Annotated in this window: 123 protein-coding genes; 47 read left to right on the top strand and 76 right to left on the bottom strand. The window is 41.2% G+C overall.

Going from position 1 to position 113080, the window contains the following annotated elements; all coding sequences use genetic code 11:
- Positions 1–149: 149 nt before the first annotated feature.
- Complete coding sequence (locus tag NH454_RS15185; RefSeq protein ID WP_063704624.1) at positions 150–494, bottom strand: Hpt domain-containing protein; 345 nt, start codon at positions 492–494, stop codon at positions 150–152.
- A gap of 129 nt (positions 495–623) precedes the next feature.
- On the opposite strand from NH454_RS15185, the gene NH454_RS15190 reads away from it, so the two are divergent.
- A complete protein-coding gene (locus NH454_RS15190) occupies positions 624–1223 on the top strand; it encodes a tRNA-uridine aminocarboxypropyltransferase (RefSeq protein WP_253039524.1) in 600 nt (199 codons plus the stop codon).
- Positions 1223–1999 carry a CLCA_X family protein gene (locus NH454_RS15195; RefSeq protein ID WP_253039526.1) on the top strand — a complete coding sequence of 259 codons (777 nt, stop codon included), beginning with the start codon at positions 1223–1225 and terminating at the stop codon, positions 1997–1999. The genes NH454_RS15190 and NH454_RS15195 overlap by 1 nt, the downstream gene beginning before the upstream one ends.
- On the opposite strand, the gene NH454_RS15200 is transcribed toward NH454_RS15195, so the two are convergent.
- Positions 1965–4460, bottom strand: a complete 2496-nt coding sequence (locus NH454_RS15200) for an EAL domain-containing protein (protein ID WP_253039528.1) — start codon at positions 4458–4460, stop codon at positions 1965–1967. The two genes, NH454_RS15195 and NH454_RS15200, sit on opposite strands and share 35 nt — an antisense overlap.
- Before the next feature lie 133 nt (positions 4461–4593).
- Positions 4594–5181, bottom strand: a complete 588-nt coding sequence (gene dcd / locus NH454_RS15205) for a dCTP deaminase (RefSeq protein WP_063704618.1) — start codon at positions 5179–5181, stop codon at positions 4594–4596.
- A 281-nt stretch (positions 5182–5462) separates the two neighbouring features.
- Here dcd and NH454_RS15210 point away from each other — a divergent pair, with 281 nt between their 5' ends.
- Positions 5463–5789 carry a hypothetical protein gene (locus NH454_RS15210; protein WP_063704615.1) on the top strand — a complete coding sequence of 109 codons (327 nt, stop codon included), beginning with the start codon at positions 5463–5465 and terminating at the stop codon, positions 5787–5789.
- Between the two features lie 92 nt (positions 5790–5881).
- On the opposite strand, the gene NH454_RS15215 is transcribed toward NH454_RS15210, so the two are convergent.
- The 3 genes from NH454_RS15215 to apbC all read right to left on the bottom strand — a co-directional run bounded on the left by NH454_RS15215 (position 5882) and on the right by apbC (position 12939).
- Complete coding sequence (locus NH454_RS15215) at positions 5882–8830, bottom strand: TonB-dependent receptor (RefSeq protein WP_253039530.1); 2949 nt, start codon at positions 8828–8830, stop codon at positions 5882–5884.
- Positions 8831–8906: 76 nt separating this feature from the next.
- Positions 8907–11549, bottom strand: coding sequence for a glycoside hydrolase family 16 protein (locus NH454_RS15220; RefSeq protein WP_253039532.1), 2643 nt, complete (start codon positions 11547–11549; stop codon positions 8907–8909).
- 310 nt (positions 11550–11859) lie between these two features.
- Positions 11860–12939, bottom strand: coding sequence for an iron-sulfur cluster carrier protein ApbC (gene apbC / locus NH454_RS15225; protein ID WP_253039534.1), 1080 nt, complete (start codon positions 12937–12939; stop codon positions 11860–11862).
- A 178-nt stretch (positions 12940–13117) separates the two neighbouring features.
- Here apbC and metG point away from each other — a divergent pair, with 178 nt between their 5' ends.
- A complete protein-coding gene (gene metG / locus NH454_RS15230; protein WP_253039536.1) occupies positions 13118–15142 on the top strand; it encodes a methionine--tRNA ligase in 2025 nt (674 codons plus the stop codon).
- 62 nt (positions 15143–15204) lie between these two features.
- Here the strand turns inward: metG and lepB are convergent, their stop codons facing one another.
- Positions 15205–15864: a signal peptidase I gene (lepB, locus tag NH454_RS15235; protein ID WP_138557359.1), complete on the bottom strand. Its 660-nt coding sequence runs from the start codon at positions 15862–15864 to the stop codon at positions 15205–15207.
- A 185-nt stretch (positions 15865–16049) separates the two neighbouring features.
- On the opposite strand from lepB, the gene NH454_RS15240 reads away from it, so the two are divergent.
- Together NH454_RS15240 and NH454_RS15245 are read left to right on the top strand one after the other, a co-directional pair.
- On the top strand, positions 16050–16508 hold the full coding sequence (locus NH454_RS15240) for a hypothetical protein (protein ID WP_253039538.1): 459 nt from the start codon (positions 16050–16052) through the stop codon (positions 16506–16508).
- Positions 16509–16715 carry a helix-turn-helix transcriptional regulator gene (locus NH454_RS15245; RefSeq protein ID WP_054552938.1) on the top strand — a complete coding sequence of 69 codons (207 nt, stop codon included), beginning with the start codon at positions 16509–16511 and terminating at the stop codon, positions 16713–16715.
- Between the two features lie 58 nt (positions 16716–16773).
- Here NH454_RS15245 and NH454_RS15250 read toward each other — a convergent pair whose 3' ends face one another.
- Genes NH454_RS15250 through aceK form a run of 4 tightly spaced genes read right to left on the bottom strand, consistent with a single transcriptional unit; the run spans position 16774 to position 20333 of the window.
- Entirely contained in the window at positions 16774–17034 is a 261-nt protein-coding gene (locus NH454_RS15250) for a DUF2999 family protein (protein ID WP_054561248.1), read from the bottom strand.
- A 53-nt stretch (positions 17035–17087) separates the two neighbouring features.
- The gene (locus NH454_RS15255; protein ID WP_253039540.1) at positions 17088–18050 is read right to left on the bottom strand and encodes a zinc-binding dehydrogenase; all 963 of its coding nucleotides are present in this window, start codon (positions 18048–18050) and stop codon (positions 17088–17090) included.
- An 8-nt stretch (positions 18051–18058) separates the two neighbouring features.
- Positions 18059–18451: a hypothetical protein gene (locus NH454_RS15260; protein ID WP_253039542.1), complete on the bottom strand. Its 393-nt coding sequence runs from the start codon at positions 18449–18451 to the stop codon at positions 18059–18061.
- A 52-nt stretch (positions 18452–18503) separates the two neighbouring features.
- Complete coding sequence (aceK, locus tag NH454_RS15265) at positions 18504–20333, bottom strand: bifunctional isocitrate dehydrogenase kinase/phosphatase (RefSeq protein ID WP_253039544.1); 1830 nt, start codon at positions 20331–20333, stop codon at positions 18504–18506.
- A gap of 105 nt (positions 20334–20438) precedes the next feature.
- On the opposite strand from aceK, the gene NH454_RS15270 reads away from it, so the two are divergent.
- Both NH454_RS15270 and NH454_RS15275 read left to right on the top strand, forming a co-directional pair.
- Positions 20439–21386 (top strand): LysR family transcriptional regulator, encoded by a 948-nt coding sequence (locus tag NH454_RS15270; protein WP_253039546.1) that lies wholly within the window; start codon positions 20439–20441, stop codon positions 21384–21386.
- 111 nt (positions 21387–21497) lie between these two features.
- Positions 21498–21941, top strand: coding sequence for a hypothetical protein (locus NH454_RS15275; protein WP_253039548.1), 444 nt, complete (start codon positions 21498–21500; stop codon positions 21939–21941).
- Between the two features lie 5 nt (positions 21942–21946).
- Here NH454_RS15275 and icd read toward each other — a convergent pair whose 3' ends face one another.
- The 6 genes from icd to NH454_RS15305 all read right to left on the bottom strand — a co-directional run bounded on the left by icd (position 21947) and on the right by NH454_RS15305 (position 32246).
- A complete protein-coding gene (gene icd / locus NH454_RS15280) occupies positions 21947–23212 on the bottom strand; it encodes an NADP-dependent isocitrate dehydrogenase (protein WP_253039550.1) in 1266 nt (421 codons plus the stop codon).
- Between the two features lie 107 nt (positions 23213–23319).
- A complete protein-coding gene (locus NH454_RS15285) occupies positions 23320–25998 on the bottom strand; it encodes a 7TM diverse intracellular signaling domain-containing protein (RefSeq protein WP_253039552.1) in 2679 nt (892 codons plus the stop codon).
- Between the two features lie 37 nt (positions 25999–26035).
- Complete coding sequence (locus NH454_RS15290) at positions 26036–28300, bottom strand: TonB-dependent receptor (RefSeq protein ID WP_253039553.1); 2265 nt, start codon at positions 28298–28300, stop codon at positions 26036–26038.
- A gap of 142 nt (positions 28301–28442) precedes the next feature.
- A complete protein-coding gene (locus tag NH454_RS15295) occupies positions 28443–30674 on the bottom strand; it encodes an NAD(P)-binding protein (protein ID WP_253039554.1) in 2232 nt (743 codons plus the stop codon).
- A 9-nt stretch (positions 30675–30683) separates the two neighbouring features.
- Entirely contained in the window at positions 30684–31625 is a 942-nt protein-coding gene (locus tag NH454_RS15300) for an acetoacetate decarboxylase (protein WP_253039555.1), read from the bottom strand.
- Between the two features lie 45 nt (positions 31626–31670).
- Entirely contained in the window at positions 31671–32246 is a 576-nt protein-coding gene (locus NH454_RS15305) for a dienelactone hydrolase family protein (protein WP_168246738.1), read from the bottom strand.
- A 367-nt stretch (positions 32247–32613) separates the two neighbouring features.
- Here NH454_RS15305 and NH454_RS15310 point away from each other — a divergent pair, with 367 nt between their 5' ends.
- Positions 32614–32781, top strand: a complete 168-nt coding sequence (locus NH454_RS15310; RefSeq protein WP_165381452.1) for a hypothetical protein — start codon at positions 32614–32616, stop codon at positions 32779–32781.
- 115 nt (positions 32782–32896) lie between these two features.
- Positions 32897–33760, top strand: coding sequence for a TIGR02285 family protein (locus NH454_RS15315; protein ID WP_253039556.1), 864 nt, complete (start codon positions 32897–32899; stop codon positions 33758–33760).
- A 22-nt stretch (positions 33761–33782) separates the two neighbouring features.
- On the opposite strand, the gene NH454_RS15320 is transcribed toward NH454_RS15315, so the two are convergent.
- The 33 genes from NH454_RS15320 to NH454_RS15480 form a co-directional block, all read right to left on the bottom strand.
- Entirely contained in the window at positions 33783–34337 is a 555-nt protein-coding gene (locus tag NH454_RS15320) for a YceI family protein (RefSeq protein ID WP_253039633.1), read from the bottom strand.
- Positions 34338–34433: 96 nt separating this feature from the next.
- Positions 34434–36923 (bottom strand): host specificity factor TipJ family phage tail protein, encoded by a 2490-nt coding sequence (locus tag NH454_RS15325; protein ID WP_253039557.1) that lies wholly within the window; start codon positions 36921–36923, stop codon positions 34434–34436.
- Entirely contained in the window at positions 36907–37302 is a 396-nt protein-coding gene (locus NH454_RS15330) for an NlpC/P60 family protein (RefSeq protein WP_253039558.1), read from the bottom strand. Before NH454_RS15330 ends, NH454_RS15325 begins: the two co-directional genes overlap by 17 nt.
- A gap of 7 nt (positions 37303–37309) precedes the next feature.
- A complete protein-coding gene (locus tag NH454_RS15335) occupies positions 37310–37801 on the bottom strand; it encodes a DUF1833 family protein (protein WP_253039559.1) in 492 nt (163 codons plus the stop codon).
- Positions 37802–38596 carry a hypothetical protein gene (locus NH454_RS15340; RefSeq protein ID WP_253039560.1) on the bottom strand — a complete coding sequence of 265 codons (795 nt, stop codon included), beginning with the start codon at positions 38594–38596 and terminating at the stop codon, positions 37802–37804.
- 9 nt (positions 38597–38605) lie between these two features.
- Positions 38606–40696 carry a sialate O-acetylesterase gene (locus NH454_RS22450; protein ID WP_253039561.1) on the bottom strand — a complete coding sequence of 697 codons (2091 nt, stop codon included), beginning with the start codon at positions 40694–40696 and terminating at the stop codon, positions 38606–38608.
- Between the two features lies 1 nt (position 40697).
- Positions 40698–41162, bottom strand: coding sequence for a hypothetical protein (locus NH454_RS15350; RefSeq protein WP_253039563.1), 465 nt, complete (start codon positions 41160–41162; stop codon positions 40698–40700).
- 1 nt (position 41163) lies between these two features.
- Complete coding sequence (locus tag NH454_RS15355; protein WP_253039565.1) at positions 41164–43938, bottom strand: tape measure protein; 2775 nt, start codon at positions 43936–43938, stop codon at positions 41164–41166.
- Positions 43925–44176, bottom strand: a complete 252-nt coding sequence (locus NH454_RS15360; protein ID WP_253039567.1) for a DUF1799 domain-containing protein — start codon at positions 44174–44176, stop codon at positions 43925–43927. The genes NH454_RS15355 and NH454_RS15360 overlap by 14 nt, the downstream gene beginning before the upstream one ends.
- Before the next feature lie 86 nt (positions 44177–44262).
- Positions 44263–44586: a phage tail assembly chaperone gene (locus NH454_RS15365; protein WP_253039569.1), complete on the bottom strand. Its 324-nt coding sequence runs from the start codon at positions 44584–44586 to the stop codon at positions 44263–44265.
- 35 nt (positions 44587–44621) lie between these two features.
- Complete coding sequence (locus NH454_RS15370; protein ID WP_253039571.1) at positions 44622–45533, bottom strand: phage tail tube protein; 912 nt, start codon at positions 45531–45533, stop codon at positions 44622–44624.
- A complete protein-coding gene (locus NH454_RS15375; RefSeq protein ID WP_253039573.1) occupies positions 45530–45667 on the bottom strand; it encodes a hypothetical protein in 138 nt (45 codons plus the stop codon). The genes NH454_RS15370 and NH454_RS15375 overlap by 4 nt, the downstream gene beginning before the upstream one ends.
- A gap of 9 nt (positions 45668–45676) precedes the next feature.
- Positions 45677–46123, bottom strand: a complete 447-nt coding sequence (locus tag NH454_RS15380) for a hypothetical protein (protein ID WP_253039575.1) — start codon at positions 46121–46123, stop codon at positions 45677–45679.
- Positions 46116–46622 (bottom strand): hypothetical protein, encoded by a 507-nt coding sequence (locus tag NH454_RS15385; RefSeq protein ID WP_188730624.1) that lies wholly within the window; start codon positions 46620–46622, stop codon positions 46116–46118. The genes NH454_RS15380 and NH454_RS15385 overlap by 8 nt, the downstream gene beginning before the upstream one ends.
- Entirely contained in the window at positions 46622–46999 is a 378-nt protein-coding gene (locus tag NH454_RS15390; RefSeq protein WP_253039577.1) for a hypothetical protein, read from the bottom strand. The genes NH454_RS15385 and NH454_RS15390 overlap by 1 nt, the downstream gene beginning before the upstream one ends.
- A gap of 68 nt (positions 47000–47067) precedes the next feature.
- On the bottom strand, positions 47068–49329 hold the full coding sequence (locus NH454_RS15395; protein WP_253039579.1) for a hypothetical protein: 2262 nt from the start codon (positions 49327–49329) through the stop codon (positions 47068–47070).
- Between the two features lie 11 nt (positions 49330–49340).
- Positions 49341–49850 (bottom strand): hypothetical protein, encoded by a 510-nt coding sequence (locus tag NH454_RS15400; RefSeq protein WP_253039581.1) that lies wholly within the window; start codon positions 49848–49850, stop codon positions 49341–49343.
- A gap of 90 nt (positions 49851–49940) precedes the next feature.
- Entirely contained in the window at positions 49941–50246 is a 306-nt protein-coding gene (locus NH454_RS15405) for a hypothetical protein (RefSeq protein WP_253039583.1), read from the bottom strand.
- Between the two features lie 87 nt (positions 50247–50333).
- Positions 50334–50570 (bottom strand): hypothetical protein, encoded by a 237-nt coding sequence (locus tag NH454_RS15410; RefSeq protein ID WP_253039584.1) that lies wholly within the window; start codon positions 50568–50570, stop codon positions 50334–50336.
- Positions 50571–50579: 9 nt separating this feature from the next.
- Positions 50580–51419, bottom strand: a complete 840-nt coding sequence (locus NH454_RS15415) for a hypothetical protein (RefSeq protein ID WP_128081059.1) — start codon at positions 51417–51419, stop codon at positions 50580–50582.
- Positions 51403–52926 (bottom strand): hypothetical protein, encoded by a 1524-nt coding sequence (locus tag NH454_RS15420; RefSeq protein ID WP_253039585.1) that lies wholly within the window; start codon positions 52924–52926, stop codon positions 51403–51405. The genes NH454_RS15415 and NH454_RS15420 overlap by 17 nt, the downstream gene beginning before the upstream one ends.
- A 134-nt stretch (positions 52927–53060) precedes the next feature.
- On the bottom strand, positions 53061–54752 hold the full coding sequence (locus NH454_RS15425) for a hypothetical protein (RefSeq protein WP_253039586.1): 1692 nt from the start codon (positions 54750–54752) through the stop codon (positions 53061–53063).
- The gene (locus NH454_RS15430) at positions 54752–55327 is read right to left on the bottom strand and encodes a phage protein Gp27 family protein (protein WP_253039587.1); all 576 of its coding nucleotides are present in this window, start codon (positions 55325–55327) and stop codon (positions 54752–54754) included. The genes NH454_RS15425 and NH454_RS15430 overlap by 1 nt, the downstream gene beginning before the upstream one ends.
- Position 55328: 1 nt before the next feature.
- On the bottom strand, positions 55329–55625 hold the full coding sequence (locus tag NH454_RS15435; protein WP_253039588.1) for an ArsR family transcriptional regulator: 297 nt from the start codon (positions 55623–55625) through the stop codon (positions 55329–55331).
- Entirely contained in the window at positions 55609–55779 is a 171-nt protein-coding gene (locus NH454_RS15440) for a hypothetical protein (protein ID WP_253039589.1), read from the bottom strand. The genes NH454_RS15435 and NH454_RS15440 overlap by 17 nt, the downstream gene beginning before the upstream one ends.
- The gene (locus NH454_RS15445; protein WP_253039635.1) at positions 55779–56132 is read right to left on the bottom strand and encodes a DUF2730 family protein; all 354 of its coding nucleotides are present in this window, start codon (positions 56130–56132) and stop codon (positions 55779–55781) included. The genes NH454_RS15440 and NH454_RS15445 overlap by 1 nt, the downstream gene beginning before the upstream one ends.
- A 1-nt stretch (position 56133) precedes the next feature.
- A complete protein-coding gene (locus tag NH454_RS15450) occupies positions 56134–56355 on the bottom strand; it encodes a hypothetical protein (RefSeq protein ID WP_253039590.1) in 222 nt (73 codons plus the stop codon).
- Positions 56352–56924, bottom strand: a complete 573-nt coding sequence (locus NH454_RS15455) for a glycosyl hydrolase 108 family protein (RefSeq protein WP_253039591.1) — start codon at positions 56922–56924, stop codon at positions 56352–56354. The genes NH454_RS15450 and NH454_RS15455 overlap by 4 nt, the downstream gene beginning before the upstream one ends.
- 85 nt (positions 56925–57009) lie before the next feature.
- Positions 57010–57312, bottom strand: coding sequence for a hypothetical protein (locus NH454_RS15460; protein ID WP_253039592.1), 303 nt, complete (start codon positions 57310–57312; stop codon positions 57010–57012).
- Between the two features lie 87 nt (positions 57313–57399).
- Positions 57400–57906 (bottom strand): hypothetical protein, encoded by a 507-nt coding sequence (locus tag NH454_RS15465; protein ID WP_253039593.1) that lies wholly within the window; start codon positions 57904–57906, stop codon positions 57400–57402.
- 92 nt (positions 57907–57998) lie between these two features.
- Entirely contained in the window at positions 57999–58487 is a 489-nt protein-coding gene (locus NH454_RS15470; protein WP_253039594.1) for a hypothetical protein, read from the bottom strand.
- A gap of 253 nt (positions 58488–58740) precedes the next feature.
- Positions 58741–59466 carry a hypothetical protein gene (locus NH454_RS15475; protein ID WP_253039595.1) on the bottom strand — a complete coding sequence of 242 codons (726 nt, stop codon included), beginning with the start codon at positions 59464–59466 and terminating at the stop codon, positions 58741–58743.
- A gap of 19 nt (positions 59467–59485) precedes the next feature.
- Positions 59486–59860, bottom strand: a complete 375-nt coding sequence (locus NH454_RS15480; RefSeq protein ID WP_290442627.1) for a helix-turn-helix transcriptional regulator — start codon at positions 59858–59860, stop codon at positions 59486–59488.
- A gap of 123 nt (positions 59861–59983) precedes the next feature.
- On the opposite strand from NH454_RS15480, the gene NH454_RS15485 reads away from it, so the two are divergent.
- The 20 genes from NH454_RS15485 (at position 59984) to NH454_RS15580 (ending at position 70592) form a co-directional block, all read left to right on the top strand.
- Positions 59984–60256, top strand: coding sequence for a helix-turn-helix domain-containing protein (locus NH454_RS15485; protein ID WP_253039597.1), 273 nt, complete (start codon positions 59984–59986; stop codon positions 60254–60256).
- Positions 60257–60303: 47 nt separating this feature from the next.
- Positions 60304–60675 (top strand): hypothetical protein, encoded by a 372-nt coding sequence (locus NH454_RS15490; RefSeq protein WP_253039598.1) that lies wholly within the window; start codon positions 60304–60306, stop codon positions 60673–60675.
- Entirely contained in the window at positions 60668–61168 is a 501-nt protein-coding gene (locus tag NH454_RS15495; protein WP_253039599.1) for a hypothetical protein, read from the top strand. The genes NH454_RS15490 and NH454_RS15495 overlap by 8 nt, the downstream gene beginning before the upstream one ends.
- 14 nt (positions 61169–61182) lie before the next feature.
- On the top strand, positions 61183–61515 hold the full coding sequence (locus tag NH454_RS15500; protein WP_253039600.1) for a hypothetical protein: 333 nt from the start codon (positions 61183–61185) through the stop codon (positions 61513–61515).
- Complete coding sequence (locus tag NH454_RS15505; protein ID WP_253039602.1) at positions 61512–61820, top strand: MarR family transcriptional regulator; 309 nt, start codon at positions 61512–61514, stop codon at positions 61818–61820. Before NH454_RS15500 ends, NH454_RS15505 begins: the two co-directional genes overlap by 4 nt.
- Positions 61817–62098 (top strand): hypothetical protein, encoded by a 282-nt coding sequence (locus tag NH454_RS15510; RefSeq protein ID WP_253039604.1) that lies wholly within the window; start codon positions 61817–61819, stop codon positions 62096–62098. Before NH454_RS15505 ends, NH454_RS15510 begins: the two co-directional genes overlap by 4 nt.
- Positions 62095–62541: a hypothetical protein gene (locus NH454_RS15515; RefSeq protein WP_253039606.1), complete on the top strand. Its 447-nt coding sequence runs from the start codon at positions 62095–62097 to the stop codon at positions 62539–62541. Before NH454_RS15510 ends, NH454_RS15515 begins: the two co-directional genes overlap by 4 nt.
- Positions 62531–63466, top strand: a complete 936-nt coding sequence (locus tag NH454_RS15520; RefSeq protein ID WP_253039608.1) for a hypothetical protein — start codon at positions 62531–62533, stop codon at positions 63464–63466. Before NH454_RS15515 ends, NH454_RS15520 begins: the two co-directional genes overlap by 11 nt.
- A gap of 5 nt (positions 63467–63471) precedes the next feature.
- Positions 63472–65229, top strand: coding sequence for a hypothetical protein (locus tag NH454_RS15525; protein ID WP_253039609.1), 1758 nt, complete (start codon positions 63472–63474; stop codon positions 65227–65229).
- A 10-nt stretch (positions 65230–65239) separates the two neighbouring features.
- Positions 65240–65473 carry a hypothetical protein gene (locus NH454_RS15530; protein WP_029773201.1) on the top strand — a complete coding sequence of 78 codons (234 nt, stop codon included), beginning with the start codon at positions 65240–65242 and terminating at the stop codon, positions 65471–65473.
- Complete coding sequence (locus NH454_RS15535) at positions 65473–65745, top strand: hypothetical protein (RefSeq protein ID WP_253039610.1); 273 nt, start codon at positions 65473–65475, stop codon at positions 65743–65745. The genes NH454_RS15530 and NH454_RS15535 overlap by 1 nt, the downstream gene beginning before the upstream one ends.
- Positions 65732–67015, top strand: a complete 1284-nt coding sequence (locus tag NH454_RS15540) for an AAA family ATPase (protein WP_253039611.1) — start codon at positions 65732–65734, stop codon at positions 67013–67015. Before NH454_RS15535 ends, NH454_RS15540 begins: the two co-directional genes overlap by 14 nt.
- A 2-nt stretch (positions 67016–67017) precedes the next feature.
- Positions 67018–67251: a hypothetical protein gene (locus NH454_RS15545; protein WP_253039612.1), complete on the top strand. Its 234-nt coding sequence runs from the start codon at positions 67018–67020 to the stop codon at positions 67249–67251.
- Between the two features lie 10 nt (positions 67252–67261).
- Positions 67262–67474, top strand: coding sequence for a hypothetical protein (locus tag NH454_RS15550; protein WP_253039613.1), 213 nt, complete (start codon positions 67262–67264; stop codon positions 67472–67474).
- Positions 67467–68021 (top strand): host-nuclease inhibitor Gam family protein, encoded by a 555-nt coding sequence (locus NH454_RS15555; protein ID WP_253039614.1) that lies wholly within the window; start codon positions 67467–67469, stop codon positions 68019–68021. The genes NH454_RS15550 and NH454_RS15555 overlap by 8 nt, the downstream gene beginning before the upstream one ends.
- Entirely contained in the window at positions 68018–68194 is a 177-nt protein-coding gene (locus NH454_RS15560) for a hypothetical protein (RefSeq protein WP_253039615.1), read from the top strand. Before NH454_RS15555 ends, NH454_RS15560 begins: the two co-directional genes overlap by 4 nt.
- A 34-nt stretch (positions 68195–68228) precedes the next feature.
- Entirely contained in the window at positions 68229–68912 is a 684-nt protein-coding gene (locus NH454_RS15565; protein ID WP_253039616.1) for a regulatory protein GemA, read from the top strand.
- Positions 68896–69390, top strand: a complete 495-nt coding sequence (locus NH454_RS15570) for a hypothetical protein (protein ID WP_253039618.1) — start codon at positions 68896–68898, stop codon at positions 69388–69390. Before NH454_RS15565 ends, NH454_RS15570 begins: the two co-directional genes overlap by 17 nt.
- A gap of 1 nt (position 69391) precedes the next feature.
- Complete coding sequence (locus NH454_RS15575; protein WP_029773211.1) at positions 69392–69730, top strand: Mor transcription activator family protein; 339 nt, start codon at positions 69392–69394, stop codon at positions 69728–69730.
- A 160-nt stretch (positions 69731–69890) separates the two neighbouring features.
- Positions 69891–70592 carry a hypothetical protein gene (locus NH454_RS15580; protein WP_085065475.1) on the top strand — a complete coding sequence of 234 codons (702 nt, stop codon included), beginning with the start codon at positions 69891–69893 and terminating at the stop codon, positions 70590–70592.
- Between the two features lie 219 nt (positions 70593–70811).
- Here NH454_RS15580 and NH454_RS15585 read toward each other — a convergent pair whose 3' ends face one another.
- From NH454_RS15585 to NH454_RS15620, 8 genes are all read right to left on the bottom strand, one after another.
- On the bottom strand, positions 70812–71366 hold the full coding sequence (locus NH454_RS15585) for a cytochrome b (protein ID WP_063529650.1): 555 nt from the start codon (positions 71364–71366) through the stop codon (positions 70812–70814).
- A gap of 249 nt (positions 71367–71615) precedes the next feature.
- A complete protein-coding gene (locus tag NH454_RS15590; RefSeq protein WP_253039620.1) occupies positions 71616–72077 on the bottom strand; it encodes a hypothetical protein in 462 nt (153 codons plus the stop codon).
- 140 nt (positions 72078–72217) lie between these two features.
- Positions 72218–73069: a GNAT family N-acetyltransferase gene (locus NH454_RS15595; protein WP_138557344.1), complete on the bottom strand. Its 852-nt coding sequence runs from the start codon at positions 73067–73069 to the stop codon at positions 72218–72220.
- Between the two features lie 94 nt (positions 73070–73163).
- A complete protein-coding gene (locus NH454_RS15600) occupies positions 73164–73664 on the bottom strand; it encodes a hypothetical protein (RefSeq protein WP_253039622.1) in 501 nt (166 codons plus the stop codon).
- Positions 73665–73838: 174 nt separating this feature from the next.
- Positions 73839–74201 carry a hypothetical protein gene (locus tag NH454_RS15605; protein ID WP_253039623.1) on the bottom strand — a complete coding sequence of 121 codons (363 nt, stop codon included), beginning with the start codon at positions 74199–74201 and terminating at the stop codon, positions 73839–73841.
- A gap of 232 nt (positions 74202–74433) precedes the next feature.
- Positions 74434–75270 carry a segregation/condensation protein A gene (locus NH454_RS15610; protein ID WP_253039624.1) on the bottom strand — a complete coding sequence of 279 codons (837 nt, stop codon included), beginning with the start codon at positions 75268–75270 and terminating at the stop codon, positions 74434–74436.
- Between the two features lie 8 nt (positions 75271–75278).
- The gene (locus NH454_RS15615; protein ID WP_055021149.1) at positions 75279–75899 is read right to left on the bottom strand and encodes an L-threonylcarbamoyladenylate synthase; all 621 of its coding nucleotides are present in this window, start codon (positions 75897–75899) and stop codon (positions 75279–75281) included.
- Between the two features lie 9 nt (positions 75900–75908).
- On the bottom strand, positions 75909–76748 hold the full coding sequence (locus NH454_RS15620) for a PHP domain-containing protein (protein WP_135925220.1): 840 nt from the start codon (positions 76746–76748) through the stop codon (positions 75909–75911).
- A gap of 535 nt (positions 76749–77283) precedes the next feature.
- Here NH454_RS15620 and NH454_RS15625 point away from each other — a divergent pair.
- Genes NH454_RS15625 through trpA form a run of 6 tightly spaced genes read left to right on the top strand, consistent with a single transcriptional unit; the run spans position 77284 to position 83844 of the window.
- Positions 77284–78852, top strand: a complete 1569-nt coding sequence (locus NH454_RS15625; RefSeq protein ID WP_253039625.1) for an anthranilate synthase component 1 — start codon at positions 77284–77286, stop codon at positions 78850–78852.
- Positions 78852–79457 (top strand): aminodeoxychorismate/anthranilate synthase component II, encoded by a 606-nt coding sequence (locus NH454_RS15630; RefSeq protein WP_135925225.1) that lies wholly within the window; start codon positions 78852–78854, stop codon positions 79455–79457. The genes NH454_RS15625 and NH454_RS15630 overlap by 1 nt, the downstream gene beginning before the upstream one ends.
- A gap of 9 nt (positions 79458–79466) precedes the next feature.
- On the top strand, positions 79467–80486 hold the full coding sequence (gene trpD / locus NH454_RS15635; protein WP_235383763.1) for an anthranilate phosphoribosyltransferase: 1020 nt from the start codon (positions 79467–79469) through the stop codon (positions 80484–80486).
- Positions 80479–81843 carry a bifunctional indole-3-glycerol-phosphate synthase TrpC/phosphoribosylanthranilate isomerase TrpF gene (gene trpCF, locus NH454_RS15640; RefSeq protein ID WP_235383764.1) on the top strand — a complete coding sequence of 455 codons (1365 nt, stop codon included), beginning with the start codon at positions 80479–80481 and terminating at the stop codon, positions 81841–81843. The genes trpD and trpCF overlap by 8 nt, the downstream gene beginning before the upstream one ends.
- A 7-nt stretch (positions 81844–81850) precedes the next feature.
- On the top strand, positions 81851–83035 hold the full coding sequence (trpB, locus tag NH454_RS15645) for a tryptophan synthase subunit beta (RefSeq protein WP_135925232.1): 1185 nt from the start codon (positions 81851–81853) through the stop codon (positions 83033–83035).
- Positions 83032–83844: a tryptophan synthase subunit alpha gene (gene trpA, locus NH454_RS15650; RefSeq protein ID WP_199526206.1), complete on the top strand. Its 813-nt coding sequence runs from the start codon at positions 83032–83034 to the stop codon at positions 83842–83844. The genes trpB and trpA overlap by 4 nt, the downstream gene beginning before the upstream one ends.
- A 60-nt stretch (positions 83845–83904) precedes the next feature.
- On the opposite strand, the gene NH454_RS15655 is transcribed toward trpA, so the two are convergent.
- A complete protein-coding gene (locus NH454_RS15655) occupies positions 83905–84477 on the bottom strand; it encodes a type 1 glutamine amidotransferase domain-containing protein (RefSeq protein ID WP_138557336.1) in 573 nt (190 codons plus the stop codon).
- A 136-nt stretch (positions 84478–84613) separates the two neighbouring features.
- The gene (locus NH454_RS15660) at positions 84614–84883 is read right to left on the bottom strand and encodes an HU family DNA-binding protein (RefSeq protein ID WP_138557335.1); all 270 of its coding nucleotides are present in this window, start codon (positions 84881–84883) and stop codon (positions 84614–84616) included.
- Between the two features lie 193 nt (positions 84884–85076).
- On the opposite strand from NH454_RS15660, the gene NH454_RS15665 reads away from it, so the two are divergent.
- Both NH454_RS15665 and NH454_RS15670 read left to right on the top strand, forming a co-directional pair.
- Positions 85077–85664, top strand: a complete 588-nt coding sequence (locus NH454_RS15665; RefSeq protein WP_235383765.1) for an inner membrane-spanning protein YciB — start codon at positions 85077–85079, stop codon at positions 85662–85664.
- 58 nt (positions 85665–85722) lie between these two features.
- On the top strand, positions 85723–86361 hold the full coding sequence (locus tag NH454_RS15670; RefSeq protein ID WP_188730278.1) for a CPBP family glutamic-type intramembrane protease: 639 nt from the start codon (positions 85723–85725) through the stop codon (positions 86359–86361).
- Positions 86362–86409: 48 nt separating this feature from the next.
- On the opposite strand, the gene NH454_RS15675 is transcribed toward NH454_RS15670, so the two are convergent.
- Positions 86410–87834 (bottom strand): sodium-dependent transporter, encoded by a 1425-nt coding sequence (locus NH454_RS15675; RefSeq protein ID WP_199526209.1) that lies wholly within the window; start codon positions 87832–87834, stop codon positions 86410–86412.
- Positions 87835–88032: 198 nt separating this feature from the next.
- On the opposite strand from NH454_RS15675, the gene NH454_RS15680 reads away from it, so the two are divergent.
- From NH454_RS15680 to NH454_RS15700, 5 genes are all read left to right on the top strand, one after another.
- Positions 88033–88332, top strand: a complete 300-nt coding sequence (locus NH454_RS15680; protein ID WP_135925245.1) for a YciI family protein — start codon at positions 88033–88035, stop codon at positions 88330–88332.
- Positions 88333–88483: 151 nt separating this feature from the next.
- Complete coding sequence (locus NH454_RS15685) at positions 88484–88735, top strand: PepSY domain-containing protein (protein ID WP_235383767.1); 252 nt, start codon at positions 88484–88486, stop codon at positions 88733–88735.
- 2 nt (positions 88736–88737) lie between these two features.
- The gene (locus NH454_RS15690; protein ID WP_054552907.1) at positions 88738–89412 is read left to right on the top strand and encodes a response regulator transcription factor; all 675 of its coding nucleotides are present in this window, start codon (positions 88738–88740) and stop codon (positions 89410–89412) included.
- Positions 89406–90743, top strand: coding sequence for an ATP-binding protein (locus NH454_RS15695; RefSeq protein ID WP_135925250.1), 1338 nt, complete (start codon positions 89406–89408; stop codon positions 90741–90743). Before NH454_RS15690 ends, NH454_RS15695 begins: the two co-directional genes overlap by 7 nt.
- Positions 90730–91149 carry a hypothetical protein gene (locus NH454_RS15700; protein ID WP_138557332.1) on the top strand — a complete coding sequence of 140 codons (420 nt, stop codon included), beginning with the start codon at positions 90730–90732 and terminating at the stop codon, positions 91147–91149. The genes NH454_RS15695 and NH454_RS15700 overlap by 14 nt, the downstream gene beginning before the upstream one ends.
- Positions 91150–91199: 50 nt before the next feature.
- On the opposite strand, the gene NH454_RS15705 is transcribed toward NH454_RS15700, so the two are convergent.
- Entirely contained in the window at positions 91200–92237 is a 1038-nt protein-coding gene (locus NH454_RS15705) for an AI-2E family transporter (protein ID WP_135925254.1), read from the bottom strand.
- Positions 92238–92381: 144 nt separating this feature from the next.
- Between NH454_RS15705 and NH454_RS15710 the strand changes: the two genes are divergently transcribed.
- The 3 genes from NH454_RS15710 to NH454_RS15720 all read left to right on the top strand — a co-directional run bounded on the left by NH454_RS15710 (position 92382) and on the right by NH454_RS15720 (position 94547).
- Positions 92382–92975 carry a hypothetical protein gene (locus NH454_RS15710; protein ID WP_138557331.1) on the top strand — a complete coding sequence of 198 codons (594 nt, stop codon included), beginning with the start codon at positions 92382–92384 and terminating at the stop codon, positions 92973–92975.
- Between the two features lie 64 nt (positions 92976–93039).
- Entirely contained in the window at positions 93040–93945 is a 906-nt protein-coding gene (locus NH454_RS15715) for a M14 family metallocarboxypeptidase (RefSeq protein ID WP_253039626.1), read from the top strand.
- A gap of 185 nt (positions 93946–94130) precedes the next feature.
- Complete coding sequence (locus NH454_RS15720; protein ID WP_135925261.1) at positions 94131–94547, top strand: hypothetical protein; 417 nt, start codon at positions 94131–94133, stop codon at positions 94545–94547.
- A gap of 30 nt (positions 94548–94577) precedes the next feature.
- Here the strand turns inward: NH454_RS15720 and ccoG are convergent, their stop codons facing one another.
- The 9 genes from ccoG to NH454_RS15765 form a co-directional block, all read right to left on the bottom strand.
- On the bottom strand, positions 94578–95960 hold the full coding sequence (gene ccoG / locus NH454_RS15725) for a cytochrome c oxidase accessory protein CcoG (RefSeq protein ID WP_253039627.1): 1383 nt from the start codon (positions 95958–95960) through the stop codon (positions 94578–94580).
- A 140-nt stretch (positions 95961–96100) separates the two neighbouring features.
- Complete coding sequence (locus tag NH454_RS15730; protein WP_253039628.1) at positions 96101–97519, bottom strand: sigma 54-interacting transcriptional regulator; 1419 nt, start codon at positions 97517–97519, stop codon at positions 96101–96103.
- Between the two features lie 111 nt (positions 97520–97630).
- Positions 97631–98188 carry a DUF1439 domain-containing protein gene (locus NH454_RS15735; protein ID WP_135925267.1) on the bottom strand — a complete coding sequence of 186 codons (558 nt, stop codon included), beginning with the start codon at positions 98186–98188 and terminating at the stop codon, positions 97631–97633.
- Between the two features lie 53 nt (positions 98189–98241).
- A complete protein-coding gene (locus NH454_RS15740; RefSeq protein WP_253039629.1) occupies positions 98242–100923 on the bottom strand; it encodes a DUF349 domain-containing protein in 2682 nt (893 codons plus the stop codon).
- Positions 100913–101194 (bottom strand): DUF1315 family protein, encoded by a 282-nt coding sequence (locus tag NH454_RS15745; RefSeq protein WP_135925273.1) that lies wholly within the window; start codon positions 101192–101194, stop codon positions 100913–100915. Before NH454_RS15745 ends, NH454_RS15740 begins: the two co-directional genes overlap by 11 nt.
- Before the next feature lies 1 nt (position 101195).
- Positions 101196–101522 carry a hypothetical protein gene (locus NH454_RS15750; RefSeq protein WP_135926289.1) on the bottom strand — a complete coding sequence of 109 codons (327 nt, stop codon included), beginning with the start codon at positions 101520–101522 and terminating at the stop codon, positions 101196–101198.
- 151 nt (positions 101523–101673) lie between these two features.
- Entirely contained in the window at positions 101674–103176 is a 1503-nt protein-coding gene (locus tag NH454_RS15755; RefSeq protein WP_135925277.1) for an alanine/glycine:cation symporter family protein, read from the bottom strand.
- A gap of 250 nt (positions 103177–103426) precedes the next feature.
- Complete coding sequence (locus NH454_RS15760; protein ID WP_253039630.1) at positions 103427–104554, bottom strand: M14-type cytosolic carboxypeptidase; 1128 nt, start codon at positions 104552–104554, stop codon at positions 103427–103429.
- 202 nt (positions 104555–104756) lie between these two features.
- Entirely contained in the window at positions 104757–106199 is a 1443-nt protein-coding gene (locus tag NH454_RS15765) for a glyceraldehyde-3-phosphate dehydrogenase (RefSeq protein ID WP_135925281.1), read from the bottom strand.
- 174 nt (positions 106200–106373) lie between these two features.
- Here NH454_RS15765 and NH454_RS15770 point away from each other — a divergent pair, with 174 nt between their 5' ends.
- The gene (locus NH454_RS15770) at positions 106374–107180 is read left to right on the top strand and encodes a DUF2989 domain-containing protein (protein ID WP_135925283.1); all 807 of its coding nucleotides are present in this window, start codon (positions 106374–106376) and stop codon (positions 107178–107180) included.
- A gap of 57 nt (positions 107181–107237) precedes the next feature.
- Here the strand turns inward: NH454_RS15770 and ihfA are convergent, their stop codons facing one another.
- The 5 genes from ihfA to NH454_RS15795 all read right to left on the bottom strand — a co-directional run bounded on the left by ihfA (position 107238) and on the right by NH454_RS15795 (position 112765).
- Positions 107238–107537 (bottom strand): integration host factor subunit alpha, encoded by a 300-nt coding sequence (gene ihfA / locus NH454_RS15775; protein WP_002960690.1) that lies wholly within the window; start codon positions 107535–107537, stop codon positions 107238–107240.
- Positions 107538–107539: 2 nt separating this feature from the next.
- Complete coding sequence (gene pheT / locus NH454_RS15780; RefSeq protein ID WP_235384249.1) at positions 107540–109927, bottom strand: phenylalanine--tRNA ligase subunit beta; 2388 nt, start codon at positions 109925–109927, stop codon at positions 107540–107542.
- 15 nt (positions 109928–109942) lie between these two features.
- A complete protein-coding gene (gene pheS / locus NH454_RS15785; protein WP_062568835.1) occupies positions 109943–110923 on the bottom strand; it encodes a phenylalanine--tRNA ligase subunit alpha in 981 nt (326 codons plus the stop codon).
- A 76-nt stretch (positions 110924–110999) separates the two neighbouring features.
- Entirely contained in the window at positions 111000–111692 is a 693-nt protein-coding gene (gene hda, locus NH454_RS15790; RefSeq protein WP_213018564.1) for a DnaA regulatory inactivator Hda, read from the bottom strand.
- Positions 111693–111709: 17 nt separating this feature from the next.
- Positions 111710–112765, bottom strand: coding sequence for a DUF2066 domain-containing protein (locus NH454_RS15795; protein WP_253039632.1), 1056 nt, complete (start codon positions 112763–112765; stop codon positions 111710–111712).
- Positions 112766–113080 lie beyond the last annotated feature (315 nt).

A 113080-nucleotide genomic window follows, 5' to 3' on the forward strand; every position in this document is an offset into this window, starting at 1 on the left:
CGATCAACTGCTTGTAACTCATGGTATCTACTCTTGTTTTTTGGCGATTACAGAGTACCACCAACAGGCAGTTGATCTCTTCTCACCGTTTAACCATGAGTGGTGCACTTATTATCTGAATTCGGGATAACTGAAATAAATTCAAGTTTTTAGCGGCCAGCAAGCCATACTTGTAATTTTTCGACTGAACCTGAAACTTGTTCATCAAGGGTTTGTGATTTTTCTTGTGCTGTTGCGACATCGCCTTGGTTCAAAGTCAGTTCAATTTCTTGCGCAAGTGCTGATAAACTCATGGCACCAAATTGGGCGGCATTTGATTTTAAACTGTGTGCATGCCTTGCTGCTGCTTCATTATCTGAACCAAGATTTGCAAGTACTTCAGATCCTAAACGCTGAAATTCACTGCAACAAAAGGTTAAGGTGTCGGCAAATTGGTCACCTAAAAGTGATTCCATTCCTTCAAGTGCACTCTCATCAATTGTGATTGTCGTCATCTTTATCCCTTAATTAAAAACGTAATTATATAAATCGCAACTTTAGCGGTTCATAGCCAAAAAGCAAACCTGCTTTGCGAGTTAAGCTCATGTATACTAGGCATAGTTTTGATTTACACCTGAGTTTGTATGGCTAGAGAATTGTGCTCACATTGTGGCTTTTCAGTTAAAACCTGTTTATGTGATTCAATAAGCATAATCAATAATAAACTAAAAATCATTATATTACGCCACCCTAGTGAGGAAAAAGTTACTAAGAACACCGCTAATTTGCTGAATTTAGGCTTAGAAAATTGCCAGATCTTTGCTGGTGAGTCAGAACAAGACTTTTTACAGCTTGCAACATTCCCAAAAGCAACAACCGCGGTACTTTATCCTGCTGATGATGCATTATGCTTAGATGAGCACACAGCCACTTCAAATGCTTTCAAACAGTCTTTGAGCCATTTAATCGTGATTGATGGTACGTGGAAAAAAGCTTACAAAATATTGCAATTAACTCCTAGCCTTCAAGGCTTTCAAGCTGTGAGTTTTAAACAACTACCCCAAAACAAATACGTCATTCGTAAAGCACCACGCGCAGATAGTTTATCTACTTTAGAAGCTGTTGCTCATAGCCTAAAACTGATTGAAGGCCTTGATGTAACACCGCTATACAGATTATTAGCGGCACTGGTCGATAAGCAAACCCAACATATGCCAGATGATGTTAAGGCGCGCTATTTATAATGCGTGTATCAAAACGACTTAGCGCAGGTTTTCATCGTCAAGGTCCAGATTACCGCTTTGATGATCAAGTTGATTTTGACGATATTCGCGACACCTTTGGTTTTCGTACCATGGTGGTTGGCAATTGGGTTAATAAGCAAGAGCGGCTTTTAGCAGCAAATTTAATTTACGATGCCTTAGCTGATCTTGCACAAATTCTGACTTTGCCACCAACAGCGATTGGCCTTAGGGGTAAGCTTAATTTTGCCTTTGGTCATGGTGGCCAAAAAGGTGTGCAGGCTCATTACAATGCCCACAGCCAAACTCTTGCGCTAGCTAAAAATGCTGGCGGTGGCGCTCTCGCCCACGAATGGTTTCATGCGTTTGATCACCATATTTGTCAGCATTTATTTAAGAGCAGAAAGAGCATGCAATTTTGCTCAGCGCTGTGGCTCGAACAGTCACCAAATTTAAGCCATCCACTAAATCAGCGTTTAAATGAATTTTACCATCAGGTTTTTTTAGATACCTCAGGTGCAAATCCAAATGAGTTCGTTAAGCAATCTATCGCTTTTGATAAGCAGGTAAAACAACTATATATGAGTATGCCTGAGGAGCTAGCTGCCCGCTGTTTTGAAAAGTGCATTACCATGCACCCTGATATAAAAAATAGCTTTTTAGTGAGTGGGTTATCGACAAGTGGCTTAATCTACCCAGATGACCAGCATACAATGCGCTGCTTTTCTGCACTGCTGAATTACTTTAATCAATTAGGTTTGCTGTTGCATCAAGGCTAATTTCAACTTTCTGCACATCGCTTATCCAAGCTAAGTAGTCATCTGCACAAAGCGGTTTTGAAAAATAATACCCTTGTCCAAACTGGCAGCCATAACTTTGCAGCATTGCTAAGCTTTGTTCGTCTTCAATACCCTCAGCAACCACCTGCGCGCCCAGAGTGGCAGCAATGTCGCAGGTTGCTCGACAGATACTCTGATCATTTACTGAAAACGGCAGATTTAACACAAATTGCTTATCTATTTTCACTTCGTCAAAGCCAAGTTGACTTAAATAAGCAAGTGAAGAATAGCCAGTACCAAAATCATCAATCGCGAGTTTTAAGCCAATTAAACGGTAGTCATCAAGTGTGGCTTTAATCTTTTTACTTTCTTCCAAAGTGGCTGATTCAGTCAGCTCTAACATCACGGATTCGGCACGCACTTTTTGCTCATTTAAAATGGTGATTAACAGCACAGGTAGGTCTTTATTTAATAGATCTTTTGCTGAAATATTAATAGAAATAACGTGATCGGGTATCAGTTTGCAAAACTTCGCTTGCCACTGGATACCATTTTCAACCACCCACTCTGTAAGCTGATTGATCACCCCTGCTGATTCTGCAATTGGAATAAATACATCAGGGCTCACCGCACCAAATACAGGATGATGCCATCGCAGCAATGCTTCACAGCCCACTACTTTTCCGGTTTTCAAACAAATCTGTGGCTGAAAATGTAAGCTTAACTGGTTTTCATCTATCGCCATTTTAAGCGCTGCAGCAATGGATAACCTTTGTTCAGAAAGCCGCGCACTCTCTGAGTCGAACATGCGCCAACGCTCACCTTGTAGGCGCTTTTCGGTCATTGCTTGTATTGCACATTGCAATATTTGCTTTGCGGTATTGCCATGCATCGGGTAATAAGCAACACCAATATCAACACTATCGACTAAGTTAATATCTTCATGGGTGAGCCCTTCTTCAAAGACCCCATGGATCAAACATGCAAACTGCTCTATATGACTGAGCTCTAATTCGCCAATAACTAAGCAACCAAATGTACTGTCATCAACGTGAGCAAGCCATGCGCTCCTGCTGGCTTGAATTTCAAGCTTTAATGCATTCATGGTCTGTAGCTGAGTATTTAAGATACTTAACCTTTCATTTATACAAATATTGGCTTGCTCAAAACCAAATGTAGAACGCGCGTTTGAAAGTACATGAGGTTTAAATAACAAAACTGAAAAGTGTTGTTTCTGCGATACTTTCTTCACCATTTGCGCGAGTAAAAATTGCTTATTTGGCAGTTTAGTGTCTGCATCATGCAGCATAGAATAACTAAATGCTGAAATTTGCTGACGATCTTTTAACAACAGCACAGAACATATCGCCAGTGATGTGATAAGCAAAATGGTGTTGTGAACTCCATGATAACCAATACCAAAGCCATTCCAAATAAATAGACTAAATACCTGAGTCACAATTGTCAGAAGCATAAAACAACGAAGATGAGTGCGGCTATTTTTACGCTGCATTAAACGCAAAAATACAGCAGCTGCAAAACTTAAGAACCCGATGCATGAAACTATAAATAACCATTGGCGATTAAATTGAGGCAGTAGTGATGACAACACGGCTGCACTGAGTAAACAAACCATCATAGCTTGCCACGCTTTTTTAAAGCGAGGTTTATAGGTATGGATTGCTAGAAAGTGATATAAAAAGTAGCTCGCAAAACATAATGCAAACTCATTAACGGGCCATTTTGCTTCCCAATCTAAACCATTAACGAGATAGTTTATTAACCCGTTATCAATCAAAAATCCGATACAAACCAACACGAAGTACGCATTCAGCACCAAGTATTTTGGTTGCTGCGATACAAAAAAATAAACAGCGCACACAAACATACATAAAATTAAGACGCCTAAGATTGCGCCATAGCTTAATATGATTTGATGGAGGTTTATTTCGAACGCTTTTGCAGCAACAACCCCAACTTCTAAAGTCAGTGCCCTATCGTGCTCAAAGTTAACCAATGCCCAGCGATGTCCTTGACTATGCTCTATTAACCAATGTGGTCGCACATTTGATAAGTTTTCGAGTGAGGCGAGCCGCTGATCATCAGTCGCCTGATAACTTTCATCTAACAGATAGAACTTTGCCCAGGTTAAGTTAGGCTCACCAAGATAGACAACGTAATTTTTATTGTCGGGTAGTTGGAATAAATCGATTATTAACCAGTGGGATGTTTGCGGGGCAAGACGAATGGAACTGCTTTCGAGTGCATTCAGCTGTTTAGCATTTTGTAGTGATTCTTGCAGGGTTCCACTTAATTTGGCAAGTGGCTCGGGGGAGTCAAGCAGCCAAACCGAGGCATTATCACTGGCAGCAAAAGTGCTAACGCTGTGTAAAAATACACAACACATTATTATGGGCAGCGTTCTAACAACCCGATGGATGTGCTTGCCAATAAAATGCATTTTAGCTCCGTGCTTTAAACACCAGCTAAAAGTATGGGAGGAATACGCTTAAATTGCCAATTATGCAGGATTTAATTAGGTAAAAAGTTCAGTAACAAAATGTTATGTGGCCCGAAAGCCACACAAACTCTAATTATTTATTATCATCACTGATACGACTTGCAACCGCCGTATTTTGATCTTTATATTTTGCGTCTTTACGCGTGTTATACGGATTTTCTGCAGGACTTGTCATGGTTTCAAAGCTCATGGCACCAATTTTCATCATTGGGCGAAGCGCCAATGGCAATTTACCTGAGTTATAAAACTCTAACACGATATTACCAGACCAGCCTGGATCAATACGATGTGCTGTAACATGTACCATCAAACCAAGGCGAGCTAACGATGAACGACCGTCTAACCAACCAACAATATCTGCTGGTAATGTGACTTTTTCATGGGTAATTGCCAGTGCCAGTTCACCTGGGTGCAGGAAAAATGCTTCTTCATCAGCAAGCACAATTTCGTCACTCATGATTGATTCCATCGCCTTATTTAACTGATCTTTTGGACCACTTAAGTCAACATAGGCTGCGGTATGATCTTGGAAAACTCGAAACTTGTTGCCCAAACGCAAGTCTACCGTCACACCTGAAATCATTTCTTTACTCGGTGTTGGCTCAATAACAATGCGGCCTTCGTCAATATACTGCTGAATATGGGTATCTGATAATCTCATTTATTATTCTACCTAATACAACTTAAACATATGATTTTAAGTTGAAAAAACACGCTAAGCTTTAAACTAAACACACCAAAAATCGAGTGTGGTTCAGCAAAGCCAAATGGGGTGGCTATAGTGTGCCATATATTACACAAATCATCAGCGTGTTGCGCGAATAATTCTCAACTAAATAAGATAAGCCATCTCAGGTAATAAGATCAGCTCTTTCTGATTTATCTGAAGTACTGAGTTTTGTTTTAATGCCCCGATTATAAGGAGAATGAGGATAAGTTGTTATGGATTACGTCATTTTATCCGTAATAACATTGCCAGCATGCGTTGCCGCTATTTTAATTGCCAAACATTACGCTAAAAAGCATGATTTATGGCATGGCTTTCTCGTTTTTATCGGTTCATTACTATTAACTAGCTGGTCGGTGGTTGGCTTAGTTGCAAACGAAACGTTCTTTTTCCCACTGCCTTCATTACTCACTATTGTCTTTTACTTCTATTGTTTTGGTGAAACCGATATTGTGTTTATGCCTAATTTATTAATTAATCCTGGCATTGCCTTTTTTTGCTATTTTTCGAGTTACTTCTTTTATCGCAAGAAACCTTTCTAAACCCGTGTTATTAATTGTCACTTTTTGAAAATCACGTTTTTAATAAAAAAAGCCGCTCATTGAGCGGCTTTTGTTCCTTTGGGGATCACATATTAAAAGCTATAACGGGCACCGATTGTGTAACGCGGTCCGTACTGGCGAGCAAATAAGAACTGCTCTTCGTAACGACCGTAGCCACGCTCAGTTTCGTTGTTAAGGTTTATACCTTCAAAGAAAACGGTCATGTTTTCGTTAATGTCGTAGTTAACGCTTAAGTCCCATTGACCGTAGGTATCGCCAAATTGTGGCGGCGCATCAGATGAGCCTTGCGATTGACCTACACCTATTAAGTACGAATCACGCCATGCGTAAGTTACTTTTACTGATAAGCCATCTTTATCATAGAAGGCTTGGAAGTTCGCTGAATCACTTAAGCCAGATAAAGGAGCTTGCTGAGTTAAACTTGCTACATCAAATTCAACATCACCATCAACAAACGTGGCATTAACCCCTAAGCCAAAGCCGCTTTCACCAAACAAGTGTTGTACAGCAACTTCAAAGCCATCAACTGATTTACTATCTGTATTTTGTGGCTGAGAAATATTCCAAACCATCAATGGATCAGAACTCGTTGGCTCAATGGCACCATCCGCATTACCATAACCTAATGCCAACATTTCATTGAAAACAGCGTCACTCGTAGCCTGCTCGCCACGCGCTTCAACAGATGCAACAGCTTCAAGGTAACGTGGACCATTTAAGATATCGTATAAACCATCAATGGTTGTTTCAGTGATTTGCGTTTGAATAAAGTTATCTACGTCTTTTTTGAAGTAGCCGACCGATGCATAGCTGCCTTCACCGTAGTAGTACTCAAGCGATAAATCGAGGTTTGTTGATTCAAATGGCAACAAATTAGTATTACCTTGGCTACCTGTCCGAGCACCCGGTTTAGGGCTACCCGTTAAGCTACGGCCACCAGCCAAATTACCCAGCGGCGCACGTGCCATGGTTTTACCCCACGAAACACGACCAACTAACTCGTCTGTAATTTCAACTTTTACGTCAATGTTCGGCAACCAAATATCGTAGTTACCTTCTTCTTGATAAAAGTTATCTGTGCCACCAGTTTCGTACTGCATGATCCACTCAGAGGCACTTACCCAGTTCACTTGGCTTTCAACACGTTGACGAACCGTACTGGTTACATCAGTATCTTCGTAGCGAAGACCTGCATTAATTTGGACAAAGTAATTTGCAACTTCAAATTCCCATAAACTGTTCACATAGAAGCTTTGCGTTTTTTCTTCTACGTAGCTTTCACTGTCGATACCATCATAGAAAGGGTCAATTGAATATTGGTTATCGCCCAATAAGTCTTCATTTAAATAAGCAAGTTGACGCGCTAACGCTTCTTCAAAGCTATAGGTGTAGTAATAATTAGGCTCAAGCGCACTACCACCACCAGAGAACTGATCTAACATGTCGCCAGTATCATTATAAGTGAACATGCCGTCTGGGAAGATTTCAGTGAATGATGGGTTAAAGCCCGGACCACCACGCAGACCACTCCAAGCGGTAAAACCACCCATCGTTTGCTTGGTGTGAGCCGCACCAAATTTCACTTTAACAAGCGGAATTTCAAAGCGCTCATTAAACCACGTTGTGTGAAGCTGAGCTTGCTCTACTTTAGACTCACCTGGTGAGTAGCTAAACTGGCTGAAGTTTGAATCAATTTCACTTGGATCAAGTACCGTTGTGCCATTATTCCAATTAACATATGCATGCGGGATTTCACCAGTACGATAGTCATACACCTTGCTACGGAGTTGGTCAGAACCAAGAATGATCTGGCCGTCAGAACCTAAACCGTCATCTGCACCATTGTCTGTTTCATTCTTCGAATCGTGATAATCGAACTCAACTTCCCACGCATCGTTGATTTGCCACTCTAAATTTAAACCAATTGAGCGTGCTTTTACTTCTGTAGTGCCACGGCTTGCAGTAAATGAACCATCGTTACCACTAATATCGGCATAAAGTGCAGTACCATTTTCATCTAGCTCATAGCTATTAATGTTGCTGCCAAACTCATTCCAAATACCCCAACCTGTTGTTTCAACGCCTGTAATTGCACGGCTTGCCGTGTAATCAACCGTTGCAGTGAAGTTTTCAACTGGTGCATATTGTAAAGTCACTTGGCCGTTAGTACGCTCACGTTCAACATCAGCAATGCTGTAGTTCATATCTTTTGGAAAGAAATGGTTACCAACACGGTTGCCTTCACTATCTACTGGACGTGGGTCAATGTAGTCACCTTCATCTAATGATGGTAAATCTACATTCGCTTGCCAGCCTTGAATGTTTGCGCTTTGTTGTTGGAAATCACGCTCTTGATGTGAGAATGAAACGGCAAAGCCAACTGAATTATCAACATATGTATTACTGTACATCGCTGAGAATTCAGGAGTTACATCATCCCCTTTTTCATTTGACGAGTCGTGAATAGCCTTAATAGACGAACTAAATTTTTCACCTGGGCTATTTAAAGGGCGAGTCGTTATAATGTTTACTGTTGCCCCAAGACCACCACTTGGTACATCTGCTTGACCTGATTTTGCAACTTCAAGTGCACTTACACCGTCAGCGGCGATATTTTCAAGGGCGTAAGAACGTGTATAACCAGTACCCGGCATTTGACGGCCGTTAAGCATTACCAGGTTAAACTCAGGGCCAAAACCACGCACTGTGATTTCGCTGCCTTCGCCGTTTGAACGACTAACAGATACACCGGTAATACGTTGCAGTGACTCGGCTAAGTTAGTATCTGGGAATTTACCCATTTCTTCTGCCGAAATCGCATCAACTACACCTGTAGCATCGCGTTTCATATCCATGGCGCGGATCAAACTGCCACGAATACCTTTTACTTCAATAATTTCTATTTCTTTGTCAGCTTGCTCATCTTGCGCGTAAGCCATCGGCATAGTGCCAAACCCTGCGGTTAAGATCATCGCCACTGAAGCTGCAAGAGGCGTTTTAATAAATTTTGTGCTTTTCATGATTTACCTGCTTTTGCAATTTGTTGCCATGGTATGTAGGTGCCAGTTTGGCACCCACCATTGTTGCCAGTGTTAATTAAGGATTCGCAATGACTGCATTATCGATACGGTAAACCGCACCTTCACCCATGCCCCATGAAGGGAACACCATAACAACGTCGATTGCACTAATATCAAGGCCTGCACTTAGTAAATCGGCAAGTGTATATGTGTATGTTTGCCATTCACCAACCACTGGCTCGACACCTTCTTGGCTTGCACTTAGTGGAAGCTCCACAGCTTGCCCTGCATCGTTTGATTCGATTTTAAATAACCACTGCGCATCTTGGTTACTTGCGTTTGAAACGATTTTCATTTCAAAACGAACTACACCTTGAGATAACATGTGTGATGCATCAAAACTCACGCCATCTGCTGCTAAGAAACCCATTACAGTTGGTTGAGCACCAATTTGAAACTCAGCAACTGAGCCGTGAGCTTCGTCGTCTGTTTCTACCGTTGGTGTACTACCAGCACAACAATCCCAAATGCTCCATTGGTCTGCTACGCTATCTGCAAATAAAGTGAGATCTGATTGCGGCTGCGGTGCATAAATACGTGCATTATCTATGCGGTACACAGCACCCTCACCTTGACCCCAAGCAGGGAAAATCATGATGACATCGATAGCACTCACATCTAAACCAGCTTGTAGTAGTGTGCTTACAGGGAATGTGTAGGTTTGCCACTCACCCGCAACCGGATCAACACCTTCAGTACTTGTATTAAGGTTAACTTCAACCGCTGTTGCCCCTTCATTTGACTCTACCTTTAACATCCATGGTGCATCAGGAGTTGATGGTAGCGATGTTATTTTCATCTCAAATTGCAACATACCGTCATCAACAAGCGAAGTCGCATCAAATTGAGTACCACTACCACCTGATGAGGTGCGGTTAATAAAGCCCATTACTGTTGGCGTTGCACCAATAGAAAACTCAGCAGTTACACCATGCTCTTCGTCATCAACTACTTCAATAGGTGTTGAGCCCGCACAGCAATCCCACAGAGGCCAGTCTAGGTTAGTCTCATCAGTGAACAGTGTTAGTGAAGGTAATGTTGTTGAACCACCGTTAGTGATTTCAACATTATCAACACGGTAAACAGCGCCTTCACCTTGACCCCATGCTGGGAAAATCATTACAACATCAATCAAAGATACATTTAAGCCTGCGTCAGCTAATGTTTGTAATGGGAAGGTATATGTTTGCCACTCACCAGCTACAGGACTAACACCTTCAGTGCTAGCACTTAGGTTTAGCTCAACAGCTGTCGCGCCTTCATCACTTTCAATTTTGAAAAGCCAAGGTGCATCAGGAGTAGAAGGTAATGAAGTCACTTGCATATCAAAACGCACATAACCGTCTTCTAGCATAGCGCTTGCGTCATAAGGAGTGGCTTGGCCGTTTTCATCGGTAATAAATGCATCACGGCTAATGAAACCATTTACCGTTGGTGATGCACCCACAACAAATTCAACAACATCACCGCGCTCAGCATCTTCAACAAGTGCAGGAGTTGAACCACCACAACAATCCCATGCTGGCCAGTTAGGGTTAAAGCTGCTATCAAAAATAGTAAGCGGCGTTACTGTACCATCACTAGGTGGTGTAGGTGCAGGAGCTTTACCTTGTACTAGTGCATCTTCTAAATTATCGTAACCAGGGCGAACTGTTTCACAGCCTTTGCCTGTATCTGGGTCTTGTGCACATTCGTAAACACGAACATAGTCAACTTCAAAAGTTTGACCATTTTCAAATGCACTTGCATCAATGCCCGTTGCATTAACGTTTTCTGGCCAGTCACCGCCTACAGCAAAGTTTAAGATTAAATAAAACTCTTGGTCATAAGGAGATGCATCCCAGAAAGTTGTTAACTCACCGGTTGTTTGATCAAAGTACTCTGTGTACCAACCTTTGTGTTTAAGTGCCAGAGCTTCGCCTTTAGCATTGTAAAGTAACTCTGATTTGCGCTGTGTTGCATATAGATAGTCGTCTACATACCAACGAATTTCACCTTCTTGCCATTCAATTGCATAGGTATGAAAATCATCCGCTGGGTTAGTGCCTTGATCAAATGTATAAGCCTTACCGCTTTGATCATTATTCGGCCACTCTTTACCATAGTGAAGCGTACCGTAGATATTTGACTCAACACCGTCATCTGTTGGGACTTTCAAGTTAACCGACTCAACGATATCAATTTCACCAGAGCGTGGCCAACCACCATACACTTCATCTGTTGGCATCATCCAAAATGCAGGCCATGAGCCTTGACCACTTGGAAGTTTGGCACGGACTTCGAAGCGTCCATATTTAAAATCAGCTTTGTAACGTGTGTTAATGCGCGCAGAGGTATAAGGTTTTGCAGCACCCTCTTCTGCAGGTAATGCAACGATATTTAGAATACCATCAGCTACGAATGCATTTTCTTCACTGTCGGTATAACATTGCTTTTCATTGTTACCACCGCCAGCGCAATCTATTTCAAAATTCCATTTGCCCTCATCAATGGAATCGCCATCAAAGTTGTCTTCCCATACCACAACCCAATCTGAAACGGGCTCACTTGGGTCAATGGTATCGATTTTTGTGTCTGTGGCAGAGCCACCGCAGCCTGCTAACGTCGCCACAGATAGTGCCATAGCGAGTTGCGTTAAGTGTGTTTTTATTTTGTTCATTGCATTGAACCCTAACATTCTGTGTTTGTTAGTTTACAGCTGATATTAATAGCAAATATTAGTTTCAGCCAATTTGTAAGCGCTTACAATTGAGGTCAAATAAAAAAGAACAAAAATGTAAGCGCTTACATAGAGTATGACAAGGTTACTAAAACGTCAATAAATTATTAACAAATAAACCGAGTTTATTCCTAAATTTATCAATCATGCTTCAGTAATGCGTAAATACAGGAGGATGCCAAATAAAATAAGATTATTTCATTAAAAACTAATGCAAAATACACACTAATTAATGACTAAATTTCAATAATTAGTCTTCTGTAATAACAATATCTACTTTGCTGGTCTGGGCTTGTTGATAATATAAACTACTGGCAAGGACCCGAGCTGCCGTTTTATAAGTACAGCTTATTTCAGCCGCACTATCCTGCGCTATCAGATCACCTTGCTCTGAGCTCTCACGAATTTCAATTGCCAATGGGATATTAGCCAGCACAGGCACACCATGGCGATGAGCCAATGTTACAGCGCCATCTTTGCCAAAAACATGGTTTGGTTGTCCACAATGGCCACATAAAAAGTAACTCATGTTTTCAATTAAGCCAAGCACGGGGACGTTCACTTTATTGAACATAGCAATGCCCTTTTGCGCATCGGCTAAGGCTAAATCTTGAGGAGTGGTAATGATAACCGCACCACTAGCAGGCACTTTTTGGCTCATGGTCAATTGAATGTCACCCGTGCCTGGTGGCATATCAACGATTAGATAATCAAGCTCTCCCCAAGCAGTTTCGTTCATTAATTGATTAAGTGCTCCTGATGCCATAGGACCACGCCAAACGGTTGCATCATCACTTGGTACTAAAAAGCCAATCGACTGCGCTTTGAGGTTATGTGCCTCAAAAGGAAGTAAGTTTTTATTATCCTCTGTTTTAGGCTCAGCCCCTTGTAGACCCAATAGCAGAGGAATAGACGGACCATAAATATCGGCATCTAAAATACCAACCTGTGCCCCCTCTTGCTGTAAAGCCGAAGCAAGATTCACTGCCGTCGTTGATTTTCCTACTCCACCTTTGCCTGACGCAACGAGTACAATATGTTTTATTTGCTTAAAACTGTGTACGTTCGGTAACTTGACCTGAGCTGTAATTGACACAGGCACAGATAGTTTATCACTGACAAACTTTTCAATTTCGTTGATTTCGCCACAGCCAGCAAAAGGTAGGCTTAATTTGACTTGCCAGCTTTTATCGCTGTTTTGATTTAGCTCTTCGAGCCAGTCTTGCTCAATGCCAATAGCAAATGCGCTACTACGATAGGCGGCTAAGGCAGCAATGATAGGCGCTTTTTCAGCCGATTTACTTGAGAATAGTTTTGACAGTCCAAACATAGCAATAAATTAGCGTTTCTTTGATGAAAAGTGCTGCGGAATTATGTAACATTCAAGGCATTAAAACCAGACAATTAGATAATATCATTGCTTTAGCTTGTATATAAACAACTGGCAATGGATTAAATAATGATATTCGTGCATGTTTGCATCGAACTAATCTCAATTCGGAATGATTATGGCACAGCGAAAGATCCTGATTACTAGCGCATTACCTTATGCCAATGGCCCGACTCACTTAGGTCATTTACTAGAATATATCCAAACTGATATTTGGGCGCGTTTCCAAAAACAACAAGGTCATGAAACCTACTACGTTTGCGCGGATGATGCTCACGGCACACCAATTATGCTTAATGCGCAAAAGCAAGGGATCACGCCAGAAGAGATGGTTAAAAACGTCAGTGTTGAACGTCAACGTGACTTTGCTGATTTCAATATTGAGTTTGATAATTATCACAGCACGCACAGTGAAGAAAACCGTCACTTTAGCGAGCTAATCTACAACCGTTTAAATGAAGCAGGTCACATTAAAAAGCATACTATTTCTCAACTTTTCGACCCAGAGAAAGGTATCTTCTTACCAGATCGCTTTGTAACAGGCACTTGCCCAACGTGTAAGTCTGAAGATCAAAACGGCGACAGCTGTGATTCTTGTGGTGCTACATACAGCCCAACTGAACTTATCAACCCACGCTCTGTAATGTCGGGCGCTGAGCCAATCTTAAAAGATTCTGAGCATTACTTCTTCGACCTTCCTGCTTTTGAAGACATGCTTAAAGAGTGGTTACACTCAGGTACGATTCAACAAGAAATGGCGAACAAGCTTGATGAATGGTTTGCTGATGGCTTACAGCAGTGGGATATCAGCCGTGATGCACCTTACTTCGGTTTTGAAATCCCTGGCGCACCGGGTAAATATTTCTATGTATGGTTAGATGCGCCAATTGGCTACATGGCGAGCTTTAAAAACCTGTGCGACAAAAAAGGGATTGATTTTGATGCATTCTGGCGCGAAGACTCAGATGCAGAGCTTTACCACTTCATTGGTAAAGACATTATCTATTTCCACAGCCTATTCTGGCCGGCAATGTTAGACGGCGCAAAATTCAGAAAACCTACTAACGTTTTTGCACACGGTTTTGTGACTGTAAATGGCGCGAAGATGTCTAAATCAAAAGGCACCTTTGTAAAAGCACGTACTTATCTTGATAACCTAGATCCTGAGTATCTTCGTTATTACTACGCCGCAAAACTAAACAACGGCATCACTGACCTTGATTTAAACCTTGAAGACTTTGCACTGCGTGTAAACTCAGACTTAGTAGGTAAAGTGGTTAATATCGCAAGCCGCTGTGCAAGTTTCATCACGAAGAAGTTTGATGGCAAGCTTAGCGACACCGTAATGGACGAAGCGCTATTAGGTGAGTTCCAAGCAGCTTCTGCAAGCATCGCAAATCACTATGAAAACCGTGATTACAGCCGTGCAATTCGTGAAATCATGGCCCTTGCTGATAAAGCAAACCAATTCATTGATGCTAAAGCGCCGTGGGTGTTAATTAAAGACGAAACAAAAGAACAAGAAGCACACGATGTTTGCTCACTTGGTTTGAATATGTTCCGTGTACTTATCACTTACTTAAAACCTGTTCTGCCAGGTATGGCAGCAAACGTTGAAGCCTTCTTAAACGACGGTTTAACATGGCAAGGCGCGCAAACAGCGCTTGTTGGTCACGCAATCAATAAATTCAAACCGTTAATGCAACGTGTTGAAATGGATAAAGTAAACAAAATGATTGAAGAATCAAAAGAAAGCCTAGTTGCTGAAAAAGACAAGATTGATCCAAACAGCCCACTAGCTAAAGAGCCAATCAGCCCTGAAATCGAATTTGACGACTTTGCTAAAGTTGATTTACGTGTAGCGAAAATTGCTAAAGCAGAACATGTTGAAGGGGCAGATAAGTTATTAAAACTAACTTTAGATTTAGGTGGCGAAACGCGCCAAGTATTTGCAGGTATTAAATCTGCGTATGCACCAGAAGACATCGAAGGCAAGCTAACGGTTATGGTAGCGAACCTTAAGCCTCGTAAGATGCGTTTTGGTATGTCTGAGGGCATGGTATTAGCAGCAGGCCCTGGCGGTAAAGAAATTTATATTCTTAACCCAGATGAAGGCTCAGAGCCTGGTATGCGTGTAATGTAATTACACAATTACTAGCTTATAAAAGAACCGTTGTGTCTAGGCACAACGGTTTTTTTGTTTAGCTAAGGTGCTAAGTATAAATCATGCAAAACCCGCTCTTTTCGAGGTAAGTAATAATCATCATAATCGAGTGATACAAGCACTCTTTTAGCTTTACCTAATAACTCACTGCGAGGCACTAAGCCAATTACTCGCGAGTCTGCACTATTATCGCGGTTATCACCCATCGCTAAATACATGTCCTTGGGGATAACGACAGGGGCAAAATGCTGCATCACCGAAGGCGTTTTTGATACTTGAATAGCGTGCTGAACACCAGCAAGGTTTTCAATAAGTGTCTGCTGCTGTTGCTCATCATTATCTAGTTCGTAATCAAGCGCTTTGCCGTTAATGATCAATTTATTATCTACTAATGTCACTGTATCACCCGGCACGCCAACGACACGCTTTATTAAGCGATTATTTGCAGCTTTAGAGTCAAATACAATGATATCACCGGCTTTTGGCTCATCTGTGCGCATTAGCGAAATATGACTAAATGGCACACGCAGATCATAAGCCATTTTATCTGTTAAAATTCGATCCCCTTCAACGATGGTCGGGTTCATTGAACCTGTTGGCACTTCATACCAATCAGCCACCGCACTTCTAAAAACACTCATCAAGCAGATAAATAAAATCAAAGAGCGGTTATTTTTCCATACTTTCAAAAGCCAGTTCATATTCGTTCCTTATTTGTTGTTTGTTTTCATAAGAGCCACTGCGGTTCGAATTAGTTCTTAATTAAATGTAACGAAATACGTCAATGATAAAAATATCATACATGATGTCAAAATTATTTGACACCACAAGTAATGAGTAGTTTACTTAACATCAAGTCAAATATTTTTTACATTGGATAATAACGATGAGCTACAAAGAAATGACAATTTGGGGCACCTTAGTGGTAACCATTGGCCTGTTAAGCTATTACCTGTTAGGGATTAATTCACTTCAAGCTGCAGGTGAGCTTAACCAAGATACCATGGTGTCTTATTTGTATAAGGTTGTTGTAGTAGCGGTGATCTTAGAGATCATTATGCAATCTGTGCTTGCGGGTATTAAACACAAAGAAGCAGACTTAGGAGATGATGAGCGCGATAAGCTTATTGAGCTAAAAAGCACCAAACTTGGTCATTGGTTTTGCTCTGCAATTATTTTAATGTGTGTATTTTTAACAACGCAAATTGAGCGTGTGTCTGGGCGTATGCTGTTACCTGAGGTCTCTGATCTATATAATATTATGCACTTTCTTATTATTGGTTTTTTAGTGAGTGAAATTATTACTATTACTAGCAAAGCGTATTTATATCGAAGAGACAGCTAAATGACAAAACAGCTCAGTAATACCATTCGAGAACTTCGATTTCATCACAATGAAATGACGCAACAAGCATTAGCAGAGGCTGTTGGTGTTTCAAGGCAAACCATTGTAGCGATTGAAAAAGGTAAATATTCCCCCTCTCTTGAGGTGGCTTTTAAGATTGCACAGTTGTTTGATAAAAAACTGGACGACGTGTTTTCGTATCAATAATACTAACAAAAAAGGTTAGCCAAATAGCTAACCTTTTTTCAATTCGAATCATTCAATTTTATGACTGCTGATTTTTGAACTGCGCTTTGGCTTGTTCAACTTCATCATCACTGATGCCAACTGATTCAGCCGCTTCTTTTATAAGATGTGGCTGAGTCATCACTAATGCCATCAGTTGCTGAAGCTTCTCTGGTGGAATACCTAACTGTTGAACCAAACCCATTGCCATCATTGGGTTTTCCATAAACGCTTGGAACAACTCACGCACTTTTTCGTCACTGACATTGTGCTCTTTGAGCATTGCAATAATTGGGTTCATACTAACCTTTACTTTTAACTACTAATAAAACCAATAATATGGGCAAATTGCTGTTATTCAACTAACAGAACCACTTTTCCCGAATTTTCGTTGTTATCTAAAATGCGGTGCGCCTCATTTGCCTCTTGCCAATTTAAGGTTTTATAGATATTGCAATCGAACAACCCTTTAGCCAAATCATCATAAAAGCGCGATATAAACTGCTCTTTTAAATCGCGCTTAAATTCAATTGAACGGTTACGTAACGTTGATGCATGAAATGAAATCCGCTTACTAAGTAGCCTTGCAAAGTCAACCTCAGCAAAGCGTGCATCTAAAAATGCTAACATCACAATTTGGCAATCCATGGCTGCAACAGCAGCATTTTTATTTAAATAGCTTCCTGATACAGGATCAACAATGGTATTGGCCTGTAAATTATTGGCTTTAAAATATTCTACAAAGTCGGTGGTTTTATAATTGATAGTATGGTCTGCGCCAAGCTGTTTGGCATGCTCGCACTTTTCATCGCTGCCCGCGGTAATCACTACTTGAGCGCCTGCGCGCTTTGCCATTTGAATTGCCGCCCCACCGACACCACTGGCTCCCGCATGGATCAGTGCCGTTTGCCCTGCTTTAAGCTGACCAAATTGAAACAAAGCAGAAAAAGCCGTTAAGTATACTTCGCTGATAGCTGCGCCCTGTGCCATGCTCATTGCATCTGGTAAAGGCATCACTTGCGCAGCATCAACGGCCACATATTCACTATAAGCACCACCCGCACACAAGGCAAAAACGCGCTTATTAAGCAGGTCACCCGATACTGCACTACCTTGCTCAACAATGGTTCCGGCGCATTCTAAACCTAATATTTCACAGTCACCTTTGGGGGCTGGATATTTGCCCTGTCGCTGTAAACAATCTGCGCGATTAACGCCGATCGCCGCTACAGCAATAAGAACTTCGTTATCTTTTAGAGTTGGTTTATCTGTTTGCGCAAAATGTAACTGTGAGTCTTCGTGCTTAATATAACGCATATCACCTTCTATTTAATTCGTTGCCAGACCTCAGCTTCGACTAATTTGCCATTTTCATACAAGGTGTGGTGCCACAAGTCACCTTCTATTTTGTAATCAAATGCCATAGTCTTGCCAAGTAATGAAGGTACATTACCATAGGAAAAAGTTTCGATAAATTGCTGGTCTTGCAAAACATATTTGCCGCCACCAGCATAATGAAAGTTGCCTTGCTTTTGGGTGATATAGCTAAAATGACTGGGCGTAATCAGTTTAACAGAGGTAATTTCTGGTGCTTTTGCCGTCACATAGCCGTCATTGGTTGCATATTTGCCTTCAACAAATTGCCAGCTACCTAATAACGGATTGGCGCTTACCACAGACGAAATAAATAAACTCGATAATAACAGTGTGTTTTTCATAGTGCGTTCCTTAGCAATTTTTTAAATAGCATACGCTAACACTATGTTCCTATTAAACAGTTGTAGGATGAGATTTTTTCATTTGTGCTCTCATCGAAGAAAAACGCCAAGACTGTTTATAAGGATATACATCAAGCAATTGCCCATCGTTTATAGCCGCTTGGAGTTGCTGCCACATAGTAGCTGTAAATATATCTTGATGGGCTGCATTAAAGTGCTCAAACGCCCGCTTATTGGCGCTAAAAAAGATTTTAAACTGGCTCGGAAATACGTCGTTTTCGGCAATATCGAAGTAGCTCTCGCTACTGAGTTCATCCAATGAATCCTCTGTTTTTGGCAGCTCTCTAAATTGACACTCTGTCAAAGGGCAAATTTCATCGTAGTCATAGAACACCACTCTTCCCCAACGTGTAACACCAAAGTTTTTCATCAGCATATCACCGGGAAATATATTAGCCCCCGCGAGCTCTTTTATTGCCTTACCGTAATCAACCATAACTTGCTGCAGTTTTCGCTCATCACAGTCGTTGATGTACAAATTAAGCGGTGTCATTTTGCGCTCTACATACACATGGCGCAAAATAAGTGCATTTCCCGAAATCACTAAACTATCGCCAATTTGCTGCTGCATTGTTTGTATGAGCTCTTCACTAAACCGGCTCAAATCGAACGCTAAATAGCGAAATTCATGGGTATCGACTAGCCGGCCAACTCGGTCGGCTTGTTTAACAAAGTCGTATTTAGCCATCACCTGCTGTTTGGTAGCCGTTTTTGGTGCGCTAAATTTATCTTTAATGACCTTGTACACATAATCTGAGCCTGGGGTGGTAAATACCAGCATCACCATGCCTGGCGTACCCGGCGCAAGTGTGTATTTATCGTCAACAGGACTATTACGGGTGGTATCAACTTTGTAGCGATAGAACTCGGTTTTCGCGTGTTTGATAAAGCCTATGGCATTAAACAACTCAAAGCGTTGTTTATGAGGCATTAAAACACTGAGGTAATCAACGTATCGGGCGGGTTGGTCAGTATCGACCATAAAATATGTACGCGCAAAGCCAAACAACAAGCTGAGTTGATCAGCTCCCATCATCACAGCATCAATGTGCAGACCTTTTTCACTGTTTAATAGCGCAATCGCAAATGGCATGTTATCGCCGTTTTTAGCAATACAGCGACCTATGATGTAACAGGCTTTATTCCTAAAAAACAATGAATTAGCGTATTCAATATAGCCATCGTTAAGAGCAAGCAGCTCATAAACTTGTGGGCATTGCTGTTTTGCTCCGTCAATCAAGGTGCGCTGTAACATGGCAACATCATCAGCAAAGTTAGCGTATTGTGAGCGAAACACATGACGTTTTATCAAGCTGCTGATCGCAGTTTCAAAGCCATTTTGCAGGGAAATACGGCTAACCAATGAATCAAAGGGCCTTGGCCCCAATTGATAGCGCGCTTTTAGTACAAACAAGTGCACATTGCGGATTTTTCGAGAGTCCCAAATTGCACCGAAGGTTGAATTAAAAAACGTATGAGCAATGGGCTGATTTTCGTGGCTTTGCACCATCTCTGCGTATATTTGTTTGGCTAATAGCCAAAGCGCAGGGTCGTCCACTTCACTATAAGCAATAATTTTTACCGCTTGGCTTACCTTTTTGACTTGCCCCTCGTAAACCTGCAATCGCGATTTCATAGCCCCTTGAACTTGATGCCACTGGCGCTGTTCAAAGCGACTTTGCGCACCGAGGGTAATATTTAAAAATTCTGCAAACATAGCCTCAAAGCCAGCATACACCGCACGGGCAAGCTTAGTCGCTACGACCTGATTTAACTGTTCGCTGTGTGATTTAACAGCCAAATGTGAACTCTGCTGTGGCATTATTTTTATCGCTTATGCTGATTATTTTAGTCGCCTTGTTTACACACAATAGCAAGCACGCTTTAATTTAGGTAATTAATAAAGATAATAAATAAGATTGATCAAATGAATATTAGGCACGTCGACCTCAACCTATTGGTGTATTTAAATGTCCTCATTGATGAACAAAGTGTGTCTAAAGCCGCCAATAAACTGGCTTTAACTCAACCTGCAATGAGTAACGCCCTTAAGCGTTTGCGTGATTTGTTTGATGATCCATTATTAGTGAGAGCCGCAGGCACAATGACGCCAACCGCAAAAGCACTCAGCCTCAAACCTGAAATAGAATCACTGTTAAAAATGGCCGAAGAAATTACTCAGCCAAGTGAGGTCTTCGACCCGAGCACCGCGAATATTACGTTTCGGATCATGGCAAACGACTACCTTGAATCAACGCTTATAGCGCCATTTATTACCCAGCAGCTAGCAAAAAATCCGGGGCTTAATTTTGATATTTTGAGCCCAAGCGATGTTAACCTTCAGGATATGGAAAAAGGCACCATCGACCTTGCCATTAACCGCTTTAACGGCCTACCCCGCTCATTCCACCAAGCCAGTGTGTGGCGCGACAATTACTGCTGCTTAACACACCCAGACAATCCCTACTTACAACAGCAGAACCTTGAAGGCTATCTGGCACAAGAGCATATTTGGGTGAATCGGGCTGGTTGGGGCGTAGAAGCGGCCGTGACGAATAAATCAGGCAGTCAAAAACTCGGCTGGGTCGATGAGGCCTTATGGCAATTAGAACAAACCCGCAATATTCGTGTATTCACCCGCCATTACATGGTGGCAAGCTTGCTGTGCCAATCACCAAAACTTATCGCCACACTCCCTCGCCGCCAAGCCATGTTACTAGCAAAACACACTGATTTGGTGATAAGTCCAGTGCCATTTCAAATAGTTCCTATTGAAGTGAAAATGTTATGGAGCCCTTTGTTACATCACGCAAACCCGCACCAGTGGCTGCGCAGAGAGCTACTTGCCTTTGCCGGTACGGTGGCTGATCGCTAAAAACAACATAATATTGATAAAATCAATATCAGTTATTGAAAACAACAATTTCATAAATAATGAGTGAAGGGCTAGAGTGAAGTTAAGCACATAAACAAAGAGAAAATGATTATGGAAACTTCAGCGCAATTCACTCAACAGGACGGCCTTTACATCAATGGTCAATTACACTCATTCATCGAGCAGCAGCTTTGTAAAAAAAGCGATTTAGCTTGCGAAGAAATTTACCAAACACTGGCAACGATGGTTGATGAGTTTGGCTGCCAATGCCGTAAAACCAAACATCAAGATGATGATGTTTTACAAGCAGACACACTGTTAAAAGCATATAGCTCAGTTCGCACTCACCCGCATTGTCATGTAGATGCGCAAACTACAACAGCAGTGCTCGATGAATACTGTTGCCAAGTGCCGGCTATTTTAGTGGTAGCGTTAATGGACACATTAACAGGCATAACAAGTAACGAACCAGGTGCAGAGCACATTTACCAACGTGCAGCACAATTAACAGGTAAACCATGTGTCTACGCTGTTAAAAATGCCAATGCCGCTTAATATGGTTAATTATTTGAGTTACTTATTCGAGCGATGATGCTTTTTGCAAAATCACTGCAACTAAGCATCGTCGCACCGGCTACTAGGTTAGCTAAATCAAACGTCATTTCATTTGCGCTGAGCGTCTGTTCAAGCGCCTTTTCAATGTTATCCGCAGCTTGATGCCAACCCATAAAACGTAGCATCATGACCGCACTTAAAATACTGCTTGTTGGATTTGCACTGTCTTCACCGGCGATGCGATTAAATGTACCATGAGTCGGTTCAAAAAAAGCCACTTCATTATTTAAATTTGCTGCAGGCATAATACCCACGCCACCCACCTGAGCTGTAAGCATATCAGCCAAGTAATCACCGTTTTGATTTGTTGTCACCACCACATCGAATTGCTCTGGGGTGAGCAGCGCTTGTTGTAACATGTTATCGGCAATCACTTCTTTGATGATTAAATCATCTTGATTGTCTCGTTTGATCACTAACCAACGACTATTTTCATGCGCTACAGCGTTAAACTCTTGCTCAGCAAGTGCAAATGCCCAGCGTTTAAACGCGCCATCGGTAAATTTGAGTACATTGCCTTTGTGCACCACAGTCAGTGATTCACTACGCTCTTTAAGGGCAAAGTTTAGGGCGTAACGCATCAAGCGTTCTGCCGCCTCTTTCGAGCTATTTTTAATACCAATACCGCATTGGTTATCAAAACGAAGTCGGGTAACACCCATTTCTTGACACAAAAAATCAAGCATACGCTCGTTATCAATACTGCCAGCCTGCCACTCAATGCCCGAGTAAACGTCTTCAGAGCTGTCGCGTATTACAGTGATATTGGTTTTTTCAGGTTCTTTTAAAGGTGATGGTAAGTGTGGATAACTGCGAATGGGCCGCATGTTTACGAATAAATCCATCTCATGACGAAGAGCCACATTTAAAGAACGAAAACCACCACCAAGAGGAGTTGTTAACGGCCCTTTGATAGCAATTTTATATTGCCTGACAGCATGTAAGGTTTCTTGCGGGAACCAATCACCATCGTAAAGCGCGGCAGCTTTTTCGCCATTGAACACTTCCATCCAATGTATTTGTTTATCACCTTGATAAGCATGACTTACCGCAGCGTCGACAATATTACGCATTACAGGAGAAATATCTTGGCCAACACCATCGCCTTCAATATAAGCAATAACCGGATTGTCAGGAATATGCCATCGCCCTTTACTATCGATAGTAATTTGTGCGCCCTTTGCTGGCACCGAAATGTGTTGATACTGCATCAAACTTTCCAAGCAATATGTTTTAACATTATTAGTATCAAGAAATAGCTAATTTGTCTGTGCTCATAGCGAAATAACGAGCATTCAACTAATTGATGTATCAATTATTAGTGAATGACATTGGCTATCTCATCTTCCATCGCGCAGAACAACGAGGCAATAAGTTGTGTATCAATCGTGACGGTGTCGTTTTTCAGCGCAGTATCTACGGCAACGGCCTTAACATAAAGCTTTTCACATTCGAACATATTGGCTGCGCCTTTTAACATATGCACATTTCTACTTAAACCATCGATATCCATGTTTTTGTACTGTTCACGCATTTCTACATACTGGCTTTCAAGGCCTTTAATATAGTCATCTTTGAGGGCCTGAAATTCTTTTTCGGGCAACTTGATGTCTGCCAATTCATCACAATCTAAATAGCTGGCAATTTTGTGGCTAAAGCCATTTCTGTCGATTGGTTTGGCTATTAAATCATTAAAGCCTTGTTTCATATAACGGGTGACTTCATGTTTCATAGTATTGGCTGTTAGGGCAATGATAGGTGCAGTAACACCTGTTGCCTGCATCATTTTTAATGCTTCTTGACCGTCCATAATCGGCATTTGAATATCCAGTAGAATAAGGTCAAAGCTGTCTTCGAGGGTTGCTTGCACAGCGTCTTTGCCATTTTCAACGGTGGTCACTGTCAGCCCCATACGCTCTAATATTCGTGCAATTAAACGTCGGTTATCTGGATGGTCTTCAGCAAGTAGCACGCGCCCTTTTAGATTTTCTGGCGCATCGAGTTTACTAAATGGTGAGGTTTCAATAAGCTTCACTTCGCTCATGTCATTGAGCCAACGTGTGTTATCTGTGGTGTACACCGACATGGTGAAAATAAATTCACTGCCAGAACCCACATTACTTTTAACGCTGATATCACCATCCAATTTCTGCGCAAGGCTCTTTGAAATGTTAAGGCCAAGCCCGGTGCCACCATACTGGCGAGAAATACTAGAATCCGCTTGATAAAAGGCACTGAACAAGGCTTGTTGCTCTTTGTCTGTCATGCCGATACCGGTGTCTTTTACGCTTATCGACAACTTATCGTTATGACAGCTCACCGTTAAGGTTATACGCCCCACTTGAGTGAACTTAAGGGCATTGGTTGTGAGGTTTAATAAGATTTGCCTTAAACGACTCGGATCGGTGATCAAGTAGTCTGGCAACGGGAACTGATAATCCACACTGAATTTTAAGCCTTTATCGCGTATTTGCTTACCGATCAAAGACTCAATATTGGCAATGGTGGCAAACAAATCTGTTTCGACTAAATCAATCTCTAGCTTGTTTGCCTCAATTTTTGACATATCGAGTATATCGTTTATTAACCCAAGAACATGGCGGCTATTTTGTAAAATAACGCCAATACCATGATTACGCTCATGAGGCTTGATATCACCAAGCATAATGCCGTCTGCATAGCCAATTATTGAGGTCATTGGGGTACGAATTTCGTGGCTGATATTTGCCAAAAAGCGACTTTTGGCTTCATTGGCATCTCGTAATTCATCAGCCAACTCTTCAAGCTCTAAGGTTCTTAATTGTACTTTTTCTTCTAAGTTTTTGTTTAGCTCTACGTTGTCATCATGTAATAACCTAAACTTGTCAGCAACAGCAAATGCTAGCAACATAGCGTCCATTGCCGTGCCTATCAAACCCAATAAATACAAATTAATTGAGGTGGCTGGCAACAAGCCTAAATTAGTTAAATTCCCGACCATGTTCGGTAGCATCATGGCAATATAGGCAAGCACAAAATAACGTGCCGGCTTAAAGCCAATCAGCATACAACGAATACCAATGTACAAGCCTAAACACAAAGCAACACCGGTAACTAATGTCGCCCAATAAAAACCAAAGCTTGGCCATAAAACACAAAAAGGGATGCCTAAAGTCGCAATAAACCCTACCGTTAAGGATAATTGAGCGAGCTTAGGGAACGTTTCTTTTAATTTGAGTAAATTATTGTAAAACAGAATATTGGTTAATGGTGTTAAGGCAAAACCTAGCCAATGAAGGTGCGGGTTATAGTAGCCAAACAATTGGTCTGATATATGAAAAAAATGACTCCATGCAAACACCCAAGATGCCGTAAATAACGCATAGTAAAGGTGAGTAACATCACGTGAGACTAAATAAATTAATAAGTTATAAAGTCCTAACGCAATCCCCACTCCAAAACAGAGCATCATGATCATATTTTCAAGAGTAATGGTTTCAAAATAATCTTGATAAGGTGTTAGTACCAGTTTTGCTGGGGTATAAAAGTAATCACTTTCAAAATAAGTGATTAGCGTATAGTGTTTATCTTTTTCAAGAGATAAGCGGTTACCATAGTGAAAGGCAAATTGATTTGGTTTTACACCGCCTGTAACAAACTGCTGAACCGGTGCGTTTGGATCAGTCATGTCGTAGATTCGACTTTCTATTTTTGATACAAGAGTGTTGTAGGGATAAAGTACTAAATCTTCAAATTCACTTTGATTTTCTATTTCAACGATTAGCCAATAACTACCTCCGACTGAGCTAATACGAGATTGTGGCTTTTTATTTGCGCGCCATTTAGATATATCAGCCACTGACGACGGAAACATATTATCGTTTGCGCTTAAAACTTGCCCAACATCATGCAGGTTTTGCTCCGCTGAGACATTCGTGTATACAAATGTCTCTTGTGCAAAGACCGAAGAACATAACAATAGAAAAAGCAGACCACAAATACACAGCTTTAACCGCATTCACTAGACTCCTTCACTACAACAAGCCTGCTGGTAATTAAAATTGAAAAGAAACGTCAAAACCATATCGTCTCCCTTCTCCTTTAAAGTCTTCAAGCATGCCTAGGAACGAGCTTAAATCGAACTTTAACTGACTGTATTCAGTATCAAATAAATTTTTGCCCCACAAAGTAAATGACCAATTATCAACATCGTATTTTAGATGCGCATTAACAATACTAAAGCCTTCTTGGCGGGCATAGGGATTCATGTTCTGGTCAAAATAAAACTCAGACTGATAATCGTATATGATGTTCGCTGATAACGGATACGACGCTAAGCTAGTGTCGTATTTTAACCCTGCTGAGACATTCCATTTAGAGGTAAAAGGCAGTTGATTATCGGTAATGCTATTACCAAGTGGGTCAACATAGTCCTCAAATTCTGCATGGGGGATATAACCCACAGCAAGTAACATGGCTAATTGCTTAGTTGCTTGATAGTTAATTTCAGTTTCAAGGCCATAGATTATTGAATCAGCAACATTTTCAAGTAATTGCACAGGCGGCATTTGCGGTGTTTCTGACGCTTGGTTCATAAACACTTGTTGGTCGTTGTAATCATAATAAAACGCCGCCCAGTTCATTCTTAATTGTTGCTTAGGCCAGTACGACTTTAAGCCAATTTCATGGGCATTCAAGCGCTCTTTACCGTAATTCGCTAAAATTGCTTGTTCTTCAGATGATAAGAAGCCGCCATTGTAGCCGCCACTTTTACTGCCATTTGCAAATCGATAATAAACATTGCTTGCATCAGAATAACGGTAATTAACCGCAATTTGCCCTGTAAAACCGTTATCTGATTGCTCATCAGTAACGCGATAAAATGGCACCAGCACTCCGTCTAAGTCATTCACATCAACCACCGCATTTAATGTGGCGATTGAGTCATACTCTAGTGATTCATAGTCATATCTAAGACCTGCTGTAATCATCCACTGTTCTGCGACAGGCACTTCAATTTGGCTAAACACGGCCAAATTCTGCATCTTGATTTCATTATCGTAGATAAAGGTAGCCGTTAAGTTTGTTGGTAAAATGCCGCGAAAATCGCGTAAAATATCATTTAAATTATCTTGCTCAATGGTTTCATCCGCGAAATAAACACCACTCGTTAGCGTGTAATCTGCAAATTCATTTAACAATCTAAATTCTTGGCTAAACATTTGGGTATCTAACCCAAGTACCCCTTCGCATAAGCGAGCTGGTGAACCATCGCAATTAAAGGCATGGCTTCTTTGAAGATCATTAAAGCTCGACAATGAAGTAAATGTAGTTTGCTCGTTTACATGCCAATTTACTTCAGCGATAAAGCCATAGCCATCAGATTTATGAGGTGAGTCATTATTTACGCTTACCTCAAAAAAGTCGTCACTACCATCATTAAAGCCAAAATTATCAAAACAGCGTGTTGACCCCGCATCTGCTGGTGAACAAAGTTCTCCGGTTAAAGGGTTCGCTACAACACCAATACTCCCTACAGGCTGGACAATACCGTCCCAATCTTCAATATGCGCTTGCAGGTAAAGATCAACCTCATCCCATTCAGACGAAAAAGATACACGGGCATTTTTTTGCTCCATGCCTGCCGTTGGCGAGTCTGCAAAGGTATTTTTTGTTGAGTATTGGTAGTCTTGATAGTTAACAGCAACACGTAATGCACTAGAGTCAGTTAATTGCTGATTCCACACGCCATCGAGGCTCGTGCCATTGTTATTGGCTACTCCTAAGCTCAATGATCCATAGCTATCAAGCTCAGGCCGGTTTGAGCGAATAAGGATAGCACCACCCGTTGAATTACGACCAAATAAAGTCCCTTGTGGGCCACGTAAAATTTCGAGTTGCTCAATATCGTACAAACTCACAATTTGGTTATTGGCGGAGCCAACGGCCACACCATCAAGATACATGGCAACAGGTGACGTATTTGCGGTGTTGTAGTCAAGAAGACCCACCCCACGAATACTTACTGCGGGAGGTGTCCCCTCTGCGGCGTTTTGCGTTATTTTTACATTAGGTGAGAATAAACCAATCTCAGTTGAATCTTTAATATGTTGATTCTTGAGTAATTGTCCTTTCACTTGGCTCACCGCCACGCTAACGTCTTCAATTGCTTGAGGACGCTTTTGTGCGTATACACTAATGACTTCCATGTCTTTTCTAGTCTCTGCAGCCTGCGCAACAGCGCTTGCAATGACACAGAGTACCAAGCTTGAACAAGATAGTGTCTTCAGCTTTGGATCAATAAGAAAAGGACGCTTCATTCGCATTTTGACCTTAAAAGAGGGAAACCTGTTAAATTCTTGTAATTTCCAGCTTAGTATAGACCAAAACAAAGATTAAAGTCGCATACAAATAACAAAGACTAGTTATTTGTAATCAACACCATAATTGCCATCAGCATGATCATTCTTTTTCAAACGCATGTTCACCGCTAATCGTTTTGGGTAGACCGCAAATAGAACGTGCCGTTTGCATACCAGCCATTACAGCAGCTTCAACACAGCCCGCATTAACTCCGGTTTTTATCCAATCGCCAGTGATCCGTAAATTGACAAACTGACTACCATCAGTCGCAAGGCGGTATTTACTCGAATCAACCACAGATAACACATAGCGCTCACTGGGGTCTATATTAACGCGCCAGTACTGCTGTTCTGATACTGGTAAAATACTGTGAGGATCACTATAAAAAACCTGCCAATCAAATTTGTTATCAACATACGCATCAGGCCAAAGTGCCTGCATATCTGAACTAAACAAATTATGCATATTGCGTTTGACTTCTGCCTTCATTTGCTCTGGAAACTGATGCGCAGTTGCAGGAGGGTAACTATCACAACTAAATGCACTACAAAAATAAGCAATATTTTGTGGGCCACTGTCGCTTGGCCAATCTTCTTTATCGACTAAATTACCCATCGCAGCCCAGGTATCAAACGGCTCAACAAAACCACTTAAAATAGGCCCCTCATTGCTTGGCACTGTGTCTTTAAAACCCAGTTGCTGGTTAGTTTTATTCAACCAGACTTGGCAAGCTTGCGTAGCCACACTTTGAACTTTTGTTGCTTGCAGAGAGAGCGCATAATCAACAGCAAGTAATTCTGGGGCTACATGCTCAAGTGAAGCAACCGACACACCTAAAATAAGCGTATCAAAGTCGATACCATGACGAAGAGTGATAGATGGCAGTGCTGTATTAAAATGCTCTTGATAAACTTCTGGCCAGTTACTCCAAAAAGACTCAAGGTTTATTTGATACTCTTGCAGAAGGTGTGCTTGTTCAGAATTAATTTGTGAGTAAATTGGCTCACTTGGCCAACAAGGTAATTGTTTAACATCAATTAACGGCGCATAGTCTTCATTTTTTAGGCTCACTTGCTGACAAAGCTCTATTTCACTTACCAGCGGCTCACCTTGGTCAGTTTGCCCAGCAGATAAGTTAGTTAACTGATGGAAGAACTTAAACTTAACGCCACGCTGTTTTAATAATTCATAAATTGGCGCAAAAATAACATCGCCCATACCCGCTTGCATTTTCCACATTACACCGCCTTTATAGCAAAGGCCAATACGTAACATAGCAAGCGCAGCCACACCGGCTTCAACATTCGGCTTGTTAAAATCACCATTTGGATAAGCAAACACTAAATCATAAAAACCGCGTATCGGTGCTGAATTCACACTGTAAGTTTTATTAGCTCCATTTTTTTCAAGCCACTGACGAAAATCGTAGCAATTAATGACACCAAAGCCATCTCGGTAGACTTTATCTTTTATCAGCCCTGTGAGCATAGCAATGGCTAAGTCAGCGCAGATATAAAGTCGTCTTAGTTCTGCATTTTCATCCAGTAAGTCAATTATCTGCTCTTTGAACCAACGCTTTATCTTGCGAACGATATACCAAATAACGAGGCGATCAGCTTGTTTACTTGTGTGGGTTGTTTGCTGCGAAGTAAACTGCAATAAGTGCGTCAGTAATGAGCGAGGGCTTGATACTACTTCTGCCGCTCCCGCCTCAATATCATCGATAAATTGCCTTGCCCCACTAAGCTGCGTATCAATATCCGTTTTGATCTCTTGGTACATATACTTAAGTAAAGACTGATCTCGTGATTTTTTGGTCACCAATTTTGTTTTAGTTTGGTGCTGCTGACACACTAGCTCAATGCCTTCTGTCCATTTTTTGAGCCATGCTAATGTCATGGTGATAAAATCCCACACCGAAATATCAAGGCTGCCATCAGCAGGATTTCCAGCAACTGTTGGAAAATCAATAGGCCAAGTTTGCCATTCGTTATCAATGAATTCTTGCAAAGCAATAAAACTATGCGGTTTGAATGCCTGCTGCCAGGTTGCCAGCGAACAACTAGCAGGTCGGTTGAGTGAGTTATATACTCCTTCAAGGGTACGAAAACTATTTACATAAGCACCAAACCACACATGTAAACCATGCTCTTCAATACGCTGACCAAAATGGCTATTACGACCACTTGCGCCCTTGCCTCCTAAGCGCCAGCCCTGTTGATACACAGTTATTTCACGATGTTGCTGCCAGTCTGACTGCTCTGTCAGATAAACTGCTGCGGTCATTGCTGCTACACCGCCACCGACAATAGTAATTTTTTCTTTTTGCATGGTTATCCTTTACTCTGGTAAAACTTGAGTCGCGCCAAGTTGGTCAAAATCCATATTGACGTAAAACGGTAAGTGAACAGATTGTTTGCCAAGTGCTATGCCGAACATGTCATTAAGCGGAAAACTCGCCAGATATTTAACATTAAGCTTAAAATCATTGTGCAAAAGTGTTAACTGATGGACTTTTTTGATTACAGACGGTGAATGAACCACGCTCTGATAAACTGCTTTATTACCCTCTCCATCGGGAAATTGCTTAAACAAAATTTGATCCATCTGGGGATGAATGAAACCCTCTAACAATTGTTTTAGCAGTGCTAAGTCAATACCTTTAACTTGAGGGTCAAATAAATCAGCAACGCGTTTTGAAAATCGTGAAACGTTGTCGAGCAAATATTCAGAGATGCTCGCGTCCGTTTGTTCAATAGTTAGTAACTCATGCATTGCTAATTTAGAATCAGGTTTAAACACATCAAAGCATTCATGGGATATAGCAAACCGACCAGCGTCATCTAACGCAGATGGCATTTGATATTCACATAAATATTTATTGTAACCCCACGCCTCTCTGCCATTAATTAAAGCATAAATGTTATTTACGCTGATAAACGCCGGATACCAATAGAGGTGATTAATATCTCCCTTGACCATTTTTGCTACGGGAAGCCAAATAATGATATCCGTTTCTTGCATCCACCCATGCTCTGAAAAGGGAGGTGTCAAAGAGGAGATTTTTTCTATGTCAGTGAAGGTGAGCAAGCAACTGCTACCTAATACATTAAAAGAGACTGAATCTGTAGCCAGTAAATTCAATGTGGTATCAACATAAGCCTGCATCTTTTGCTCACATGCTGAGACAAAAAAACCATACATTTGCGCATTCGTCATGCGACAGGGAGGTTTAGCAACAGGGTTCGATAAAAAGTGGCTGTAATTTGAATGGTCCGTCATAGTTATTACTTATAATATTGTTTAGTAATAACTATAGACTAGTCTTTATGCATTAGTCACGAGTTGTTCGCAATCATGGCTGAGCAAAAGTTGTTTTGTAAAGTACTGAAAAGCGCGTTGATTAAAGTTATCTGATAAAGGGTTCATAAACCCATGCTCATATTGTGTAATATCACATTGAACACCTGCTTTAGCTTTTAAAGCAGACACCACCGGAGCAAGCTCAAAATGCGTTTCTTTTTTAGGAAAAATAAACCTAAAAGGAATAGACGCCTCAAGCTCAAGGTGATTTCTCACTTGTGATGGGTAAAAAGCAATAACCCGTTTTATCGCTGTATTTTTCAACTCTGCTTGAGCACGCCAAACGGCTGTTGCTCCAGCACTAAACGCGATAATTGTTGTAGGCTCACGCAGGGATGACATTTTCAGATGCACTTTTTCGAGATAACCGTCATGGCCACAATGAGTCAGAAAGTGTTGATATTGAAACTGTTCATTAATAGGAAGTTGAATTTGACCCGAATATGGATCACATAGGCACGTTTTGCCACGAAGCTGCTGAGCAAGCTGGGTTAAATGCGCAGTTTTCCCAAAAATATCCGTTACTAACAGGTAATTCATGGTCATACCTATTTATTGTTGTTTTTGTGCCAATTCACACTACACTTGTTTCGAAAAAATATCCAGAAATTAATTGCTGTGTTTAAAAAATAAACCTTGCACTATGAAAAATCTTAACGTAATCTAGTCCTCTGGTTTTAAAAAAACCTCGCGGTTAACCCCTTACCTTGATCCAGTAATTCCCGCATATTCGTATAAACACTTGCAACCCGAGTTGCTAAATGACATTTAGATGAATTTATAAATCATCACTAAACTGTCACAAACTTAGTCAACACTGTATGCAAGACAACAAATGTCGGTCTGTATTTTTTAATGCCTTTTAAAGCTCTACAGACACAGACAAAAAGAAAGAGTGAGTTTTATTATGTCATATAAATACAATGGATCTTTGATCCAAATCGCACATCCAGTGCAATCAATTTCGGTTAACAAACAGCGTGTAATCTTTAGTGACACGCAGGGCTTGAAAAATGCCATTTTCCAAAAGGCGAGTGATGCCCGTCAATTTGTTAAGTGGTTAAAAGCCAACTAAAACCAACCGATTAACGCCAGCTACAATGCTGGCGTTATAGTCTACATACCTACTATCACAAACCTAAATCCCTGCTAAACTTAGATTTAACAATACTTAATTATAGGTAGTAACAATGCGTCGTTTCTGGTTGCTTTTGTTATTTTTTTGCAGTGCTGTTTCACAGGCAACTGAACAACCAAAAGTCATTGAGTGGATCATGGTTGATTTTGCTCCCTACTACATCATGAATGACAAGTATGAAGGTACAGGGCGAGATGAGAGCGTAATCAAACTGCTTGAACAAGCGATGCCTGATTACACTTTTAAGCGCTCCCTGTTTCCTGCAAGTCGCGCAGTGCATGAGCTATCAAATCCATATAATAATTACTGTATGCTATCTTTGTACCAAAGTGAGCATCGCCGTCAGCATATTGTTTTTTCTAAACATACATCAACAGTTGGGTTATCCCCTTCTATAGCAATTAGAAAAGAGTTAGTGGACACTCTAGATCTGAACACAGCAAAGCCTGTTTCATTAAAAACATTACTTGCAGATAAGCACCTTGCTCTTGGAGTGTCTATGAGTCGCTCATTTGGCAAAGACATAGATAATGTTATAAACACCAGCCATGATGCCAATATTATCTCAAGACCCGGTCGTGACACTTTAGCAAGTTTGACATACATGCTTAATAAGAAACGAATTGATATATTGCTTGGCTACCCCAGCGAGCACTACTATTTAGCTCGTTCAATGGGATTTGAAGATGAGCTCACACAATTGACACTGTCAGAGGCGCCCGATTTAAGCCTTGGTTATATTGGCTGTACGAATAACGAACAAGGTAGTGAGCACATAAAAGAGTTAGATATTACGCTTGAAAAAATAGCCCATACTCAGGCTTTTCACGATGTGATGATAAGGTGGCTACCCGATAATTTGCAGCCTATTTTGGAAAAGAGATTAATTAAAAGAAATGAAAGTGCCGCCCATTAAGCGGCACTGATTTAAACTGTTGTTACTTACGAATACCTTCAATAAATAAACCAATATCAACATGTGTTGATGCTGGGCCAAGGTTGTAGTCGATACCATAGTCAGCTAGTTTTAGGCTTGTTTCGCCTTCAAAACCAACGCGGTAACCACCCCAAGGATCTTTACCTTCACCAATTTTATCAATTTCAAAAGTAATGGTTTTAGTAACACCATTTAAGGTAAATTCACCTGTAACATCCGCTTCATCACCGTCTTCATCAAACTTGATTGAGGTACTTTTAAATGTTGCAGTTGGGTATTTATCAACATTTAAGAAGTCTTTGCTGCGTAAGTGCTTGTCACGCTCAGCATGGTTTGAGTCGATGCTTTTAGTATCAATCGTTACATTGATTTTAGATGCATTAGGCGCTTTATCATCATAGCTAAAATCACCTGAGAAAGTATTAAAGCGACCATGTAACCAGCTGTAACCTAGGTGCTTAATTTTAAAAGTTACAAATGCGTGTGCACCGTCTGTATCAATAACGTAGTCAGCTGCATTTGCTGATGCAAGCCGCGAAAACTCGCGGTAGAAAATCGCGAAAAATGCGAAAACTCAGCATTTCACTATTTTAAACACCCTTTCAGTATTACAAAGAAAAAAGCAGCTCTATATAATGTATAACTTATTATGTTAAGTAGGCGCTAAACTATCATCGTCTAGATAAACCCTTTCATCGTAGCGCTCAGCTGTCACTTTTACTCTATCTGTTGATGAAGGTTTAATATCTGATATAAGAACGTTGTTACACCATCGGCTAGTAATGCCAAACATAAATAAAGGTGGTTCTATTGAACCATCGAAGACAGGTTCAAAGTCTAAAGCTTCATTTATTACAACTTCATTGCTTACTGAGCCTATTGATGCTGTATAAGGTCCAGATAATGTACCGTCTGGCTTTCTAAGCGCCAATACGTGAGATTGACCGCTTTGCCATTTTAGTTCTACATTTACATATACTGAGTTTCCAATGATGTACTCAACAACTCCTGACTGCTCGTAACCAGGTATATCATCAGCTAGTGCACAGTAATCAAGGTAACTCGAATTAAGTGCATCCATTTCAGTTGTGAAGTTAAAAGTAGTTCGACGGTATCGGCGAGTACGTCGCTCACGCATACCATATTGATAGGCTTTATTTCTGTTTGTTATTCCAAATGCACGGATCTTATCTGGGTTGATACCTAAGTCACCTGGTAACAAACAAAGCACTGTTTCAGACTTCCAAGTGACGGGGCTGAAGTATTCGACTTCAATACCATCATGCTCATCATCATCGATTAGTTTTATATCTCTTTCTAATAGTCCGATATAGTTATCAGGCTGATACATATGTTTGTGTATAGTACGTGGTTGGTCACGAACAGGTAAAATCTTACCGTAATCTAATACAGGTTTTGCAAAGCCTGGAGCTAAAACTCTTTTTAAAACCGCAAATAATGTACTGCCCGTATCGAACACGGCATTAAATTCATCACCACGGTTATGCCAAATAGTATGCAAAGCTTCTAGCTCATCTAAACCTATTTTATCTTGGCTATGTCCGGCGCTTTGAATTACGTGTGCAAAGAAAGGAGCAATATCAGTCGTTGGCCTTGGGTCACTCCACACACCATTTTCATAGACAGGCAAAATTCGTGTTGGTATCACATTAAACTTGTTTTCTGCAGAACCAGCTAACGCATTTGTACCACGAATTTTTACTGCAATCGTTGTTGCCCCTGGATAACTAGTAGCACTAGTTAATTCAGCTTTTAAGCCAGTCCAATAAATATCATCATATATACGGGTATCATCTGTTGCAGCTGTATAACGCTTCACGCGAACCTCAGGTCGCATATGAGTCGCCAGGTTAATTGGAACTGTTTCGCCGAGCTGGTCATTCGTACTATTTGTAAAGATATGAATTATTGAAGTCCATGAGTCGGCATTTTCATCCCTATAATCGATCCATACTTCAACTGTTCTACTTAAAAAATTCCCGTCATCATCAAGCTCTCCCAACCCTTGTGGTAAAAGAAAGTCTAACCAAATACGATCTGTTCTTTCTCCAGCAGGGCACGCAAAATAAGGTCCGTTAAACTGCCCATCACCACCGCCATCTTCAACTTCAACTGTCGCGCCTGATTCATTTTCAGATACAAAACCAGTCCAGGCAGGATCGTCTTGATATTGGCCATCAACCTTATTAACTGCACTACCATTCGCATCTTTATCTAAAAGCTCATAATAACCGTCGTTCTGCCCATTGAGAGTACCTGATATTGAAAGCACTTCGCCTACAGTGAATGGTGGTACAGTTTTAAAACGCGTATTCCTTCCCAGTTCAGGCTCATACTCTACTAAATGTACTATTAATGCTTCTCCATCAAATGAATAAACATAAGAGCTATTATCACCCCCAGTACTTGTTACTCGGCCTTTTAGTTCAATACCCGAACTGCCCGAGGTTGAGCCAACTTCACTTGATGTATAAACATTTCTATGAGCTTCATGTCCTGAGACATCTTCGCCTGGCCCAAAGACTTGGCAATCAATATCACCCAAGTATCGGTTGATAGGTGTGTTAGCTATTAAAATATTCTCTTCTAATATTTCGTAACTACCTTTACCTACGCACAACATCAAATAAAGCCATTGTTCATTATTAATGTATTCTTTTCGAGGCATAGTTAAATAATCAGGAAACACCTTATGATGGCCAGCGTTCTCTGGGATAACTCCCATAAGCTTTGGTTTGTTTCCCTGAGTATTAACATCATAAATAGAGCTGCCATCTGGCGTAGTGCTGTTGTAATTATCAGGAATTTGGTTAGTCGCGTAAATTGCTACACCAACGGCAATAACAGCAATAATTGCATATGCGATAGCTTCAGCGCCTTTAGCTTCAACAATTAGTTTTACATCATCACCCGGATTAAAAGTTGTGGCCTTAAATTCATTGGGCTTAACTTCTCTATTATTAATAAAAGCACTGAAAAGTGGAGTATCTGACTCAACATAATCAGGCACGTTTGAAACAAGCCATTGGTGCAATGTTTCACCTGCATTACCTTTGCAAGGCTCAAAAAGTGAAAGGTCTAGCTTGTTAGGATATACATTTATATCAACCTGCGTATTCATACACTTTAACCTCACTAAAAAGCCTTTTAAAAACACTCACTCTAACAAACGATGCTCCATGCTTTTTACATGTATGTAGAACATGAATTTCGCCATCTACGTCAACACACACTCCCATGTGCACGAGGTTACACCCTGTAAAACCGCATATGACCGCACCAGGCTTTACAGCGCATAGCTCAAATTCTTCAACTAATAATGAATATGCACCTGTGAATTCTGCTTTATGCTCAGAACGAACATGACCAAAAGATGTAAAAAGCGGGAGATTATATATATGATGAAGAACTAGACGTGTTAAACCCCAACAGTCTAGTCCCTTCATTGTTCTGCCACCTTCAACATACGGGACAGTTTTGTAATCATTAAGATGGTTCATAGTTATCTTAACTAAAGTACTGTAGGCCAGGAGCAAAGTCTGGTGTGTATCGGTCAGTTGGCCATGCTGCATTTACCAAATCATTGAATGATGCGACAACATTAACCCTTAACGCATTCGCCTTAACACTAACAGCGGTCATTTCAAGCGGTCGTTCGCCTGGTTCGTCTAAATAACTAGCCGTGTAAACACGGTAAATTACCTTCACCTTTTCACCGGCTTCGAATGCTGTTTCAACTACTTCTAGAGACTGACCAGTTATATTGTCTAATTGAAACTGCAGGTCTTGACGACCTTTTACTGAACGCTCAGGTAAAGAAACCCCTAATGCGCACGCTTCAAAAGCAACCATTTCACTGCCTTCTATTCCAGCGGTAACATCATCAAAACCAGAACAAATACGGATCACCCCAAACGAAGGGGCTTGCAATTCTAATGAATGAATTGGCAAGTCATTCGTTGGGGCGCTTGCGTATAGCCTTTGGAGTACTTCGCTCATTTAAATATCATTTATAGTTAAGTTAAATAATTTAATGCCACGCTTTAACATTCTCTGCTTTGAGTGTTCAAAAAGCGTTTTTCCATACTCTGGAGTTAATTCCTGACCTTGAATAATGCCAAACTCAGCAATTTGCGTATCAGCAACGGAGGGGTGATCTTGATAATATGCGTTACCAACAGCTAGAGAACGGTTTGAAAAGTTTCGACCACTTGAGCTTATATCCTTAGAAGCAAAAGAATCTGGCCCCATGAATATAGCTAAACTACTAATCGAATCTATATCACCAACATAACCCGCCACAAAGTACCATTCACTTTCTGCTACATAGGAATATCTTGATGAAGATATTGACGGCGTTGAACCATCGTTAAGTCTACATCTCATTGATAATGTTGTGCTGCCAGTGGAGTTAAGTAAAACACCGCCACCTGACTGAACATCTTCATTGGCATTACCTGCTATTAACAACGTGTTTGGTGATTTTGGCAGCTTTTTCACAACTGCAAATATGATATCTTTTCCGCTGCATTGAATATCACTAATTAACCCATTACCTACCTCTTTAGGTAGAATCAAAGAATTAAAGCGCTCGTTAATTTCAGCTGATTGACGTGTGATATCTACGCCATTAACAAGATCCTTAAAGCTATCTGAATTACCTTGATCAAAAACCCAATGTCTAACGGCTAATGGCTCTGCAGCCAATTTGTTATTGAATGAGCCTTCGAGCTTTGGTTCACTCACCAAGTCATTTAAATTCACATTTTGATAATTTAACTTAAATAAGGCCATTTTTTACCCTTACAGATTATTGAATGTTGTTGATGCCCAATTGCCAAATTCCTCGCTACCTTGTGCATCGAAATGCAACTCATCTGAAAGCATGCTGATACCTTCATTATCTCGGCAATATGCGTTTGGATCGGCGGCTGCAAAATCTAGGTGAGCTTGACGAATGGTTGCGTCATACCACAGGCTTGACGAAGGAACAGTTCCATAGATAACAGGTAATTCTGGATCTTCAGCCACACTTCTTAAAATACCAATTAGCTTTGACCACCTAGCTTGATACAAATCAGGGTCTTCCAATCGGCGCTGTGAATCACTTTCACCTTGGTGAGCAATAATGGCTTTAAAGTTAACTTTAATATCATTGAGAGAACAGAATGACATTAAGTTGCTTATTCTATTAACTAAGTCCTCTAATAATCGGGGCGTACCTTCAGGTACTTCATTGTAATCAGGACACCATGAACCTCTGGCATAAGCAGCTGGAGATAAAGCTGTACCACCAGATGTGACTTGGCAAACAACAACATTATCCATTACCTCAGCTATATTTTTAAGAGCTACATGCGCAAAGGAAAATTTGTTAGTTGTTTGGCTTGTAACCCAACTTGATCCATTACCTGACTTGCCTGTTTTATCTAAATAATAATTTCCTATATTTTGGCTATCCCAAACTTTAACTTGATCAACTTGGGAGTCTTGCAACCAAGCTTCACCGTCAGAAACGTTAACTCGGCCATCCGTATTTGACTGTCCAAAAACTATAAATAAATTAATCTCACTCGGTAATAAATTTTTAGTTAAGTAAGTATCTACTTTGCGATGAAAATCAGTAGGAAGCTTGTTAATTCTTACTAATGCACCAAAAAAATTACCATCAATGCCAGTCGCCGCAACACCATTACCTATATAGGCAACTTCAGGTATATTACTAGCACTGTACCCTTCATTTAAAAAACTCTGAGTTAACAGTGTTTCATTGTTATAGCGAACGGAAGCTTTAGCATTTAAGTAATCTATATAAAATGATGAATTAAAAGATGTGCCGTTTTCAATGCTATTTACGATAGGAATATTCTCAGTTACGTCAGTTGTAATCCTTCGTCCATACAAGCGTAAATCAGACGCAGCTGTATATGTTCCTAAACCAACACCTGTCTGTGCTGGAACTGAACGTGAAACATACAGTAACCATTTAACCGTATCAGAACTTAAAACTTCAAAACTAATAGAACCTGATAATGAGGCATTATTAGAAAATATTTCTGGGTTTGCTATTTCTCCATAGCCATCGGCCATCTTAATACAATGAACTGAACCATCTATTGATAGCGTTGAATTGAATAGTGTTAGATGATTTCCATTCCCACTCTTATCCAACATTACAGCTACAGGATCACCATTATTTATGGCAGGAGTCGTCATTGCTAAATCTTGAAATAGTGTATTTGTATCATTTGGGTCATACCAGAACCCTTGAGCACCATTTTCAAATACTGGAATATTGCTTATATCCCATTCTGATTGAGTCGCTGATAAATACTGCTCTAAATCAAAAAAGCTTTTTACTCCCTGAAATTCAAAATGGCCTGTGCGCTTATTAAAATGAGCTAAAGACTTGGTGTTTGTCTTGTCAGAGTAAAGATCTATTTTGTCTTCATTTTCAGGGTTTTTATAAGCGCTGGAATTGAATGCTTGTTCTGAAATGTTGTAAGTATTATCAGTACTAGCTAAATCGGCTACTATACCCTTTACTGCATCCAAGCTTGGATATCTTTTATAGAAAACTGCCGAACCGCTTTCATTACGATATAGATCTAAATAACCATCATCATCAGGACTAACAACATTAAAGTAATTACCGTTAGGTGTTGCACCTAATCCTGCACCAACTGTTGCATACTTAACTCCGTCAATATCATTAACAGCATCGATATAAACTTGTACTAAGGCGTTGAGCGTATCTGTTGTCTTCTTTGTTATGCTTGGCTTATTCTCACCATTAATCAAAACACTGGTCGCTTCATCTCCAGATAAAAGTGTATTTAATTGCTCCAATAGCGTCTCAAGCTCTGTAACTAAACTAAAAAATGACTTGGCCACTTTAATTCTCCTGATAGGTACTTAAGGCGCTTTCAACACCATTCACAAACTCTTCTAGCGTGTTCGGTGCTAGCGCATTTATAGCCGCCTCTTCCTCACTCGCTGCTTTATATTCTTTCATTTCAATCTGCGCCTGGTATTGCCATACCAAAGCGCTTATTGGTTTCATGTTCTCGAGTGGATCTTTCATAAACCGCACCTGGTGCTTAACAACGCCTCGAGGCGTTAAAATATCCATCAAAAACCAGTCAATTAAATTCACTCCATGATCAACAAAGCCCTCAAAAACTGTTGCTTCGTCTTTTCTTAAGCGCCAAGTTGCTTCCATAAGAGTTGGTACACTTAAATGCTTACGGCGCTGGCGTGCTCGGCCAGTGCTCATTTCTGTGCGAAGAATGTTTGGTTGTCGCTTATAAGCTGCGTCTTTTAAACGTGGTAAAGGCAGCGAACTTGGGTAATTGATCATCTTAGGTTCCCGTGCGCTGCATATTTGGATAAGTGCGTTCTAGCACTTCAGACATAGGACCACCGCTTCGGATATCAGCTACAAATACGTTAATTTGTTCGTCGCCATTTTCTGAACGTGTTTTCTCATATGTGCCAGCACGACTTGCATCTTCAACAAGTCTTATCACTACATTTACGTTAGTTGCGCCTGCAGCTGTGCCTGGTGTTCCTGCCGCTTTCATTTGGCTAGGGTTAAACACACGGCCACCATTACCGCCCGCTAAATAATGTTTACCATTTAGCTCTACAAGCTCAGGCGTATTGCGCTCACCAATCTCAATCAACTTGTTACTATTGGTGTAACCGCCATATTGGAAACCAGGTGGTTTTTGATCTTTTATAGATTTAACTTGAGCCAAACCAAGGCCAGTAATTACACCCGCAGCAATTGGTCCAGCAATTGGCCCCAATTCAAGTGCCGCTGCTGCAGCTGTATAAGTACTCATTAAAGCTTTAGCAATATTCAGTGTTTGCTGAACTTTAAAAGCCTTCTTACTGTGTGTTGCATATTGGCCAGCTAGGTTCTCACCAATTTCTAAACCAATGGCAACACGGTCATTACCACTAGCACGATCAAAATCAACAAATTGCTGGACTACTTGGCCATAGTTACCTGCATATCTAAGTTGAACAGCGCGTTTGCGGTCTTCATGTGCAGCCTCTTCAGCTTCAATACGGCTATGAAACCCTTGCAACTCAGCAATTTCAGTTTCATATCTATCACGACGAATTTGGTCTTCACGTTGGCGGGCTTCATTCTGGCGCTGTATTTCACGCGCTTGCTTATCTGATTCAAGCTTTTCTAATGCAGCATCACGTTGCTGGCGAAGCTGTAGCTCAATTTCAGCATAACGTGCAGAGTCTTTGCCTTGCTCATCGAGCGCATTTCTAGCTATCTCTGTACGACGAGTATAAGACTGACGAATACGATCTTCTTCAGTCAATAGGTCTTCTGTTAACTGCGTAAAGTCTTTTTCAATATCCGCTTGCTTATTTTTCTCATCAATCAAGCTGGCAAGGTTACGCAGTTCTTGTTGTTGCTGGGGTAATAACTTGGCGTATTTACCACTGGCAATTTCATAATTAAGTTTTTCTAGCTCAGTGTTTTTACCAAGCAAGGCTAAGCGCTGCTGGTAAGAGGCATTCGCTTTTTGAAAATCCGAAAGGTCATTTGGGCTTTGGCCTTGTTCAGGCTTCTTAGTCGAACTTTTCCCTACAACAGCCTGTAAAGCAACTATCTCATTTTTAAGATCTGTTACACGTTTTTCTGCTGCTTCAACATCTTCAAACTTACCCTTTAAGAACGGGTTATTAAAACGTTGCCTTGCTTCATCTGCGAGCTGAATTGCACCTTTTAAACGCCCTTGAGCTAGCAACAATAAGCCTTGTGCTTGCTTACCGGTTAAGTTTGCATATGGGCTTAAATCTTTACTTGCGTCTTTAAGTTTATTTACAGAATCAGTTGCATCGTCCGCATTTGATGCAAATTCATAAATCCCCCAAGCAGCCAACATAATTAAACCAGCAGGACCTCCTAAAAGTCCCATAGTGCCGCCCAGTGCACGCATTGCTATATTCGAACTGCGCACAGCAGCTGTATGTGCAATCGTTGCAGCAGTTAACCGTGCTTTTGCAGGGCCTAACACATTTGCCGCGCCAGTCATTGCAACCAAAGTTTGCACTTTACGCATATTTGCTTGAGCTGAAGCAAGCTCTGCAGCTGTATTTTTTACCGTTTCTTGAGCAAGTCGAGCTTTAGCTATTGTTGCTCTGGCCATGCCAGCTGCACTTACTGTTAAGCTGGTCGCTAATCTTCCACCAATAACAATAGCCAGCGCAGTTGCAGCTGTTGTTAGATTATCAATTAAGTCTTGATTTGTAGTCAGCTCATTTAATACCGTAGTTGCAGCATCAATTGCCGGCACAAGTGCAAAACTCACTGGTTGTTCTATACGGTTTATTAATTGCTCATAGGCTGTTTGAGTTCGATTAAGCGCCGCGGGTACGGTAGATGCAATACTTTGTGCAGCCCCCTCATACTCACCTAGTGCTTTGATAAAGGTATCTTTAAAAAAGGTGTTGGTTACTTTACCGCTAAGAACCATCTGCCTAAAGCCACCAGACACAAGACCAGCAGCTTTATCTAATTCAGTTATCAAACCAGGTAACGGATCAACCACTTGATTAAATTCTTCTGCACGTACTATTGAAGAATCCATTGCTTGAGCAAAGCCATACATGGTTTGTTCTAGCTGAGTATTAGATGCACCGATTTTAGCGGCAACATTTGATGTACCTTCAAGAACCTTACGTCCTTCTTCGGCAGATAGCTTATTTGCTTTCTGTAAAGTAAGAATTCTGGCGTAACTATCAGCCATGGTTGAATAAACTTTATTGTGCTTATTACTTATCTCAATCAAGTAATTCTGCACTTGGGCGTATTCTTGGCTTGAAGTGGTTAGCCCTTGCAAACGGGCATTAAGTAGTTGGATCTGACCAATGTTTTGCACTTGCTGCTGTGCAAAATTAAGAGCCATAAAGCCACCAACAGCGGTGGCAAGGCTGGTATAACTGCGGGCAACACTATTATTACTAGACTCAAGCGCACGATTTTGCGCAACTTGCTGCTGCGCTTGTCGTTGTAACGAGCGTATATCGTTTGTATTCGTACGCGTACCCTGGCTAATTGCTTTGCCATCGTACAGTACTTTTAAACTTAAGTTATATCTGCTCATGCTGCTCTCGTGCTGCGTTCATTGCTTCTACTTCTAACACCTGAATTTTTTTAAAAATGTCAGGGGTAATGTTTAACCCAGCTAGCCGCCAAGCGACTTCAGCATTGCCATAATCAAGGCCGCGTCCTTCTCCTTGCCATTGTGTTTCAACCATTAAAAACGCATTTACTGCTTCAGCATTGCAGCTGTACAAATCAAAATGTTTCTCTTTGTTTTGCGCTTTTACTTGGTCAATCACTTCCTTGGGTGCTTTTTGCTGGGTTAAAACTTCAAGTAAATGTTTGGTGTCGGGGTGTTCGTCGGCTACCCAATAGCGGGCAGCCTCTAGTAGTTTTTTCTGCCAGCCACAGCTACAGCCACAAAATAGGCATCAAGTACAGCAGTTCGCCACCAACTCACCTTTAAACATTTAGCTAAATTGTCATCGTTAAATGGCAGTGGCTTATTGTTTTCATCAACAAAGTCATCACCCCAGTCAACGAGCACGCGCTTAATCATTTCGTGGTCTCCACTTTCGGCAAGTGCTTCGTTTGCGTCATCATCAAGTAGCTTAAATTGAGCGGTAAACTCGTGGCTGTCGCCATCAAAGGTAAACTTAACGGGCTGATGAACTTGCACGTTCTGCATTGTCACAATTGAAAAAGCCATTGTTTTCTCCTGGTGTAAAAGTGTTTTAAAACGAATTAATCAAGTAACAGGCTAAACTCGTCATTGCCTGTTTGCGGTAAAATAGCTAGGGCCATTTCAAGCTCTGCCTTTTTGGTGCGCTCAACATACTTAGGCTGTTTCACTTGCACTTTAGGGCAGCTAATCGTTACGCGGTGACCACCTGCAGGGCCGTGCTTAATTTGCAGATTGCCGGTTGTCGAATCTTTTGCTCGAGTAAAAAAGTCAATATCAGCCACATTAGGCGCAGCAATATTGACCGAGCCAGACATTGCGCGGTCTAAAAACTCAATCTTTGCCGTAGTAAGAGTTGGATCAAACTCCACTTCGTTGCCTGCATCGATGCTAAGTTTCGACGGCACAACTTCGAAGCCATGTAATAAAAAGTCAGTGGTGCGTCCTGCGCCCAGCGGAATAGGTTTAGGCCATGCACTAAAGTCGGCTGTTGGTAATGCGTTATCTTCAGGCGCAACATAAAGGCCTTTAAAATCGAACGATAAATAAGGAATGCCTTTTTCAAGCTCAATACTCACATTGCCTTGTGCACCTAACAAAGTGTGCTTATTACGACCAAGCTGAAAGTGCATAGCCACTGATTCAGGTGCATCTGAAATAGGTGTGTATTCAACACTGGTATCAGCCACAATAACTTCAGCCATACCACAGGCGCGCATTAATGGCCCCCACGCTGGGGCAACACCTAATGTGCCACTGCCTACCAGTTCAACTTTAAAACTGATACCCGCATATTCATTCGTAAACATGCTTTCTTCAGCACCTAAGTAAGGCGTATTTAAACCGCGCTCAACTTCCTCACCTTCAAGAGGGCGTAGCTCAATATCTTTAGTTAGCATGGCAAGCATTGCACCAGGCAACGTGCCATACGTTTGTTCAATTGCCGCTAACAGGCTGGTTTGTGACCATTTCATTTGCTTGCACCTTTGTCTTCAACTTTGTTCGCTTGCTTTTTAGCTGTGCTCTCAGGCTGTGTTCTGGCCACGAGCTTCAACTTACCTTTGACGTCTTTTATATAGCTGCCGCCTTGGCTTGGCTTTTCGTTCATGCTGCTCTCCTAACTACTTACATTCACTGTTAAACGCATACGCGCCTGATGACACAACACACCACAGAACATCACTGGCGAGTGGTCATCTAAAATCAGCCCTGTGTCGTCGCCTTCGTCCAGGTCATCAACCAAATCATTAAGTAATGGATCACCTGCAAATGCGTCATCTAAAGATTCAATGGCATTTTCAAAGTGCTCTTGGCTATCTTCGTCATCTACAAAGCTCTTTAAAAAAACCACATCAAAGGTATAAGTAACCGTTGTTCTAGGGGCATACGGGTTTTGGCGTTTACGGCGTTTTAATCGGATATACCCGCCACTAATAGCATCACCTTGGGCATACATGGCTTTGAGTTCTTGAGTGTTTTTGCTAAAGCGCTCTTTTTTATAAAAGGTGCCTACATTCGCACTATTAAGCACATTCAAAATCGCCGTTCTTACCTGGTTAAGCATTTGCACCACCCAACTTATTAATCATCAACTTCATTGCTTCGTTAAACCGTGCCTGTATATATGGCTCACTGGCCTCAAGGCCTTCTTTAAACATCAACTTGCCGGTTGTACCACGCGCATTAATTTTCAATGCTATCAATGTCGCTACTCGTTCTGCTTCATCACCTTCAAGGCTAAGTACTGCCTCAACCCAATTCACTAAGGGTTCAATTGGTGGCATATGTGGTTTAGTGCCAAGCTCTACGGCTTCAGCGTAAAGCTTGCTAGTACCTACATAACCAATACTCACAGCTGGGTTTATTAAAACTTCACTATTAATACTGGCGGCTAAGTGGCCACCATCGCCGCTACCCAAAGGAGTTCTGCTTACTACTTGATACTGTGCGTAAGCTACCGACTCATTCATTGCGCTCGAGAGCTGCTCTTGCACCATTGCCGGTGAGTGCTGCCAAAGCTCCGTCAATGCATCAAAGCCCTTTGCTGTAATTCGCACAGGCATTAGCGCAACCGTTGGCGCTTAGGCAGTTGCACAGCCTTACCATGCGCACTGCTTTTATTGTCATTAACGACAACCGCCGCATACTGGCTGCGGTAGCCGTTGGCGATGCGTCTAAAACTGTCGGCTTTAGTGCCGTGGTCAACGCTATCGCTTGAAATCGTACTGTTATCATCGTTGGCGTAATACGTGGCCAACTTATCAATGCAGCTTGCAGCTGCGAGTTTTAAACAGACATCCACATGCTCTGCAGCAATCTCAACATTACCCGTATCTTTTTGGTACTTCGCCAGCATATCGGCATAGGCACTGGCAATTTCATCAGCGCTTAAAATGCCTGCTTGGTCTTGTACATAAGCTGGGAGTCTGTCTGCATACATAGTTAAAACACCTTATAAAGCGCATCCGTGCGCAACCGTGTCATCCAATCACCAGAGGAACCAAGGAATTAAAGAACCAGCGCTTTAGTCGCACCACGGTAGTCAGTACATTGACCACCGTAAATGTGGCGGATTTTCATCGTGGTTTGGTCGTTCGTGAACACAGTGCCCACGTTTTGCATGTCTTGCGTGAAAATCTCAGGGTTTTCCATGCCGTCTAAAAAGCCCATTTCAAAGTTGGCAAGCTCACTAGGGTCGGTCATTAAGCCCCAATCATTTGGATCAGTCGCACCAGGCACACGCAGAATTTCAAGGTTTAATTGCTGCGCAAAACCCTTGTCGTTATTTTGCATGCGTTGGAACAAGTCAAAGGCTGCATCTACATTACCCAGCGAACACAACAAGAACGCTGGCTCAATTTCTAGCATCTCGCCAGTATCAAGCTCTTGCTGGTTCATAATGGCGCGCCAATGCACCATTAACTCTTCCTGGCTTAGTGCAGCACTAAACAAGTTGTTATGATCAGCATGAAACAGTGCTTTACCATCAGGGGCATTGCGGTTGTTTAGGTAGAAATCCCACGCAAATTTGCTAAGTGTGCGCGCAGCGGCACGAGCCAGCTTATTAGGAATTTGCGTAATGATGTTGCGGTCATCATTTTTAATCATTTCCATAGTAATGGTTGCTAAGCCACCTTTTTTGCTAACGCGATACTTCGCGTTGCTATCAGTTGGTTTTGCAAGCTCTTGGTAAGCGCCGCTCTCAAGCACATCTTGTAGGTCGCCATAGCCACCCCATTCAGTCACATTCTGATCTTTAAAGTCAGTTGCAGTACCAATGCGGAACACTTTGCGCCATAACTGGTATTTTTCTAAGCTGCTGTACACTTCAACTACTCGGCGGTTAATTACATCGGCCAGCACATTCGGTAAGCTATCACTATCAAGCGCTTCGACCATTCGCGTGCGGCTACAGTCGTTTAAACGACCTGTACAGTGCTTATCACCCGTCAAATCAATGTAAGCTTCTTTTAAGCTCACTACGTCTTTATTAGCCGGATCAAATAGTGCGGTAAGCAGCTCTACACCGCTTGGGTTATCTGAGTATTGCGCGCCTTCAGGCATGTTCACTTTGCCCGACTCAGTAAACTTGCTTAAATAGCTAATCTCACTATCAATCAGCTTTTGCACCTTATCAGTGCTTACGTCTTCGCTGCTTTGCACGCTTTCTACCAAGCGCGTTTTGGCGGCGTCTGGCAAAGTCGACTTATTAATTAAAGCCACAGCACTTTGCTTTGCTTCAACCAAACGCTGGCTGTCTGCAATCACTTTGTTTACGTCTGCAAGTGTTAAGCCTGTACCTTGGCCTGCATCAGGGGCACCGTGTTTAGCCAGTGCTTCAGTTAATTGCACAATGGCTGTTTCATCATCTTCAGCTGTCACAGATGCTGCAAGCTGAGGGTTCGATTTTTTAAGCGCTTCGAGTAGGCGCATTAGTTGTTCATTCATGACATTGCCTTGATTATGAGCTTCTTTAAATGACACGATCCGACCACCTGCACCAGGTACCATGATCAAATCGACGGAATTAACTTTGAGGAACTTCTTAGCTGTGCGGCTGCCCTTTTTACCAGAGGCCGTACCGTCCACATCAATACTTAAACCAAACAGGTCTTGCATATTGTTATCAACGGCTTCGCGCAATTTTGTGGCATAACCCGAGCTTTCAAGCACAGTTAAATCAGCCTGCAGTGCACCTTTTTTACCTGCGCCAACACCTTCAACAAATTGTGCATTGCTGAACTGGCCAATCAGGTTATTAAAGTGTTGGGCAGTGCCTTTAAGATGGTCGTCATCAGACTTAACCATGCATTTAGCACCGTTAAACAAAGGGGCTGCTTCACGCAGAACGTGGGCAGGATAGTCAACACCATTTAAGCTTTTACCCACCTCAATCAAGGTCACTAAAAACTTACTTGGTTTAACATTACTGGCTTCAATAAACTTAGTTTCGTCATACCAGGCTTCGGTTAACTTAACCACGTCAGAGGGTTTGTACTCTTTGACGACTTCAATGGCGTTTTCAAACGTCACCTGATTTAACTCACTCACCGCATAAGGGTATGCCCAGTAGCGGCCATCTTTACGAACCACCACTTTGTCAGCATAAAAAGCCGTAATATCAACCCAGCTATCACGCGAGTTAGTTGCCAGCAACTTACGCAGCTCTGCAGTCACAAGCGTCATCACATCGTGATAATCAGATGATTTAGCCTCAACAAATGCGCGATTGCCTAAAAAGCCGGTTCCTGTTGGTAAAAGGGTCAACATAATTTAGCCCCTTACTTAGCCGCAGCTTTAGCTGGCGCTTTTTTTGTTGCTGCAGCGTCTTTTTCAGCTTGCTCTAAAAGAGCTTTAGCTTGAGCTTTGGCCTTAGCAATAATGTCATCAGCTTCAGCTGCCGCTGCTTTTGCCTTTGCTGCCGCTTCTTGTTCTGCTTTAGCTAACAATGCTTGAGCAGCATCATCAGAGGCGTGTGCAAGCTCACTGGTATTCTCACCATCACTGGCAAGTACCGCTTTAGCAAGGTCTGCAACAGCAAGTACACCTTCAACACGTTGGCCTGCTTTAGTTAACGCTTTAACAACGCCTGTTTCGCGTTCAACTTTATAGTCGAACACTTCATCTGGCTTAACTTGGCGGGTTTGTTTTTTGGTAAGCGTGTTGCCACGTTCATCGGTTTTAGGTTTATTATCGTCGCCTAAGTCAACGACTTCTTCGTATAGCTCAAGCGCTTTAGATGCAATTTCTAAAACAGCATGGCCTTTAGTAAGTAAAGCAAAAAGACTCATTATGTTGCCCTCAATGGTTGTGAATATGGCTAATGAGTCTTTAAGGTAAGGGGTTTTGTTGAAGGGCTAAATTAAAGGGTTTTAGGAAAATTAAGTGAGTTCATTTCCCCAGTCCATGGGTTTAACGCCGCTTTTCTCGATTAAATCAGTAAGGTCGTTTTCAATATCGGGTATCAAAATAGGCTGATATTCATCAAACAATGCATCGTCTTCATTTCTAAAGGGGTCATCTAACTTTTCAATAATTTTTACATGGTATTGTTGGGGTTCACTTTCAAAGCTGGGTTCTTTCCACAAATACAGTAAATCGCTATGTTCATTTATAAGTATTAGTAATGCCGCTGCCGAATCTTTATTTTTTAATACTTGTTGCCAAACGCTTTCTAATTGGTCCATTTTTAACGAGTCCTTATGATGGCTAATTCAAAATAATAAAAGTCCCTTTAAAATAATAACGACCTTGCCATCATAATTACACATGTATTAACTATTTTTTGACGAGTCCAACCAATCAACTTCAGGTATCACTTTTTTTACTTCAGCTAAGTAAATATACATGGCGCATAGAGGCCATAACAAAGCCCATATGAATACCTTTTTAACGAAATATCTTGGAACAGATTCATTTTTTCTCACACATTCTTCTGCGGCCACTAACCAACCAGCAAGAGAAAAACCAAACCCTATAAATAAATACGCATATAAAATTAATAGTGTCATTTCTATCTCCTAAGTTTTTACTGTCAGATTCGGATCAACTTCCCAGTGCTTCATCACTGGTACCGTAAAGCAGCTACAATTGACTGTTTCCTTTGCCGGCGCTTTGGGGTCATGAGGGTGCATCATCTTAATGCCCCCAATAGTAAAAGGTTCATTTGCTGCAGCGCGAGTATTGTTTGCGGCCAAGTGACTAACGCGGTGTTCTTTACGCCGACCTAAGCGCCACTCTTTTTCCATGCCTGGTACTGCATCACCAATTTCGTTCATGCGCATATGGCTTGCTGTGTTATACAAGCGGCTAAGCTCAGTGTTTACAATCGCCTTAGCGCGCCACATTTTTTTCTCGCCTAAACTTTCTGCTATGGCTTTTTTAGCGGTTTCGCTATCTTGCGCCCCCATCATCACAAGCCCAAGTTGCGATCGAATATAATCAGCCTTACCGCTTAACACATCTTTAATTCGGTCAACCATAAAATTATCAATGGCCACAAGCTGACGATGCTGTAAAAGCTGCGTCATAGCATTTACCGTTACACCACCGGCTTTTAGTGGCGCATCAATTAAATTAATACCTGCTACCCAAGTAGTTTGTGAAAAGGCTTTAATTTGTGCGGCGCTTCGCTCACCCAGTTCAAGCATCACCTGGTTAATTTGCCCCTGCAATTTGCCATAGTGCCATTGCTGCCAATCTGTCGGCTGTCCTTGTAAAATGGTTTGCGTGTTTTCTTCAGCAAGCTCAAGCAAACGCAACAGCGAATCCCAAAGCCCTTGCTTATTTTTAAGTAGCGCTTTGAGCTGTGCTGTACGGGCTTTATTAAAGGCCTTGGTTCGTTCACTCGGTGTCATCATCTACGCCTGCATCAATTGCACCATCAAACTCTTTAAATGTGTCGGCCTTTACCTGGTCTTTCGCTTTTTGGGCAATAGCAGCTTGCGCGTTTATAAGCTCTTGCTCAGGGTCAATCTCAACACCTAATCGGTCCGCAATTGATGCAATCACACTTAACCCCGTTTCTTCGGTCATAATGCCCTGTGTAATCCCAAGGTTTACCGCTACCACAACTTGCTGCAGCGCAGCAGCATAACGGCTTATATCTTTGGCAGTCATTTCTGGCATCACCACCTTTGACTTAAACACATCAGTTTCAACCATGCGGTCAGGCTCAATGCCCATGGTTGCTGTGTAGTATTGGCGAATAACAAAGGTCGCTATTTCGTGCAGCATATAAATAATGTAGCGCTGGCGCATAGCAAGTATTTTAAATGTCGGCTCGGCCATGGCTTCGCCGTTCGCACGGTTAACGTCACCCCCATCAGCAAACCAACTTGGTGGCATAGTCGCACCACCGAGCATGTGGTTTCTAAATAATTTTGCTAAGGCTTCGGTGTCGCCAGAGCCTAAGTTGGGGCTTTCTGCTTTCCACTCTTCCGAATCGTTATGCACATTTGCCGAGCCTGGTCTTGGCGGGTTGCTTTGAATTTCTGCTGCTCGAGCATTTACTTTATTTTGGTCAGCGCCTTTTAAAGTAACATCCCACACAAACGCCCGGGAGTTTTCAGCACGATCGCCTTCACCAAAAATAAAGTCGTCGTATAAATCTAAAAAATCACACTGCGCAGTTAAATCAGAGTTGCCCCGTCCGTGGGCGCAAAAGCTGTTAATTGAAAAATAAAAAATATCGCCATCATTAAAACCTTCACGTAATCGCTGCGTTTGTTTGGTAAACACCGATTCTGGTCCATTGATGATCACTCTATAAATGTATTGTCGGCCATTTGTCATACGCTTGGTTTTTACACCAACCGGTTGCTCTGGATTGCGAGGGTCGTAAATAACTTCCTCAACATGTGCAGGGTCTAGGTAGCTTAATTGCACTTCGCCACTAAGCGGATTTACAAAGGCAGGGTAAAACTGCTCGCCAAATATCGACAGCTCACGCACTTTCTTTTCAAGCTTAATAGCCATGTTATTAATTGGGTGTGTCCAAAATGCATCGATAACGGCTTGATAGTCTTCATCATCATTCGTGACTTTTACGCCTTCCGCCAATAAATACGCGAGCGGTAACTCAATAATGCGGTTAGCAATCATGTTACTTTGCCAAAGGTAAGGCGCTATTTTGTTCATACGTGCGCGGGTTGGCCCACTTAAGTTACGATTAGAATCACCAGACAGCTTTGAATATAAGTGGTCATCAGCATCAATTGAGCCAGCCATAGCACCTGCTGCTTCTTTAAATGTGGTAGCTGATTCATTTGCAGCAGTGTTGCTTGCAATTGTTTCAGTAACAATTGCCGCAATTTTTGCTGCAAATTCTGCCTCTTGTTTTGCCTTGCGCTTTTTTGAACCAAACATAGCTTTTTAACCCTTTTGTAAATCTTTTACATTTGCCTAGGCGGCGCTAAATAAAATTTTCCGTGCAATGGCACTCAAAACACATTGCAAACGCTTAAAATCGCTCTGAGAGCGTCACCCTTAGTTTTTGATTTTTACCCAGACTTATCTGTTAGCACTTGGCCACTTTCATTTACGGTTCGATAGTTAAAGTCATCGCCACCTAAACTAATCCAAGCAAGTTGCTCATTTCTAAAGTTGCCAATAAATATCCATTCAGAGCCGTTAAAGTACTGAAGTGTTACTTTGTTAGTTGGAGCCAAATAGCCAATTGCTCGTCTAAACAAACCGCCTGCACGTGTTCGGCCTTGCAAGCGAGATGGTCGGGTATTCATTGAGTTTTCAGCTTTAGGCACATTGACACCTGCAGCTGGCTCGCCCTCTTCCAAAGTGGCGGCATTTACCAGTACACCCGCAACGGCAGTATCGCCGTGTCGCCATTTACCATCACTGCCTTTGTCGCGGCCATCATCCATTTTTGGCTGGCCTTTATCTAAAATAACGCGCCGATGATCAGCCACTACATCTTCACTCTCAGGCACGGTAATTAATTTGCTCTCGAGCGCAGCTTTATATTTAGGGAAAAATTGGTTGTACCAAGGCCGCGATAACATCACGCAATCAATTCGGCTTTCGCCATAACGTTGCATGGCTTTTTCTGCCAACGATTGGCCATTACCTCGGCTATCAAATTTGCCGTGAAAAAACAGCGGCACATTATCGAGCAGGTAAAAGGTAATTTGCTCTTGGCAATCAAACGGAATGTTTCTTAACTCAATTAAAAATGGCGTGTGGTATTTAGTAGGGCTTTCTTGCTGCATAAGCCATTGCACACTTAAGTCACCGCTTCGGCCAAAGTCTTGCCCGAACACAGTTCGTTTACCTGGCATGGCATCAATTAACGGTTTAATTGTGTCTTTCAGCCAATCATCAATTATGCGAGTACGCTCAGGGTTCGTAACAAAATCATCCGGCTTTTCTAAGCGAACTACTTTGCTATCTGGGTGCTGGCAACGTTCAACCAGCATACGGTTAATGTAAACACCACCGCCGGCACTTGGGATCACATCAAGTTCTTCTGCCGCACCATCACCATAAAAGTCGTATATTTCTTGCGCCCAGGCATCTTCTTTTTCTTGAGTCCACTCTAGGCCCTTCATAGCACAAATACGCTTATACAAGCCTTGGCTTAGCGCTTCTCTAAATGTTGTGCGGTAAACCTTGTATGGTTTTTTCCCTGCGCGACATTCTTTAATAAGTAAGTTAAATGGGTTTTCTTCACCATCATGGGTGCTGATAATGCGCACCTTACCGCCCCAAATTAACAGGGCAAAAGCGGCTTTAATAAGTTCATCTAAATTATCGTGGAATGCAGCTTCATCAAGTATCACGCGGCCTTGTTTACCACGTAAGTTTGATGGCCGAGAACTCAGCGCAATAATTCGAAAGCCACTAGCAAAGCGAATTACATAAGTAAGAATATCCTTACCTTCATCAGTAATAATTTCTTCGCTTACGTCATCACACACTTCGTTAAAGCTTTTAGCCCAGTTCGCACAGTCACGAATAAACTCTTCGGCCATATCTTTGTTATAGCCGATGTACCAGCAATCCATGCCGCCAGCTGCTTTACTTGCCGCAGCATCAAGTACACTCGCTGCTGCCTCGCCCCAACTTAAACCGATACGGCGCGACTTTTCATAAATGATAACGGGCGACTGGTCCCAAACATATTCAGCCTGGTACGGTAATAAAATCGACGTTAACTCTTGTGTGTCCATTGCCATTACAAACGCTCCCCAGCAATGGCACGGCGTATTAATTCAATATTGCCAGAACTTAAGCCTGCGGTTTTAGCTGCACTTTCAGCTTGCTCTTGTGCCTCGGCTAACGCTTGTTTTCGGGCTTTTTCAGCAATTTGTTTTTCTAAGTCAGCGTTATAGTTTGCACTGCGTTGCAACCGGCTAATACTTAAAACCAAATCACCAAGCGTTTCAGGATCAATCGGATCTTCTTGGCTCATTAAATTAGAGGTCGTTTTAAACGCAGCGCTTTGCAGTAGGTTCATTAACACTCGGCCAGTATCACCAATACTCGATAAATCGCATTGTTTCGATAGCGCCTCAACATAAGCCTGGCTTTGTTTAATATCGTGGCTAATTTGTTCAATACGCTTTTTCTCACGCCAAACCGTATTGTCATCAATTGACTCAACATCGGTTTGCTCACCACTTATGTTCGCCAGTTCGTCGTTAATCGCATCGGCAATTTGCTGGCAAGTGTATTGCTTAGTGCCTAGCATCTCGCGCAAGTTTTCACGTATATGCTCAGGTAAGCGCTCAATCTTATTGCCGCGTGCCATGTTAGTTGCCTCCTGGTGCTGGGCGCTTAACACCGTCAACCGACTTACGGCCAGTAGCAACATCAGCGCCTTGCTCAGTAATCCGTGCAACCAAGGTTTTATCACCCACCACATCAATCGTGAGCAAACCCACATCTTCTAAAAAGCGCATATGGGCACGCACTCTATCGCGGCTAATATTGTGGCCATAGGTTGCTAATACACAGCTCAACATACTGCAGTTAGCGCTATAGCCTGCCGCCTCGTTTAAGGCGCGCAAAATAACTAAACGCTGATCAGCATCAAATAGGTTTTTCATTGTCCTCACCCTTAAAAAAGCGCTCATAAATAAACGCAATAACAAACTGGCCTAACGAATAGCCAACTCGAAAACACACGTACATGAAGAAAAAGAACCCAGCGATTAACAGGCAAAGTACAAACCACATCTCGATTTCATGTTCATTTGGCATTACTCTTTTCCTAATATTTTTGACTGAACGATTAACTGCAGCGGGTGCTCAATGCGTGTCAGAATGGCATGCAATTGTTTGGTTTCTCCCTGCAGCTTGGTAACCTCTTTTGTAAGTTCAGTGACATCATCCGGTAACCCTTCAATCTCAACCTCTATGCGCTGGACTGTTTCATTGATTTTTTTAATATCAATGTTCTTCACATACGTTTGCTCTACCGTTTGTAAGCGCTTGTCTTGTGCCGTCACATCATCCTTGCTAGCAAATGACTTTTTAAGTGCGTATACAACAACAAAAAAAATTACCAGCACAGCTCCTTGCACCCATGGGTACCATTTAACTATTTGGTTCATATCATCCACGGGGGTTACTCCTATTTGTTTTTGCTGTATTTGCAATGCGGGCTTCGGCTTCAAGGCGAACACCGCTAATTGAGTGCCAGCCTTTTAAAAATGCATTAACTAAAGTGGGGTCGCCCACAGGGCAAATGCTCTGTGGGTCTGGGTTGGTACCATTTTGGTAGGTGCTAATTCGCATGGCTCGGCCACGCTTAACGTATTCAGGGTAACTTTTCATTTGTCACCCCATACTTTTAAAACTCGCTTAGCATAATCAATGCGGTTTTCAAGCTTAAATAAGCGACGATGCCAGCCAAATAAAAACGCAATTTGGCTAGGATCATTAACTACAATACGGCTGTATTTGCTGGCGCGGCGTGCAAAGTAGTCAACCATTAAGTTAGTTTGGTTTGCGTTAATGGCTGCAGCAAAGGTGCGTGAACCCAATATGCCATCAACCTTTACTCGCAATACTTGCTGCAAAAGCATATTGGCCAGTGGCACGCCATGGTTAATAGCTGAATCTAAATGCAACATGGCTAATTCATATAAACCATACTCAGCCAGTTCTTTAGCACGGCTACCGCGCCAAAAATCACGATGGTAAATGCGCATGGCTTGAGGCCATGTCAAATTAGCTATATCAACATTCGGGTAAGCAGCTTGGCTTATGCCATACCGCGTTCGCCCACCTTTGTCGGCGCTATGATCAGAGTCGCCTCCTTCTGCCTCATATATCCAGTCCATGCAAAATAAAAACGCACGGCTGTAATTCGGGGTAAGGTCGGCAAAGTTTTGTGTTTTCATAGCGCCAGTGTGGCGCTATTTACTGAGGGGCTAAATTAAAGGGTTTTAGTAAAAATGAATGGGGAGGAAATGTTTAATGATAATGTTATTGCTTAAGTAACTGCTCAACTAACTCATCAGTATCACGGCAATAGTCAATTATTAATTCCTGTATTTGTTGATCAACATGCTTACTTGAACAGTTTTGCTTTTTGAGTGCTTTACGCTCTCGATTAAGTCGAGCCATGGTTTTACGGAATTGCCGCTCTTTAGCACTGTATCGAATACCGATAATCACCCACAAATACCGCACCAGTTGATACCCAGCGTGAAATAAATACGGCAAGCACAAAGCAATACCAACAAAAAATATAACAAGAGTAATGTGCTCAGAAAGCTCAGGGGTCATGGTAATTAATTAGCTATACAAGAGTGCTTTTTAGTCTATTGGTTGCAAGTCACATCCGCAAGAGTTAAATGATCGCCACCAAATAGACTAATAGCCATAATATTTATTGCTAAACCTAACTGTTATTGGCACACCATCTTGCTCACAGGCCACACTAATCTTAAGTTTTTCATTATGATCATAATAAACAGCTAAATGGGTTAATCTAGTTTGCGGATCTAAGTTAGCCACATTTACAGCTACTGCATCCAACATCACAGCAGGATCAAAAGATTCATTTAGGCTGCAAGGGGTTGTTTCAAGCATGCGCACCTCAGAGTATGTGATAATGCCATCAGTAGCTTCATAGAGAATATGATGTTTATCTGTTTCAACTTCGATATTACCAACCGCATTTGGTTCGACTCCCAAAATTTCACTCACCGTTTCAACCTTAAAATTATGGTATTTATAGGGACGTGTAAATTCTGAGTCTACAAATGATATTGGCGGGGGTGTTGGTATCGCAGCAACAGGCGCTTGTTTTGTGTCTTTACCACACCCTACCAACATAGCACTTATTAAAAATGCTAAAATAAAATGCTGTTTGGTCATATCAAATTCCTTTTAAAGAGTTTAACCATTGTTTTACCAATAGCACCGAAATGAGTTAATGAAGGTAAACTCTGAGAATCACTAGAACAAAACTAATAACCATAATACTTATGGCTAAACGCCACTATAAATGGCATCCCGTCTTGTTGACAGATCACTCTCACTTTTAACTTTTCGTTATGGTCATAATAAGTCGCAACATGTGTCATCCTCATTTGAGGTTCTAAGCGCCTAAAATCTACTGCAACAGCGTCAAGCAGAACGATAGGATCAAATTCTTGTGTTTGGCTGCATGGCGCAGTTTCTAATAGAGCAACTTCTGAATAAGTAATAACACCATCATTACTTTCATATCGCGTTTCATATTGGCTTGTTTTAGTAACTATTGAACCGTTGGCATCAGGAGCTACTTTTAAAATGTCACTCGCTGCACTTACCCTAAATTTAAGAAACCGATAAGGGCTAATAAATTCAGCGGGCGGTGGAGTAAGCTTTAATTTTTCTACTTTAGTTTCCTGCTTATCACAACCAAGTAGTACACTACTTATAACCAGCATATAAATTAAACCGTGCTTTATCATGTGAAATTCCTTTTAATTAATTATTTTCTTACTTACTCAAAAAGAGGTTAATAAAACATAAATAATTTTGCGACTTTCATTATCTTTATTAAACTTCGTCACGGTTCCACACTAAGAAATTAACACATTAAAAAAGGAAACGTTTCCCTTCCATAAAAAAATAAAGTCTTTTGATACAATACGTTAACTAATTTACAAAAATGGAAACGTTACCTTTTATTAAGTTAAACAGTCTCTACATATCCATACATGTTTAATATGAGTGCTTTTTCTTTTCAATTGCCACCCAATTATAAATTTGTACTAATTGATCATTACTAAGTTCTGTTAATGATGTAACGCCAAAATGGCGTTCCATATAAACTAAACGCTTTAGCTCAAGTTCATACTTTTTTGAATTGGTATGGATATATTTATATTTTCGTGAGCGCCAATCTGGCGCATCTGTAGCATTACTAGCTTTATCCAAACGACCTATTGTCTGACGTAAATAACTTATAGCCTGCTCAAAAAGTTCTTCTTTTAGTAGTTTATAGGAGGTACATTCAAACTTGTTTTGAAATGTGCTCCAAACTGCACCATAGCTACGTGGTTTATCTTTCACATGTTTTTCAAGTTTAACTATTTCAGCAACTAGTTTTTTGATTTGCTGAGCCTGGGCATCACTAATATGCTCTTCACCAGGTATAATCTTATTTACCCTCATCGCAGATTTAGAATTATTAAATATAACATCACCTGCGACCTGTATATTACCGTTACCATAAATAGACTGATGAAGATGCTTATTAAGGCTGTCGGTATTAGGCTTATAAGTTTGTTGGTTATTGTCCCCTGTAATTTCTTGGTTAGGCGTACTTCCATAATTTTGTGTACTAACTTGAATATTATTATGACCTTTTATAACTTGCTGTGCCTGAGGATTATCGTTATCAATAACTAACTTTAAAGATTGTTTTAATTTATTTTTTTTATCCATGCTCGCTTCCTTTTTGAGCCTACGACACTAACCGTAAATGCCGCTGTATTTTTTCTGGGGTAATACTTTGTGCATCTTCTGTATATTCCTCATAGAGTACGGCTATGATCTTTGCCTTTTGTACTGCACTGAAATGACGCTTAGTTTCTGAAATAACTTCTTCTAGTATTTCTACACAATCAGCTAATGCATTTTCATCAATAGATGAACGAATACCCGTAACCACAAAGTTAATATCAAAACCAAGCTTTGATAACTCTTTTAATTTGTCTGAAGGAATCGGATTCCCAGATTCCCAACGTGTATAAGTAGAACGCCCCACATCAATACATTTCTGTACTTCTGACGCAGTTATTCCGAGGCGTTTTCTTTCCTGCTGCAAAAAACTACCCATATATGGTCACTTTAATGTTGACATGCCCACATTTGGGCACTATATTTAAATCGTCTTAACAAAACCTTTTGCTTCTGTTCGCCAAAACCATGCAAAAGGTTAATTACAAAAAGGTAATGTACTATGAAATCACAAGAAATAAAACAAGCTATCAAAGCTAAAGGTTACACTCTTTCTATGCTTGCAGATGCACTAGAAGTAAACCTTGCCACTGTATCGGGTGTGGTTTGCGGCCACACTCAATCCCGCCGTATTGCAGAGGCTATAGCTAAGCTCATCGAAAAACCCATTCATGTTGTATTCCCAGATGTTGACTCGTATGCACAACCAAAGCTGCTAAAAGGTGCATCACGCCAACAAGGCGTAAATGAACTTAAACAATTACTCGCCTCATAAGGCTTAAGTAACCAATTCAGAACTAAGTCAACCAAAGGACCAGAACCATGATTAAAATGCGCTCGTCGCTGCTCACACAACCACAGCAAGGTCAGCAACTGATTGCTACGCTGCTTATACAGTGTGCGCACAGTAATACGCCGCTGCATATACCGCTTGCGGCTCAAGTCAATAATCAAATGCTTAAGTGTTACAGCACTACAAGCCGTAAACGTAATGTTGGGCATGGGTTTATCGTCAATACAGAGCCAAACCAACACATTTTGTACAGTGTAATTTTGCATGTTTTCCCCTCAAGTTACGGTGTTTTATTCAGCCTAGTGTTAAGGGGTATTAAATGTGAAGTTCTAAAAATTGTTTATTTTTGGAATGTGGTTTTTGCCTGCTCAAGCTTGCAAATTGGAGCATGTTATGACTAAGCCAAAACGCCGTCAGTGGGGCCGTATTGTTGCGCGAAGCCTGCCTGAAGCCCTTCAGCTATGTAAAGAGCATGCACAAGCGACACGTCAAATGAGCGTACCACGTATTGCAGACCGCACAGGTATTAGTACTGATATGCTTTATAAGCATTTAGGCAGCGGCGATATGCCCACCAGCTTACTGATTCCTTATATGGCAGCTACTGGGCGCGAATACCCGTTAATGTATATGGCACATAGCCTAGATAAACTCATTGTGGATATGCCCAAAGGCAAAAAGCCTAGTAGCAGTAACCTTACACACTTAAATCAATTCGCTAATCAAGTGATCGGTATGGTTATGCAGCTAGAAGAAGGTGCAGGCAATGCACAATATGTCGCAGAACAAATCGTGCTGCTTATGCAACAACTCGCCTATCAAAAACTTGAAGCTGAAAAGCTAGATGAACCGCAAACAAGTTTTGACCTCAGCCCCGATCCAGAACGTCTCTAATTAAGGAAAAAACCATGACCATCAAAGACCAAGATCTATCTAAAAAACGCGTTTTTGTCCAAAAAACAACCTTTGCAAGTAGAAAAGCAAATTTACAAAACACGATTTTACTAACTCAGCCTATCACCACAGAGCAGCTGGATATGTTTGTTGCAACGTTCACTTTGCAGTGCAACTGCTGTAAACGCAAAGAGCACGGCACCATAGCGAAAAACTCCTTTATAGCAGCTGCTAATCACATGGGTTGGCGACAAGTTAAAACCAGCCATATCGACATAGACAGCGCCTGTCCAAGCTGTGTAAGAGAGCTAAAAGAGTTTTATCTAACTCAGCAGGTGCCAGCATGAGTGAACAATACCTATCAACCACCATGCAACGTGGTTTGAACGCTATTAAGGCGTTAAGTGGTCATGAAGCCGATGGTATGCGCCCTGGCGAACTAGCCAAGCGTATGGGTATCAGCCAACCACAAGCAACGTCAGTTATTAAAAATCTGATCCATGCAGGTTTTGCTGAATATTGCCCATGGGACCAAAACAAAGTCCGCTTGGGGCCAACCCTTATTACCTTAGCCAACAGTGCGCAGCTCGCTATTACTCAGCGCAGCCAGCAACTAGAACAAGACCGAAGAAATTATGGAGCAATAGTATGAACAAATTAAAAGTAATGGCAGAGGTAGGGAACAAACTTAACCCAACTTCACGAGCTGCTGAACGTGCCAAACATAAAGCATCAAAGGCACCGACTGCCACAGGATTACCAGCAAATAAAAAGCTCCGAGTGCCGTGTCACTCAGGTAAGGCTATTAACCCTGCGGATGTTGTGTGGGATGTAAGCCACTGGGCACAAATACAAGCCCTCCGTTTAGGCTGCTCCTTACCCGTCGTGTATCTAATGCTAAGTACGGTGACGCGAGGGTCAAACTCATGAGCAATACAACCGAACAACTTTCTAAAGGCAATGTTTTAAATGCAATTGCAACGCAGTACCACGTATTGCTTAAAGAGCAAACCCAACAACGTTTTAATTGGCTTAAGCAGCAGTCCTGTGAACATCAAATCCCTTTTGAGGCGCTTAGTAGCGTTTGTAACTTTTTAAATGATGATGAAAACCCACTCATTGATGATGAGCGCTTAAGTGAGCTAGTCATTGCTATGGATCGGCTATTTAACAGCCCTTTATTTAAAAACGCAAAAACCTCTACTAACACCGAGCTTGCCATAAAACAGCTTATTTATCTGCTCTCGGCTTATGTGACTGAGCAAGTTGTGACATGCAACACAATCGAAAGCTTATTAATTCGTGGCCATATACAGCAAGCGAGAGAAAGCGTCTTATTAAACCTTATTAAGGAAAAAAATCATGACGAGTAAAGACATAACCACTGTTGAAAATGAAGCACAACACGCTATTGCCGACAGCCAAAAAAACACGGCTTTTAGAGATCAATCACTGATTGAATTAGGACGACTGGAAGCCTTTGACCTACTAAAAAAGCAAACAGAAGCATTTACGCTAAAAATGATTTTAAAGCACAAGGAAGACAAAACTTACAAAGGCTTGCCCTATACCGATGAAAACGGCCAACTTTCCTATACAAAAACATGGGAAGACTACTGTATTCATAAAGTGGGTATGTCCCGCAGAATGGTGGATGAAAACCTTGCCAATTTAAAACACTTTGGTGAGGCATTTTTAGAATCCAGTAAAAAAATTGGCTTAGGCATTCGTGATCTAAAAGCTCTTCGCAAGTTACCTAATGACGAACAAACGCTCGTTATTGAGTCTGAAGCCATTGATACCGGTGATAAAGAATCAATCAAAGACTTAATCGACGACCTAAAAGCCAAACACAAAAAAGAGTTAGATGCCGAGAAGCTAAAAACCAAAGAGTTAGACTCACAGCGCCAAGTGGCTATTCGTATGCGCGACGAGTACCAAATGAAAGCCATGGACTATCAAACAGAACTTGAAAGCACCAAGTTCAAAGCCGATGCCTGGAAAGACCAAACTAAACACCTGCTATTTGAAGCCACTAAGTATGAAAGCAATGCTATTGAATCACTTAGCCGTTTAATGGCCTTACGTGATCACTTTTTAGATAACGACGATTTGTCGCCACAAGTTGTTGAGCACCTTGCTGCTGGTTTACTGCATAGCTTTAAAACCTTAGCAGAAGACTTTGCGCAAGCTTGGCTTGAAACATCAAGCATTCTTGAGGGCTACCTACCAAAAATGCGCCCAAGCCTTGATGTATTGCAAGAGCTAAACGACAGCGCCATGAGTAACGAGGAGTAAGCATCATGGCTGACGATATTTTACTTGGTTTTAAACAGCGAATCGAAAACGCAAAGCACGGCGAAAAAGGCAATATTTTAGCTGAAGCTAAAGAGCGCCTAGGGCTAAGTAAAGATGCCTTCTACCGTGAGTTAGCAAAACTCGGTTACAGCAGTGGCCGTAAAGCGCGAGCTGATAAAGGCCAAAGCAGCCAAGACCCTGAAAGCCTCGAGAAACTAAAAGCCATGCTGGCTGTAGGCAGTCGTAAAAATGGCAAACAAATCGTTGAAACGCCAAATGCTATGAGCATTTTAGCGGCCAATGGCTGTGAGTTTAAAAGCGCAAGCACAGTGCGTAAGTTATTACGTGAGCAAAACGCCACAGCAAGAATGCTTAACCAAAGCACAGCACATGTGCAGTTACGTAGCCTTTATCCAAACCACGTACACCAAGTAGATCCGAGCTTATGCTTAATTTACTACCCACCTGGTGGCAAAAAAGGCCGTGTTCAGCGCTTTATGAGCGATGACGAGTTTTATAAAAACAAGCCAGAGAACCTTGAAAAGATAAAGAACCTACGCGTTTGGCGCTATGTTCTTACCGATCATTACTCTGGTGCAGTGCGTGTTCGTTATTACGAAAGCGCAGGTGAAACCATGGCAAACCTATATGACTTTTTGCTGTGGTGCTGGGGCTTACACAATGATGAAAAGTGCCCAATGCGTGGTTTACCCGACATTTTAGTAATGGATAAAGGCTCAGCAAACACCGCTGGGGCTGTTATTCGCGCACTTGATGCACTGAGTGTTGATGTGATTGATCATGAAGTGGGCCGCGCTCGCGCGAAAGGCCAAGTAGAAAACGCGAACAACTTAGTTGAGAAGCTATTTGAATCACGTTTGATGTTTGAGCCTGTAAACAGCGTAGCAGAACTAAACGAACGTGTTATTGCATGGCAAAACGCATACAACGCCGACCAAATACCTAACTATTCAGCAAAACACAGCCGCCATGGTAAAGGCCGCTATGAGTTTTGGATGAAACGTATGGCACACGGCAAAGTACGTGACCTACCAAGCGAAGACATTTGTCGTTGGTTGCTGACTCATAAAGAAGAAACCCGCACGGTTAAACCAGACCTATCGATCACCTTTGTACACCCTACTGTTAAACGCAGCCAAAAATATGCGCTTGATGGTTTGGTTGGTATTTACAAAGGCCTAAAAGTACTTGTGCTACCTATGGCGCTCTCTGAGCGTGGCGAAATTTTAGTGTACTGCAAGTACCAAGGCGAGCAGCAAATACACACTGTTGCACCAATAGAAGTTGATGAAGCTGGCTTTGATATTACTGGGGCTGTGATTGGCGAACAAATTAAAGCGCCTAAAGACACCGCCATTGATACTGCTCGTAAACAAGCTGAGCGTGATGCTTACCCTGGCATGAGCGATGAGCAAATAGCAAAAGCCAAACGCGGCAAAAAAGCGGTGCCTTTTGGTGGTGCACTCGATGCGCATAGCCATTTAAACGAACTGCAAACACCGGACTTTATGCGTGTTCGTGGTGAGCAAGTTGATACAGGCCTGCAGCAACCAACTAACCGATTAAGCGGTGTTGCTTTACGCAAAGCCATTGTGGCCAAGCGCGGCACACCAATTACCCCCGAAGAAAAAACATACCTTGCTGATCGCAGTATCGAGGCAAGCCAATTACCTAGCTTACTTGACGAGCTAGCAACCTTAGACAAACCAAACCACTTAAACGTGGTTAATTTTACCCGTTAGGAGAACCACCATGGGATGCAGTAAAAAACATCAACTACGCAAAGCAGAGCGCGCACCGTTTAACGTTGTATCTGGCCGTACACGTACAGTGTACATGGTGCATGTAAAGCTTATTGATGCAAAGCGCTGGACTGAACTTGCCGACGAAAAAGGCCAGTACATTTTCAATGACGAAAAAGAACGCGACGAGTTTTTTGAGCGCGTACTCGCCACTTATCCAAACCAATACAGGAAGGTGGCCTAATGAAAGAACTAACCCTATCAACCAAGCAAATCATATCGATTTGTAATTTTGCAGGAATCCGTGTGCAAAACCCGATCTTTATTGGAACTGGTGCATTTACTAGTACTGCTGAAGCGGACTTCTTAGCAACTGAACACACCCTCACAGTTGATAAACAGGTGCAACTAGAAAACGGTGAGGTTTACCAAGGCTTGACTGTTCACTGCACTGAATATCCTGAAGAAGGTTATATGCCATTAGAAGAGGTTAATAGTCCGCATGAACGAACCTAATGAGCACAAAAAGAAGATCAGCCAAAAGACCTGGAAGATAAAACTAGGCCGCATGATGGCGAACCGCAATATCACTTACAAGCAGTTAGTGCAGTGGTTAGACCTACATGCTGATGTAAAAACCAGCGAAGCAACGCTGAACAAAATTGTGACTAAGTCTGAATTTCCTAAACGCGAAAAAACCCGCGAAGCAGTTAAACGCGGCCTTGAGCGCTATGCAATCGAGAATGGCTTAGTAACCGAAAGCAACGTTTACCAAATCTATTTGGATGATCCACACAGCAATGCAGTAACCACTGGCAGCCAGTGGAAGCATAGCAATAAAACCAGACGTCTGATCATTGGTCATGAAGATTCAATTAACGGGCACATTGTATTTGAAACACCGGAGGCAAAAATGCTTACACCACGAGCAAGACAACATTTTAAGGTTCTTAGCGACCCATGGGATAACGAGATTTACAGCATTGATCACGTTTACTTAGGCACACAGCAACGTTATGTAATTGAGTCAATTATCAACTGTGCAAAAGTTGGTACCTTAATGGCGATTGTCGGTGAGTGCGGCAGTGGTAAAACAGTGATGATGAACTTTACCATTGAAGAGATACGCGCAAAGCATCCGAACATTCGTGTTATTCGTCCAGCCCGTATCGATAAAAAGCAAATAGCGTCAAACACCATAAGTGAGGCTATTTGTCGTGAGCTGAACATTTCTAAGTTGCCACGTAGTAGCGAAGACCGTGATGCAATTATTCGTGAAGAACTAACGCGCAGCTGCAACGCTGGCAACCGTCACATTTTGCTTATTGATGAAGGCCACCGCTTAGATGAAGAAACCATTAAGCAATTAAAAGTGCTGTGGGAGCTAAGCGAAGGTTTCACTAAGTTAATTGGCATTTGCATCATCGGCCAAACCGAACTCGACAAAGTACTTAACTCAATGAACGTGCGCGAATTTGCATACCGTGTAAATAAGCTACAAGTGCCGCCACTTGGTACCGAGTTAAAAGAGTACATCGACCACAAACTTAAAGCCGCCAATCTGGTACCAGAAAAAGTGATAGAGCCTGCCGCTATCGAAAAGATGCAACAAGCACTACGTGGTATTCGCAAGTTTGGCCGCACAACAGGCCGACCGGATGAAATGGTTGATATGAGCTATCCACTCAACGTTAACACGCTAATGAAAAACCTAATGAACGAAGCCGCTGATGTAGGTGAAGAGCGTATTACGGCTGAGTTAGCTGAAGAATACGTGAGGGTTTAGTGATGGCCTATTTATCAATTACTGAGCTTAACAAAGCACTACTAAGCCAGTTAGAAACAGAGAAAGAACGTGCGAAGTACTTGCTTCAGTTTGAAGTGACTACCCGCATAACTATCGAGAACCTAACACCAAAAGCACAAGCTGTTATTGGTGATATTGGTTTGCCATTCACAGGCAATGACGCGCAACAAGTTATAAAAGATGCGCGTGCCTGGCTTCAAGAAAAAGCAGCTTGAGGAAGTAATCATGAATAGTGCAACAGCCCAAATTAGCACTCAACGTTTTACCCGTACTACCGCGCCAACAATTTATACCATTGCACAACTTACTGAGCTGGTTAATGGCGAGATTTTATCGGGCCGTAAGCAAGATGCGCTTAATACCTTAGCGCAATTGCAAGATGCGACCCACAAACTTGAAAACCAAATCCATAACATGAAGGATGAAAGCCATGGCTAAACAACCAAACCGCCGCGTAAATTCAGATGATATGCTGTCTGTATGCAGCTCAGAAGAACTCGAGCAAACAATTTTTCGGATTGGTCAATTGCAAACCGAACTAGAAATTGCCACAGCTCACACGAACCAAACTATTGAAGATGCCAAAGCGTCTTTAAAAGATAAAACAACGGCGATCAACAACGAAATTAAAGTACTGAGTAAATCAGCACAAATTTTCTTTACCGCAAACCAGCAAGACATAGTACCTGCAGGTAAAAAGTCGCGTGTATTTGATGTAGGCGAAATTGGCACTCGCACACCACCGTTATCAGTAACAGTGAAGAACGGCCAAGATGTAATTGACGCTCTTAAAAAGCTACAAGAACAACTTAAGCTATCAGATCTACTCAGCGTTAAAACATCCGTTAATAAGCCTGGCCTTATCAAGCACCGTGAAAAAATTAAAGATATTCCAGGCATAACATTTAACCAAAAAGAACAGTTCTTTATTAAACCTGTTCATGTGCCTATTGAGCACCTAACTGAAACGGAGCAACCAGCATGAGTACCGAAACATTTAGAGTGCGTGTGAATGGTTACCCTATGGTCACATCGCCATCATACAAAAAGGCTTTGAATAGCTTTAACAAAGCCAAAATCAATAATGCAGAATCAAAGGTTGAGTTTATTAAAGAGGAAACCTTAGCAGTGCATCAACCCATTAACCAATCTGCTTAACGATTAGCCGCCTTCGGGCGGCCTTGGAGGACCAATGAAAAAGTTAATTCAATTAATCCAAATTGCTAAGCGTGATCTGAATATGGAAGACGATGTTTATCGCGCCAACTTAAAAGCTTGGGCTGGTTGTGACAGCACCACGCAAATGGATAAAAAGCAGTTAGACAAAGTAATCAAAGGCATGGAAAAGCTCGGTTTTAAAAAGAAAAAACCTGTACGTCGTAAAGTAGACCAGGCATTACTTGATAAAGAGCCATTACTTAAAAAGCTAGGTCAAGTTTGGACAGTAATGAAAGCCCATAAGTTAATCGAGAACGGGAGTTACATTGCTCTTGAAAAGTGGGCTGCTAAGCAATCAAAAGGCTTAAATGATGGCAAAGAGATTGAGCGACTAGATTGGATGGTACCAATAGCCAACCAGTTAATTGAGCGCCTTAAACGCTACCACTTACGCTTAATGAAACAAGCAATGATGGTTAAAATCCCCGCTGTTTTACGCTACTACAAAGAGCTAAAAACAGATGAGCTTGATGAACCTAGCGAAATGTTTGCTATTCAAACCAAGTTACAAGCTAGCCGTTTAAATATGCCTATACACATGCAACGTGTTCGCTATTTAGAATTGCTACAAGCTTATGAAGACTGCAACGAGTTTATTCGCCGCTTTGGTAAGTCTTCAGATGACATAAAGGGAGTTAGTAATGCAAAAGCTCGCTAAATGCCCGCATTGTCGTGGTCTATTAGATATATCTGCAGTAGCTATTAATAAAGCATCTGACGAGCTGCTTTGCATTTATACAGCATTACCAGGTCAAGCAAGTGCTGCGCTTGCTAATTATGTTCAATTGTTTACGCCTGATAAGTCAGACCTATCGAGCGCTAGACAATTAAAAATTAGCAAAGATGTTATTGAGCTAACCAAAGAGTTTGATTTAGCAGTATTCACCCAGTCATTAAACATTACCGTTACGAGTATTCGTGATCATTGGCAACGCCATGGCTATCGACGTATGGGTGATGATCATGCCTACCTTAAAAAGGTGCTTGAGACTGAGCAGCAAAAATTTATTCAGAGCCACCCTAAGCAAACCGTTGTATCTGCTAACAAGTCAATCGAAGTAAGAACCGAACGACCAGAAACGTTAGAAGAGTCAACCCGCAAGTGGCAAGAGAATATAGCAAAATACCGGAGGTAACATGAGTGGCAAAGCGCAAACAGCTGAAACTCTATTAGTACTCCTTGACTCGATAGAACGTAAGCTTTTAGAGAATAAAGTCGATGAAGAACAAGCTACAAAATTGGCAACGTTAATAGTCGATGACTTTCGCCACCAGTGTGGTGGTATGAGTGTTTATATCCCTAAAGGTGTTGGGCTTGATGCCATACTTAAGCACAACCAAATTTACCAAGACTTTCGCGGTAATAATCACACAGAGCTTGCTAAGAAATATGGATATTCTGAACAACGCATCTATCAAATTGTTCGGGCCATACATGCAGCCGAATCAAAGCGCATACAACCTGAACTGTTCTAACCAACCAATTAGCCCCGCAAGGGGCTTTTTTATGGCAAAAATTAACCTAAATTTTCCCTGTTGTTTTTTTATTCAAGTGATAATTTACTTTAAATATCTTAAACTAAGTGCAGCTGTACAATATGTACAACTACATTAACTACAATAAATGGAACTATATATGTTTTTGTCAAAATCAAATTGGAAACCAACTTTAGCCATTGCATGTGCAGCTGTTCTTAGTGGATGCGCCTCCCCAGATTACAACTATATCCCAGTGTCGACTCAAATTAGTGAGCCTGCAATTGACAGTGTAAATATTGCGTATGTCGGCGATGTCATGCTTAGGCAGGGGAAATACTCAGAACATGATGCTATATATTTACCTTATAAAGTAGAAGTTAGTTGGGCGTATGACCTACATGCTGGCTATTACATTAAGAAGGGAGAAGATAAAGACACTGAAACCTACATGCCGAGTAATGACAATGAAGGTGGTATGGTAGATAAAGCGGCTATCGCAGATCCTTGGAGAGCAGTAATGGCTTATAAAGGCACACAAGAACTTTGTGTGATAACTGCATTTAACGCTGCTTCATGTACAGATAATGCAAACTTTGAGAGACGTAAAAAACCTATCTTGACGCATGACTCTTTTCAGCAGACATTAATTTATAGCGGTAAGGTTGGTAGTAAAGTAAACATCGGCTATCGTGAGTTTTCAAATAGTCACGCAAGACCTGCGTTTAATAACGATGTGGAATACGATCTAGACTCTTCAAAAGTGATTGGCTACAAAGGTGCCAGAATTGAGATCATCGAAGCAACAAACGAACATATAAAGTATAAGGTAATACAAAACTTCAATAAGGCTGCAATTTAGATTTTATTGGGTGGGCATTAGCAATATTGCCCGCCCCTCCAAACTTTCAATATTTGAAAGACTGTTTAAAATGTTATCCCACTAAATCCCAAGTCATCCCAGCCTATCCCGTATTTTTCGCGATTTTTATTATTTAGTTTTCTTAACTTGGATCAATTTGCGTTTGCTGTTGAGAAAAGTGCAGCACTTAGTGCTGTGCCTAATAGTAATTTTTTCATATTAATCATCCTTCAATGGTTTGATCATTCTAATTAAGGTTTTATCTTTATCGATAAAATGATGTTTTAGTGCCCCTAAAGCATGTAAAACAACCACAGCTATTAGCCCATACGCGGCATAAAAGTGAATTTTACCTGCAATATCTTCTTGGTTTGCGACCGACTCTGGTAATGCCGGTACAGCAAATAAATTAAATACTTCAATTGCACGGCCATCAGCCGTAGAAATTAAATAGCCCGATGTCACAATAACGATTAGAGCTAAATAAATCAGTTTATGTACTGAGTGAGCAACATGATTCATTGCCTTTGAGCTACCAGCAACAGGCTCAGGTTGAGTACCTAACAAGCGCCAACCAAAACGAAACAACAATAATGCCGCTAAGGTAATACCCACGCTTTTATGTAAATCCAAAGAGCCTTTGTACCATGCATCATAATAGGTTAACTCAACCATATACACGCCTAAGCCAAACAAACCAAACACCCCAAGTGCCATTAACCAGTGCACTAAGATGGCCACCCAGCCATAACTTGACTTTGAATTCTTTAACATACTCATTTCCTATGAGAATTACGAAACTAAGTACAGCTTAGCTTAGGATTTATATAATGAAAATAGCGTAAAACGAACAGCTTCTGTGCGTATATGCACACCCTTAGGCAAAGTTGAAAGGGGAAAGGGGAAAGTGGAAAGGAAAAAGACAGAAGGTGTTAGGTACTATACGGTAATTTGATATAGGCAATTTCGACTTTTTTCACCAAAAAAACAAAGCCAACTTCTGCTGGCTGTGGTTTCAAATCATTACCTCCAAGGGGAGTCAGAACGACCAATTCTCCAACCTGAGCAAGGGTTATATTCAATATATTCTGAATTAGGGCAGAAAACATGAAACATTTCGTCGTCCTCATCTGATAAACACAGAATTTCTACAAGAACAAAGTTATCAAAAGATAAAGTTACGTCGCCAACATCATTTTGAGATACAGCCCTAATTGAACCAAAACTGATAGTTTTAAGTTTTTCATCTAGCTCTTCATTTGTTTCAACGTCATCTAAACATGCACAAATTACCTGTTTATTTTTAATAACTCTCCAATTACTTGAATATGTTCCAATTTCCCATTCACGGTACTCTCCAGAACTAGCTTCGTTATCTTTTTTTCCAAAGCCTAAACTCAAGGATGTGCTATTACCAACTGCTTGGCGAACACAATACAAGTTAATAACTTCATTTATTTTATTTTCTATTACACTATTAATCATTATCCCCCCCAAAGATTTTAGCCTGCTTGTAACACACATTATGACAATTAATATAGAGATAACCTCACTATCTTAGACAATGGAATACACACTCTTTAGTAAAGTTTAATTGGGAGATATAAGTTAATTCTAAATCTAACTCAGCCGATTTCAAAAGAAGTGACACCAAAAATACGATTTAATGGCAAGCTCGGACATTCGCCGGTAAACATTCTGGCGGTTTCAAATGACACCTGCATGTTGTATTTCTGTGCCAAAGCGACAGCAGCTTGATTGATTTCTGGCGTATCAAGGAAAATAGCTTCAGATGCAGTCACTTTAGATTTTAAAGCAAGGAACAAAGATTCACCCACTTCTGGTGAGTCGGCAAATAAAGGGCCAATTTTAAAGCCGTTCTGACATTTGCGAATTACCCCGTATCCTGCCAATTCCCCATTGCTCATTACGCCCAAAGCGTCGCATTGGGGTTGGCTTAACCAGGCTTTAGTAAAGTTTGCCCTATTTACTGGGAAAAAAGCCTGTTCGTATGCGTCAATAATTTCGAATGGCACAGTGGCAAGATCAACAATATCTGAATTTTGCCGTGAATTACCACCACCGACTCCTGCAAAACGAATATTGCGATAGGCCAGGTTAAAACCAGACTTTTTATAGTTTTCTTGCTGTTCCACCACACCATCAAGGCCGATATTCAACCCTTCAAGGCGCTTTAACGCGGCATTCCAAATTTGTATTCCGTAACCTTTGCCTCGGTAATCAGGTTTAACAATGTAAAAGCCGATAAAGCCAAATGCATCGTGATAATTAATGGCAGAAATTGTAGCAATAGGCTCATCGCCAAGAAAACCAACCAGAAATCCTTCAGGATCAGCAGCAAAATAACACTCTGCATCATTAAGGCCTGGATTCCAGCCTTCTGCTGCAGCCCAATCAATCATGAGCTCGACTTCCTTCTTGGTCATGGTTTTGATTGTAAAGTGTTTACTTTGCATCTGCTTTCCTTAAAATTTCCGTTTGCTAATCAGTGAATTAAATAATACTAAAATCGCACTATCTAAGTAGATTGATTCAAATCTGAATCGCAAATTATGCGCATTCACAATTAATAATAGGCTCTAGCTTATTATGGTTATAAATATACAAACCAAAAGTATCAAACATATCTCTACCAAATTCCGAGGAAATATCCACGTAATTTTCTAGACCTTGATAGCTGTATAAAATAGCAACCTTGCCTTCGAAACCAAGAGGAACAGGCTTTCCTTTACCGACAACATTTGCGTTATCGCCATTGATACCATCCCACCCATATTTTTCTGGGTCAAAAATTAATTGCACAGAACCACAATTTAAACATTCAAGGTATATCGGAGGTAGAATGTTCACATTTTCTCGTTTGCGAAAGAAACCCTTAACTTCAACTTCTTTGTAGCCTAAAACAGAATAAGCATCGTGCCCGCATTTACAATGAACAGCTTTGCTCACAAATAGCTCATCAAGTTGAAGTTGTGGTAGCTCTAAACTCTTTAATACGAAATTCGAAAAACAATTTGGTGAGTGAGCTTTCAATTCTTCTAGTGTATTCATTTTCTCCCCTAGGAGCTAATGCCCTTAAAATACTCAAATCAAGCATTTTAGGTACTTTTTATCTTGTTTATTGAAATCTATTTTTTATTAGTTCACTACTTAGTCATTTTAATGATTTCTTGCACTACTCGGTGTTTAGTATTTTCAATAAACACCTGGGTAGATAGTTAGCAATTATATTTTACTTGCTGTTATTTCAATCCTGTACACTTCAACACCCTCAGTTCCAACCTCAATCGTTGCAGGTTCGTTAAGGTTTACCATTAACTTAGTTTCCTGAAATTTATTGTAAGAGCCATTTTCAAATTTATAGAGTGCTGATGTTAGTGTCACAATTTGCTCGTCCAATGTAGGGGTTACATCAAATTTAAGAATATCATCTGCAGTCACTGTTTGAGTTTTGTCTTCTTCAGTTTTAACAACGTGCGTTTTTACAAGTTGATTATTCAAATAAAGGTTAAGGTCTAATTGCAAATTTTCTGCAGCTGAGGCTCCAAATGCAACGAGAGATAACAGTAGCATTCCTAACTTTTTCATTATATTTTCCTTAATAGTAGGCTTACCCCAAAATGGGAAAAACCAACTTATCAGCTACTGAGTCTTGGTGCAATTGTTTAACACTTTGTAAGTTAAGTGATTTATTAGGATACAAAGCACACTTTAGTGATTATCTTGATTGGTGATGACCTACTTGCCATGAAGAAGTCACAGATTTTGAAACTTAAATCTAACCACTTAAAGCTTTAAACAGAAAAATTTTAGCTTCCAGCTATTCGCTTTCTTCCACTAAACCAACATATATCTGGCTATTGGCATCTACCTGAAAGCAGCTGATCAAGTTTTCTTTCACCAGTTCTAACATGGCGATAAAGGTAACTACAACACCACTTCTGCCCTCTTCTACCGTAAAAAGAGTACTAAAAGGCAACTGTGATTGGGCTTCTGAGAGCTTATCTAAGATTAAGCTCATACGTTCACGGGTCGATAAAGCCTCTGCGGTAATATGATGGTGCTCAAATGTTTTAGCTCGGGCCATAACGTCGCTTAGTGCAACTAACAAGTCTTTCATGTCAACGTCAGGTAACAGTAACTCACGCTCACCAAATTCTGGCACCATTGCTTCGGCTACAAAGATATCGCGGCCTTCGCGAGGAATTTCGTCAAGGTTTTCGGCAGCTTTTTTAAATTGTTCGTATTCCTGTAAACGTCTTACAAGCTCAGCTCGTGGGTCTTCTTCCTCTTCAAGCTCTTCATGTTTTGGTAGCAATAATCTTGATTTAATTTGTGCTAATAAAGCTGCCATGACAAGGTATTCACCAGCCAGTTCAAGCTGAAACTCACTCATCATTTCAACATAACTAACGTATTGCTCAGTAATGCTAAAAATAGAGAGCTCTAGCACATCTAGTTTATGTTTTTTGATTAAATACAGAAGTAAATCGAGAGGACCTTCAAAGGTTTCTAAAATGATCTCCAACGCATCGGGTGGAATATATAAATCTTCAGGTTTATCGACCACCGCTTTGCCATGCAAAAAAGCCAGTGGCAGCTTTTGCTGTACTGGCTCTTGTAAATTATCTGGCGCGTCAAGCTCTGGGCTAGTCAATGAAGTCTCTACTCAAATGGTTTAGTATCACCACAACCGACACGTAAGATTTCGATATCATCATCCGACAAGTCAATTACTGTGGTTGCCTGTTCAGGAAGATAACCACCATGAATAATTAAATCAACTTGCTTTTCAATGCGATCGCGAATTTCATCAGGATCAGCCTCGGTATATTGCTCACCCGGTAAAATTAAAGAGCACGACATCAACGGCTCACCTAATTCAGCCAATAAAGCACAGGTGATTGGGTGTTCGATAACACGAATACCAATGGTTTTTTTCTTTTCGTTTAATAAACGCTTTGGTACTTCTTTAGTGCCTTTAAAGATGAAAGTATAAGGCCCAGGGGTGTTATTTTTAATTAATCTGAATAACTGATTATCAACGCGAGCATAAGTAGATAGCTCTGATAAGTCGCGACATACCAAAGTAAAGTTATGGTGTTTTTCAATACCACGAATACGTTCGATGCGCTCTTTTGCTTGCTTATTACCAATGTTACAGCCAAGTGCATAACCCGAATCGGTTGGGTATACGATAACACCGCCCTGCTTGATAATATCAACCGCTTGGCTGATTAAGCGTGGTTGCGGATTATCTGGATGAATATGAAAAAACTGACTCATTACACGCTCCTATTGCCCTTCCCATGCTTGCCAAACCCCTTGGCAATCTTTTGGTAAGTATAAATTTTTACCTAACTCCAACCAACTGGTCGGAAAATGAAAATCTGACCCTTGTGACGCAAGTAAGCCATATTCACGACTCAGTTCACCTAAAAACTGGCGCTCACTGGGTGCTTGCTGTGGTTGTGCAACTTCCATCGCATCGCCACCTGCGTCTTTAAATTCAATAATTAACTTACGTAGCCATTTGTTAGACATTTGATAACGCCCAGGATGTGCAAGTACAGCAACTCCACCGGCTTGGTGAATGGCAGCAATTGCGGTTTGCATATCACACCAACTACTTGGTACATAGCCTGTTTTTCCTCGCCCTAAGTACTTTTTAAATACCCCCGGGAAGTTTTTAGCAACACCACGCTCAATCAGTGCACGGGCAAAATGCGCGCGTGTGATCTGGGCGTTTTCTGCAAATGTTTTTGCTTGGTCATAAATGCCTTCAAAACCATTTTTAGCAAGGCGACGACCTATCTCGGTTGCGCGCTCTTCACGCTTGGCTTGTTGCGCCTGTAACAATGACAACAGTGAGTCATTTTCATCATCAACATTTAAGCCAACAATATGAATTTCAAAGCTTTCCCATTTTGTTGATACTTCAACGCCAGCAATTAATTTAAGCGGTAAATTATCATCTGCAATAACTTGGCGAGCTGGTTTTATCGCACTTAACGTGTCGTGATCGGTAATTGCAAACACATCTATGTTTTTCTCAACCGCGCGGTGTAACAATTGCTCGACTGATAGCTGACCATCTGAGTATGTGGTGTGGCTATGTAAATCGTATTTTATCAAAGGGAAAGACTGCTTTACGTAAGTTCTTGAATCAATGATGTGAGTATAACAAAAATTTACTGCGAGGGCGTGATTATCTTTTTATGTTAGACATATAGCTGTGTGTACTAGTCACATAAATGGGCAATTTCGATAGGTAAATACACAACACGTATTAATATGTAAATTAATGCTTGACAGTATCGGCTCAGGTACGCTTTACTGTATGCACTTTCAGACACGTTAAATAAGAAACAACAATGAACAAAACAATTCAAATCACAATTTGGTGGTGGCACTCGTAACAAGCGGGTGACGAATTGTCGTGTCTAACGATTTCTAAACCCGCTCATGTAGCGGGTTTTTTTATATCTAAATTTTAAGGTTTTATAATGAATTACATAGCAACTCTTACACATCATTGGTGGTGGCGCCTGGCTTAGCGGGACGGTAAGGGTCTATCTAATTTATAGGCATCTTTATACGAACCCCGCCAAGCATCGCTTTGCGGGGTTTTGTTTTTTAAAGAGTTTTTGGGAATGAGGGAGAATGAGGTTTGATTTTTAGTCATATAACAACGACACCGGGTGAAGTAACCAGTATCACTCAAGTGCGCGACTACATAAGTAGCCCACTTGCGTTATACAGTTTACTCGATAAGCCTAATTCACTGCTGTTAGAGTCTGCTGAAATTGATTCTAAAGACAGTGTAAAAAGTCTAATTTTGGTTGACTCAGCGCTACGTATTGTTTGCCAAGGCAAACAGGTCACACTCACAGCACAGTCTAATAACGGCAAGCAATTACTGCCTTATTTACAAACTCATGTGCAAAACTGCTCTGCAGAGCTTGTAGAAGACACATTAACCTTAACCTACAACGAGATTGCCAGCGATATTGATGAAGCCAGTAAATTAGTAGCAGATAATGCATTTAGTGCGCTACGTAGCTGCATTAACAGTATTAAAAGCACCACAGACAACCCATTCTCTGTGTTCTTAGGCGGTGTGTTTGCCTACGACATGGTTGCTAATTTTGAAACTCTTTCTGATGTCCCTGACGGCGAAAACAGCTGCCCTGATTATGTTTTCTACCTCGCCGAAACGTTAGTTGTCATCGACCATCAAGCAAAAACAACCGAGCTAATTGGCAATGTGTTTAACGGCCCACAAGTTCATGCTAATTGTTTTGAGGTTGGTCAACAGTTAGAGCGTTTAAATACTGTTTGCGACAATGCACAAAGCTACCAAGGGCAAAAGCAAGCAGGCTCAAACCCAATCTCTGTGGATGTAAGCGACGAGCAATACTGCGAACATGTCATCAAGTTGAAAAAGAACATCGTTGATGGCGATATTTTCCAAGTTGTTCCGTCACGTACTTTTTCTCTCGCCTGCCCAGACTCACTTCATGCTTACAGCCAATTAAAACTACAAAACCCAAGCCCATATATGTTTTATATGCGCGATGCAGAATTTGTGTTATTTGGCGCATCGCCCGAGTCAGCCCTCAAATATTGTGTAGAGAGTAAACAAGTTGAGGTATACCCTATTGCCGGCACTCGCCCTCGTGGCAAGTTTGCTAACGGGCAAATTAATCCAGACCTAGACAGCCGCATTGAGCTTGAACTTCGCAACGACCAAAAAGAGCGTGCAGAGCACTTGATGCTAGTTGATTTAGCGCGAAATGATGTTGCCCGTATTAGCGTACCAGGCACACGTCACGCGAAAGAATTATTAAAAGTAGACCGCTACTCACAAGTGATGCACTTAGTTTCACGCGTTGTTGGCACTTTAAAGCCTGAACTCGATGCGCTGCATGCCTACCAAGCCTGTATGAACATGGGCACCTTAGTGGGCGCGCCTAAAGTTCGCGCCGCTGAATTAGTTCGTCAAACCGAACAAAAACGCCGTGGCAGCTATGGAGGTGCAGTGGGTTATTTAACTGGCGATGGCGCTATGGATAGCTGTATTGTTATTCGCTCTGCCTTTGTTAAAAACGGTACAGCCTATGTGCAAGCAGGTGCAGGTGTGGTGTTTGATTCAGATCCACAATCAGAAGCCAATGAAACCCGCGCTAAAGCACAAGCTGTGATCACTGCGATTCAATCGACTTACGAGGCACAATAATGACGACAACATCAGCCTATAAAATCTACTTTTTAGATAACTTTGATTCATTTAGTTATAACTTAGTCGATGAACTTTCTATGTTAGGGTGCCAGTTAGTGGTATACCGTAATAACATCAGTGCACAAAGCATCTTTGAGAAAATGTGCCAAGAGACAGTACCGGTGTTATTAGTGCTTTCACCCGGCCCTGGCGCGCCATCTGATGCGGGTTGTTTAATGGAACTCATTGAACTATGTAAAGGCCGCTTCCCGATGCTGGGTATCTGTTTAGGACAGCAAGCTCTAACACAAAGCTACGGCGGGGTTATTGGTCATGCAGGCGAAACTGTGCATGGCAAGTCATCAATTATTACGTTGACTGAGCACCCAGTATTCGCAGGTATGGGCGATAAAATGCCAGTTGCTCGTTATCATTCATTAATGGCAACTAAAGTCCCTGATGATGTTGAAGTAATTGCTTGTTATGAAAATATTCCAATGGCAATTTACCATCAACAAGATAATGCCCTTGGCTATCAGTTTCATCCTGAGTCAATTTTAACGCCAAATGGCGCATTGCTATTACAGCAAAGCATTGAATTTTTAACCGCACGCGTGCAGTAGAGGAATAACATGGAAGCAACAACTCAAACCCAGTTAAACCAATTATTAGCAAAGCAAGATTTATCGTTTTCGCAAGCAACTGCATTGTTTGATGCCATCATGAATGGCCAGCTTAATGATATTGAATTAACTGCTGCACTTATCGCCCTAAAACTAAAAGGCGAAACAAGTGATGAAATCGCCGGTGCGGCAGCATCAATGCGCGCCAATGCAGTGCCATTTAAAACCAGCAAAACCTTGCTTGCTGATAGCTGTGGTACCGGTGGCGATGGCTCAAACACCATTAATATTAGTACTACTGCTGCTATTGTAGCCGCCGCTGCGGGCATCAACATGGTCAAGCATGGTAATCGCAGTGTATCGAGTAATTCTGGCTCAGCGGATTTACTAAAAGCCTTGGGTATCAATATCGATATGAGCCCTGAGCAAGCGGCCTATTGTTTAGAAAATACGGGGTTTGCATTTTTATTCGCACCGCATTATCACAGTGGTGTACGCCATGCGATGGGCGTGCGAACAGCCCTTAAAAGCCGCACAATTTTTAATATTTTAGGGCCGCTGGCAAACCCTGCAGCCCCTGAGGTGCAATTGCTTGGTGTTTATAACCCTTCGCTGTGTTTACCAATGGCCGAAACCTTAAAAACCCTTGGCACAAAACGCGCCATGGTGGTTCACGGTGCAGGCACTGACGAAATTGCCTTGCACGGGACAACCAAAGTGGTTGAGCTAAATAACGGTGAACTGAGCGAATACACGCTAACAGCGAGCGATTTTGGTCTTGCAAACTATTCACTTGAACAACTTGCAGGCCAAGGGCCAGAATATAACGCAAAAGCAAGCTTAGCAATTTTACATGGTCAAGGTGAGATGGCGCATAACGCAGCCATTATAGCCAACGTTGCCGCCCTTCTTTATTTAACCGATAAAGCAAGTGATTTAAAAGCAGCCGCAGATCAAGTAAGCGAATTATTAGCATCAGGCAAAGCGATGGACACATTGAACGCAATTATTGAGGTAAGTCATGGCTAACGTGTTAGACAAAATTGTTGCCGACAAACGCATTGAATTAGAACAAAGAAAAGCACAGCGCCCGCTTGAGTCATTCATTGGCGATGTTGTGCCAACCAAGCGAGACTTTGAAGCGGCGTTAGCAGCAACAGGCACACAATTTATTTTAGAGTGTAAAAAGGCCTCACCGTCAAAAGGGCTTATTCGCGAACCATTCAATTTAGACGAAATTACATCTGTTTATAAAAAGTACGCAACCTGTATGAGCGTACTAACTGACGAAAAATATTTCCAAGGCAGCTATCAGTACCTTGAATACGTGCGCAGCCAAGTGGAGCAGCCACTTATTTGTAAAGACTTCTTTATTGATGAGTACCAAGTTTACTTAGCACGCTTATCTGGTGGTGATGCCATTTTATTAATGCTCTCAGTCCTTGATGACGAGCAATATTTAGCGCTTCACAAAGTGGCTGACTCTTTAAACATGTCGGTACTAACAGAAGTCAGTAATGAGCAAGAAGTAAGTCGTGCACTTGCACTTAATGCCAGCCTAATTGGTATTAATAACCGCGACCTTCGTGATTTAAGTACTGATCTTGCAACAACAGAGCGATTACGCCAGCTTATCCCAAATGACAAAGTGGTTATTTCAGAGTCGGGCATTTATACCCATAAAGATGTAAAACGCCTTGCGCCACTGTGCGATGGCTTTTTAATTGGCAGCTCACTAATGGCTGAGCGCGACTTAGAAGCCGCATGTCGTAAAGTCATTTTAGGTGAAAACAAAGTGTGCGGTTTAACTCGCTCACAAGATGCGATGGCAGCCTATGCCAGTGGTGCTGTGTATGGTGGCTTAATTTTTTATCCTAAATCGCCACGTTATGTCGATATCGACTGCGCCAAGCAAGTTACGCAAAGTGCCCCACTCGCGTATGTAGGTGTGTTTGTCAATGCACCGCTTGAACAAGTGGTCGATTATGCACAAAGCTTGAAACTAGCTGCAGTGCAATTACATGGCGATGAGAATAGCGAATATATTCAAAGCCTCAGAAAGCAATTACCGCTTGGCTGTGAAATTTGGAAAGCCCAAGCCGTTAAAGGTGAATTACCTAAACCGCTTGAAGGGGTTGACCGCCATTTATACGACACTTACAGCAAAAACCAAAAAGGCGGCACAGGCGAAGCATTTGATTGGTCAGTGCTAGAGACGGCAACGGTACCTTTTATGTTAGCCGGGGGTTTAAACCCAGAAAATATTCATGCAGCGCTTTATCGCGGTGCTAATGGCCTTGACCTAAATTCTGGCGTTGAAGCGTCAGCGGGCAAAAAGTGCCAAACAAAATTACAAAATGCGTTTTCGCATATCAGAAATTATTGAGGTTAGAATGCAAAATCCAGCTTATTTCGGTGAATTCGGTGGTATGTTTGTACCACAGCTGCTTGTGCCAGCACTCAAGCAACTAGAAGCAGAGTTTAATAAATCACAAAACGATCCAGCTTTTCAGGCTGAGTTTGAAAAACTATTAAATGAATACGCAGGTCGTCCTACGCCATTAACTCTGACACGTAACTTAGTTAAAAATCCTAAGGTAAAACTGTATTTAAAGCGTGAAGATTTACTCCATGGTGGTGCGCACAAAACCAACCAAGTACTTGGTCAGGCATTGCTCACCAAGCGTATGGGTAAAAAAGAAGTGATTGCAGAAACAGGTGCCGGCCAACACGGTGTTGCAACGGCCCTTGCGTGTGCCCTACTTGGCTTAAAATGCCGTGTTTACATGGGTGCAAAAGACGTTGAACGTCAGCAACCAAACGTATTTCGTATGAAACTAATGGGTGCAGAGGTTATTCCTGTCACAGCAGGCTCTGGTACTTTAAAAGACGCAGTAAACGAAGCACTGCGTGACTGGTCAGCAAATTATAAAGATGCTCACTATTTACTAGGCACTGCAGCAGGCCCTCACCCATTCCCAACCATGGTGCGTGAGTTCCAAAAAATGATTGGTGAAGAAGCAAAACAACAAGTGCTTAAAGCTGAAGGTCGCTTACCGGATGCGGTGCTGGCTTGTGTAGGTGGTGGTTCTAACGCCATTGGTATGTTCACAGACTTTATTGATGAGCCAAGCGTAAAACTAATTGGTGTAGAACCCGCTGGTAAAGGCTTAGATACCCATCAACACGGTGCTACGCTATGTAAAGGCACAAAAGGCATTTTACACGGTACCTATACTTATATTATGCAAAATGACGATGGCCAAATTGAAGAGTCTTATTCTGTATCAGCAGGTCTTGATTACCCAGCTGTAGGCCCACAGCATGCTCATTTGCATGAAACTGGCCGTGCAGAGTACGTTGGTATTAGCGATACTGAAGCGCTTGAAGCGTTCCAACTACTGGCTAAAAACGAAGGGATTATTCCAGCGCTTGAATCAAGCCATGCCCTTGCATACGCCCTTAAATATGCCGAACAACAAACCGAAGACACTATTTTAGTAGTAAACCTAAGTGGCCGAGGCGATAAAGATTTGGCTCACGTACACAGTGTTTTATCAGAAGGAGGCGCGCTATGAGCCAGACCAACCGTTACGGACAAATGTTCGCCACATTAAATGAAACGAATCAAGGTGCCTTTGTACCGTTTGTTACTATTGGTGATCCTAATAAAGCACTCAGTGTAGAAATCATTAAAAGCTTAATTGATGGCGGTGCTGATGCCCTTGAGCTTGGTATTCCGTTTTCAGATCCGATTGCAGATGGCCCGGTGATCCAAGCTGCCAACATTCGCGCGCTTGATGAAAACATTAATACCCAAGATTGCTTTGATATCATCAAACAAGTGCGCCAGTACAATGCCGATATTCCAATTGGCCTGTTATTGTATTCAAACCTTGTGTTTAAGCGTGGCCTTGAAAAGTTCTATCAAGATGCTAAAGAAGCAGGCGTTGATTCAATTTTAGTGGCTGACGTACCGCTGCATGAGTCAAAGCTATTTCGCCAAACAGCAATGAAAAATGGTATTGATCCAATTTTTATTGCAACACCGAATGCAGATGATGACACTCTTCGAGAATGTGCGTCATATGGTCGTGGTTATACATACCTTCTTTCACGCGCAGGTGTAACAGGTACAGAAACCAAAGCACAAATGCCAGCAGATTCATTAGTTAAAAAGCTAAAAGATTACCATGCTGCACCGGCATTATTAGGCTTTGGCGTATCAACACCGGAAGATGTTAAATCAGCACTCGATTCAGGGGCTGCTGGTGCGATTTCAGGCTCTGCGGTTGTTAAAATCATCGAGGCGAACCTTGATGACCAAGCAGCAATGCTAACTGGTTTAAAAGAGTTTGTAGCCAGTATGAAAGCCGCTACAAAGTAAGTTGTTTTATTACTTAAAAAAGGGCCTTAAAGGCCCTTTTATGTATCTACTCATTAATTTTTAATGGTGGCGGTGCACACCCTCTTTAATCTCTTCGATAAACTTACGATTAAAAGCCTCTAAGTCGGCTGGGCTTCGGCTTGTGACTATGCCATCATCAACACACACCTCTTGATCAACCCAATTTGCACCAGCATTGATTAAATCAGTTTTGATACTTGGGTATGACGTCACTTTGCGGTCGCGTAGTTTGTTAATTTCGGCTAGTAACCATGGGCCGTGGCAAATCGCGGCAATAGGTTTGTTTTTGCCTGCACTAAAAAAGCCATCAACAAAGGCTTTAGCTTCACTGTTTTGGCGTAAAGTATCTGGATTAAATAAACCGCCCGGTAGTAATAGAGCATCATATTCACTTGAATCTGTCTCACTGACTATGCGGTCAACGCTTACACGTTTTCCCCATTGATTTTCATCCCAACCAGTAATGTCATCTCTTTCAAGCGAAACAACTTCGACTTCAGCTCCTGCTTCAAGCAACGCACTGCGCGGTGATAGCAGCTCACTCTGCTCAAAACCATTTGTTGCTAATATCGCTACTTTCTTACCGTTTAGTTGGCTATTTAGATTTGACATGCTATCTCCTTATTTGTGAAAACTCACACTAATACAGCAGACACCATGCCAAATATAACCAACTGAAAATATTGCATTTATTGAAAATTCAAAGCGACACACCCTGTAAAAGCTACAAGACCTTTGCAAATCCTGCTTATAGGGCGTCTTTTAGGGCTTTTGCAGGTTTAAAAACAGGTTTGTTGGCGCCTTCAATTTCAATTTCTTCACCAGTTTGCGGGTTGCGCCCTTTTCGTGCAGGGTAATAACTCAAGGCAAACGTACCAAAGCCATTAATTTGCACTTGGTCACCCTCAGAAAGAGACTTTTCGATAGCATTTAACATGCTCGTTAAAGCTGCTTGTGTGTCTTTTTTTGTTAATTCGCTGTAGGCAGCCATTTGAGATACTAGTGCGGCTTTATTCATAAAAATGCTCCAAAATACGCCGCTTAATCATCTGAGGTTAAGCGGAAAAAGATAAGGTAAAACAACCTAAACGCAGGTTTAGGCCAGATTGGCTCGGGAGGCTAAGCTTTCAGGGCAACTAAGTCAACCTTGTATCTTGCGCAATAACTTGATACAACCCAGTATCTTTTTAAATTAGAGCATTTATAAATTTATGCATGCGATTATTGAATACATCCCGCTGATTTTATTTTTTGCGGTTTTCAAGTTAGTTGATATTTATTGGGCAACAGCCTTGCTGATGCTAACCACCTTAATTCAAGTTGCTTATTGTTATTTTAAAGATGGCAAAGTACCAACCCGTCACTGGGTGTTTTTTGCTATAGCGGTGGTATTAGGTACGCTGACCTTAGTATTCCACGACGAGCAGTTTGTAAAATGGAAAGCCACCATTGTTTATGCCATTTTCAGTGTCACTTTGTTAGTAAGCCGCTATGTGCTTGGCAAAAATCTTGTGAAAAAAGCACTTAGCTCAGTTTTAGAAAATGCCTCTGAAAGTAAACAAGAAATTGATGTACCAGAAGCACTATGGAATAAACTTAACCTGTTTTGGGTTGCAGTGACCGCAGGTATCTCTGCGCTAAATATCTACATTGCCTATAACTTCTCGCTCGATTTTTGGGTTAACTTTAAAGTGTTTGGTTTAATGGGTATTACCTTTGTTTGCGTGTTAGCAACGATCATTGCCCTTTTCAAATACTTACCTGAAGATGACGAAAAGAAAGATCCTAAGCGATCTTAATGTCATAAATCTGTCGTCTTAGCTTGTTAGCGTAAATAAAAAACACGCTGAGACGACATTGAACGCTAACCAATACCGCTGGTTTGAATTTACCCTCATATTTGTTTCTTTACCGCTATTAGGCTTTTTTCTGCGTGCCTATCTCGCGAACTGGCTTATTCCTGCACTTATTATTTTAATGACTGTTTGCGGCATGTTGCTGTTATCAGACCCCCATTTTAAGCGTTTTCGTTTAACTAGCCTTGGGCAATTTAGTGCGGTAAAACGTCGCTTATTTAGTTTTTTCTTTTTAGGAGCGCTATTCTCAGGGATGTTTTACGGCATCATGAATCAAGAAAACTGGTTTTCACTGCCAAGAAATTCATTTAACGATTGGCTAATGTTGTTATTGCTCTACCCCATTTTATCGGTGATGCCGCAAGAGCTTATTTTTAGAACCTACTTTTTTCACCGCTATAAACGGATTATGCCAAGTAAAACCGTGCGTATCATCGTCAGTGCATCGGTGTTTGCGTTGGCTCACATTGTCTATGCGAATGTACTCGCAGTACTGCTGGCATTTTTAGGTGGGCTGCTGTTTTCTTACACCTATGCGCAAAGCCGTTCTACCTTCGTGTGTGTTATAGAGCACAGCTTATGGGGGTTATGGATGTTTACGCTTGGCTTAGGTGATGTGCTTGATGCAGGGGCATTCTAGGGCTATAAAAAAGCCGCGCAAGTGCGCGGCTGAGTATTGAGCTGGCTTTTAAAATCCGAAAATACTAAATGCAAAAAACTTTGTTGCGACCGTATTTACAAAGATAAGTAATAAAATTGCCGGAATAAACGTTGATAGCGAAAAGTTCACATACTTCTCTGTAAAACTACCGATATAGCCTTCAGAGCCTTGGCTTAACTCTTCAGAAAGATTCGCTTTTTTCCAACGATACATAACGAATAAACACACCATTAAACCATTAAGAGGTAAAATCGTGTCGTAAAACACATCATAAACAATATCGAATAAGCTCTTATCCGCACCGCCGTAACTAACAAAATTTGTTAATGATTCAACCATACCAAACGACATTGTACACAGCACAGTTAAAACACCGGTTGATAGAGTTAAAATAGCTAACGCTTTTTTACGGCTAATGCCTTTGCGATCACTTAATGAAGCTGTCGGTACCTCAACAATCGATACAAGCGATGTAATTGCAGCAAAAAAGACTAATAAGAAGAATACAAACGCTACAACTGATGCACCCACGTAACCAATATCAGCTTGAAGCGCTAATAAAATTTTCGGTAAGTATACAAAAATCATCGACACTGATGAGTCAGATAACGTACTTGGATCTGTATTCGGGTTAAAACTAAAAATAGCCGGTAACACCATAAGACCCGCAATAAAGGCAACAAGAGAGTCTGTTACAGCAACCATTTTAGCACTGCCAACAATATCGTCTTTCTTAGAGATATAAGATGCATAGGTCATTAAAATACCCATACCCAGTGACAATGAGAAAAACGCTTGAGCTAATGCACCATTTAAAACGCTCGCATCCATTTTACTGAAATCAGGAACGATGTAGTACTTCACACCTGCCATGGCATTATCCAGTGTTAAAACGTAAACAACCAGCGCAGTGAGTAGTACAAATAAAGCTGGCATCATAAACTTAGCCGCTTTCTCGATACCTTCTTTTACACCACCAACCAGAATCAAGTTAACAATGATTGCAACAACGGCCATATAGCCAAACACTGTGTAGCTATTGATAAAAGTGCCAAAATTATCAGGCTGTGCCAAGGCATCTAGATTACCGAATGCAGTTTGCGATAAATAACCGAAAATCCATACGGTGATCACCATGTAAAAAACGGCAATCATAAACGGCGTTAATACCGCTAAAAAGCCAGCAAAGTTCCATTTTGGATCATTACCCGCTAAGATTTTGTATGAACCAAGCGGATCTTTCTGTGCTTTTCGGCCCATCGCCATTTCGGCCATCATCACAGGCAAACAGATAAAAATCACAAACAGTGCATAAACTAAAAGAAAAGCACCACCACCGTTTTTTGTAGCTGAAACAGGAAAACCTACTAAGTTTCCGATACCTACAGCAGAACCGGCTGCCGCTAAAATAAAACCGAGGCGGGAGCTAAAGTGCTCGCGTTTTTCGCTCATTTAAAAACCTTATTATTATTTTCTCAACCCAGCGACTCTACCAGTGTTACACCGCGTATTTCAAGCTTTATAAGTGAAAGCTATAAGCAAAGCTGTAAAGATTATTTAGCGACTGAACACATATGTATGACACAATAATCTCTCGTCTATTGGTAACAATATGCTACTATTTTCTAAAAATAACATTGAGAACTCACTATGCTGTATATGATTTATTCAACTGATGTTGAAAATAGTTTAGAAGCCCGTAAATCTGCACGCCCAGCTCACTTAGCTCGCCTTCAAGAGTTAGACGATCAAAATCGTTTATTCACAGCAGGCCCTCTTCCTGCAATTGATAGCGAAGACCCAGCTGAGGCTGGTTTTACAGGCTCATTAGTGGTCGCGCAATTTGATTCATTAGAAGCAGCACGCGAATGGGCAGCAAACGACCCTTATATTGCTGCAGGCGTTTATGACAACTCAGTAGTAAAACCATTTAAAAAGGTGTTTGGTTAAAGCCTGAACTCAACTGAATCAATAATTCAGTGTTTGTTCACGGCTTATTAACTAAGATCTGGCTATCAAATTACAGAATTTAACGTAATTACTTGAATTTTAGTTAATTGGTTAATTAAACTAAATGGGTCTGGTTTAGGAGTTCCCCGTCATGCGCACATTATTAGCCTTCAGTTTTAGTCTTTTATTTGCATTATCAAGCTTTCATGCTGATGCCAATAAAAACCAAGCACCTGAGGTGACTAAAAAGCAAGCTGTGATGATTGCCAAAAAGTCTGAAGATGGCCGAACCCTAAAAATCACAGAGCAAGACAAAGTATTTACCGTAAGAATTTTAAAAACGAACGGCCATGTGGTTGACGTCCATGTGAACAAAAAGACTGGCGAAGTGAAAAAGGATTAAGAATGCGAATTTTAGTTATTGAAGATGATTTACACTTAGCAGATAACCTTCGTAATGCTCTAGAAAAAGAGCGTTATAGCGTTGACCTTTGTCACGATGGTGAAGCTGGTTTATTCCACATTACTGAGTACCCGCTTGATATGGCGGTGGTAGATTTAGGCCTTCCAAAAGTAGACGGTATCGAATTAATTACCAAAGCTCGCGCTCAAGGCATTACCATCCCTATTTTGATTTTGACGGCGCGCGACCGTTGGCAAGATAAAGTAGAAGGCCTCGATGCAGGTGCTGATGATTACCTTACAAAACCGTTTCATGTTGAAGAGCTAATTGCCCGCTGTAATGCCCTTATCCGTAGAAGTGCAGGTAAAGCAAACCCAGAAATGACAGCTGGTCCTATCAAAATTCATACTCGCTCACAGCAAGTGTGGGTTAACGATAAAGAACTTAGCTTAACTGCATACGAATACAAAGTGTTAGAATACCTCATGGTTAACCCTCAAAAGGTAATTTCTAAATCTGAGCTAACAGAGCACATTTACGATCAAGACTTCGACCTTGATTCAAACGTAATCGAAGTATTCGTATTGCGTTTACGTAAAAAGCTTGACCCTGATGGCACCCTTAACCCAGTTGAAACATTACGCGGCCGTGGTTATAGGCTTAAAAGTCAGTGGTAGCATCGCAAATACCGCTTAAAGTAAGGCAAGGATTTATCCTTGTCTTTGTTTTATTAGTAGCCCTACCAATTCTGTTTTTCTCAATTGGTAAGGCTTATTACGCCTCTTTAGTCGAAGCGACCGAAAAAACCCTTGAAGCTCACTTATATTCATTAATCTCTGAAGTCGATTTCACTGAACGCGGCATTGTTATGCCAAGTACCATCTTAACTCCAGAGCTAAATAGATTAAACTCAGATACCTATGCGATGATTTATCGCGGCGACTTACCTGTTTGGTATTCTGAATCAGCCACCAACATCAACTTTATTCCTGATAACTTTGAAGCTCCAGCAGGCTCTGCTGACTTTCGCCGTGTTGAATACAACAATACCGTCTATTGGCAATTAACACTTACCGTTATTTTAGAAAACATTGACCAATCGGAGCATGCCCGTTTTATCTTATTAAAACGTAATGATGCTCTACTTAGGCTGATGGATGGCTTTAAACAAACACTGGTTAATTGGATGTATGTGATGGGAGTGGCCATTGCTGCGCTGATGGCAATTGGTTTTGTGTGGAGTGCAAGACCACTACAGCGTCTCGATAAAGAAATTAAAGCCATTGAATCGGGCGATAACCAGCAAATAAAAGGTCTTTACCCGGTTGAGTTGCAAACTATTAAAGCCGATTTAAACTTATTGCTTGAATCGCAGCAGCGCCAAAAAGAGCGTTACCGCGCATCATTAAGCGATCTTGCTCATGCATTAAAAACGCCATTGGCAGTGCTTAAGTCAAGCCCATTGGCCAATGATGCTGATGCACAAGAGCAATTGGATCGTATTAATGTGATGATCGAACATCAATTAAAACGTGCCGCTACGGGTGCCTCTGATACATGGAAAAAGCAAACCCATATTAAGCCGGTTATCGAGTCAATTTTAAGTGCAATGAGTAAAGTGTATCGCGATAAAGATATTATTTTCACTTCTGAGGTCAGTGAAAAAGATTATTTTTTAGGTGATAAAACAGATTTAATGGAACTGCTTGGTAATTTAATCGATAATGCTTGTAAAGCTTGCCGTTCGCAGGTCGATATAAAGGTTAAGCAAAATAAGCAATTAACTCTCAGCATTTGTGATGATGGACCAGGTGTCCCAGAGCAAAAACGTGAATCGCTACTAACCCGCGGCACCCGACTCGATACATATGAGAGTGGGCATGGTGTTGGTATGGCCATCGTATCAGATTTAGTAAACTCATATAATGGCACATTGACTATCCGAGATGCAGAAAAACTGGGTGGTGCTGAGTTTATATTAGAGTTTAATTATCATGATAAAAAATAAACAATTCACTATAACACTCACTTTGTGCGCTGCTCTTGTAACACTGGCATCACAGGCTTCACAAGCACCACATGATTGCCAGTTAGCAAGCAACAATACCGAAGAAACTAAGCGTTATATTCAATGTCTTGACCAAGTGATTAGCGATTTGCAACGCGATCAAAAAATGTGGGTAAATAAACTCACTATGGATATTGAAAAAATCAAAGAAGACACGGGAAATAGTCAATTACTGCCTATCTTTAAAAGAAGCTTAGTGAATCAAGAGCGCTATCTAGAAGACAGCTGTCGTTGGCGATACTTAAATGAAATGCCAAACGCAACCAAGGCAGCCATTACCTATAAGCTTTGTGAAATAAATATCCTTGGTAATCACTTAAATATTCTAAAACAACCTCTTAAATAAAAGGCGCGTTAGCGCCTTATTATTTAAATTTTGCTTAATCTAGCAAATTGCTATTGATCAATTGTTAACTCTTCACCGTTACCAAGTAAAGTTGCAAGCCACCGCCCTTCTTGGCTGGTTTCTAAAGCAATTTTTACTATCATGGTCAGTGGAACTGACAGCAACATACCTACTGTTCCCATCAACCAGCCCCAAAAAATTAACGATAAAAAAACCACCAGCGTTGATAAACCTAAGCCTTTGCCCATGAACTTTGGCTCGACGATATTACCCATCACTGTATTAATCACTAAATAGCCACCAGCAATGATCCCTGCAACTAGCGGCCCTTGCGTTATCAAAGCAAGTAATACAGGAGGTACCGCTGCAATGATAGAACCAATATTAGGAATGTAGTTAAGCATAAAAGCAACAACACCCCACAATACAAAATAATCAACGTCCAGTGCCCAAAGCATAAACCCAGCTAAAAGACCTGTAGCCAAGCTAACCATGGTCTTTATTGCGAGGTAAGAGTTTATTGACCCTAGAAAGCGATCAATTTGTTGCATTTTCATTTCTGGGTCATCGAGTGCTAAATGAATTTTTTTATTCAGCATCGGTCCTTCAAACAGCATAAACACCACGGTTAATATAATTAGGAACAGGTTGGCCATCACTCCCCCTAATCCCGTTAGCATATTCGTTGCAACATCGATCATTTTGCCCGGATCGAATAAAGAAATAATCTGCTCTTTATCAATCAAAATATTATAACTTGCAGCAACATTAACCACCCAAACAAACTCTTCTTTTAGTTGTGTTTTATACTCGGGTAGTTTTTCAGAGAAATCGGTCATCGATTGCCCAACTAAACCGGCAAGGCTAATCCCAACGCCAACAATAATGAGCATTACTAACACCACTGCAACGCCCTTGGGAATTTTATACCCGGCAAAAAAACGTATAAGGGGATTACATATAATGGCAATAAAGGCAGCCAAAACAAAAGGAATAACAATCACACTTGCAGCTTTTATACCTGCTAAAACAATCACTAAAGCCGCAAATATAACTAAACTCTTATTAACACCAGTCAGGCTCGACAAAATAAAATCCTTGTAAACTTTTTCCCATCAGTGTATGTCAAATAAGTAGTAAAAGAAAATCGAAAAACATCTGGCACAACAAATGCTCATAATTCATACAATTTGTGATATTATTGGCCAGTCGTATTGTAAAAGGAGCTAAGGATGGCGCATTTAACAGAACAAGAACTCTCATTTTTTAACCAACTCTTTGAAAATGCAGATGATGGCAGTGATGAAGTCACAAACACCAAAATGTCTGTAAAACTAAACTTACCCGATAAACTCAACGGATTATTAAAGAACGCTAAATTGACCTTACTTGCTGAAGTGGGTGTTTATCAATTATGGTTCCCGCTGGAGTTTGTTAATGATGAAAATGGCCAGGTTATTCCTCTACTCAGTGCTCCTGAGGTTATAGATACGAAAGGCATCGAGCGGAGTTGGCGAGCACCTCATCTAAACCTGCAAACTGACCACTACATTATTCTGTCACTATCAAGTACGGGAGTTTTGTTAAAACCAAAACAAAATAAGCCAGACTTTTCAAAAGAGCTGTTATTAGCATTTGAGCTGCCAAAAAAAGAGCGTATTGTTCTGTCTGCTAAACCTGTTCGTGTTACCAGCAATGGTATTGCAGCAAAAATTATTACGGTACACGAGGGCGAAATTGCTCTTCGTCAATACCTTTTCGATACTCATAAAAAGCAACATGCCCAGCTATACGAACATGCCAATATAAGCACTGACCTTATCTAGTTGCAGGTAATGCTAAGCTTCGATAAGCTTGGCATTTTGCACCTCAACACAACAAGGTATTTTTATGAGTTACCCAATCGGAACGCCTGGTAAGCCATGGACCGACGCCGACAAAAAAGCGTGGCTTGAATTACAATCAGTAAAACGCAGTTACCGTGAAGATGTTGTCTCACAACTTGATGCTCTGTCTACACTCTTTGAAATTGAGCAGTATGGTGCACTGAGCTATGACAGCGATAAATATCCTCTTTACATTTTAAAAAGCAAACAATGGCAAGCAGACAAACCAACTGTTTTAGTCACAGGTGGTGTACATGGTTACGAAACAAGCGGTGTGCATGGTGCATTAGCGTTTGCTAAAGTCAAGGCCATAGACTATTTTGCAGAATTTAATATCTTAGTGGCACCGTGTATCAGCCCTTGGGGTTATGAAACAATTAACCGCTGGAACCCTAATGCCACGGATCCAAATCGCTCATTCTATGCAGATAGTCCAGCTGAAGAGTCTGCCGCAATCATGCAATATTTAGCCGACAACGCTATTGCACCCTATGTGCATATTGACCTTCATGAAACAACTGATACTGACAATAGTGAATTTCGCCCTGCTCTGGCAGCACGTGATGCAACGACTCACGATAACTGGAACATTCCAGATGGCTTTTATCTTGTTGCTGATAGCGAACGTCCGCATGATGCATTTCAAACAGCGATTATAAAATCAGTTGAGAAAGTAACCCACATCGCACCAAGTGATGAGAATAACCAGTTGATTGGTGTACCACAAACTCAATTTGGCGTTATTAATTACCAAGCCAAAAAGCTGGGGTTATGTATGGGCTTAACCGATGCAGAATATGTCACAACAACAGAGGTTTACCCTGACAGCCCACAAGCAAATGATAAAATTTGTATTGATGCACAAGTAGCCTCAATTACTGGTGCTTTGAACTACATTGTTAACAAATAGTTAGCTATATTTTAAATTCAGAGCGACTTATTTATTCGCTCTGAATACAATTAAACAAATAAAAACCCCAACAAAATCCAATTAAAGAAAAAAATATGTTTTTTCTTTTTTACATACTAAATAACTAGACACATACATACAATTGTATAAAATTCGCGCTCTTTTTAATTCAAAAGGGAAGCAAATTGGAATTTAAGAATCACTATGGCAGTGTCAGTATCATCACTGATGGTCCAATTATTATTGGACAATTTTCTGGTAATATTAACGCACGTTTAGTCAATGACTTTGCAGTCGATTTAAAAAAGCATATTACTGCTTTAGCTGGAAAGCCGTGGGCATATATTAGTCATTCTACCCAATTACTTGCTACCACCCCTGATGCAGAACGTGGTTTTACCCAATTATTTCGTGCCCTGCAAGGCACAAACTGTGTAGCAACCGCTTATATGTTTAGCTCATCCATTGTGCTTAACCAAATGAAACGCATCATTGCGCAAGCGCAATCTCCGATTCAAATAATGGACTGTTTATTTGATGATTTAGACAGCGCTAAAGCTTATGTGCAAAAGCAGCTCGAATTTGCAAAGATGGCTTGTTAACTACAAGCCATTTTCACTTTTAGGTCAGGGTCAATCTCGGTAAAACTTAGTTTCTTTGGTAATTGCGATATCAGCATCTTCTAATGCTTGAATGTGAAAACTGATAGGCGTTACCTTTGATTTCAATTCATAGCCATCAGCAACCACAGTAACAGGCACACGCTTCATCTGACCCGCCTCAACTGTAATATTTTCGGGCACCTGTAAGCTTGCTTCTTCAATACCACTGATACCGATTGAATAGCTCAAGCTATGCTGTGTTTTGTTGATAATTGATAAGGTATATGGGTTTTCTACTAAGCCTTCAAAATTAACACGATACAGGGCATTACGGTCACGAATGACAGAGGCTTCAATAGCTGTACGCATTGCCATCCATACAACCATACCAATAACAAACAACGCCGTTAAACCACCATAGCCAAGCAGTTTTAGTCTAAATGGGTTGGTCGTTTTGCCTTCCATTTGTTTTTCAGAGGCGTACTTGATCAGGCCTTTTTGATAATTGAATTTTTCCATAGTGCTATCACACGCATCGATACATAAGCCGCAGTTTATGCATTCATACTGCAAGCCATTACGAATATCGATACCGGCCGGGCATACTTCCACACATAGGTTACAGTCTACGCAGTCACCTAAACCTAACTCTTTAGGATCGGCTTTACGTTTACGCGCACCACGAGACTCCCCTCGCGCTTGATCGTAGGTAACCACTAACGTGTCTTTATCAAACATCACTGATTGAAAACGTGAATAAGGGCATGCGACAGTACACATTTTTTCGCGTAGAAAGCCCGCATTACCATAGGTACAAAAAGCGAACAGGAATACCCAAAAGCTGACGATCCCAGACATTTCTAGGGTAAATAAACTCATGTAAAGAGACTTAGCAGGGATGAAATAAGCCATAAATGACATAGATGTAAGCAAAGAGATCACCAGCCAAGCTGCATGCTTAGTGATTTTCTTTTGCCATTTACTTACTGACCAATCAGCTTTATCAAGTTTAATGCGCTGGTTTCGGTTACCTTCGACTTTATGCTCGACCCAAGTAAACATCAGCATCCAAATTGTTTGTGGGCAAGTGTAACCACACCAAACACGCCCTAACCAATTAGTGACGAAGAACAAAGCAAACGCGCCAGTCATAAATAGCATGGCTAAGATCATAAAATCTTGTGGTAACAGCGTTAATCCAAACAGGGTAAATTTTTGGCTCGCTACATCGAGTAATACAGCTTGGCGACCATCATATGGGATCCATGGTATGGCGATAAACGTCAGCATCAGCACCCAGCCTAAGTAACGACGGATACGTTGAAAATGCCCTTTTTGCTCTCGAATATAAATTGGCCCTTCTTGGTTGTAGGGCTTGATGATTAAATCTTGTTCTTTAATATCAAATTTCATTTTGCTACTTACTTTTGTGTCGGTAATAGCCTGACAGAGCAACTATCAGGCCAACACAAATTAAAATGTAAATTACTGATATTAAATGATTAATTTAATTTTACCGCACCATCAATCGCGATATATCACGAAAGCGCGCGTTATTTCGCGAAACTGCGTTGTATACCTAACTTTTTCATTTTTGATCTAAGGGTACTCTCGGGAAGACCCAGCAAAGTTGCAGCGCCATTTTCACCTGATATTTGCCCGTTGCATCGCTTAAGTACCTCACAAATATGCTGCTTTTGTACAGCATCAAGGGAAACAACTTGCTCATTCGGTTGTTCGTTATTCAACGGCGCAGAGAGCTGTAATACAGTTTGCTTAGACAAAATAGCTTCACGCTCTAGGATATTTTGTAGTTCACGAATATTGCCTGGCCAATCATAATTAGCCAGTTTAGTGAGTGTAGCTTTGCTAAGCCCCTTTAACTGTTTACCTAAGCGCTTGTTAAGCTGTGTAATTATGTTTGCAGCAAGGAGTGGGATATCTTCTTTTCGCTCACGAAGCGCAGGCACACGAATAGGAAAGACATTTAAGCGATAGTACAAGTCCATTCTAAAGCTACCCTGCTCGACCATTTGCCACAAATTACGATTTGTTGCAGCCAGTACTCGAATATCGACTTTTAAGGTTTGACTGCCACCCACGCGCTCAAACTCTTGTTCTTGCAGCACGCGAAGTAATTTACTTTGTGCTTCTAATGGCAATTCTGCCACTTCATCTAAAAATAATGTGCCTTTATCGGCCAGTTCAAAACGCCCTTTTCTGCGCTCATTGGCCCCTGTAAACGCCCCTTTCTCATGGCCAAATAACTCAGACTCAATTAAGTTTGCAGAAAAAGCAGCACAATTAACCCTAATAAATGGTTGCTTAGCTCGGCTACTCAAACGATGTAAGTTTCGTGCCACCAGCTCTTTGCCTGTGCCGTTTTCACCTAAAATTAGAACAGTACTGTTAGTTTGGCTAACTAAAGTAATTTGTTCTAACATCGTTTGAAAAGAATGACTTTGCCCCACTAAACCTGAATCTTGCCAATCTTCGTTTAACTCTGAAATAAGATAAGCATTCTCAGCTTGTAGCTGTTCAGATAAGTGCTGGACTTGCGCTAAGGCATCACGCAATGCGACTTCTGTTTGCTGCTGTTTTGATACATCGCGAAAAATCGCGACTGCGCCAATTAAGGCCCCATTTTTATAAACGGGTGTAGAAGTATACTCAACAGCAAAATAGCTACCATCTTTACGCCAGAATACTTCATCGTTTACGTGGCGATGTTTACCATCGAACATAGTGCAATATATCTGACATTCATCTGCGGGATATGGTGAGCCGTCTTTACGAGTATGGTGATGATATTGATGTATTTTTTTACCAAGCAGTTCTTCAGCTTTCCAGCCAGTCATGCGCTCAGCAGCAGGATTTACAAAAACCGCATTGCCCGATAAGTCAAAGCCATAAATCCCTTCGCCAACTGCATTGAGCAATAGCGTGGGGTCGTTTAAAAATTCCTTGATCATAGCAGTCACTCAACTCGCGAAATATCACGAGTAATTATGACAAGGTTAAACTTGCTTAACAAGCAATTACAAAAAAAGCGGCTTAATGCCGCTTTAGATATTTTAATACTTTTATAAGGTAGGCACTAAGATAATTTCGCCCTGAGATACTTTCATATCTAATGGCAATTTACTCAGTAATGCTAACTTAGGATCGTTCATATTTAACTTATAGACAGGGTTAACAGCTAAAAATCCGTTGATCACTTGCATTGCCTGATCATCTAATAAGTTTAAGCTTCCCTTAAAACCTGCTGTATCGATTGTAGTATCAACCAGTTTTACATTACGTAAAAAGACCGCTTTTTTCTCGCTGTCATAAAATGGGCTACCTTCAATTTGCAGCTTCAAGCGTACTGGATATTTAAGCGCAAAGGCTTTAATAACAGCGCTTGAATCGGCTCCTAACACTACCACATCACGCTTATCTGGGCCTACATTTACACTTAGGTCATTTACCGCAAAATCAACAGGTAAGCCCATTAATTTAATTTGCTCACTCAATTTTGGTAATTGATCAGCAAGGGCTGCTTCAATTTCTGAATTGGTAAACGAGTACACAGACATACCTTGATTTGTACTTTTACATGCACCTAAAAATAAGCAGGTAAGTAATAATAAAATTCTCATTGTTTCCCTCAAAAAACACGGAAAAAAACCGCTATAAAAAGCGGTTTTATTCGTTAAATTGCAAATATTGCTTTAAGCCTTGCTAGTGTGTCAGCAGAAACTGAACCCTCACTGACTGCAAGTAATTGCTTTAAGTAATAATAAACATCGGCTTTTTCACCACGGTGTTTATCATCTAACATCGCAACTTGTTCTGTCATACGTAACTGACTATCAGCAGACTCAACACCTGCAAGAATCTCGATACGTGTTAAGAGCTGCTCAGCAGTTAAGCTAGTCGTTAATGAAGCTTGGAATTGCGGCGGAAGCTCACTGCTGTTCTCAAGAGCTGCAAACAAAGCCGTTAACTTAGACTGCTCTGCTTGCTTACTAATAACCTTCGTTTTTTCGCTAATTGCTGACTCTAACTGAGCCACTCGAGCAGACAACGCTTTTGAGTACTCAAGTCCTGCCAATTTCACAGTTAAATCTTTAAGCTGTGCAAGATGCACTACACTCTCAAGGGCAGTTTCAAGTTCAGTTAACTGCTCAGCTACAACTTCATCATTTTGCTGTTGTACTTGTTTTTGCTGTTCAAACTCAGCACTACGCTTGGCAAATGTGTCGTCGTTAACACGTCTGAATTGTTGCCATAAGGTGTTTTCAGCTTTCATTCCCGCAAAGCCAATTTTTTGCCAAGTTTGTTGCAATGCTTTGAGCTCTTGACACGCAGAAGCCAAGTCATCACTTTGAGATAACAGTGTTGCTTGTTCTACAAGTGCGGCTTTTTGCTCAGCATTTGTTTTATGAAACGCAACTAATTGGCCTTGTACTTGTGATTGCGCAGCTTTGAATTGCGCTTGTAGTTCACGGTATGTTTTAGGGTCAACATTACCCGCAGAACGCCATGCTTTAACAACACGGTTAAACTTACTTTCAAACTGTTTCCAATCAAATTCACCAGATTCAGTATCAAGTTCATTGAGTTGCTGCATTTGCGCAATAATATCAACACGCTGTGCTTTAGCTTGCTCACGTTGCTGCTCTTGCTCTGCAAAATACTCGCGACATGGGGCAAACAATAGTTCAATCTGTTGATCGAATAACTCACCTTGCTGTTTCTCTGCATCCGTATCTAAACGACCTAATTCATTCCAACGACGACGTAACTGTTTAACTTGTTCAGCACGTTGTTTAGGGTCTGTACACTCGATTGCAGCAAGTTCATTGACTTCAGCAAGTAATGCATCACGCTTTGGCGCTGATGCATATTTTTGCCAATCTTTTGCTTCTGCTAATTGGGCTTCTAAATCGGCTTTTAGACTATTTAAAGGCTGTTTATAGTAATCTGTAAGTGTGTCGTATAACTCTTCAAAGCCTTTAAACACACCAAACGCTACATTGAAACGGCCTTGTTCAATCAAACGCTTCACATCACGGGCTTTGCGTTTTGCTGTTTGTTGATTCTTTTCAAACTTATTTGTCAGCGGTGCCATTGCTTGCTGCCAGCTGTTTACTGCTTCAGCTAAATTTGCTTTAAAGCGACCTTGTAAACGACTCGGAATACTTGCTAGTTTTTTGCGAGCCACTTTTTGCTGTTGTTCAAACTGCTGTTTTAAGCCATCAAACTCATTTTCGTCTTCAGTCGTGGTAATCGCTTTTAAGGCATCAAACGCAGCTTTAAACTCTGCAATCGCGGTAACAAGTTGTGGTAATTGCTCAACTTGCTTAAATAGATTTGACAAGTGCTGTTTAACATCACGGACATTTTGATTATCAACTAAGTTTGCTTCAGCCAAGGTATCTTTTGCTTCTGCCACTTTAGCCTCAAGCCAATCTTGCTGAATTTGCTCTGGCGTTTCTAAACCTAATTGCAATGCGTTTTCAACTTCTTCGCCAATAGCTTCAAGGGTTGCAAGGGCTAGTACCTGACGCTGTTGCTCAGCTAATGCTTGCTGCATTGCTTCATGCTCTTTGCTTAGTGTTGCAATGTGAGCTTCAAGCTTTTGGGTAATCGTAGAGTATTTTTTATCAAGGACGCTTACTTGCTCATCACTGAGCCATTTTAACTCGATTGCTTGCCACTGTTGTAATAGCTCAGCATGTTGCAGCGATACTAGCTGAAAATCATTTTTATCACGAAGCGCATTCAATTTCGCCAATATAACGCGAGTATCAGCTTCGACTTTTGCAGGCATTTCTACTGCTAAACGCTCATTCTCAAGATGAGCCGCAAGTTGTGTATGCGCTTCACCTTTTGCATGTTTTAGTAGTGGCTTGGCAAGTTGGTGGTTAATGACAAGCTCAACAAGTTGCAATTGTAGCTCTTCGCGGCCTTCTTTAAAGGCTTTATCAATTAGGCTTGGGTTTGCTAAACGCTTTAATAATTTAACACGAACTTGAATTTCTTTTTCTGCAAATGCTAGCTTTTCAAGGGTTTTCACTGGCGCATAACGCTCTATAAACTCGTTTTTAATACTCGCGTCAAGTTTGCTATCAGTATTCAAAACCGCTTGATTAATGTGCTGCTCTGCAATTTCTTTAAGTGCTTGGTCTTGCTTGTATACTTGCCACCATAAAACAAGATCGTTCACTTTATTCAAGGCTTTTTTACGGATCTCAGCGGAGCTATCTTCAAGGGCAATACTATTTAAGATGCTAAGATCACGTTCTGTATCAAGGCGTTCAACTGCTGCTAAACGAACCTGACTTTTAGGGTGTTTCCATTTTGGAGTAAACAGGTGTTTAAAGATCATTTTCACTAAACCTAGCTATTTCATTTTCTGATGCGAATTCTTTTTGCAATTGAGCTTTACTCTTTTGCACCATTTCACCATTTGCGCCAATGGTAAACTGCTCATTGGTTTGCGAAACTTTAGCTTGGTAAAGCATCACGAGTTGAACTGTTTGTTGTTTTTGCTCTTCTGATAATGGAGTGCCATCAGGCCATTTACCTGTAGACGCACCATACTGAAGACGTTCAAATACTTCCGGGGTGATATTTTTAACAATATGATCAATATTCATGCTACTTTTTCTTTTTTAAAACAACTAAATAGATACGGCACACTATATACCATACAAAACCTACTGCCATTGCTGTCGAATAGGCATACCACTCAATAGACTCTGTTTCTGGATGCATAAAGTAATAACAGAAAAAGCCACCTAAAAATAATATCAGTGCGAGGAAAGACTGATTCATAAACTTTTGCTGTCTACGAATACGCGTTTCTTTTTGCATTTGCTGCAACTGCTCATTGCTTAGATCGGTGACTTGGCATTCACAATGCGGGCATTGTTTATGTTTGTCAGATATTGATTTTGCACATTGCGGGCAACTAATAATCGCCATATCTTTCTCCATACTACGCATAAAAAAGGCGCCTTTAGGCGCCCTTTATTGTACTTGTTTTATGAGTCGATGTCTTATTTGAATTTCATTCATTTGTGAAGATTCGAAAACCTGTACAACTAAATTCACGACAAATACTCAAAAAGCTGATTTATTGTTTCTGTTTCGCCTTTTCAGCTAGACGCTTTTCCCAGAAAGTCGCATTTTTAATGCCTAATTTAACTGGGTCAAAGGTGATTTCACCACCCGCTTTCTTTTGGTCTTCATAATCTCGTAGACAATTAAGAGCAGGTTTGGCAACAAAGAAAATAGCTAAAATACCCACGATGTTGATCCACGCCATTAAGCCAACACCAATATCACCGATATTCCAGATATAGCCTGAGCTATTTACCATACCGTAAGCCACCATAAACATAATGACGAACTTCACAACAACCAGTGGAATATTACCTTTAAAATAACGGTTTAAATAAGCAACGTTAGTTTCAGCAATATAGTAATAAGCAAGAATGGTTGTAAATGCAAAGAAGAATAAAGCAATACCAACAAACGCTTCACCAAAACCGCCAAATACACTAAACAGTGCCATCTGAGTAAAGGCTGCTGAGCCTACTTCAGTTGCAGCATCAACATTTTGTACAATAAATTGACCCGCAGGTAACTCACCCACAATATTGTATTGTTTAGTGATTAGAATCATTAGCGCTGTTGCTGTACAAACGAAAATAGTATCAACATAAACAGAGAATGCTTGCACTAAGCCTTGTTGAGCTGGGTGGTCTACTTCAGCTGCAGATGCTGCATGCGGACCCGTACCTTGGCCTGCTTCGTTTGAATAGATACCACGTTTAACACCCCAACCAATCGCAGCACCAAAACCTGCTTGCGCAGTGAATGCATCAGATAAGATCATTGAGAAAATGCCTGGCACTTTATCTAAGTTTAAGAACACCACGATTAAAGCTAACACGATGTAACCTAGCGCCATAAATGGCACCACAATTTGTGTGAAGTTTGCGATACGTTTAATGCCACCGAAGATGATAAACGCAAGTACAATTAAAATGATTGCAAGGGCAACTAGCTTAAAGCTACCTACTTCACCAAAGCTGGTGCTAACCAATGTGCCTTCACCGAAGACTTGTGTGAATGCATTACCCACTGCGTTTGCTTGTACGCCAGGTAAGAAAACACCACAAGCAATAATAGCGGATAGAGCAAATAACACTGCAAGCCACTTTTGTTGTAAACATCTGTCGAAGTAATAAGCAGGGCCACCTCGATACTGACCATCTTCTTCTGACTTATAAATTTGACCTAGCGTTGATTCTGCATATGCAGTACTTGCGCCTAAAAATGCGACAATCCACATCCAAAAAATCGCGCCTGGACCACCAAAGCCGATCGCAGCAGCAACCCCGGCAATATTACCAACACCAACACGGCCCGATAATGAAACAGCCAGAGCTTGGAATGATGAAATTCCTGTATCTGAGTTATTAGAACTTAGCAATAACTTACACATTTCTTTGAAATGTCGAACTTGCGCGAAACGGGTTAAAACGGAATAAAACAGGCCTGCACCTAGACATAAGTAAATGAGTGCACTACTCCAAATTACGTCATTGACGGCGCTTACAAAAGCTTCCATGGATATCCTCTATAATTATATTTTTTATTGATAGTTACGATGCTCTGCGTTAGCGAATGAGAATGCGCGACATAATGATCTGAGAATTAATCAAAAATAATCATCTCTCAGCTAGATGTACTGAATATTAACTTAAACAACCTAACTTTGTTAACAGTTAATTTTCAATATGACAAATGTGCTTTGTATTAGTCAACCAAAAAAAACGGGCATCAATCTGATTGATACCCGTAAAATTTGCTTAATGTTGTTATCTTAATTTATCAACAACGTTAACAATAGCCGCTAACGTATCTTGACCAAACTGATATGAACGACGGTCAGACCAGCCGTAATCAGGATCTGGTAAATCATCGTTATCTTTAAATGGCATTTCTACCGTATACGCTAATGCATTAAACTCATGCGCTACAGCTGAAGAACCTACCGTTAGATTAGCCTGACCAGGCTCATCTTTTGGATAACCGTGTTCGTCTTGGAACTCAGGCGTTACAGTTAAAAGCGCAGCTTTAAAGCAATCTTCTAACTCTTTTAAACGATCATCGTAACCCGGAATACCTTCGCTACCCGCAACAAAGTTATAAGGAATCGCTTCGTCGCCATGAATATCTAAGTGCATATCAAGGCCCGTTTCACGCATTTTGTTAAGCACTAAAAATACTTCAGGGCTATTTTCCATGCTTGGTGTTTGCCATTCACGGTTCAAGTTAACGCCCTTAGCGTTAGTACGTAAGTGACCACGCACACTGCCATCAGGGTTCATGTTTGGCACAATATAGAATACTGCTTTAGATAATAGTGCCGCTGCATGTGGGTCTTCGTCATCAAGTAATTTATGAAGTAAACCTTCAACATACCACTCAGCCATTGTTTCACCCGGGTGCTGACGTGCCGTGATCCAGATTTTTTTCTTTTCACTGCTAGGAATACCGACACGTAATACACTCATGTCACGACCATCAAGTGTTTCACCTAAAGTTTCTAGTTCACACGCATGCTGGCTTTGTGCCCATGCTAATAAATCAAGGTGACGGTCATAGCTATATGGTGCGAAATAAGCAAAATACATGCTGCTGCACTCAGGCTCAACTTCAAATGATAATGTACCGTTTGCATATTCAGATGGAACACGGAACCAAGTTTGACGATCGTATGATGCAACCGCATGATAACCATCCCAGCCATCAGGATACGCTGAGTTTTCTAGGTTATTAATGTGTAATTTATGGTTTTGAAACGCGGTTGTTTCAAGACGAAAGTGAAACCACTGGAAAAAATCAGACTGATTGTCTTTATTAATTTCTAATTGAATATTCAGTGGATCAACGGCTTCAATAACCTTGATATTACCACTATCAAAATTGCTGGTGATTTTCATTCTATAAACCTATTGGTTAAAAATAATTCTTAGCTATTCGTTTGTAAGTTAAGAATTAAGTCAACGCCCTATCGTTAGAACGTTTCGTTAGTAATATGGTGTAGACCCTTAACAGCCTACCACATGCTGAAAATTTGCAAAAACTTTCACGACTAAAAAAGCCAGCATAATGCTGGCTTCTAGATTCTTTATAGCTTAGGTATTAGCGAGGTAAACTTGGGAAAGTTACTTCAGCCATATCACGCATACAACGTACTACCTGACAGCTATAACCAAACTCATTATCGTACCAAACATAAAGAACAACACGGTTGTCATCTACGATAGTCGCTTGTGAGTCAACAACACCAGCGTAACGGCTACCCACTAAGTCAGTAGATACGATTTCTGTAGACGCTGTGTAATCGATTTGGTCACGAAGGTCTGAGTAAAGTGCTGTTTCACGTAAGAACGCATTTAGCTCTTCAACTGTAGTGCCTTTTTCAAGGTTTAAGTTCAAGATTGCCATTGATACGTTTGGTGTAGGAACACGGATAGCGTTACCTGTAAGTTTACCTTCAAGCTCAGGTAAAGCTTTAGAAACCGCTTTTGCAGCACCCGTAGACGTGATAACCATGTTAAGTGCAGCAGCACGACCACGGCGTTCAGCTTTGTGGTAGTTATCAATTAAGTTTTGGTCATTGGTATACGAGTGAACAGTTTCAACGTGACCATTCTTGATACCGAACTTATCGTTAAGCGCTTTTAACGTTGGGGTAATAGCATTGGTTGTACAGCTTGCTGCACAGACAATTTTATCTTCAGGTTTGATATCTTGGTTATTTACACCGTAAACGATGTTCTTGATGTTGCCTTTAGCTGGTGCAGTTAATAATACTTTTGCTGCGCCTTTTGCTTCTAAGTGCTGACCAAGGCCTGCTTCGTCTTTCCAGATACCTGTGTTATCAACAACAAGTGCATTCTCGATGCCGTAAGCTGTGTAATCAACTTCACTTGGTGAGTTAGCGTAGATAACTTGAATGTAGCTACCGTTAGCTTTAATTGCATTACGCTCTTTATCAATTGTGATTGAGCCATTGAATGGACCGTGGATAGAGTCACGACGAAGTAAGCTTGCACGCTTTTCTAGGTCGCCGTCTTTACCGCCACGCACAACGATTGCACGTAAACGTAGGTCTGCATAAGGACCTGACTTTTCGATTAATAGACGCGCTAATAAACGACCAATACGACCAAAACCGTACAACACAACATCACGTGGTTCTTTACGCTCTGAGTTTGCGATTTCTGCAAGTTCGTCAGTTAAGTACTCTTCAACTGAACGACCTTTTGCAGCATCGTTAAACAAATAACCATACGCTAGTTTACCAATATCGATACGTGCAGAATTTAAATCCATTTTGCTAATTGCTTCTAAGAAAGGGAAGCTTTCACGTAAACGTAGTTTTGTACCTTCAAACTGAGCAACTGTTTTGTGCGCTTTGATGATATCGATTGTACTGGCATTAACGAGAGGACGGCCATATACAGCGATTTCGATACCACGATTACGGTAAAGTCTACCAATGATTGGTTGCATACTTTCTGCGTAATCTTGACGTTCTTGCCAGCTGCTTGTGTATTCTAACTCGTGAGATGAGGTCATTTTTTTTACCTAATTAAACAATTTTGAACGGATAGCCTTTGAAAATGTGTTGTGATTTGAGAGCAACACATCTTAGGCACGGCTATTCTAATTTAAACTCAAATGATTCTCCACTGTTACAGAACAATTCATTGCGCTAGAATAAAGTCGTAATTATTAAGTCGAGGTTAAGGAATGTTATTAAGAGCAAGCGTGTTGCTTGGTTTATTGGCGTTAACGGGGTGTGAAGATCCGCTTACACTGGCAAAGGTATGCGAAGAGACTCCTGGCTTTTGCAGTGATTTAAATAAAGACAGTCACTGTAAAGAGCAACGTGCCGAGGTCATCATTCAGCGATATGTTGAATATAAGTCACCAACAGACGAAAACAAATACCAGTTATTAAAAGATTTCGAGAAATACGATCAGTGTGTATCGCTCGCTGCCAAAATTGAGCATATAAAACTAAAAGAAAAAACGACGTCTCGTGTTGAAGGTCATTTAACCAGTATTAAAGAGATGACACGTATCTTCCAAGATACAAAAGACACAAACCATCCAGGTTTGTTGTATTACCATTGGTCACGTAATAACGATCAATCAGCGTTAACGAAACTTCTCGCCCTTGAAGAAAAACAAGATAAGCGCGTAACTGAAGATGCAGAAATGCAGTTTTTCTTAGCAAGCTACTACGTTAAGTTTGATGATGAAAAAACCATAGACTTGCTTTACAAAACGCTAGAACTGAATAAAGCAGGTGAAACACCCAACCCTGAAATCTACCCTACTCTTGTGAGCTTATTCTACAAACATGAAAAGTATAAGCATGCCTACACCTTTGCACGTGTAGCACAATTATCTGGGTATGAAGATGTCGATATTTTACCTATCGAGCATCAACTCGCTGCCGCAGGTAAAAGCCTGGACAGCTTAGATGATTTAGCGCAAAAAACCTACGATAGCATCCAAGCGGGTAGCTTCGTATCACCACGCGGGTTTTAATAAATTCGCTAGTGCAGTGCTTAGACAAATAAAAAAGGCAGCTAACGCTGCCTTTTCTTATTTTGCTTTGCTTGTGCCAACTTCTACACGAGTTTTTAGCTTTTGACCTGGTCTAAAAGTCACTACTCGGCGTGCCGAAATAGGGATGTCTTCACCTGTTTTCGGATTGCGACCTGGACGTTCTTTCTTATCTCGAAGATCAAAGTTACCAAATCCAGAGAGCTTTACTTGCTCGCCTTTTTCTAGCGCTGAGCGGATTTCTTCAAAAAACGCTTCAACTAAATCTTTGGCATCTTTTTTATTGATCCCGAGTTTTTCAAATAGGTGTTCAGCTATGTCGGCTTTAGTAAGCGCCATATCTAGTCCCTCAACGATGCGTTAAATTGTTCGGCCAATGCGGCCACCACATTATCAACTACTTGATTGATATCTTTCTCTTCGAGCGTTCTATCAACCGCTTGCAGTGTTAGAGCAATCGCCAAACTCTTATAATTTGGCTCAATACCTTTGCCCTTATACACATCGAATAAGTTTAGGTCAACCAATTGATTTCCGCCAACTTTTTCTATTACATTTAAAATATCACCAGATTTTACGTGATCTTTCACTAAAATCGCGATATCACGGCGGTTTGACGGGAATTTCGAGACCGTTACCGCTTCTGGTAATTTTCTTTTTTCAAGGGCTGACATTTCGATTTCAAATACAAAGGCTGTGTTATTGATATCTAGTAACTTTTGCACTTGTGGGTGCACAGCACCAAAAAATCCTACTTTTTTACCATCAACATAAATAACTGCTGATTGACCTGGGTGTAAGCCATCAGACTGCTCTGCTTTTATCTCAAAACGTGCAATATCGTTGCTAATTGCTAAAAGTGCTTCAACATCGCCTTTTAAGTCATAAAAATCAACGCTACGCTTTTCTTGAACCCAATGTTCGCCGTGTGCAAGTCCAGAGATTACACCACCAATCACAGCAACTTGGTTTACGCCGTTTTCAGCATTCTCGTCACGTAAGAATTTTAAGCCATGCTCAAATAAACGTACACGTGGTTGTTGACGGTTTTGGTTGTACACTAACGATGCTAATAGACCCGGCATTAAGCTCACACGCATTGCTGACATTTCAACTGAAATTGGGTGTGGTAATACAAGCGCATCACATTGTGGATGTAAAATTGCTTGTGCTTTTGGATCAACGAAGCTGTAGGTAATTGCTTCTTGGTAACCACGTGTTACAAGCGTATTGCGGAATTTAGTTACCGCAACATGTGACTCGTCATGGTTAGTCATTTTTAATTTAGCTGTTGGTGCAACGTTTGGAATGCTGTTATAGCCGTAAACACGTGCAACTTCTTCAATTAAGTCTTCTTCGATACGAATATCAAAACGATAGCTAGGTACGTCAGCGCTCCATACACCATCAACAATTTTCACATCTAGACCCAAGCGCGTTAGGATGTCAGTGACTTTTGCATCATCAATATGATGACCAATTACACGGTCTAAACGCTCACGACGTAAACGCACTTCTGTCACTTTTGGTAATTTATCAGTTGCTACTGCTTCAACAACAGGGCCTGCTTCACCGCCAACAATCTCTAGAAGTAATGCTGTAGCACGTTCCATCGCATCTTTTTGTAGCGCAAAATCTACACCACGCTCGTAGCGGTGTGATGCATCCGTGTGTAAGCCGTAGCTACGTGCTTGACCAGCAATCGCTACCGGGTTAAAGAAGGCACTTTCTAATAAAATATCTGACGTTGACTCAGTCACACCTGACTTTTCACCACCAAAAATACCCGCAATAGCAAGTGCTTTATTGTGATCAGCAATAACAAGTGTAGATTCATTTAGTTTCGCAGTATTGCCATCAAGAAGAACGATTTCTTCGCCAGCATTAGCGCTGCGAACTTTAATACCACCTTCAATCGCATTTAAATCAAATGCGTGCATTGGGTGACCAAGCTCTAATAACACGTAGTTTGTAACATCAACTACTGGATCAATTGAACGAATACCACTGCGACGAAGTTTTTCTACCATCCAAAGCGGTGTTTCTGCATCAAGGTTAATACTTTTAATTACACGACCTAGATAACGAGGACAGGCATCATCATTAACAAGTTCAATGGATACTTTATCTTCAATCGTCGCCGCAACAGGGGCAATCTCAAGATTGTTAACATCAATACTGTTCAGTACACCTACCTCACGCGCTAGACCTTTAATACCTAAACAGTCACCACGGTTTGGTGTTAGGTCAACATCAATAATGTTGTCGTCTAGGCTTAAATACTCGCGTAAGTCAGTGCCGATTGGTGCATCACTTGGTAGTTCCATGATGCCATCACCTTCTTCGCTGATACCTAACTCAACGAATGCGCACAGCATACCGTGAGATGGTTGCCCACGAAGCTTGGCTTTTTTGATTTTGAAGTCACCCGGTAATACAGCGCCAACTGTCGCAACAGCTACTTTTAAACCTTGACGACAATTAGGTGCACCACAAACGATATCAAGTAGCTCATCACCACCTACGTTTACTTTAGTTACACGTAATTTATCAGCATCAGGGTGTTGACCACACTCAACCACTTCACCAACTACAACGCCTGTGAACTCAGCCGCTGCAGGCTCAACACCGTCAACTTCAAGACCAGCCATTGATAACTGTTCCGAAAGAGCCTGTGTGTCGATTGCTGGGTTAACCCACTCTCTTAACCACTTTTCACTAAATTTCATTTTATATCTTCACTCTTAACGGAACTGGTTTAGGAATTTTAAATCGTTTTCGAAAAATGCACGTAAGTCGTTTACGCCGTAACGCAACATAGTCAAGCGCTCAACACCCATACCAAATGCGAAGCCTGTGTATTTTTCTGGATCAATACCCACTGATTTAAGAACGTTAGGGTGAACCATGCCACAGCCTAATACCTCTAACCACTTGCCGTTTTTACCCATAACATCAACCTCAGCTGATGGCTCAGTAAACGGGAAATATGAAGGACGGAAACGGATTTCCATATCTTCTTCAAAGAAGTTACGTAAGAAATCGTGCAAAATACCTTTTAACTCAGTGAAGCTTACATCTGTATCAACCATTAAGCCTTCCACTTGGTGGAACATTGGCGTGTGAGTTTGGTCATAATCGTTACGATAAACACGACCTGGAGAAATGATGCGCAATGGTGGCTGCTCAGTTTCCATAGTACGGATTTGTACACCACTGGTTTGTGTACGAAGCACAAGCTTAGGGTTGAAATAGAAAGTATCGTGATCAGCACGCGCAGGATGGTGCTCAGGAATATTTAGCGCATCGAAGTTATGAAAATCATCCTCAACTTCTGGGCCTGATTTAACCGCAAAACCTAACTCACCAAAAAAGCTTTCAATACGTTCAATTGTACGAGTTACTGGGTGTAAGCCACCTGTTGGCATAACACGACCCGGTAAAGTTACGTCGATCGTTTCTGCAGCTAGTTTCTCTTCAAGAGCCTTACTTGCTAGTAACTCACGCTTTTCGTTAATGGCTGTTTGTACTTCTTGTTTTGCTTGGTTAATCACTTGACCCGCTTCTTTACGCTCTTCAGGGGCAATCTTGCCTAGCGTTTTAAGTAAGTTGGTGATTTCACCTTTTTTACCAAGGTAATTAACCCTGATATCTTCTAACTGCGCGATTTCATTCGCACTGGCAACTGCCTCAAGTGCTTGCGCTAAAATATTTTCTAAGTTCATTGAGTACCTGGTCTTTCACAGAAGGATTTTGTAATAGCTAATGATAACTGAAAGCAAGGACTAGATTCTAGCCCTACTAAAGCTTTAACGTTGATTTTATAAAGGGAATTGTTAATTTTCTTTGTGCGGCCATCGAGGCATGGTCAAGTTTGTCTAAAACATCGAGTAAAGCGCGCATATCACGGCTTAATCGCGTTAATAAAAAGCGCGCGCATTCATCGGTCAGTTCAAGGCCACGCATGTGTGCGCGGCGTACAAGTGCCTCTGCTTTATCATCATCACTCATTGAGCGAATTTGTAATGTGGTACCCCATTTTAGTCGAGATACTAAGTCTGGTAAGTTTATATGCAACATATCAGGCAATAGATCGGCTGTTACAACAAGATATTTACCAGGCTCGTTAAAGCGATTAAAAAAGTTAAATAGCCCCTTCTCCCATGCATCATTCCCTGCCACTAAGTGCACGTCATCGATACATAAAACGTCAAGGTTTTCGAGGCCTTCGAGTACCACAGGGCCAAAATCAATCACCTCGCGCATCGACAGTAACATCGTTGATAAACCATGCTCTTGAGCGTGAATACAAGTCGCGTATAAGAGGTGGGATTTACCAGAATCGCCTAGGCCGCATAAGTAGGTATATTGAAACTTATTATTGAGCTTTGTGAACGCATCTTTAAGATGACTGACTTCAAGCGAGTTCTCACCACCAAAGTAAGATGTAAATGTTTCATCATCGGGTAATGTAACCGGTAATGCCATTTGCATAGGTTCTTGCACGTGTTTTAAAGCCCTTGCCACTTATATTCTAACTCATCACCTGTTACCACTTGATAAAAATCACGAGGATCTTGATAAGCTTTAAACGCACTGTCTAACTCGAGAGCTTTTCTGAAATCATTCATACTGCCAGTATGATTTACAGTAAACTGTACAGTATCAGGTTTTCGGATAGTGATTTCAGCTCGAGTTACAACACTTAAACTTTCTAAACGACGTTTTGCAACTTCAATATCTACAAAGTTATCAATACCTTTTAGGTAAAATGTTGCAGTTGCAAGCTGGCCAATCATGGTAGGGTCAATAGCATACTCTTGTGCTAAACCGCCCGCTAAATTATCGACCATATCTGCAACAATTTGTTGCTTATCACCAACTAATCGATTTGTTTCAAATAATTCTGCATTTGTAAAACGCCAATCAAGCACCCAAGTTTCAGAATCTTGCTGCTGATACATTCGAGCTGTGATACTACGCTCTGCACTGTAACGACTTGATGCTTGCTCTACTGGTTCAGAAAAATTTCCCCATACTTCGGGTATGCCAACTATAGAACGATCTTGCAAATCAAGTAATGGCACAACCACAGGCAAACCACGTCTGTCGGCCTTATCATAGATTAATTGCTCAAGTTGTGGGTAACTTTCTTGCGTAACGAGCTCACGTCGCCAATTATCTTCTATAGCTAACCAGATAGCTACTAGCGGGCGTCGTGTTCCCCATAAAGGCAGATTTAAATCCTTTATTAATGCATTAATTTTATTAGCTTCAAACTTAACAACCAAGTTCAAAGTACCATCTGGCTTTTCATCATATTCAAACTTAAGCATATAGTCTGAAATATCGCGGGTACGCTCTTTGGCAACAGGGTTTTGATCTGCTGATGTATCACCCGTCACTTTAACCAATACATTAAGAAGTGCTTCACGACTAGCAGCTAATCGAGCATCTCGCGATTTATCAGCAACTTTCAGAGTATCTTGGTATAGATTAGTCACCTCAACTGCAAAAGTTGGAACACTAGAAAAAAATAATAATAAACAAATAAGTAATCTAGACACAGGCCATTAATTCTTGCTTTTAAACTGGTTTGATCCTAAATCAAAGCCATAAACAAAGCAAAGTTAATTTAATGAGCGGGAGATGAGTGAGTGATGAGTTAGTTAGCGAGTAGCGAGAGTAACGTTTGAAGCCAGCCCAACCTACCTGAAGAATGGATAAGTCACATTGTGTGGATAGCTTAAACGCAAAAAAAGCCCGACTCTTTCGAATCGGGCTTTCTCTAATTTGGAGCCTGGCGATGTCCTACTTTCACATGGCAAATGCCACACTATCATCGGCGCTGTTTCGTTTCACTACTGAGTTCGGCATGGGGT

The organism is Pseudoalteromonas sp. Ps84H-4 (genome assembly GCF_024124645.1).
Classification (GTDB): domain Bacteria; phylum Pseudomonadota; class Gammaproteobacteria; order Enterobacterales; family Alteromonadaceae; genus Pseudoalteromonas; species Pseudoalteromonas lipolytica_C.

Bases quoted from the DNA above. Each gene is read 5' to 3' on its own strand.
- hda (WP_213018564.1), bottom strand. From the start codon at position 111,692: ATGCAAATGGCATTACCGGTTACATTACCCGATGATGAAACATTTACA.
- NH454_RS15315 (WP_253039556.1), top strand. From the start codon at position 32,897: ATGCGTCGTTTCTGGTTGCTTTTGTTATTTTTTTGCAGTGCTGTTTCA.
- NH454_RS15355 (WP_253039565.1), bottom strand. From the start codon at position 43,938: ATGAGCAGATATAACTTAAGTTTAAAAGTACTGTACGATGGCAAAGCA.
- NH454_RS15615 (WP_055021149.1), bottom strand. From the start codon at position 75,899: ATGAGTCAGTTTTTTCATATTCATCCAGATAATCCGCAACCACGCTTA.
- NH454_RS15335 (WP_253039559.1), bottom strand. From the start codon at position 37,801: ATGAGCGAAGTACTCCAAAGGCTATACGCAAGCGCCCCAACGAATGAC.
- NH454_RS15740 (WP_253039629.1), bottom strand. From the start codon at position 100,923: ATGATCTTTAAACACCTGTTTACTCCAAAATGGAAACACCCTAAAAGT.
- NH454_RS15575 (WP_029773211.1), top strand. From the start codon at position 69,392: ATGAGTGGCAAAGCGCAAACAGCTGAAACTCTATTAGTACTCCTTGAC.
- NH454_RS15365 (WP_253039569.1), bottom strand. From the start codon at position 44,586: ATGGCTTTTTCAATTGTGACAATGCAGAACGTGCAAGTTCATCAGCCC.
- NH454_RS15585 (WP_063529650.1), bottom strand. From the start codon at position 71,366: ATGTTAAAGAATTCAAAGTCAAGTTATGGCTGGGTGGCCATCTTAGTG.
- NH454_RS15300 (WP_253039555.1), bottom strand. From the start codon at position 31,625: ATGACGGACCATTCAAATTACAGCCACTTTTTATCGAACCCTGTTGCT.
- NH454_RS15475 (WP_253039595.1), bottom strand. From the start codon at position 59,466: ATGGATAAAAAAAATAAATTAAAACAATCTTTAAAGTTAGTTATTGAT.
- NH454_RS15430 (WP_253039587.1), bottom strand. From the start codon at position 55,327: ATGGCACGCGGCAATAAGATTGAGCGCTTACCTGAGCATATACGTGAA.
- NH454_RS15495 (WP_253039599.1), top strand. From the start codon at position 60,668: ATGACTAAGCCAAAACGCCGTCAGTGGGGCCGTATTGTTGCGCGAAGC.
- NH454_RS15500 (WP_253039600.1), top strand. From the start codon at position 61,183: ATGACCATCAAAGACCAAGATCTATCTAAAAAACGCGTTTTTGTCCAA.
- NH454_RS15480 (WP_290442627.1), bottom strand. From the start codon at position 59,860: ATGGGTAGTTTTTTGCAGCAGGAAAGAAAACGCCTCGGAATAACTGCG.
- NH454_RS15260 (WP_253039542.1), bottom strand. From the start codon at position 18,451: ATGAAAAACACACTGTTATTATCGAGTTTATTTATTTCGTCTGTGGTA.
- NH454_RS15350 (WP_253039563.1), bottom strand. From the start codon at position 41,162: ATGATCAATTACCCAAGTTCGCTGCCTTTACCACGTTTAAAAGACGCA.
- apbC (WP_253039534.1), bottom strand. From the start codon at position 12,939: ATGTTTGGACTGTCAAAACTATTCTCAAGTAAATCGGCTGAAAAAGCG.
- NH454_RS15540 (WP_253039611.1), top strand. From the start codon at position 65,732: ATGAACGAACCTAATGAGCACAAAAAGAAGATCAGCCAAAAGACCTGG.
- NH454_RS15435 (WP_253039588.1), bottom strand. From the start codon at position 55,625: ATGAAAAACCTATTTGATGCTGATCAGCGTTTAGTTATTTTGCGCGCC.
- NH454_RS15530 (WP_029773201.1), top strand. From the start codon at position 65,240: ATGGGATGCAGTAAAAAACATCAACTACGCAAAGCAGAGCGCGCACCG.
- NH454_RS15340 (WP_253039560.1), bottom strand. From the start codon at position 38,596: ATGGCCTTATTTAAGTTAAATTATCAAAATGTGAATTTAAATGACTTG.
- NH454_RS15675 (WP_199526209.1), bottom strand. From the start codon at position 87,834: ATGAGCGAAAAACGCGAGCACTTTAGCTCCCGCCTCGGTTTTATTTTA.
- NH454_RS15485 (WP_253039597.1), top strand. From the start codon at position 59,984: ATGAAATCACAAGAAATAAAACAAGCTATCAAAGCTAAAGGTTACACT.
- NH454_RS15420 (WP_253039585.1), bottom strand. From the start codon at position 52,926: ATGTTTGGTTCAAAAAAGCGCAAGGCAAAACAAGAGGCAGAATTTGCA.
- lepB (WP_138557359.1), bottom strand. From the start codon at position 15,864: ATGAACTGGCTTTTGAAAGTATGGAAAAATAACCGCTCTTTGATTTTA.
- NH454_RS15375 (WP_253039573.1), bottom strand. From the start codon at position 45,667: ATGAACGAAAAGCCAAGCCAAGGCGGCAGCTATATAAAAGACGTCAAA.
- NH454_RS15550 (WP_253039613.1), top strand. From the start codon at position 67,262: ATGAATAGTGCAACAGCCCAAATTAGCACTCAACGTTTTACCCGTACT.
- metG (WP_253039536.1), top strand. From the start codon at position 13,118: ATGGCACAGCGAAAGATCCTGATTACTAGCGCATTACCTTATGCCAAT.
- NH454_RS15290 (WP_253039553.1), bottom strand. From the start codon at position 28,300: ATGAAGCGTCCTTTTCTTATTGATCCAAAGCTGAAGACACTATCTTGT.
- trpCF (WP_235383764.1), top strand. From the start codon at position 80,479: ATGGCTAACGTGTTAGACAAAATTGTTGCCGACAAACGCATTGAATTA.
- NH454_RS15460 (WP_253039592.1), bottom strand. From the start codon at position 57,312: ATGACCCCTGAGCTTTCTGAGCACATTACTCTTGTTATATTTTTTGTT.
- NH454_RS15715 (WP_253039626.1), top strand. From the start codon at position 93,040: ATGAGTTACCCAATCGGAACGCCTGGTAAGCCATGGACCGACGCCGAC.
- NH454_RS15510 (WP_253039604.1), top strand. From the start codon at position 61,817: ATGAACAAATTAAAAGTAATGGCAGAGGTAGGGAACAAACTTAACCCA.
- aceK (WP_253039544.1), bottom strand. From the start codon at position 20,333: ATGCCACAGCAGAGTTCACATTTGGCTGTTAAATCACACAGCGAACAG.
- NH454_RS15470 (WP_253039594.1), bottom strand. From the start codon at position 58,487: ATGATAAAGCACGGTTTAATTTATATGCTGGTTATAAGTAGTGTACTA.
- NH454_RS15210 (WP_063704615.1), top strand. From the start codon at position 5,463: ATGGATTACGTCATTTTATCCGTAATAACATTGCCAGCATGCGTTGCC.
- NH454_RS15765 (WP_135925281.1), bottom strand. From the start codon at position 106,199: ATGACCTCATCTCACGAGTTAGAATACACAAGCAGCTGGCAAGAACGT.
- NH454_RS15330 (WP_253039558.1), bottom strand. From the start codon at position 37,302: ATGAACCATCTTAATGATTACAAAACTGTCCCGTATGTTGAAGGTGGC.
- NH454_RS15560 (WP_253039615.1), top strand. From the start codon at position 68,018: ATGAGTACCGAAACATTTAGAGTGCGTGTGAATGGTTACCCTATGGTC.
- NH454_RS15245 (WP_054552938.1), top strand. From the start codon at position 16,509: ATGACAAAACAGCTCAGTAATACCATTCGAGAACTTCGATTTCATCAC.
- NH454_RS15325 (WP_253039557.1), bottom strand. From the start codon at position 36,923: ATGAATACGCAGGTTGATATAAATGTATATCCTAACAAGCTAGACCTT.
- NH454_RS15580 (WP_085065475.1), top strand. From the start codon at position 69,891: ATGTTTTTGTCAAAATCAAATTGGAAACCAACTTTAGCCATTGCATGT.
- NH454_RS15750 (WP_135926289.1), bottom strand. From the start codon at position 101,522: ATGGCGATTATTAGTTGCCCGCAATGTGCAAAATCAATATCTGACAAA.
- NH454_RS15190 (WP_253039524.1), top strand. From the start codon at position 624: ATGGCTAGAGAATTGTGCTCACATTGTGGCTTTTCAGTTAAAACCTGT.
- NH454_RS15600 (WP_253039622.1), bottom strand. From the start codon at position 73,664: ATGAATACACTAGAAGAATTGAAAGCTCACTCACCAAATTGTTTTTCG.
- NH454_RS15490 (WP_253039598.1), top strand. From the start codon at position 60,304: ATGATTAAAATGCGCTCGTCGCTGCTCACACAACCACAGCAAGGTCAG.
- NH454_RS15270 (WP_253039546.1), top strand. From the start codon at position 20,439: ATGAATATTAGGCACGTCGACCTCAACCTATTGGTGTATTTAAATGTC.
- pheT (WP_235384249.1), bottom strand. From the start codon at position 109,927: ATGAAATTTAGTGAAAAGTGGTTAAGAGAGTGGGTTAACCCAGCAATC.
- ccoG (WP_253039627.1), bottom strand. From the start codon at position 95,960: ATGAAATTTGATATTAAAGAACAAGATTTAATCATCAAGCCCTACAAC.
- NH454_RS15275 (WP_253039548.1), top strand. From the start codon at position 21,498: ATGGAAACTTCAGCGCAATTCACTCAACAGGACGGCCTTTACATCAAT.
- NH454_RS15745 (WP_135925273.1), bottom strand. From the start codon at position 101,194: ATGAATATTGATCATATTGTTAAAAATATCACCCCGGAAGTATTTGAA.
- NH454_RS15690 (WP_054552907.1), top strand. From the start codon at position 88,738: ATGCGAATTTTAGTTATTGAAGATGATTTACACTTAGCAGATAACCTT.
- NH454_RS15310 (WP_165381452.1), top strand. From the start codon at position 32,614: ATGTCATATAAATACAATGGATCTTTGATCCAAATCGCACATCCAGTG.
- NH454_RS15770 (WP_135925283.1), top strand. From the start codon at position 106,374: ATGTTATTAAGAGCAAGCGTGTTGCTTGGTTTATTGGCGTTAACGGGG.
- NH454_RS15660 (WP_138557335.1), bottom strand. From the start codon at position 84,883: ATGAATAAAGCCGCACTAGTATCTCAAATGGCTGCCTACAGCGAATTA.
- pheS (WP_062568835.1), bottom strand. From the start codon at position 110,923: ATGAACTTAGAAAATATTTTAGCGCAAGCACTTGAGGCAGTTGCCAGT.
- NH454_RS15390 (WP_253039577.1), bottom strand. From the start codon at position 46,999: ATGTATGCAGACAGACTCCCAGCTTATGTACAAGACCAAGCAGGCATT.
- NH454_RS15395 (WP_253039579.1), bottom strand. From the start codon at position 49,329: ATGTTGACCCTTTTACCAACAGGAACCGGCTTTTTAGGCAATCGCGCA.
- NH454_RS15525 (WP_253039609.1), top strand. From the start codon at position 63,472: ATGGCTGACGATATTTTACTTGGTTTTAAACAGCGAATCGAAAACGCA.
- icd (WP_253039550.1), bottom strand. From the start codon at position 23,212: ATGCAGTATCAACACATTTCGGTGCCAGCAAAGGGCGCACAAATTACT.
- NH454_RS15505 (WP_253039602.1), top strand. From the start codon at position 61,512: ATGAGTGAACAATACCTATCAACCACCATGCAACGTGGTTTGAACGCT.
- NH454_RS15400 (WP_253039581.1), bottom strand. From the start codon at position 49,850: ATGAGTCTTTTTGCTTTACTTACTAAAGGCCATGCTGTTTTAGAAATT.
- trpD (WP_235383763.1), top strand. From the start codon at position 79,467: ATGGAAGCAACAACTCAAACCCAGTTAAACCAATTATTAGCAAAGCAA.
- NH454_RS15595 (WP_138557344.1), bottom strand. From the start codon at position 73,069: ATGCAAAGTAAACACTTTACAATCAAAACCATGACCAAGAAGGAAGTC.
- NH454_RS15515 (WP_253039606.1), top strand. From the start codon at position 62,095: ATGAGCAATACAACCGAACAACTTTCTAAAGGCAATGTTTTAAATGCA.
- NH454_RS15520 (WP_253039608.1), top strand. From the start codon at position 62,531: ATGACGAGTAAAGACATAACCACTGTTGAAAATGAAGCACAACACGCT.
- NH454_RS15255 (WP_253039540.1), bottom strand. From the start codon at position 18,050: ATGCGTTATATTAAGCACGAAGACTCACAGTTACATTTTGCGCAAACA.
- NH454_RS15710 (WP_138557331.1), top strand. From the start codon at position 92,382: ATGGCGCATTTAACAGAACAAGAACTCTCATTTTTTAACCAACTCTTT.
- NH454_RS15445 (WP_253039635.1), bottom strand. From the start codon at position 56,132: ATGAACCAAATAGTTAAATGGTACCCATGGGTGCAAGGAGCTGTGCTG.
- NH454_RS15305 (WP_168246738.1), bottom strand. From the start codon at position 32,246: ATGAATTACCTGTTAGTAACGGATATTTTTGGGAAAACTGCGCATTTA.
- NH454_RS15425 (WP_253039586.1), bottom strand. From the start codon at position 54,752: ATGGCAATGGACACACAAGAGTTAACGTCGATTTTATTACCGTACCAG.
- NH454_RS15200 (WP_253039528.1), bottom strand. From the start codon at position 4,460: ATGCATTTTATTGGCAAGCACATCCATCGGGTTGTTAGAACGCTGCCC.
- NH454_RS15565 (WP_253039616.1), top strand. From the start codon at position 68,229: ATGAAAAAGTTAATTCAATTAATCCAAATTGCTAAGCGTGATCTGAAT.
- NH454_RS15285 (WP_253039552.1), bottom strand. From the start codon at position 25,998: ATGCGGTTAAAGCTGTGTATTTGTGGTCTGCTTTTTCTATTGTTATGT.
- NH454_RS15680 (WP_135925245.1), top strand. From the start codon at position 88,033: ATGCTGTATATGATTTATTCAACTGATGTTGAAAATAGTTTAGAAGCC.
- NH454_RS15570 (WP_253039618.1), top strand. From the start codon at position 68,896: ATGCAAAAGCTCGCTAAATGCCCGCATTGTCGTGGTCTATTAGATATA.
- NH454_RS15385 (WP_188730624.1), bottom strand. From the start codon at position 46,622: ATGCCTGTGCGAATTACAGCAAAGGGCTTTGATGCATTGACGGAGCTT.
- NH454_RS15685 (WP_235383767.1), top strand. From the start codon at position 88,484: ATGCGCACATTATTAGCCTTCAGTTTTAGTCTTTTATTTGCATTATCA.
- NH454_RS15590 (WP_253039620.1), bottom strand. From the start codon at position 72,077: ATGATTAATAGTGTAATAGAAAATAAAATAAATGAAGTTATTAACTTG.
- NH454_RS15665 (WP_235383765.1), top strand. From the start codon at position 85,077: ATGCATGCGATTATTGAATACATCCCGCTGATTTTATTTTTTGCGGTT.
- NH454_RS15755 (WP_135925277.1), bottom strand. From the start codon at position 103,176: ATGGAAGCTTTTGTAAGCGCCGTCAATGACGTAATTTGGAGTAGTGCA.
- NH454_RS15535 (WP_253039610.1), top strand. From the start codon at position 65,473: ATGAAAGAACTAACCCTATCAACCAAGCAAATCATATCGATTTGTAAT.
- NH454_RS15450 (WP_253039590.1), bottom strand. From the start codon at position 56,355: ATGAAAAGTTACCCTGAATACGTTAAGCGTGGCCGAGCCATGCGAATT.
- NH454_RS15730 (WP_253039628.1), bottom strand. From the start codon at position 97,519: ATGATCAAGGAATTTTTAAACGACCCCACGCTATTGCTCAATGCAGTT.
- ihfA (WP_002960690.1), bottom strand. From the start codon at position 107,537: ATGGCGCTTACTAAAGCCGACATAGCTGAACACCTATTTGAAAAACTC.
- NH454_RS15405 (WP_253039583.1), bottom strand. From the start codon at position 50,246: ATGGACCAATTAGAAAGCGTTTGGCAACAAGTATTAAAAAATAAAGAT.
- trpB (WP_135925232.1), top strand. From the start codon at position 81,851: ATGCAAAATCCAGCTTATTTCGGTGAATTCGGTGGTATGTTTGTACCA.
- NH454_RS15700 (WP_138557332.1), top strand. From the start codon at position 90,730: ATGATAAAAAATAAACAATTCACTATAACACTCACTTTGTGCGCTGCT.
- NH454_RS15250 (WP_054561248.1), bottom strand. From the start codon at position 17,034: ATGAACCCAATTATTGCAATGCTCAAAGAGCACAATGTCAGTGACGAA.
- NH454_RS15195 (WP_253039526.1), top strand. From the start codon at position 1,223: ATGCGTGTATCAAAACGACTTAGCGCAGGTTTTCATCGTCAAGGTCCA.
- NH454_RS15455 (WP_253039591.1), bottom strand. From the start codon at position 56,924: ATGAAAACACAAAACTTTGCCGACCTTACCCCGAATTACAGCCGTGCG.
- NH454_RS15555 (WP_253039614.1), top strand. From the start codon at position 67,467: ATGGCTAAACAACCAAACCGCCGCGTAAATTCAGATGATATGCTGTCT.
- NH454_RS15605 (WP_253039623.1), bottom strand. From the start codon at position 74,201: ATGAAAAAGTTAGGAATGCTACTGTTATCTCTCGTTGCATTTGGAGCC.
- trpA (WP_199526206.1), top strand. From the start codon at position 83,032: ATGAGCCAGACCAACCGTTACGGACAAATGTTCGCCACATTAAATGAA.
- NH454_RS15220 (WP_253039532.1), bottom strand. From the start codon at position 11,549: ATGAACAAAATAAAAACACACTTAACGCAACTCGCTATGGCACTATCT.
- NH454_RS15630 (WP_135925225.1), top strand. From the start codon at position 78,852: ATGACGACAACATCAGCCTATAAAATCTACTTTTTAGATAACTTTGAT.
- NH454_RS15410 (WP_253039584.1), bottom strand. From the start codon at position 50,570: ATGACACTATTAATTTTATATGCGTATTTATTTATAGGGTTTGGTTTT.
- NH454_RS15295 (WP_253039554.1), bottom strand. From the start codon at position 30,674: ATGCAAAAAGAAAAAATTACTATTGTCGGTGGCGGTGTAGCAGCAATG.
- dcd (WP_063704618.1), bottom strand. From the start codon at position 5,181: ATGAGATTATCAGATACCCATATTCAGCAGTATATTGACGAAGGCCGC.
- NH454_RS15440 (WP_253039589.1), bottom strand. From the start codon at position 55,779: ATGCCAAATGAACATGAAATCGAGATGTGGTTTGTACTTTGCCTGTTA.
- NH454_RS15185 (WP_063704624.1), bottom strand. From the start codon at position 494: ATGACGACAATCACAATTGATGAGAGTGCACTTGAAGGAATGGAATCA.
- NH454_RS15465 (WP_253039593.1), bottom strand. From the start codon at position 57,906: ATGACCAAACAGCATTTTATTTTAGCATTTTTAATAAGTGCTATGTTG.
- NH454_RS15735 (WP_135925267.1), bottom strand. From the start codon at position 98,188: ATGAGAATTTTATTATTACTTACCTGCTTATTTTTAGGTGCATGTAAA.
- NH454_RS15545 (WP_253039612.1), top strand. From the start codon at position 67,018: ATGGCCTATTTATCAATTACTGAGCTTAACAAAGCACTACTAAGCCAG.
- NH454_RS15240 (WP_253039538.1), top strand. From the start codon at position 16,050: ATGAGCTACAAAGAAATGACAATTTGGGGCACCTTAGTGGTAACCATT.
- NH454_RS15760 (WP_253039630.1), bottom strand. From the start codon at position 104,554: ATGAAAATCACCAGCAATTTTGATAGTGGTAATATCAAGGTTATTGAA.
- NH454_RS15415 (WP_128081059.1), bottom strand. From the start codon at position 51,419: ATGATGACACCGAGTGAACGAACCAAGGCCTTTAATAAAGCCCGTACA.
- NH454_RS15380 (WP_253039575.1), bottom strand. From the start codon at position 46,123: ATGCTTAACCAGGTAAGAACGGCGATTTTGAATGTGCTTAATAGTGCG.
- NH454_RS15215 (WP_253039530.1), bottom strand. From the start codon at position 8,830: ATGAAAAGCACAAAATTTATTAAAACGCCTCTTGCAGCTTCAGTGGCG.
- NH454_RS15370 (WP_253039571.1), bottom strand. From the start codon at position 45,533: ATGAAATGGTCACAAACCAGCCTGTTAGCGGCAATTGAACAAACGTAT.
- NH454_RS15655 (WP_138557336.1), bottom strand. From the start codon at position 84,477: ATGTCAAATCTAAATAGCCAACTAAACGGTAAGAAAGTAGCGATATTA.